The following is a 114,725-nucleotide window of genomic DNA, read 5'->3' as shown; positions in this document are numbered from 1 at the left end:
TACCGGCGGACGCGGCCCGGACAGCTGCATCGATGCGGTCGGTATGGAGGCGCGAGGTGAAGGTTTAAGCCAGGTATACGACAAAACCAAACAGCTGCTGCATCTGGAAACGGACGTCGGCGCGGCGCTGCGTCAGGCGCTCTATGCCTGTCGCAAAGGCGGCAATATCGCCATTCTTGGCGTATATGGCGTGATGGATAAATTTCCGCTGGGGCTGATGATCAATAAAAGCCTGACTATCCGCACCGCGCAGCAGCATGGCCAGCGCTATATGCATCGGCTGCTGGATCACGTGGCGAAAAACGAGCTGAATCCGGCCTTTATGGCAACGCACCGTTTTTCGCTGGAGGACGCGCCGCGCGGCTATGAAATGTTCAAGCACAAGGAAGACGGCTGCGTCAGAGCGATTTTCGCTCCCTGAACATTCGCCGTGCGGTATGGCCGGGAATGTTGTTGCGGCTGGCAGTTTACCGGCATGAACGGGGTGATATTAATGAAAGAAAAGGGCGCCGCTATCTGTTTTTGGCGGCGCCCTACATTTTTTTGCAGTGCCTCAGGCGATAAAAGAAGCCCGTGTTGGTGTTTTCAATGATAAAGCGATCGTCATATTTAGCTCGCCTGAAAAATGTCACCCCGTTAACGGTGGCCTGCTGTTTGACTCCGCCCATCACGCTTGCCAGTTCTGGCGACGCCACTTCGTTACCGAGCATTTTCACCTGATAGTCACTGCCATGATCCTGAACAAGCGCCGCTTCCGGCAATACCAGCGTTTCAGTTCAGGAACTGGTTATGCGGATATCACACACATATGTTCCCGGTCCGGGATCTACAGTAGCGGAACTGCAAAAGGAAAAGCCTAAAGCGAACAGTGGAAGAATTTTATTCATGCAAACACCATCAAGGGTTAAACAGCACTGTAGAGGTTATCGGCAACGATTTGATAGACTTCAGCCGCCAGGGCTGATGCAGCGAGCTAAGCTTTGCGACAAGCTGGTTTTCATCGTATTTTTCCAAAACGTATTGATGAACCGCCGGTAAGTCATAGTTTTCACGTAGCGTTATCCCGGTGCGCATAATGTATATTATGTTAAATTAACGACGTACCAGACAGTCCGGCTACCTTTCCTCGCGTAATCAATTCCCTGCTTTTATCCAAAACTGGTCATGTGGATCGTCGCCGTAAGGCGGCTCTTTGTACCCTGTTCCCCAGTTGACGTTCCCGCGCGCCTTTGAGCAAATCCGCCGCCCATATGCAGCGTTTCATCATGGGGCAACACGGGCTACGTTACCGGGCAAGGCGCTTCACGCTGACTCGTTTTAATTCAATGCTCACTCTTCTCGCCACGGCACGACTTCCCCAAGAAAAGTATGCGTGCAGCAACGGCACGTTACCGGGATATCCTCTGCTGAAATTTGCGGATTAACCTGTTGGAGCATTCCCTGTTCATCAATAAACAAGCCAGGGAAAAAGCTAAACTCGCCGCAGCAAACATACTCGCGCTGCTGGTGCTCATGCTGCGCCACCATCCAGAATATGGGCTCGGGTTTATCTAACCGGCTTTTTGCCTCGCTGTACACCTCATCCCAGCATTGCCCAAGCTTGCTGAGCAGAAAGTAAAACAACGGGGAATAATCCAGCCCGCGCTGATGCCTGCCGTGCATAGATTCGCGCTGCGGCAGCATTTCAGCAGGCAGCTTTTTTTTATTCCTTTCGTGGCGATACTCGGCGCCTGGGTGGTTCGAGCGATGCCGCGTGGTCGTGTTGACCCGGCGGTAAAGTCTTTGGGCTTTATTGTCGTGATGAATTCTCAATGTGCGCTCCTTGCTATTAGTCCATGCAAACCGGCTCACCGGTTTTAAGTGAAAGCCGGAACGGCTGCCAGCCTCCCGGCGGATCCCAGTCGCCCTCGCCTTCAATCACATCATTTTCAATTGCTGACAGCGTCACGCCATCAATTGCGCATCGTGCGGATTGCCAGAGAATGCCTTCAGTCAGGTGAACCAGAAAAACATAGCTGTAGGTAGCGACAAGGAAATGCTCATGCAGCCTGACAGAATTAATATCAGGAACAGCATAAATGTGTCCAACGTAGTCATCAAGCGGGAAACTACGGAAATGGCCTGGGATAATGTGTAGATGGTCGCCGCAGATTATCGCTATAGAGTGGTCATTACACAGAAAGTCGCAGAACGCGCTGGAAACCAAAAATCCTTCTTCATCAGCGCGGATATAAAGCTGTAAAACCAGGACTGGCACGCCATTATCACTAATAAGCACCCTTCTGTCTTTTTTTCCCTGTCCGGCAAACGGATTGATATGAACTATGTTAACTTCACCGGCCGTTATCGCTTGCTCCATAAAGCGGGCTTGATATCTCATTATTTATCCATAAAAACGCTTATTTGCCCATTGAATCGCTCGCGCTACGTAAAATCTACAGGGCCAGAGCCTTGCAGAATTCACGTAGCTGGCTTTGATACCGTCTTTTTCAGGCGCCGATATCCCGCAGCGCTTTGCCTTTCATCAGGTTACGCTCAATATGCTCCAGCGTGACGTGTTTGGTTTCCGGCACCAGCCATATCGTCAGCAGGATAAACGCCAGGTTAAGCGCGGCGTAGAACCAGAACGTATTGGCATTACCAAACTTCTCCAGCATGGTCAGAAACGTCGCGCCGACGATCATATTACCTACCCAGTTAGTGGTCGTGGAGGCGGTAATGCCAAAGTCGCGGCCTTTCAGCGGCTGGATTTCCGAACACAGCAGCCACACCACCGGGCCGGCTGCCATCGCAAAGCCGACGATAAAGATCAGCAGCATCGCAATTGCAAAGTACTTACGAAAATCGGTTTCAACGCCCAGATGCAGCAGCGTGCCCAGCACGCCCATACCGATGGCCATCACCAGGAAGCTGGTCGTAAGCATCGGCTTACGTCCCCAACGGTCGACCAGACCAATAGCGATTAAGGTTGCCAGCACGTTGACCATGCCGACGATCACCGTTCCCCACATTTGCTCGCCGGTACTGGAAAAACCGGCGATGCCGAAAATTTTCGGCGCGTAGTACATCACCACGTTCATGCCGGTAAATTGCTGCATCAGCTGCAACAGCATCCCCAGCCATACTGCACGGCGAAAATTGCCGTTGTTTCTGAACAACGACCAGCCGTGCTGTTTAACCTTCAGGCTTTCCCGGATGTCGTCCAGCTCCTGCTTCGCCTGCTCGCTGGTATTACGCAGACGATCCAGCACGCGCTGCGCCTCGTTAAAACGCCCGTGCGAAGCCAGCCAGCGTGGGCTGTTAGGCAGAAACAGCACGCCGATAAACAGGATCACCGCCGGGATAGCGATAACGCCCAGCATCCAGCGCCAGCTGCCGCTATAGCTAAAGGCGGTATCGGAAAGATAAGCCACCACAATGCCGGTGGTCAGCATCAGTTGATACATGGAGATCATAGAGCCGCGAATGCGTTCCGGCGCAATTTCAGCAAGATACAGAGGCGCGGTATAAGATGCCACGCCCACTGCCAGCCCAAGCAGAACGCGGGAAAATATCAGCGATTCCACATCCGGCGAAAGCGCCGACCATAGCGAGCCGATAATAAACAGCGTGGCCCCGGCCAGCATGCTTTTTTTGCGTCCCAGCTTCGAGGACATCCAGCCGGCGGCCAGCGCGCCAATGGCTGCGCCAAACATCATCGAGCTGACCACCCATTCCTGCTCGTGATTGCTGATATGCAGATCTTTCGCTAAAAAAGGCAGCGCGCCTGCAATAACGCCGATATCAAGCCCGAACAGCAGGCCCGATAGCGCCGCCATCATGCAGACAAACCAGGTAAACCGATTCCCTGAAACTTTACTGGCCTTCATGCCGTACCCCCTCGCTTAAGTCAATTTACATCAAGAATGTTAACTTTATGTAAAGAAGCGGAGTGTCGATGCGTTACCGGTCACATTTTCAGATACGACCGGCGGCAGGATAATGCGGAGGGCAAAACAAGGCAGCCGCTGCCTACTCTTCTTTTTTGCTTTTCCAGTTGGCCCACGGGCTGTCGGCAGGCGGTTCAGGTTCGGCAGAATCGCTTAGCGATTCAATATATAACGCCTCAACCTCTGCCCGCGCCCACGGCGTACGACGCAGAAACTTCAGGCTGGATTTAACGCTGGGGTCGCTTTTAAAGCAGTTGATATTAACGCGTTTGCCCATTTCGTCCCAACCGTAGCGTGCGACAAGCGCATTGATAATGGCTTCCAGCGTCATGCCATGCAGCGGATCTTTTGAAGTGTGGTTAGTCATAGCGTTCTCTCAGCGAAAATAATGCCGCTACCATACTGACTGTCATAGTCAGGTGCAAACCGGGCGTGTTTATTACGCGGCGCTGCTTTATGCAAAACCTTGCTCAAAGCGCACATTTTGAAACATCTTACTCAAATTTTTCTCCAGCCTGCCGATAGTGGTTTATAGACAGGCTTATTGGCCCGTTACTACACATCAGGAAATTTACCAAGACAGAATCCCGGCCTCCGCACCGAAGTGCGAGAAGAGACACGGTTCTTTGCTCTGTAGAGTCAAAGGATAAAACGTTCCACCCGGGAAAATCATGCGTCACCGCGCTGGCGGTCGGCGCACAGTATTCATTGGCGAGGATAAAAGGCCCGCAATGGATCATTGAGATCATGAAAACTTCCTGGGGTTGTCTATGTTTGGTGTAAAAAAATCGAGTTTTTCCCTGTCTTTATCTAAAGGCAGCGCCGTTGTTAAGGACATTAACGCGATTAAGCAGCATGTGGCGTGGATTGAGTTTTTGCCCGATGGAGAAATTCTCAGCGCCAATCAGCAGTTTCTGGAGATGACCGGCTATTCGCTAAGCGAAATCCAGGGCAAGCATCACCGTATTTTTTGCGATACGGACTATGTCCGCTCATCGGAATATCATCATTTCTGGCAAACGCTGGCATCAGGCGAGTCGGTCACGGGTATCTTTGAACGTTTCAGTAAACAGCATCAGCGCTTTTACCTTAGCGCCACCTATTTCCCCGTTTGTGATGATAAGGGTGAGGTTTATAAGGTCATCAAGATAGCCTCTGATATTACCGCTCGCCATCAGGAGCTGGAGCAGAAAGAAGCGGTGATCACCGCGCTGGATCGTTCTATGGCGGTGATAGAATTTACCACTGACGGCAAGATAATCACCGCTAACAGCAACTTCCTTACCCATATGGGCTATGCGCTGTCGGACATCGTTGGCCAGCATCATCGTATTTTTTGTTATGACAGCTTTTACCGGGAAAACCCCGATTTCTGGCAAAAAATCAGTAAAGGCCAGCATTTTGTCGGCCGCTTTGAGCGTAAAACCGCCAGCGGCGAACGTATCTGGCTTGAGGCAAGCTACAACCCCATCTATGACGCCGACGGCAAAGTCTGCAAGGTTATCAAGCTGGCTTCAGATATTACGGCCCGCGTTGAGGCGGCGAAGCGCGTGGCGGATATAGCGGTCACCACGTCGGAACAAACCTCGCAAATCACCCATAACGCTAATGAAGTGCTGGACGAAACCGTGCGGAACTCCGGCCAGGTCGCGTTGCAGGTAAGCGCCGCCACGGAAATTGGCACCCAGCTGAACGCATCGGCAAAAAGCATCAGCGAAGTGGTCGATACGATTAACGTTATCGCCTCGCAGACCAATATCCTCGCGCTGAACGCCGCGATAGAATCCGCTCGTGCCGGTGAAGCTGGCCGCGGGTTTAGCGTGGTAGCGGCGGAAGTTCGCCGTCTTGCCGCTTCAACCGCCAGCGCCACGCAAAAAATTACCGCCGTGGTGGACGTTAATACGCAGCTGATTAAGCAGATGTATCAGGAGCTGGATTCGGTCAAACAGTTTATGGTCACCGAGCAGGATAAAATCAGCGAGCTTTCGCGCAGCCTGCGGGAGATCAACAGCGGCGTGCACCAGTTTGTCAGCGTTATTCATCGGCTGGATGTGTAGGCACAGGAAAAGGGAGCAAGGCGGCTCCCTGCTCTTCTTATTCTGCTGCTTTCACGGGCAGTGATAACCTTTGGTGCGTAAGCGCACCATTAAAGCGCTAACGGGCGTGATAAATAAACCTGCCTTATGATTGCAATCTTTAGGCTTCGGGCTTAGCAAACTTCCTCCTGCGCCGGAAAACAGGCTTCTGCAGCTATTACATGATGTTAACAAACGGCGCTTGGTCATCTGCCGCGGAAACTGGCATAATTACTGCATTCTCCTTTTCGTCATCGATTAAAAAGGAGAATGTATGATGAATGTAATGGTGAATGATCACGAGGCCGTGGATGCAAAACGCAGATCCTTACTGAAGCTTTCCGGCATCATGGCGGGCGGCGCGGCGCTAACCGCCGGATTTAATGCTGCGACCTTTGCCGCCGCACCGCTCAGCAAATCAGCCTTTACCCCGCCCACGCCGGATCGTCCTGTCCGCATTAATTTCAACGAAAACCCGCTTGGTATGTCGCCCAAAGCGCAGGCTGCCGCACGTGATGCCGTCTTAAAAGCAAATCGCTACGCCAAAGCGGAAATTATCGGGCTGCGTCAAAAAGTTGCTGAACATCACCAGGTTTCTCCGTCAGCCATATTGCTTACCGCCGGCTCATCAGAAGGGATTCGGGCGGCGGTGGAAGCCTGGTCACCACAGGGATCGCAGCTGGTTATCCCGGAATTGACCTATGGCGATGGCGAACATTTCGCAAAGATTGCCGGTATGAAGATCGCTAAAGTTAAGATGCTTGATAACTGGGCATTTGATATTGCGGCAATGAAGGCGGTCGTAGCCAATCATCATGGCCCGTCGCTGGTTTATCTGGTAAACCCTAATAATCCGACGGCGACTATTACCCCTGCCGACTTGATTGAACCATGGATAACCAGCAAGCCTGCCGATACGATGTTTATTGTTGATGAAGCCTACGCCGAGTTTGTTAACGACCAACGTTTCCGCTCCGTCTCGCCGCTGATTGCGCAAGGCATGGATAATATTATCCTGCTGAAGACCTTTTCTAAAATTCACGCTATGGCCGGAATGCGCGTCGGCTATGCGGTGGCGCACCCGGATGCAATTGCGCGGCTCGAAAAGCATGTTGCCGGAGAAAAGATAAATTTCTGCGGCGTTGATGCGGCGTTGGCTTCTATGGATGACCATGCGTTTATCGCATACAGCAAAAAGAGCAACGATCTTTCCCGTCAGATTTTAGTGAAAGCGCTGGACGAGCTACAGCTCCCTTACCTGCCGTCTGAGGGAAACTTTGTTTTCCACCAGCTCAGAACGCCGCTGCAAACGTATCAAAAGCGGATGGCAGAGTCTGGCGTACTGGTCGGCCGCGCTTTTCCACCAGCCGACAGCTGGTGCCGGATTTCGCTTGGTACACCGGAAGAAATGCAGTGGGTCGCCGATAAGCTGCGTGAATTCCGTAAGAAGGACTGGGTATAGTTTTTGGCTATAGCGCGATACTTAGTCTGGGCATACGGCAGAGGGAGCGCTGTGTCTCCCCTGTTTGCCTGTTTTATATATCCGGCGCCTGCAAAAAAGTTGGTGCGTCACGTTACTGATACCCACGGCCCGGACAAATCCCGCTCGTTCATAAAAAGCGAATGCGGAACAGGGCGCGTTGGTATTCAGACAATCAAAGTAGCGCCCTGCGTCCTGAATAACGCTGTTAAGCAGAAGTCGGCCTGTATTCATGCGGCGCCATTTAAGGCTAACGTACAAATGGCGAATTCTACCCGTTCGCGGTTGTAACACATAAGGATCCCGATTCAGACCACAGATCCCGATAAGCAGACCATCGCAAAAAACGCCCAGCAACTTTTCTCCCGCCGCCTCAAAACGATTATGCCCGCTGAGCCAGTTAGTCTGGAGCCTGTGCAGCATATTGAGTTGAAAACGCATACTCTCGTTGAGTAATGCCGAAAAGCCGTCTGTAGCAGGCGTAATACGATCAATAAGCAGGTTCATTAGATGATGTCCGATACGGTGTTTAACTCGCGGGCTTTGACCTGAAGATTAATCCAGCCGGATCCAGCGCCTTCCCGCCAGCACGGTCACGGCGATAATCGTGATGCCCGCGGCCAGGTGCATAATGAAATCCAGCATATGCAGATGCGTTTGATGGCACAGCGACAGCAGCATGGATGACATAAAGGCGATGCCGCCGCCCGCCAGCGCCAGACTTTTGCCCGGATAAAGCGAGCGGGAACGATGCAGCGCCGCTACGGCAATCACCATCATCGGCAGGCTGGCCGACAGCATAAACAGATAACAGTGTACGCCCTCGCCAAACTGTCCGCCGCCCGGCGGTAAGGTGGCCGTCATATTACCTAAATTAAGCGCCAGCCAGATGAGCGCCAGCAGGCCCAGCCATTTCAGACGAACAGGTGGTCGCCCGGCCAGGCTGAGCGTAAACGCGCCCGCCATAGCGCCGCTGCCAAGAATAAAAGACAGCAGCAGGCTTAGCAGCGCAGGCAGCGCATCGGGCCGTGACCAGTCGGTGAATCTGCTGTGCAGCGCCCAGCTGCTTACCATGCCGCAGGGCAAGGCCAGCGCTATCCAGGCAGCCACGCGCCAGCCCGTAGGACAGAGGCGTTTAACCGGCCGCGCCGAGTCGCTAAGTTGATCGATAAACCGATCATGATTTCTCATGATTGCTTTTTCCTGATTTGCGAAGGTTAAGCATTGCGCGATGCAAAAGCGACTTTACGGCGGCTATCGACAGATTGCTTTCCGCCGCGGCCTGAGCAAGGCTCTGTTCGCGCAGATGAACGGATTCCACAATTTCCCGCTGCCTTACCGGCAGGCTGTCCAGATAGCCATTCAGTTCATGACCATCGGTATCCGTTTCCGGCAGGACAGCAGCCTGGCGGTTTACCGCCTCCTCGTCCTGAACTTCCTGACTTCTGCCGCGCTGCCGCAGAGCGTCAATCGCCCTGGCCGAGGTAATCGCCGCTACCCAGGGCAGAACGGGACGCTGCGGATCGTAGGTATGGCGGACGCGATGGATCGCCAGCAGCGTTTCCTGAATAACATCTTCAAGCAGCGCTTCATCACTGATTTTTTGACGCGCAAAGGCGCGGATGGCAGGTACCATCGCTTTCAGCAGCCGGTTATAGGCTTCGCGGTCGCCGGCCTGCGCGCGCGCCATCAGCGCAGGCCAGTGCTGCGTCTCAGTGATGGGCATTGCCCGCCTGCAAAACGTTATCTGCCGGGCTTGTAGTCACTACGCTTGCTCACGATTTTTTCCCGTGTTCAGTGGCGCGATCCAGCGCCGAGATAACAATATTGGGCGTCAGCACCTGCGGCAGCACGACCGGTTTGCCACCGTCTGCCGGATAAACCACATAAAGCGGCAGTCCGCCCCGACCGAAATCGCTCAGCGCCTGTTCCACATCCGGATTGTACTTAGTGGAATCCGCAACCATATAGATGGTATCGGTACGCGCCATTGCTGCTTTAACAGCCTGGGTAGAAAGCGACGTGCGATCGTTTACCTGGCAGGTAATACACCAGGACGCCGTAAAGTTTACCAGAATCGGTTTGCCCTGCCCTTTAATCGCCTCGACATTCTGCGGCGTCCAGGCAACGGCTGCCGCAGCCTGTGCGGTTTCGGCGCTGTTTTGCGGCGTGGCGGTGGCGTTAAGGTTAAGCAGCGGCACCGCCACCAGCAGCAGAAATACCACGGTTGCGCTATGCAGCGCCCAGTGACGCCTGCCCATCATCTGACGTTTTTGCGCCATGCCATACAGCCAGGCGGCAAAGCTCAGCAGCAGACAGCAGGCCAGGATAGCCGCCAGCGCCGCCGAGCCGGCCTGCCGCTCCAGCACCCAAATCAGCCAGCCGACCGCGCCCAGCATCGGAAACGCCAGCCCCTGTTTCAGCGTCGACATCCAGGCGCCGGGCGCAGGCAGCACTTTCGCCAGCACCGGAAAAAAAGAAATCAGCGTAAAAGGTGCAGCAAATCCCAGCGCCAGCGAGATAAAGATAATCAGGCTGACCACCGGCGGCTGAGTCAGTGCATAGCCGACCGCGCTGGCCATAAAGGGCGCGCTACAGGGCGTCGCCACAATAATTGCCAGCGCGCCGGTCAGCGCAGAGCCGGTCAGACCGCCGCGATCGCCGCCTATTCCCCCTACCCGCTGCACCGAAAGCCCGACCTCAAAAAGCCCAAAAAGATTGAGGGCCGAGCCAAGCATCACCAGGATCAGCAGCGCGATCACCAGCGGCGACTGAAGCTGAAATCCCCAGCCGACCGACGATCCGCCCGCCCGCGCCAGCAGCAGCACGCCCACCAGCGCCACCATGGTCACCACCACGCCGAGCAGAAACGCCAGGCCTTCGGCACGAGCCTGTGCAGGCCTGTCATGATGGCGCAGCAGGCTCAGCGCCTTCAGCGAAATCACCGGAAACACGCACGGCATTAAATTCAGGATAAGGCCGCCCAGGAAGGCGGCAGCGATAGCAGTCAGCATGATAAACCTACTCCGTTATGCCGGGTTGGCCTGGCGATATTTTTTCACCGCGTCCATCGCTTTTTGAATATGCGCGTCCGGATTTTTGTCGGTATAGCTGAGCAGGATCTTGCCGTCCGGCGCAATCACATAGGAAGTGCGGTCGGAATAGGTTTTCCCTTTCATCTCCAGCGTATTTTTATATTCCGTCGCGACTTTCGCACCCGGATCGGCGGCTACGGTAAATTTATCGCGGCATTCCAGCTGGGAAAATTTAGCAATCTGATCGGTATTGCCTGCCGTCACGCCAATCACCGTCGCGCCCTGCTTGTTAAACTCATCGGTCGCTTCGGCAAAGTCATGCGCTTCCAGGGTACAGCCTGCGCTAAACGCGGCCGGGAAGAAATAGAGCACCACCGGGCCTTTTTGCAGCGCCTGCTGCAGCGAGAACGTGGTCGATTTACCGGCCAGCGCGGCATCAAGCTTAAAGTCCGGCGCTTTTTCACCGACCTGCAGGGCGGCAAAGGCGCTGGTCATGGGTAAGGTAAGCGCCAGCAGCGTGGCGGCGGTCAGGGCTTTCAGGTTCATACGCATAAACATCTCTCCATTATTCGACAGGTGAAAGGAAACCATCTCCTTAACCAGAGGTTCGTCGAACAACAGGGAAAAGTTTCGCTGAGATAAAAAAAATTTTAGCAATTCGCCTGACTGAGGCGAATTGTGTGATCGCCTTAACAGAACTACCCTTTCCTGCACGCCATTCAGGATCGGGCCTGCTTTGAACGCCCCGATACTGTCAGCCACATCAATTTTTACAGGGATACTATGACGCCGACCAGAACTGAACGCGCCGCTCAACAGAAAGTCGACAGCACTGACGTAAGCGTACACGGAGCGAGAACACACAATCTGAAAGATGTCTCACTCTCTTTCCCTCGCGATGCCATCGTCATCTTTACTGGCGTCTCCGGCTCGGGCAAATCCTCACTGGCTTTCGATACGCTCTATGCGGAAGCGCAGCGAAGGTATCTGGAATCCGTCGCGCCACACGTGCGCCACCTGATTGAGCAGGCTCCGGTGCCGGACGTGGACAACATCGACGGGTTGCCGCCGGCCGTCGCGCTCCAGCAGAGTCGCGCAGGCGCTCAGGAGCGCTCCACGGTAGGCAGCCTGACCCGTATTTCGGTCACGCTCCGCCTGCTTTTTTCCCGTGCCGGGCATTACCCTGAGGGGATCCCGTTTATGCCTGCCGAGGCGTTCTCGCCCAATAATCCGCAGGGTGCCTGTACGCTGTGTCAGGGCACGGGCAGGACGCATGAAGTGAAAGCCGATGCGCTGGTGCCTGATGAGTCGTTAAGTATTCGCGAAGGCGCGATAGCCGCGTGGCCAAACGGCTGGGGAGCAAAAAACCTGCGCACCATTCTTGAAATGCTCGACTACGACGTGGATGCGCCGTGGAAAACCTTATCGGCAAAGGACCGGCAGTGGATACTGTTTACCGATGAGCAACCCTCCGTGCCCGTGTTTCCGGATATGAATGCTAAGCAGCAAAAAGCGGCGATCGCGGCCGGGATGAAACCTGACTATACCGGCACCTACACCAGCGCCAAAAGATATCTGCTGCAAAGCTATGCCGGCGGAAAAGAGTCCGTTAAAAAGCGGCTTTCCCCCTTTATCGCCACGGCGCCTTGTCCCGCCTGTCAGGGGAAAAAGCTTAACCCAAACGCCCTGGCCGTCACCTTTGCCGGCTACGATATCGCCGGGATGGGCGAGCTGACCCTGACACAGCTGAAAACGCTGTTGCTGCCGTTTGCCGAGGGCGAGGCTGCTTCTTTGCCAAAGGAAACGGCGCTGCGGGAAGCCACCACAAGAATGGCGTCGGACATCTGCGGCCGTCTTGATCAGCTTGAGAAGCTGGGGCTGGGCCACCTTGCTCTGGGACGGCAGACCACCATGCTCTCTTCCGGAGAGCTTCAGCGGATACGGCTGGCGACCCAGCTTATTTCACAGCTTTTCGGGGTGCTGTACGTGCTGGATGAGCCTTCCGCCGGGCTGCATCCGGACGATGTGCAGGCGCTGCTGCATTCCCTGCGTTCGCTGCTTGAGGCCGGCAACTCGCTGGCGATTGTAGAGCACAATCTTGATGTTATTGCCGAAGCCGACTGGCTGATTGAGGTGGGGCCAGGGCCGGGCCGCCAGGGAGGCGAAATCGTCTATAACGGTGTGCCGGACGGGCTGGAGAAAGTGACAGCGTCACGTACAGCGCCTTATTTGTTCAGCCAGCAGCAGCCGGGTTTACGCCAGCGTAACACCCCGGCCAGCTGGCTCAGGCTGGAACAGGTTAGCTGCAACAATATTTCCGCGCTTGATGTGGCCATTCCCCTTGAAAGCATGACCGTGATCACCGGCGTATCGGGTTCGGGGAAATCAACGCTGCTGACCCGAGTCCTGCCGGGCTTGCTGGCACGGCTGGATAACACGCCGGGGGATGAAGAGGCCGGGGAAGAAGACGAGACGTCAGATGTGCAGGGGAACATTGTTGCCGGAGGCGACAGCCTTAAAAGGCTGATCCGCATCGATCAGCGCCCTATCGGACGCACGCCTCGTTCCAACCTGGCAACATACACCGGCTTTTTTGACACTGTGCGTAAGCTGTTTGCAGAAACCGACGAGGCAAAACGGCGAGGCTTTACCGCGAGCCGGTTCTCTTTCAATCTGCCCGAGGGGCGCTGTCCGGCCTGCGAAGGCCAGGGGCAAATCACCATTGAACTGATGTTTATGCCGGGCGTAAGCGCGCCCTGTTCCGCCTGCGGCGGCGCCCGCTACAACGAGGAAACGCTGAAGATACGGTGGCAAAACCGAACAATTGCTGACGTCCTCGATCTGACCGTGGATGAGGCCGTTACCATTTTTGACGGCAATGACACCATTCAGCGTTCTTTAACGGCGCTTACCGCCCTGGGGCTGGGATACCTGAAATTAGGCCAGCCGGCCACGGAATTATCCGGCGGCGAATGCCAGCGCATCAAGCTGGCCTGGGAGCTTCAGCGCGCGCAGCGGGGGAAAACGCTTTATCTGCTGGACGAGCCATCTTCGGGCCTCCATCCTTCCGATACGGATAAACTGCTGGGCGTGCTGGATCGGCTGGTGCAGCGTGGCGATACCGTTATCATGGCCGAACATGATATGCGCATCGCCGCCGAGGCGGACTGGGTGATCGATTTAGGGCCGGGTTCCGGGAGTAACGGCGGCCGCGTCGTGGCGGCTGGAACACCTGAAACGGTCAGCCAGGCGGCTGAGAGCCTGACCGCGCCTTATCTGGCCAGCAAGCTGGAAAAAAGAACCGCCGATCCGCAGTAAGCCTTAAAGGAGGAAGGAAAGTACCCCTTCCTCCTTTATCACTCCGGTCAGACCAGCGCCCACACCAGCCACGTCAGCGCAAAGCCGCTCAGGCCCATCACCGTGGTTAACACCGTCCAGGTTTTCAGACCGTCGACCACGGACAGCCCCAGATAGCGCGTTACCACCCAGAAGCCCGCATCGTTCACGTGCGACAGGCCCAGCCCGCCAAAGCAGGCGGCCAGCGTCACCAGCACCCTATCCATCTCGTTTGCGCCGCCCACCGCCGACGTCAGCAAGCCGCTGGTGGTCAGGATCGCTACCGTGGCCGATCCCTGCGAGGCGCGCAGCGCCAGCGACAGGATAAACGCCGCCGGCACCAGCGGCAGATGCAGCGTTTCCAGCGTTAACGCCAGCGCTTTACCTACGCCCGACTCTACCAGCACTTTGCCAAATGCGCCGCCGGCGCCCGCTACCAGAATTACGCTGGCCGATCCCGGAATGGCGCGGCCGGTCAGATCTTCCAGCTTGTCTTTGCTCCAGCCGCGACGCAATCCCAGCAGCCACGCGGCCAGCGCCAGCGCGATAAGTAACGCTATCGGCGGCGTGCCGATCACCGTCATCACCTTACGCAGCAGGCTCTCTTCCGCCAGCAGCGAATGCGCCAGCGTACCCAGCACGATCAGCGCGATAGGCACCACGATCAGGCCAGAAATCATCAGCGCGCCCGGCGTCTCGCTCTTTTTCTCTGCGCCTTCCGGCTTCGCCATTTGCAGGCTTTCCAGTACCTCCACCGACAGCTGGAAGCGCTGGCGATTCATCGCCTTCGCCACCAGGTAGCCGACAATGCCCACCGGGATCGAAATTACCAGGCCCAGCAGCATCAGCCAGCCCATATCAGTGTGCAGGATCCCGGCCGCCGCCGCCGGGCCAGGATGCGTAGGCAGCGCCACGTGCACCGTCAGCATGACGCCCGCCATCGGCAAACCGAACTTGATCGGTGAGACGCGCGCAACTTTGCTGAAGCCGTAGATCAGCGGGATCACGATAATAAAGCCGACTTCAAAAAACACCGGGATCCCCAGGATAAACGCCGCCATGGTCAGCGCCGCTACGGTGCGCCGGATGCCCAGCGTCTTGCTGAAACGCTGCGCAAGCGACTCTGCGCCGCCCGATGCCTCAATAATCGCGCCGAGCATCGCGCCCAGTACGATGATAATAGCGATATGACCGAGCAGCCCGCCCATGCCGCTCATAATGATTTCCATGATTTTTTCAGACGGAATGCCGGTGGCGATAGCGACCAGCAGGCTCACAATCAACAGCGCAACGAAGGGATGGACTTTGGCTTTAATGACCAGCAGCAGCAGAACAACGACGCTGGCGGTCGCGATGGCTAACAGCATAGCGGTGGACATGGTAATCCTTCTATTCTTATCGTTTTAACAGACCCGGTGCAGGTAAAGGGTGAGGTAAACCGGCGCGAAGGCGCCGGGTAACACAGGCTTAGCGTTTTTTCGCCCAGGGTTTAAACCAGCCAAGCCCGGCGAGCGTGCCGTTGCGTGGAATATATTCGCAGCCTACCCAGCCGTCGTAGCCCACGTCATCCAGCAGGGTAAACAGCCACGGGTAGTTGATTTCGCCCTCGTCCGGCTCGTGGCGATCCGGTGCAGAGGCGATCTGCACGTGACGATAGCGCCCAGCGTTTTCCCGGATCAGGTGGCTCAGGTTGCCGTCCACCATCTGCGCGTGAAACAGGTCGAGCTGGGTGAAGACGTTTGGCCGATCGATACGCGCCATCATCGCCAGCGTCTGATACTGGCTGGCATAGAGATAGTTGGGCTTGATTTTGGGGCCGAGCGCCTCCAGCAGGATGGTGATGCCGTGCGGCGCAAAACGGTCGGCCGCATAGTGAATATTGCTGATAAACGTCTGCTCGCAGGCCGCGCGATCCATGCCTTCCTGCACCACGCCAGCCATGATATGCACCTGCGAGACGTTCAGCGCCAGCGCATACTCCAGCGCGCTGTCGATATCGGCGCGGGCATCGGCTTCGCGCCCCGGGATCGCCGTTACGCCCCATTCTCCTGACTGCACGTCGCGCGGCGCGGTGTTAAACAGCACCAGCTTAAGGTTATGTTCATCCAGCCGCGCTTTTAGCTGTTGCGCCGGGTAGTCATAGGGAAACAGAAATTCCACGGCCTCGAAACCGGCGTCGGCCGCCGCGGCAAAGCGATCCAGGAAAGGCACTTCGGTAAACTGGGTGGAAATATTGGCTGCAAACTTCGGCATTATCGGCTCCTTAACTCGTCAACTTCGGCCTCGCTGAGGTAGCGGATCGCGCGGTCGCCCAGCGTGAAAATCAGGCGCGCCGTCTCTTCCAGCTCTTCCGTATTATCCGCCGCCTCGCGCAGCGAGCTGCCTACCACTACCGAGCCGTGGTTCGCCAGTAGAAAGCCGCGATAGCGCCCCGCCAGCGCGGCGAGATCGTCTGCCAGCCGCGTATCGCCCGGCCGGTAATAAGGCACGACAGGCACATCGCCGACGCGCATCACCACATAAGGCGTAAACGGTCGGATACAGTTCTGCCGATCCAGATCTTCCAGACAGGAGAGCGCGGTCAGATAGTGGCTGTGCAGGTGCACCACCGCTTTGCAGTCGGGATCGTTCAGATAAAGCGCCCGGTGAAAGGCGATCTCTTTGGAGGGCTTGTCGCCGGCGATCCATTCGCCCTGCGGCGTCACTTTAGACAGGCGATCGCCGTCCAGTTCGCCCAGGCAGGAGCCGGTCGGCGTCGCCAGCAGATTACCGTCCTCCAGCAGCACAGAAAGGTTGCCGGCAGAGCCGGTAGCGTAGCCGCGCTGGAAAAAAGAGGCGCCCAGCTTCACCATCTCCTGGCGGGCCTGTTGTTCTGTCATGATGAAAACTCCGTTTGCGCGCGGCGGAAAAACTGCTCGTCGCCAAAATTGCCTGACTTCAGCGCCAGCGACAGCGGCTGATGAATATCCCTTACCCAGGGCACGCCGGGGGAAATGGTCGGGCCGATATGGAAAGCGGTCACGTCCAGGCTCTGCGCCACCACGCCGGAAGTTTCGCCGCCCGCTACGATAAAGCGTTGCCAGCCGCGCGCCTTCAGGTTGCGGGTCACGGCGGCGAACAGGGTTTCTACCGCCTCGCTGCTGCGCTGTGCACCGTATTGCTGCTGAATAAGCTGTAGCTGTTGCGCATCCGCCGTGGCGTAAAGCATCGGCGCCAGCGGCCGGGCGTTTTGATCGGCAACCCAGTCGGCAAGCTCGCGGGCATAGTCGTCTACATTGTCCAGACAGCGGCTGACCTCTACTTCACGCGCGGGCGCCTGCTGACGATAGGCGTTGACCTGCCGGTTGGTCATCTGCGAGCAGGAGCCGGAAATCACCACCGCGCGCTCGCCGCGTGGACGCCCTGCCGTTTCGGCCTCGTTACCAAGGTTTTGCGTAGTAGCCCACTGGCGCGCCAGCCCGATAGCCAGGCCGGAGCCGCCGGTGACCAGGCGCATCTCGCGCAGCGCCTCGCCTTGGGTCAGTAAATGCTGCTCGCTGAGCGCATCCAGCACCACATAATTCACCCCGGCGGCCTTCAGCTCGCTTAGTTTTTCGCGCACCGCTTCGGCACCGAGGTCCAGCGTGGCGGCGGCAATCAGGCCCGCTTTGCCCTTAGCCTGACGCGCCATCAGGCGCAGCAGATTGCTGTCCGTCATCGGCGTGACCGGATGATGACGCATCCCCGACTCCGACAGCAGCTGTTCGCCGACAAACAGATGGCCCTGATAGACGGTGCGGCCGTTCACCGGCAGCGCCGGACAGATAGCCGTCTGCGTTTCGCCAAGCTCATATAGCAGCGCGTCGGTGACCGGGCCGATATTGCCTTTCTCCGTACTGTCGAAGGTGGAGCAGTATTTAAAATAGAAACGATCGCAGCCCTGCTCCCGGAGCCAGCGCAGCGCGGCCAGCGACTGGTCAACCGCCTGCTCAACCGGGCAGGAGCGCGACTTCAGGCTGATAACGATCGCCTGCGCGGCAAGGCTTTCCTGCTGTTCAGGCACGCCGTTAAACTGGATGGTGGCCAGGCCGTTCTGCGTCAGAAAGCTGGCGATATCGGTCGCGCCGGTAAAGTCGTCGGCAATCACTCCTAAACGCGTCATGCCTGCTCCTTGCCCTGAGGCAGCGTGATACCGCTGAAAATCTTGATCACCGCGCTGTCGTCTTCACGGCCATAGCCGGCGTTGCTGGCTTCGGTAAACATGTTCAGCGCGGTAGAGGCCAGCGGCAGCGGAAACTGCAGCGCTTTTGCCGTCTCGGCCACCAGGTTAAGATCTTTCACAAAGATATCGACTGCGGATTTCGGGCTGTAGTCGCCGTCGACCACGTGGCGCATCCGGTTCTCAAACATCCATGAGTTGCCCGCCGCATTGGTGACGACCTCATACATGGTATCCAGTGGGATACCGGCGCGGGCGGCCATCGCCATCGCTTCCGCTCCCACCGCGATATGCACGCCAGCCAGCAGCTGATGAATAATTTTTACGGTGGATCCCAGGCCGATTTCGCTGCCGACGCGGTAGACTTTTGCCGCCACCGCCTCCAGCACCGGCTGCAAACGTTCAAACGCGGCATCGCTGCCGGAGGCCATCACCGTCATCTCACCGGTTGCCGCTTTGGCCGCGCCGCCGGAAACGGGCGCGTCCAGCATCAGCAGCTGATGCTGTGCCAGCCGCTGTTCAATCTGCTGCGCGTCCTGCGCAGAGATAGTGGACGACACCATCACCACCGTGCCCGGCTTCAGCCTGGCGGCCAGGCCATTATCGCCGAATAAAATAGCGTTAACCTGTTTAGCGTTGACCACCAGCAGCAGCACGGCCTCAAGCTGATCGACGAACCCGTCGGCGGCAGTTTGCGCATCTCGGGCGCCCGCCTGGCGCAGCGTTTCCAGCGCCGCTGGATTAAGATCGACGCCCCAGGTGTTCAGCCCCGCACGAATGCAGGAGGCGGCTGCGCCCATCCCCATCGACCCTAAACCGATTACGCAAACGTTTTGAATTGGCACCGTGGCCTCCGTTGTTAAATTAAGTGATTATTTGTTCAATGTTGTTAATCGTGCCAGCTTATCGGATGAATAAATGTGCCGCGCATCACAAATTGAAGGCGGCGAACAAAAAAGAACATTTCTTCACAAGCGCTGTCAGCACTGAATCTTGAGGCGAAAAGGCGGAACCACACCGCAGAACCGGCAAATTTTCTATTCGCGCGGCCATCCCTTTCCATTACAATGTGAAAAATTGATAATTTCACAGGAGCAGACGTGATCCCGGTTGAACGACATCAGCAGATCCTGGCGATGGTGGCCGAACGCGGCGTGGTGAGCTTTTCGGAACTGAGCGAACGGCTGGGCGTATCGCATATGACCATTCGACGCGACGTGCAGAAGCTGGAGGAACAAGGCGCGCTGCTGGCGGTATCCGGCGGCGTGCGTTCGGCGGAACGGCTGGCGGCGGAACCGTCGCACCAGACCAAAACCTCGCTCTATAATGCGGAGAAAAATGCGATTGGCCGCCGCGCCGCGCAGCATATTCCCCGCAACAGCTGTATTTATATTGATGCGGGCACCACCACGCTGGCGCTGGCCGGCGAGCTGCTGGATCGCGACGACCTGCTGGTGGTGACCAACGACTTTATGGTGGCGGCCTTGCTGATGGAGAAAAGCCGCTGTCGGCTGATCCACACCGGCGGCACGGTATGCCGCGAAAATCGTTCCTGCGTCGGGGAAGGCGCGGCGCGCAGCCTGCGCCATCTCGCTATTGATATCGCTTTTATCTCTGCATCCTGCTGGGGGCCGCGAGGCCTCTTTACCCCGGACGAGGACAAGGTCACGGTAAAGCAGGCGGTGTGCGACGTCAGCAGCAAGCGCGTACTGCTCAGCGACAGCTCCAAATACAATAAAATCGCCACGTTTATGGCGCTGCCGCTGGAGATCTTCGACACCATCGTCACCGATAGCCGCCTGAGTGCTCAGGCGCGCGAAGCGCTGGGCGAAGGAAACTGGAAGCTGGCTCTCGCGGATTAACCAGCGCGATATGACGGACCTGTTGGACAGGCTGACCGCGTTGATTTTAGCGGGAGATCTCACAGAACAGCATTTGATTTCACTGGTAAACTATTTATTGCTTGCAGGTGAAGCTTCAGACGCAAAGGTATTTGTACAGCAGCTGGCACAGCGCGTGCCGCAACACGAGGAGAAACTGATGACTATCGCACAGCAGCTCAAGCAAACAGGCGTTCAGGAAGGGATGAAAATGGGCGTCGAAAAAGGAATGCGTAAAGGAATGCGGCTCGGTCGAAAAGCGGAGGCGCGCAATATCGCCCGGGCGATGCTGCGGCAGGGATTTGACCTTCAGGCCGTGGCAACGCTAACCGGGCTGAGCAAGGTTGAACTGGCGCAGCTTTACCCGTGATTTTTCCACCAGGCCTGTAATAAGCACGTCCGGGCCGTCGCCAGGCCCGGCAAAACCCAACCTCATCCTGCTTTTTGCGCCCTGCCGCATACCCTTCACTTTCTACGCAATAGTCTATGATTTCTTCAAAGCTTACATCGCACTCCTTGCGATGTCGTCTATCGCTCACCGCTGTGCTTAAAGAGGCTATTGAATGGGATCGGGAACATTTAGTAAGAGCTGGGGGGCCGAGTATGTGGCCGACGGTAAGGTTCGTTTTCGCCTTTGGGCTACCGGGCAAAAAAGCGTCACGCTCAGGCTGGCCGGAAAAGATATGGCCATGTCCGCCAGCGGCGACGGCTGGTTTGAGGCGGAGGTTAGCGAGGTAGCGCCCGGCGCGGAATACAACTTTGTGCTTGCCGACGGCATGGTGGTGCCGGATCCGGCATCGCGTGCGCAAAAGGCGGACGTTAACGGCCCCTCTGTGGTTATCGATCCCGCAAGCTATAGCTGGCAGCATGAATGGCGCGGTCGTCCGTGGATTGAAACGGTGGTGTACGAAATGCATATCGGCACCTTTACCCCGGAAGGCACCTTTCGGGCCGCCATAGAGAAACTGCCTCACCTGGCGGAGCTGGGTATCACCATGCTGGAAGTGCTGCCCGTTTCGCAGTTTGGCGGCAATCGCGGCTGGGGCTACGACGGCGTGCTGCTTTACGCGCCGCACTCCGCTTACGGCACGCCGGACGATTTCAAAGCCTTTATCGACGCCGCGCACGGTCATGGCCTGTCGGTGGTGCTTGATATCGTCCTGAACCATTTTGGCCCGGAAGGCAACTACCTGCCGCTGCTGGCGCCTGACTTCTTTCATAAAGAGCGCATGACTCCCTGGGGAGCCGGAATCGCTTATGACGTCGCGGCGGCTCGCGACTATATGGTGGAAGCGCCGCTGTACTGGCTACAGGAGTACAATCTGGACGGGCTGCGTTTTGACGCCATCGATCAGATTGAAGACACCTCGGAAAAACATGCGCTGATCGCTATCGCCGAACGTATTCGTGCAGAAATCACCGACCGGCCGGTTCACCTCACCACCGAGGACAGCCGTAACGTCATTTTCCTGCACCCGCGTGAAGAGGACGGCAGCGTGCCGCTGTTTACCGGCGAGTGGAACGATGATTTCCATAACGCCATTCACGTTTTCGCCACCGGCGAAACCCACGCCTACTATCGCGACTTCGCTAACGAGCCGGAAAAGCTTATTGCGCGCATTCTGACGGAAGGCTTCGCTTATCAGGGCGAAGTTTCGGCGCAGTCGGGTGAAAAACGCGGCGTGAAAAGTTCAGGTCAGCCGCCGGTCGCCTTTGTCGATTTTATTCAGAACCATGACCAGACGGGCAACCGCGCCCAGGGCGACAGGCTGATCCAGCTGGCGGGCGCCGATCGCACCAAAGTGCTGCTGGCCACGCTGCTCTGCTCGCCGCATATTCCCCTGCTGTTTATGGGCGAAGAGTACGGCGAAACCCGGCCTTTCCTGTTCTTTACCGATTTCCACGGCGATCTGGCTAAAGCGGTGCGCGAAGGGCGCGCGCGTGAATTCCAGGGCCACGCCGGACATGAAGACGAAAGCGTGCCCGATCCTAATGCCAAAAGCACGTTTGACGCCTCAAAGCTGGACTGGCAAAAAACGCAAAGCCCGCAGGGACAGGCGTGGCTGGCATTGACCAAAGAGCTGCTGGCCGTGCGGCAGCGCTATATCGTGCCGCTGCTCGCCACTGCGGGCGGCAACAGCGGCAAAGTGCTGCAAACCGCCGCCGGTTTCGTCGCCGTCAGCTGGACGTTCCCTCAGGGCACGCTGTCGATCGCGCTGAATATCGGCGAGAAAACCCAGCCCGTGCCGGATATGCCGGGCGAGACGATTTTTAGCTGGCCGCAGGCCATCACCGAGCTGCCCCAGCATGCCATCCTTGTTCGCCTTGCTCCGGGAGAAACCGCGTGACTATTCCAGCCTCGACCTACCGTATCCAGTTCCGCAGCGGCATGACTTTCGATCGGGCCGCCGCGCTTGTTCCCTATCTGAAACAGCTGGGCATTAGTCATCTCTACGCGTCGCCCATTTTTACCGCGCTTGCCGGCTCTACCCACGGTTACGATGTTATCAACGCCAATGAAATCGATCCGGCGATTGGCGGCCGTGAGGGCTTCGATCGTCTGGTGAAAACGCTGCAACAGGCTGGCCTGGGGCTGATCATCGATATCGTGCCGAACCATATGGCCTCATCGCTGGAAAAACGCCTGGTGGCGCGACGTGGTGGAGCACGGCGAAAACAGCCGCTACGCCCACCATTTTGATATCGACTGGTCACGTCGTCTGACGCTGCCTTTCCTTGGCGATGATTTTGAGGTGGAGCTTGAAAACGGCGCTATCGCGGTTAAACCCGATCCGCAAACCGGGAAACCGGCGCTGGCTTACTACGAACATTTCTATCCGCTGACGCCTGCAAGCTGGCAGGATCGGGCGGAGGCGGTGCTGCAACTCACCGACAAAGCCGATATCGCTGCGCTGCACGACAGCCAGCCCTACAGGCTGATGTCCTGGCGGGACGCGCCGCGCGACCTCTCCTTCCGCCGCTTTTTTGAAATCACGGGGCTGGCCGGCGTGCGGGTGGAAGATAAGGCGGTGTTCGATGATGCGCACCAGCTGATCCTCGAGCTGGTGCGCAGCGGCGCGGTGCAGGGCCTGCGCGTTGACCACGTCGACGGGCTGGCCGATCCTAAAAGCTATCTGGAACGGCTGCGTCAGGAAGCCGGACCGGATTGCTATATCACGGTAGAAAAGATCCTGGCTAAGGGCGAGCATCTGCCTGCCGACTGGCCTGTCTCCGGCACCACTGGGTATGAATTTATTGCTTCCCTGTCCGAAGCGCTGGTGGACGGCAAACATATTCGTCAGCTGCGGCAGGCCTATGAAACGCTGCTGGGCAAGCCGGTTGACGTGCAGGCGGAGCTGCGCGCGGCCAAAATGCTGATGGCGACCCGCAACTTCGCCGGTGAAGCGACCAGGCTTTTGCAGCTTGCCACCACTATCGCCGCCGCCGATAACGAGCCGCTGGAAGAGAAAGCGCTGTTGACGGCGCTGCGGGAGCTGCTGGTCGCCTTCCCCGTTTACCGCACTTACGGCACAACAGAGGGGCTGCCGCCCGAAGATGCCGACCTGCTGCTGAAAGTAGCGGACGAGGTGCGCCAGGGCGTTAAGGCACCGGATCCCGAGGCGCTGGGCTTTTTAACGCGGATTATGGCGGGCGAAGTTTCCGCTGCCGCCAGTGACGACGCCGCCAGCTTCCGCACCCGCTTCCAGCAGCTGACCGGGCCGCTGATGGCAAAATCGGTCGAGGACACGCTGTTTTTCCGCCTGCATATGGCGCTGGCGCTGAATGAGGTCGGCGCGGAGCCGATGCCGGATGACTTCTCGCCGGAACGTTTCCACCAGGAGATGCAGGAGCGGCTGGCCCGTCAGCCGGACGCCCTTTCCGGCACCTCTACCCACGACACCAAGCGTGGCGAAGATGCGCGAGCGCGCCTCTATACGCTGAGCGAAGCGCCGGAGCGCTGGGCGGAGTGCGTCTCTCGCTGGCGGCAAGGCAACCAGTCTCAGGTGGTGCAGCTTAAGGACGGCCCTGCGCCAAAACCCGCCGTGGAGTGGATGCTGTACCAGTCGCTGGCGGGCGCATGGCCCACCGATCTGGCGCCTGATGATGCTGAAGGCCTCAAGGCGCTGGAGGAGCGCTTTACCGGCTTTGTAGAAAAAGCGCTGCGTGAGGCGAAGCTGCGCACCGACTGGGCCGACAGCAACGAAACCTATGAAAATGCCGTGCTCGACTATGTGCGTCATCTGCTGTCGCCCGATAATCAGGCTTTTTTGCAGGACTTCACCGCGTCGCTCCAGCCCTTTATCCACGCAGGCCTTGTTAACAGCCTGACCCAGACGGCCATCAAGCTGACCGCACCGGGCGTGCCGGATATTTATCAGGGCAGCGAAACGCTGGATCTGAGCCTGGTGGATCCCGACAACCGTCGCGAGCCGGATTTCGCCGCGCTGGAGCAGCTGTTAAATCAGGTTGAGCAGGTCGATCCCGCTAATGAAGCGCACTGGCTGGACGGTCGCCTGAAGCAGCAGCTGATTGCTAAAGTGCTGCCCCTGCGTCAGCAGCTGCCGGATCTGTTTCGTAAAGGCGACTATCTGCCGCTGAGCGCCACGGGTCAGCAGGCGGAGAACGTGCTGGCTTTTGGTCGAGCCAACGACGAGGCGGCGCTGATTGTGATCCTGCCCCGCCTTGTGTTTAACCGATTGCAGGAGGCGCACTGGGCGCCGGCGGAAATCGCCCTGCCGGAGGCGCTGGCTGGCCGACGCTATATCAATCTGATCAGTGGCGCAGAATCTGCGCTGGAGACAAGCTTTAGCCTGGCGGGAGGCGATCGGCGGATGCCGGTTATTCTGCTTAGCCGGTAAAGCTGACTCTACAGCACAAGGACGTGCTGCTGTAACTTATCCCTATAGTTAACGCTGGTATTACGGAAGCTGCCGCTAATTTGCATTAACGCTTGCCGAAAGCGGCATGTCTGAACCATCTCGTAACAGATGCTCCGCTTTTTCCTGCCCATTTGTAACTAAATTAACTAAAATATGACATTTTTTAGTTTTGTAACTAAAAACACATACAATCTGCCATAACAATATTTTAATATTTATGGACACTTTTTAACTAATGTCAAATCCCGACTATCGACACCTGCCATGATTAAATCAAAAAAACTGATTACCTCAGTTTCGCTGTCTGCGTTACTGATTTCTACAGCGATCCACGCTGAAACTGCACCAGAGAAAACCGACGTTCTGCTGATCGGCGGCGGCATCATGAGCGCCTCGCTGGGCACGATGCTGGAAGACGTTCAGCCAGACTGGAAACAGATTATGGTTGAGAAGCTCGACGGCGTCGCCCTTGAGTCTTCCAACGGCTGGAACAACGCCGGTACCGGCCACTCCGCCAATATGGAGCTGAACTATACGCCTGAGCGTGCCGACGGCACCATCGACGTCAGCAAGGCGCTGGAGATCAACGAAGCCTTTATGATCTCTCGCCAGTTCTGGACTTCTCAGGTGAAAAACGGCGTGCTGAACAACCCGCACTCCTTTATCAACTCTACGCCGCACATGAGCTTTGTCTGGGGCGACGACAACGTTGAGTTCCTGAGCAAGCGCTATGCTGCGCTGCAGAAAACCACCCTGTTCCAGGGCATGAAGTTCTCTACCGATCAGGATCAGATCAAACAGTGGGCGCCGCTGGTTATTGAAGGCCGCGATCCTAAGCAGAAAGTCGCGGCCACCTGGACGCCGGTAGGCACCGACGTTAACTACGGTGAGATCACTCGTCAGCTGACCGCCAGCCTGAAGAAAAACAGCAACTTTAAGCTGGAAACCTCTTCAGAAGTGACCGACTTTAAGCGTAACAGCGACAACTCCTGGCACGTGACCATCAAAGACGTGAAAAACGGCGGCGAACGCGCGATTGACGCGAAATATGTCTTTATCGGTGCTGGCGGCGGCGCGCTGAAGCTGCTGCAAAAAACCGGCATTCCGGAAGCGGACAACTATGCAGGCTTCCCGGTTGGCGGCTCTTTCCTGGTCACCGAGAATCCGGCCATTACCAGCCGTCACCTGCAAAAAGTGTACGGTCAGGCTTCCGTAGGCGCACCGCCAATGTCCGTTCCGCATATCGATGCGCGTAACCTGGACGGTAAGCGTGTGGTACTGTTTGGGCCGTTCGCGACCTTCTCTACCAAGTTCCTGAAAAACGGTTCGCTGTTCGATCTGCTGAGCACCACCACCACCAGCAACTTTATGCCGATGACCCACGTGGGCATGGATAACTTTGACCTGGTGAAATACCTGATTGGTCAGGTGATGCTGAGCGACGACGACCGTTTTGCCGCGCTGAAAGAGTACTATCCGGACGCGAAGAAAGAAGACTGGAAACTGATCCAGGCGGGTCAACGCGTGCAGATCATCAAGAAAGATGCGGATAAAGGCGGCGTGCTGAAGCTGGGTACAGAAATTGTGACCGATCAGCAGAAAACCGTGGCGGCCCTGCTGGGCGCATCGCCAGGCGCTTCGACTGCGGCACCTATCGCTATCAACGTGATGAAGAAGCTGTTCCCGGAGCAGTTCAACTCGCCGGAATGGCAGGAAAAGATCCATAAAGTGGTGCCAACCTACGGCCAGACGCTGAACGGTAACACCGAGCTGACGCAGCATGTCTGGGATGACACCGCGGCCACGCTGCAGCTGACCAAGCCACCGGTTATCAAGATGCCTGCTCAGGAGCCTGCGCAGTCCACCATTACTGGCCAGGCTGAGAAAACGCCAGCCCAGCACGATATGGCGCTGTAAATCCTGTTTCCCGCGCCGGATGGCGCGGGGATCTTTTCAATGATGTGTTTAGAAAAAATGCTGATTGATCGCCTCCTTAAACTATTCTGATTATTTTGCCGAACGTCCCTGAATCCCATTTTCAATAGTATCGATTAAACACCTGGATTTTCTCTTTTAACTCCACCAGCCTAATGATTTTCCCAAAACGTACAGCGCGTTTCCTAACGCTGCGCCTATCGCACCGCTTTGCCAGCCATCATAATCTTTAATTCCGCCGCGGGTTGTTAGCGTTGTTTCGGTTTCAGTCAGGCCACTGGTAATGCTATCGCTTCCTCCGTTTACGTAAATTAACTCTGAAGCATCAAGTTCTCTCATAGAAGTATCCTTCAGGCTGATGGCAACCAGCAGGTATAATGTTCGAAAGAGACACTATCCCTACGTCTGCGCGCAAAAGCGCCTGTAGCACAGGCTATCGGGAAATTAAGAAAGCCTGTTGAAAGAAAAAGTAGTGGTGAAAAATCAGTTTGTGAAGCAAGCGAAAGTAAAAATTTTAGTTAAGGAAATATTTAACAGATAATTTTGATTTTAATCAAAAATAAGGGGGCTCACATCCTAATAAACCGGGCTAGCGGCCGGGCAGGCCGCTAAATAAGCCCCTTGTGGGCAAATGTGATACGAGTCGCTTCATTCAGATCCATAGCTTTTAAGGTTTCAGGGGGGACCCATGCGATTTCCTGAAACTCCTCGTTAAAAGTAATATTTCGATTAGTACTGATGCAGTCAAATATAAGATAAATCATATAAATTTCTTCAGTTTTGCCATCCGGGTACGTTTTGGTTCGGATGTCATCACGAAAAGTCCAGGGCTGAATATCTGTGATGCATAGCTCCTCGCCTAACTCTTCATTTATTTCGCGCCTCAGGGCTTCTTCCAGTGTTTCGCCCGCCTCCATCCCTCCACCAGGCAAGGCCCACTGCCCCGGAAAAACACCACGATCCGCAGCCATTTTACAAAGCAAATACTCACCTTCGTTTTGAATCACAGGACATACGATTATCCTCTGTCGCATTTTATTTCCTTAATATCGCTATTTATCCATTAAAGTATCAGGAGGTTTTAACATGTTATTGACCTCAACTTAGGTCAGTTTTCCGAAAGGCTATCCGTAATTTCCCGTTTTGATATCTATGCGATTTTATCCGAGTTATGTTCTTTATTACTCTGTGCTGATTACTCGTTTTATTACTGCGGATATTCGGGAAGCTCAGTAACCTCGCAGGAGAAAGGATTGCGTGCTCAGGGTACGCTCAGCTGAAGCAATTTTAAAGCCATTACGTTTATTTTTGCGGGGTCAGGAAGAAAAGGAGAGGTCGCCCCCTCCTTCCCATTTTTAGCGCAGCGTGCCCGACGTTTCGGTCGCTTCTGCGTGCTCCAGCGCGACAGGAATGCTTTTATAAGCCGGAATACCGCTTTCGGTATCGAAGCTGTCCAGCGGCACCAGCACGTTGGCTTCCGGATAGTAGGCCGCGACCGAGCCAGGCGCCATGTCGTAAACCACTATCGTCAGATTATCCAGGCGTCGCGAGGTCTGCTTGCCGTCCGGATCGAGCGCCACCATATGCACCTTGTCGCCGACCCGCAGGCGGCGTTTTTCTGCCTCATCTGCCGAGATAAACAGCACGTCCCGCCTTCCCGTCACGCCGCGATAGCGATCGTTCAGCCCGTACAGCGTGGTGTTGTACTGATCGTGACTGCGCAGCGTCGTCAGCACCAAATCGTGGCACTTCAGCGAACGCGGATCCTCGTTAATGCCCTGCATGATCTTAAACTGCGCTTTACCCGACGGCGTCAGCCATTTGCGTTCCGACGCGGCGTTGTAAAGACGGAAGCCGCCCGGCTGTAGGATCTTGCGGTTAAAATCCTCAAAGGCCGGGAAAACGGCTTCGATAGCCTGGCGGATAAAGCTGTAGTCGCCGATCATTCTGTCCCAGTTCACCTTAGTGTTGGGCAGCGTGGCTTTCGCCAGACCCGCTACGATGGCCGGCTCCGACTTCAGCCATTCCGAAGCGGGCTTCAGCGAGCCGCGCGAGGCGTGCACCATCGACATGGAATCTTCCACGGTCACGCTCTGCTCGCCCGATGCCTGCCTGTCGATTTCGGTTCGGCCAAGCACCGGCAGCAGATAGTTATGTTTGCCCAACAGCAGATGCGAGCGGTTCAGCTTGGTCGCCATATGCACCACCAGATCCAGCTTGCGCATCGCCTCGAAGGTTTGCTGCGGATCGGAGATCGCCTCCGCCAGGTTGCCGCCCAGGCAAAGCAGTGCTTTGGAGTGGCCGTCGCGGATCGCCTGAATAGCCTGCACCGCACCGTGTCCATGTTTCTGCGGCGGCTTAAAGCCAAACACTTTTTCCAGGTTGTCCAGCAGCGACTGCGGCGGGATTTCAGTAATGCCGACGGTACGATCGCCCTGTACGTTAGAGTGGCCGCGCAGTGGGCAGATGCCCGCGCCTTTCTTGCCGATATTGCCACGCATCAACAGCAGGTTAGCGATTTGCTGTACATTTTGCGTGCCGTACTGGTGCTGGGTGATACCCATGCCGTAACAGATAATGGTTCTTTCTGCTTTGGCATACAGGTGGGCAATATTCTGGATCTCTTCAAACGTCATACCGGAGACTTTCAGAATATGCGGCCAGTCGGTGGCATCCAGGTCCGCCTTCAGGGCGTCAAAACCTTCGGTATGTTCGCTGATAAAGCTTTCGTCCAGCACGCCGGGCTCTCCGGCCGCCAGCGCCCGCTCGTGCATCACCAGCAGACACTTCATCACGCCTTTCAGCATGGCGGCATCGCCGCCAACGCGCACTTTGTAATAGGTAGAAGCGAGCGTGGTGGAGCTGAGCGACAGCATTTCTACCGGGCTTTGCGGAGAGGTAAAGCGTTCAAGCCCTCTTTCCCGCAGCGGATTGATCGCCACGATGGTTGCGCCGCGTTTGGAGACTTCACGTAGCGTACCCAGCATGCGTGGATGATTAGTGCCGGGGTTATGGCCGATACACAGCACCAGATCGCAGTGATCGAAATCTTCCAGTTCGATGGTGCCTTTGCCTATGCCGATGGACTGCGGCAGGCCGACGCTGGTCGGCTCATGGCACATATTAGAGCAATCCGGGAAATTATTAGTGCCGTATTCGCGCGCGAACAGCTGCCAGAGAAACGCTGCTTCGTTAGAAGCGCGGCCTGAGGTATAGAACTCCACGCTATCCGGATCTTCGTAGCTTTGCAGCTTTTCGCCGATTTCACGGAAGGCGGTTTCCCATTCTATAGGCTGATAGGTATCGGTGGCCGCATCGTATTTCATCGGGTGAGTCAGACGGCCTTCGCCTTCCAGCTCAAAAGCGTTGCGTTGCCAAAGCTCACTGACGGTATGGGCAGAGAAAAATTCCGGCGTGGTGCGCTTGCTGGTGGCTTCCCAGGAAACGGCCTTGGCGCCATTTTCGCAAAATTCAAAGGAGGAACCGTGCTGAGGATCGGGCCACGCGCAGCCGGGACAATCGAAGCCCTGCGGCTGGTTGACTTTAAACAACGCGATCACGTCCTGTTTGACCGACATCTGGCCGCGGATCGCGTCGGCAACGGCCTTTAACGCTCCCCACCCCCCCGCTGAACCACCGTAAGGCGCTATTCCAATAGTCTTATTTTGTTGTTTCATACGACTCCGCATCACATTACAAACCAGTTTTTAGCTTAGAACAGCATGCGGCTTCCGACCGGTTTTTTGCTTTCAGAATGTTACCGAATGGCGCTATTAATAACCCATAGAGGCCAGCGACCTGAATCCACAATGGTGCTGAGCCTGCGCATTGTAAACAGAAAGTAAATACCGTATAACAATACGCACCGAGGGGTGTCCTGTTACGGGCTGAGATGGCGCAAGCCGAACCCTTTGAACCTGATCTGGGTCATGCCAGCGAAGGGACGGCTGAGCCAGATAACGCACGTTCCCGCGCCTGACCGGATCTCAAGTATTGAGGAGGTTCCGTGTTTGACGGTTTCTACGGACGGCTGCGTCAACAGACCGGCGATCGCTGGCTGCACTATATCCATCACCCTTTTGTTCGCCAGCTGGCTGACGGCACCCTGCCTGCGTCGGCTTTTCGCCGTTACCTTATCCAGGACTATCTGTTCCTTATCCATTTTGCCCGCGCCTACGCGCTGCTGGTCAGCAAATTTCAAACGCTGCCGGAGATGCGTGCGGCAATCCGCTCGCTGAACGCCATCGTCGACGAACTGCCGCTCCACGTGCGCTACTGCGCGCAGTGGGGCCTGACCGGGAAGGCGATGGCGGCGGAAACCGAGGCGCCAGAAACGCTAAATTATACCCGCTATGTGCTGGATATTGGTCACGCGGGCGACGCGCTCGATCTGTTGACCGCCCTGATGCCCTGCGTGGCTGGCTATGCCGAGATCGGCGTCGGCTTGCTGAACGATACGCAAACCGTATTGACCGGCAATCCCTACGCGCCGTGGATTGAAAACTATGGCGCTCCGCTTTACCTGAGCGGCGTGCAGGCTTCGCTGACGCTGTTTGAAAACCTGGCCGCCCAGCGCGGCGGCGCGAGCCGCTTTGAGGCGCTGGCGGGAATATTCGCCACCGCGACACGGCTGGAAACGGCATTCTGGCAGATGGGGCTTGATGCTGCCTGTGCTACGCCGGAAGCGCGATGACGCCGGGTATAGAGGTGAAGGCGGTCAGCCTGCATTTTAGCGATCGTACGTTATTTAAGCAGCTGAGCTTTACGCTGGCAGGTGGCCGCTTTACTTCTCTGCTTGGCCCCAGCGGCGTCGGTAAAAGCAGCCTGCTGAAGATCATTGCGGGGCTGCTTGCACCCTCGACAGGATCGGTGCTGGGTAGCGATGGGCTGCCGGTTGCCGGACGCATCGCCTGGATGGGACAGCGGGATCTGCTCTATCCGTGGCTTAGCGCGATCGATAATGTCGCGCTGGGTGCGCGTTTACGCGGCGAGAAAGCTGACAGACAATGGGCAGAACATCTGCTTGAACGCGTGGGCCTGGCTGGCAATGCCGGCGCGCTGCCCACCACGCTGTCGGGCGGGATGCGTCAGCGTGTCGCGCTCGCCCGGACCTTGTACGAGCGACGGCCCATTGTGCTAATGGATGAACCCTTTTCCGCTCTTGATGCCATTACCCGCGCCCAAATTCAGGCGCTGGCCGCAGAGCTGCTGGCCGACTGCACCGTGCTGCTGATTACGCACGATCCAGTAGAAGCCTGTCGCCTCAGTCATCGCCTGCTGATCCTTTCTGCTGCCGGGCTTAGCGAGCTTCCTGAGCTGGCTGGTCAGCCGCCGCGAGCGCCCGACGATCCCAATTTATTGCGTAGCCAGGCGCAGCTTATGCGCCAGCTGACAGAGGACATGGCATGAATGCAGCAACGATACGCCGTGGCGTCACGGTATTTGTCGGGCTGATGGCGCTGTGGCAGCTGGCCACGCCTGGCAGCATCCCGGCTTTTCTGTTGCCCTCGCCCATCGCCGTGGCTGCGGCTATGCGGGATAACGCTGGCTATCTCGCTTACCACACGCTTATTACCGCTACTGAAATCGCCGGCGGGCTTATCGCGGGCGTGCTGCTCGGCGCCCTGCTGGCGCTGCTGATGACCTTTTCGCCCGGCCTGCAACGCTGGCTGATGCCGCTGGTATTGACCAGCCAGGCGATCCCCGTGTTTGCGCTGGCGCCGCTGCTGGTGCTCTGGTTTGGCTTCGGCATCAGCGCCAAAATTGTGATGGCGATCCTGGTGATTTTTTTCCCGGTTGCCTCCGCTTTTTTTGATGGCTTACGGCGGGTCGAACAGGACTATCTGGATCTGGCGCGCACGATGGGTGCCTCTTCCGCTTCGCAGCTGCGGCATGTGCGGCTGATGGCGGCGCTGCCGGCCTTTGGCTCAGGGCTGCGGATGGCGGTCGCCGTCGCGCCCATTGGTGCGATTGTCGGCGAATGGGTGGGCTCCGCCGAAGGATTGGGGTTTGTAATGCTGAATGCTAACGCGCGAATGCAGAGCGATCTCTGCTTCGCCGCCCTGTTTGTGCTGGTAGCCATGACGATTGCGCTCTGGCTGAGTACCGATATCCTGCTGCGCCGCCTGATCCGCTGGTCGCCGGAGCGTTAATCACCGTAAGGACAAGATAATGAAAAAAGCTTTAGTTTGTGGGCTGGTGGTAGCAACGTTATCTCCTTTCACCAGCGCGGCGCAAAAGCTGACGCTGATGCTGGACTGGTATGTTAATCCCGATCACGCGCCGATTATGGTGGCGCAGCAGACTGGCGCGTTTAAGGCTCAGGGGCTGGATGTGACGATTATTCCGCCTTCCGATCCGGCGTTGCCGCCACGTCTGGTCGCGGCCGGTAAGGTGGATCTGGCGGTGACCTATCAGCCACAGCTGCACTTTTTTGCCGACCAGGGCTTACCGCTGGTACGCGTCGGCACGCTGATTGATTCCCCACTCAACACGCTGATTACGCTTGATAAAAGCGTGCATTCTCCGGCAGACCTGCAAGGGAAAACGGTGGGGTATTCCGTCAGCGGCATCGAACAGGCCACGCTCGCCGCTATGCTGCAGCACGACCAGCGGCAACTCAGCGACGTTAAGCTGGTTAACGTCAATTTTCAGCTGACCAGCGCGTTGCTGACCGGCAAAGTTGATGCGGTCATCGGCGGCTACCGTAATATTGAAGCGCTGGAAGTGAAGCTTCAGGGCAAAGATCCCGTGGTGTTCAACGTCGAGGACTACGGCGTGCCGGCCTATGATGAGCTAATTCTGGTGGCGAATCGCGATAGCCTGAACAAACCCGCTATCAAAAAGTTCCTGATAGCGCTCAAGCAGGGCAACGACTACTTGCAGGCCCATCCTGAAGAAAGCTGGCGGGCATTCGCTAAATTGCATCCTGAGCTGAACACCGGGCTGAACAGACAGGCATGGGTAAAAACGCTGCCGCTGTTTGCCCGCGACCCGGCCCGCCTGGATCGCCAGCGCTATCGGCAGTATGAAACTTTTCTTTTTAACCATGGGCTGATTAAAAAAATTACGCCGGTTAACGACTACGTCGTCGAAATCCAGTAAGCTCGCGGGCTGACGCCACAAGCTGAATTTTAATCGATTTCAAATTGCGCTGGACAACACCGCAAAGGCATCTGGTAAGGTATGCATAAAATAGCGAAAAATCTGGAAGCCCCCATGCTGTCAACCATCATCTATCGTAGCCATATTTCCGATGACGTCGCGTATAAGACGTTGGGGAAACTGGCCGAACAAGCCAATCAGGTCAACGAATCACACAGCGTGACGGGCATTTTATTGTTCAACGGCACCCACTTTTTCCAGGTGCTGGAGGGCCCGGAGGACGCTGTGACCGCTATCTATGAGGAGATCTGCAACGATCCCCGGCACCATAATCTGGTAGAACTGATGCGCGATTACGCGCCCGCCAGACGTTTTGGCAATGTCGGCATGGAACTGTTCGACCTGCGTGAATACGACCCGGAAAACGTGCTGCAGGCCGTGCTCGATAAAGGCACCTCTAAGTATCAGCTGACTTACGACGATCGCGCATTGCAGTTCCTGCGCGTGTTTGTCGACGCCACCGAACGGGAAAACTATTTTGAGATCCCGCCGGGCGACTCCTGGGAGTTCGTTGTCGATCGCGAGGAAGCGCTGCCCCGCGAGGCCGTTCCCTCGGCCACGGCCGACTACAGCTTCGCTTTTCAGCCGATTATCGATCCGCTTTCCCGCCAGATCGTGTCGCTTGAGGCCGTTATGCGCCCAACGTCGGGCATGTCGGCGGCCGATTATCTCGCCGGGCTGCCGCGCAGTGAAAGGTATAGCGTCGATCTTAAATCCAAACAGCACGTTTTTGCGATGGCGAAGCAGCTGGGCATTAATGGCCTGACGCTGTCGATCAACCTGCTGCCGATGTCGCTGGCGATTGTGCCGGATGCGGTCGATTTCCTGCTGGAGGCGATCCATGCTAACGGGCTGGTGCCTGAGCAAATCGTTGTTGAGGTCACGGAGAACGGCACGGTATTCCGCGCGGACGAATTCGAGGCGGCGATTAAAAAACTCAAGGCTTCCGGTATCAGCCTGGCGATTGATGGCTTTGGCGCCGGTTCTGCCGGGCTGGTGCTGCTGACCCAGTTTCAGCCTGACAAAATCAAAATCGATCGCAACATCATTGCCGACGTGCATAAAAGCGGCCCGAAACAGGCTATCGTGCAGGCGATTTTGAAATTTTGCTCCTCTTTGCAGATCGCCGTGATTGCCGAAGGCGTTAACAAGCCCGAAGAGTGGATGTGGTTGGAGTCGGCAGGCATTTGCAACTTCCAGGGCGCGCTGTTCGCGCCGTCCACGCTGAACGCTTTCCCTGTCGTGGCCTGGCCGGAAAAACTCGAAAACGATTAACCTTCGGCCTGCGAACCGGCAGCCCATGCCGCCGGTTCGTTCACCCTCAGGCAAATTTTTTTGCGCCCGCCACGCAGCCCAGCGCGGCCAAAGCGCATGCCAGCATTACGCCGCTGATGCTTTCGTGCAGAAACAGTGCCGCAAAACCAAAGCCGATAAAAGGTTGCAGCAGCTGCAGCTGCCCTATCGCCGCCGTGCCGCCCTTCGCCAGGCCGTGATACCAAAAAATAAAGCCGATCAGCATGCTGAACAGCGAGACGTAGCCTAATCCCATCCATGCGGAAAACGTCACCGCCTGGAACGAAGCTGGCCAGGTCAGCGCAGCAATGGGCAGCGCTACCGGAAGAGCCAGTGCTAACGCCCAGGCAATAGTTTGCCAACCGCCCAGTCCGCGCGCCACACGAGCGCCTTCCGCATAGCCCGCGCCGCAGACGATCACGGCCGCTATGGTCAGTAAATCCTGCCATGAAGCATGACTTTCTTTAGCGGCCAGCGCGTAGCTCGCCACAACAGCGCCGCCAGCCAGCGAAAATAGCCAGAAAGCGGGCTGCGGCCTGCGCTCGCCGCGAACCACGCCAAAGGCGGCAGTACAGAGCGGCAACAGCCCAAGGTACATAAGCGAATGAGCGGCGGAAACGTCCTGCAGCGCAAAAGCCGTCAGCAGCGGAAAACCTATCACTACGCCCATAGCAACCACCATAAGCGAAAACAGATCCGCACGCTGCGGCATTCGTTGACGACCGAGCGCCAGCAGCAGCAGTGCCGCCACCGCCGCAAGGCTGGCGCGCGCAGAAGTTAAAAACAGCGGCGTGAAGTCCGCCACCGCCAGCCGCGTTGCCGGTAGCGATCCGGCAAAAATCACCACACCCGCCAGCCCGCTAAGCCAGCCGTTCGCTTTATTTTTCATGCTTTCTCCCGTTGGACTTCGCTCAGTTAAGCATTGGCAGGATCGCTTACGCCAGATACAATCCAGTACAATTAATCTGAACTGTACTGGCTGTGAATGCAGTACAGGCGTGAGGAACGCCATGCCGCGTAGCCAGACACGTATCGCTTCGGTAATGGAGCAGGTGCGCAAACAGATAGCCGCCCGCGCTTATCTTCCCGGCGCGCGCTTGCCCTCCGTGCGCCAGCAGGCGCGCCTTTCTGGCGTGTCGGTTTCTACCGTAGTGGAAGCTTATGAACGGCTGGCCGCTGAAAACCTCATTGCGGCCCGGCCCGGCGCCGGTTTTTTTGTATCAGGCCCGGCGGCTCCGCTTGATTTAACGCAGCTGACGGCCGATAAAGAGCGCGATATCGATCCTTTATGGATATCGCGCCAGGCGCTGGAGGCGGATCCACAGCTGCTTAAGCCCGGCTGCGGCTGGCTGCCACCCTCATGGCTGTACGAAGAAGGCGTACGCAAAGCGATGCGCATGGCGGCACGAGCGCAGAGCGCGCTACTGACCGACTACGCCTCGCCCTATGGGCACGCAGAGCTACGCCAGTTTTTAGGCCGCAAGCTGGCGAAAACGGGGATTACCGCGACGGCAGATCAGATCATGCTGACCGAATCAGGCACCCAGGCCGTAGATTTGATCTGCCGTTTTTTACTCCAGCCGGGAGACTGCGTGCTGGTTGACGATCCCTGCTATTTCAATTTTCACGCGCTGCTTCGCGCTCACCCGGTAAAGATCGTCGGCGTGCCGTTCACGCCGCAGGGGCCAGATCTGACGGCGTTTGCCCAAATCCTGCAAAACCACGCTCCCCGGCTTTATATCACTAATGCAGGTATCCATAATCCTACTGGCGTATCGCTTACGCCAGTGGTTGCCCATCAGATGCTTAAGCTTGCGGAAGCGGCCGGGCTGATTATTGTGGAAGATGATATCTTTGCCGATTTTGAAACCCATCCCGCGCCAAGACTGGCGGCGTATGACGGTTTACATAACGTTATTCAAATCGGCAGCTTTTCCAAAACGGTTTCGGCGGCGGTGCGCTGCGGCTATATTGTCGCCCGGCGAGACTGGACGGACAGCCTTGTCGATTTGAAAATTGCTACCAGCTTCGGCGGCGGTCAGCTTGCCTCAATGCTGCTGCACAGCGCGCTGACAGGCAGCGGCTATCGACGCCATATGGAATCGGTACGGTTACGGCTGGCGGTAGCGATGCAAACCACGCTGGAAAAGCTGGCGGCGCTGGATATCCTGCCCTGGCATACGCCACAGGCCGGTATGTTCCTCTGGTGCCGTCTACCTGAAGGTGCCGATGCCGCACGGGCGTCACGCGCCTGCTTAAAAGAAGGCGTCGTGCTGGCGCCCGGTAACGCGTTCAGTCAATCCGGTTCGGCAGCGGATTTTTTGCGCTTTAATGTCTCACAGTGTAATGATCCTGCCATCTTCTCCGCGCTGAAACGTGCGCTTAAGCAGGGTTGATTGACTTTCCTTCGCGGCGCAACTTTTCCTTTTAACGCTATGAATAACCAGGATACTTTGTTTCTGTTGAGCAATCATGCTTTACACCGTCTGATGACGGCCGCGGATCGGCTATAAGGAACGCTTTCGTGATGCAATTTTCCAGCGGTTTTTTTCTCAGCCTGTCGCTCTGCCTGGATATCGGCATCGCCAATATCGCTATGATCACGCTGGCCATGCAGCGCGGCTATTTTCATGGCTTCTGGCTTGGGATCGGCACCTGTGTGGGCGACCTGGCGTACGCGCTGCTGGCGCTGGCCGGTATGACGGTGCTGTTACAGTTTGCCGCGGTGCGCTGGGTACTGTGGATTGGCGGCGGCGCGATGCTGCTGTGGTTCGCGCTGAAAATGGCGCTGGCCGCGTTTCGTCGTCAGGGTGAACTGCGTACTGACGAGCCGCAGCAGGCCAGGCCGCTACGCAACGAGTTTGGCCGCGGCGTGCTGCTGGCTATGTCCTCCCCCACGGCAATCCTGTGGTTCGCAACCGTCGGCGGCGCGCTGATTTCTCGTATGGGGCAGCACAGCACAACGGATTCGGGCTGGTTTCTGAGCGGTTTTTTCCTGGCGGGCGTCTTCTGGACCTGCGTTTTATGTCTGGTAGGCAGCTTCGGCGGCAGGCTGCTGGGTGCTCGTCTGCTGAAATATTCCTATATGGCCTCTGCCATAATCTTCAGCTATTTCGCGGTTTACGTGATTATTTCGGGCTATCGCGAGTTTATTATTGTCTGAACAGTACAACGCCGCCGGTAAGCTGCCGGCGGCGGAGCTGGAAGCAGGAAAGTTAGTGCTTAATTTGCCGAAGATCGTCCTCTGACAGTCCGGTCACTTCCATCACGGCTGCGCGATCGAATCCTTTTTCCAGCATGGTGCGGGCGATTTTCAGGCTGGCTTCGCGCTCGCCGTCCTGATGTCCCAGACTGCGGCCTTGTTCAAGTCCCTGTTCGAGTCCCACCTGTAATCCCTGTTCCCTGCCCATCTCTTCAAGTCTTTTTGCTATGGTCATCAGTTCATCCTTATGCTGCGGCAGTGCCTGTGCCAGTTCGTGGAGAAATCCTTTTACATCGGGCGTCTCTCCTGCCTGAATCATATAGTTTATCAGTGCGGCCTGCTGTTGTCCGCTCAGTTCGTCGCTCTGCATCAGCTGGGTTATTTCATTAAACAAATCATGCAGGTCGCGAATGCGAATATGTTTTTGCAGCAGCGTCAGCAGCGCCACCCGGCGGTGCTTTAAAATTTCATCATCCGGGATAACGGTAATATCCACCAGCGGAAAACGGCCGCCGTAGAGTTTTGCTGCCAGCCTGGGTTCACTAAAGAGATCCAGCCAGCTCATGCTGTAAGGATAAGGCGAGCGGCCGCCCTGGTAAAACAGCACCGGTATTACCAGCGGCAACATTTTATGACCGGCGTCCATATGCCGCTGCATGGCCGCAATAGCGTAGCGAAGCAGACGAAAAGGCATCATTCTGTCTGGCGAGCTTTGATGTTCGATTAATATATAGGCGTAGCCGTCGCCACGGGTGGTTTTAAGTGAGTAAAGGATATCGCTGTAGCAGGCTCGCAGATCGTCTTCAACAAAGCTGCCCGACTCCAGCCTGAGCGTGTCCAGATCGCAGATTTCACGCAGTTCCTCAGGCAGATGCAGCTCCAGAAAATCCTGAGCGTGGAGCGTGTTGGACAGAAACGTTTTAAAGATTGCGTCGTGCGGTGTAGGCGTACTGTTTTGCATTGGGGCCATCCTGTGCCGTTATGATGAAAATTCAGGCAAATGCTGGCACAGGATAAAAACAAAATAAAGATATTTTTATTATAATTTTCAATGCGTTACGATAACGTGTTACGGATTTTAGCGCTGAATTAGCGGTTAACCTTAGCGGGATGCCTGGCCGCACCCTTCAGGATGCGGCTTCAGATATTATTTTAAGGCATTTTTAAAGAATGAGGTCAGCTTAGCAAATGGGATAAGATCGGTACGGTCATACAGATCGACATGGCCCGCGCCCGGTACGATATATAATTCTTTCGGTTGTCCGGCTCGCTGGTAGGCATCTTCGCTAAATTCTTTGGAATGCGCTTTATCGCCGGTAATAAACAGCATCGGACGTGGCGAAATGGTGTCAATATCATTGGACGGATAGAAGTTCATAAACTTTCCGATGCTGCTCAGCATCGGTTTTGTCGTCAGCGCTTCTTTCTCGCCCTCCGGCGTATAACCACCGCGTGATGTGCGGTAGAAATCGAAGAATTCCCGTTGAATAGCAGACGTTGTATCGTCAAGCTTGTTCACCGTACCTGGAATATAGACCGTTTCTCCGCCTTTAAATTCAGCAAGACGCTGTTCCGTTGCCGTTTTGATAAATGCCTGGCGCTGTTCAGGCGTTACGGCATGCTGCAATCCATTACGGAAAGCGGCCCCCATGTCATACATGCTGACCGTCGCGATGGCCTTCATACGCGGGTCTATTTTGGCCGCGTTGATAACAAAGCTGCCGCTGCCGCAAATCCCCAGCACGCCAATTTTTTCTGCATTAATATAGGGTTGCGTACTTAAATAATCGACGGCGGCGCTAAAATCATCCGAATAGATTTCCGGAGAAATCAGATGGCCGGGTTTCCCCTCGCTTTCGCCCCAAAAAGAGAGGTCTATCGCCAGCGTGACGAATCCCTGCTCCGCCAGTTTTTGGGCGTAAAGAGTTGAGCTTTGTTCTTTTACCGCGCCCATAGGATGACCAATAACGATAGCCGGATTTTTACTTGCCTGCTTCATCCCTTTCGGCATAAATAAATTACCGACCACGTTCATTTGATACTGATTTTTAAAAATCACCTTTTGACGGGTAACCTTATCGCTTTTATAAAAGTTATCTGCGCCGTCAGACATATCGGCTCCGGTTGCAGCAAACGAGCTGATTGCCAGCCCTAATAACAAGGTTAATATTCTCACTGGAGAGTCCTCAATAGCTTTTATTAATATTTACATGAAGCAAGCCGCTATCGCCAAAACGCTTTATAGTCATCAGGATTAAAAACGACTCGCGGGAATAGCACAGAAAAACGCGGCGTTGATTCATTCTCAATGCTGGCCTGAGGAAATTTTACAGGTGGCGCACAGCATTACTAGCTAATGAATGCTTAATAGGTTTATAACTACAGCTTATCAATGATTGAGATCTGCACCTGATGAAACGCAACCTGAACGACCTACTCTATTTTGTTACCGTCGCGCGTGAAAAGAGCTTTACCCGCGCCGCCGCGAGACTGGGCGTGACTCAGCCTGCTCTCAGCCAGGCGATTTCCGCACTTGAGGAGCGTATGCAAATTCGCCTGCTTACGCGTACGACCCGTAGCGTCTCGCCAACGGTGGCCGGCGAGCGTTTACTGCTGACCATAGGTAACCGTATCGATGAAATCGAAGCCGAACTGGATATGCTTACCGAGATGCGCGATAAGCCAGCAGGCACGGTTCGCATTACCTGCGGCCCCAACGTTTTGCACAGTACGCTACTGCCAAAGCTGACGCCGCTGCTGCGCCAGTATCCTGACATCACCCTCGAATTTGATGCCAATCACGGATTTCGTGACATTGTCACAGATCGGTTCGATGCGGGCGTGCGGCTTGGCGATACCATAGATAAAGATATGATCGCGGTACCCATCGGCCCTGAGCTACGCATGGCCGCAGTGGCAACGCCGGAGTATTTTACACGTTACCCTCTTCCCGAAACGCCTCATGATCTCACGCAGCACGCCTGCATTAACCAGCGTATGGTTCGCTCTGGCGGGCTATACGTCTGGGACTTCGATCAGGACGGCGGCGATTTGAACGTACGCGTCAGCGGCCAGCTTATTTTCAATACTTCTGAACACATTGTTGCCGCAGCGCTGGCAGGACTTGGCATCGCTTTTTTACCCGAAGAAGAGTTCGGCAATCATATTGAAGAGGGACGGTTGATCCGTGTGCTGGAGCAGTGGTGCAGGCCTTTTCCCGGCTACTACCTCTATTATCCCAGCCGGAAACAGCCTTCACCCGCCTTCTCTCTGGTAGTCGATGCACTTCGGGTAAGCCGAAAGCGTAGACCTGCCAGCGGGTCGCCTCAGGGTTAGCGCAGCCCCTTCCCCGGCAGCGTCAGCCCTTCTCCGCCCTGGCACATGTAATGGAATGCAAATAACTTCCTGCGGATCGCCTTTAAATGTGAACGAAGATTTCTCCACGCCTGATTAGCAGCAATAGCTAAATACAACGTGGCGGAAAGGCGTTGTATAGCTCCTGAGGTTTACTTTTTATTAACAATAAATCCAAATGCGTAACACTGTGCGCCACGGGCAACCTTAATGAGGAGTGAAGTTATGAAAGCGTTAGTTCAGGATGTGCTCTCTATTTTTTCAGCGAAATCGATCGAGCCGGTGCTGGTTCGCTCAGGCCTGTCTCAGCGGGAAAAAGCCTCGATCGCGCCTTTCGGCGTAACGGAAGTCAGCTGGGCAACCTCGCTGGAAGATCTCCACGACGCGCTGGTGCAAAAGGCGCTGGCCGCAGGCGCGGTCGGTTACCATATTACCCATGTGGAATCCCATAAGCCGGGCCAGGAGACGCAGTCGGTGCTGGCTGCCACCGCCACGCTGTATAACATCAGCGACAGACAGATCGTTGATAACGCGGCGCTTTAAACGGATCGTGCCGAGGTCTGCATTTTCTGAATAGCGAGTGTGCTTTACCGGAATCCAACTATGGCAATCTCCTGAAGGCTGGTAGGCTTTCTGGCCAGCCTGACGGGGCGGCTGTTATCTCAGCCGGCGCGGCGCATTTTTAGCCGCTAAATAAGCGGCGCCGCAGCCTGGCGCGCCAGGGGCAACGCCATAAATGAAGTCCCGTCCTACAGAGTCGCTGGCTAACCGGGAGAGCATTATGACGCAACTTGTAAATTATCTGCACCAGGTACGCCACCATCTGCATCGATTCCCTGAACTTTCGGGTCAGGAAGTCGCCACCACGGCTTATCTGCGCGAGCAGCTGGCTAACCACGATATTACCGTGCTGGATCTGCCGCTGGCGACAGGCCTGGTTGCGGAAATTCGCGGCGATCGGCCAGGCCCGCTGGTGGTGGTACGCGGCGATATCGATGCTTTGCCGATTGAGGAACAGACCGACCTGGCTTTCCGCTCGCAAACGCCGGGCGTGATGCATGCCTGCGGCCATGATTTCCACGCTTCGGCAGTGCTGGGCGCGGCGATCCTGCTGCAGCAACAGTGCGACCAGCTGGCAGGAAGCGTGCGTATTCTGTTTCAGCCCGCCGAGGAAACCGGCCAGGGCGCGCCAGCCGTACTGGCGAGCGGCGCGCTGGATAAAGCCAGCGTCATTTTCGGCCTGCACAACGACCCAGGCCTGCCGGTCGGCGTGGTGGGTTGCAAAGCGGGCGCGCTGACCGCAGGCGTTGACCGTTTCGCCATCCGCATTACCGGCACGGGCAGCCACGCCGCGCGCCCGCATGAAGGCAACGATCCGATCGTGATTGCCGGCCAGCTGATTACCGCTCTGCAAACGCTGATCGCCCGCAATCTCCCCTCCGAGCAAAACGCCGTGGTTTCCGTAACGCAGATCCACAGCGGCACGACCTGGAACGTGATCCCGGCAGAGGCATGGCTGGAGGGCACGGTGCGCACCTTTAACGCCGAAAGCCGCGCCCTGCTCGAACGCCGCTTGCGCCAGCTGCTTAGCGGCCTGGCCGTCTCGTTTAATGCAGAACTCAGCCTGGACTGGCAGCCGGGGCCGCCTTCGGTTAGCAACGACGCGCGCTGGGCGGCTTTCGCGCTTGAACAGGCCAGCGCCAGCGGGCTGGAAGCGCGTACCGTTGCGGCCAGCCCGATAGGCGAAGATTTTGCTTTCTATCAGCAGCGGATCCCTGGCGCCTTTGTGATGGTCGGCTCCGGCGGCCCCTGGCCACTGCATCATCCTGAATTTCGCGTTGATGATAACGCCCTCTTTCCGGCGGCTCGTTATCTGGCCAGGCTGGCGTTTACGGCCGGCAAAACGCTGGCGGCAGAAGCGGGAGTGACAGCCTGAGAATTCAGCTCAGCCTGTCAAACAAAGAGGATGGCCGATGCTTAGCTTTTTCTTTCTGAAGCAGCCTGGTGGATCACCATTTTTCCTGCCTGGCGAGCTAACGCAATGTTTTCGGCCTGTTGTAACACCTGCTGTAGATCCTCTTCATCTATATCAAGGAACTCCCCTTTCATTAACGCTTCGTGCAGATCCTGCCGTGAAATGGCCACATCCATCTGTACGGGTTTTGGCAAGGTTTCAGCGGCAGAAAGCGTATGCGGGTAACGACGACCGATCAGATTATTGAAAAGGATGGCCACAAACGTCAGCGAGACTGAATTAAGCAGCACCGGGACAAAAGCGAAATGGTAGCCACTCATTCCTGCCGCGTGGCTGCCCATCACTGCAGTCAACGCTATTGCGCCGCCCGGGGGATGAAGACAGCGCAGCTTAAACATCAGCACCACGGACAGGCCAGCAGCGAGTGCAGCCCCAATCACGGGCTGTTCAATATAGTGCGCGACGGTCAGGCCGGTTAATGCTGATACAAAATTACCACCTATTACTGACCATGGCTGAGCCAGCGGGCTGTTAGATGCAGCAAACAGCAGAACGGCGGAGGCACCCATTGGCGCAATAAACCAGACGTTAACTTCGCCCAGCGTCCAGTGGCTGAACAGGCTGGCGAACAGCAAACCGGTGAAAGCCCCCAGGCTGGAAAGGATTATCTGGCGGGGTGCCACTACCACCGGGCGCGGCCAGAATCTTTTTATAAAATGCTTTATTTGAGAAATAGTTATCATGCAGGCGATATCTTATCTGATAAAAACGGCGCGCGAATAGTCTCTGAATTTACGGCGAAACACAATGCCCGATCTTTTGCCAATCCTCTGGCGTTCAGGGCCCTTGCTGGCCGCAGCGTAGGCGTCGCTGGGATCGACACTGGTCCCAAAACGATAACGATGTAATCAGAATTTGGCCTTATACTCCCAGCCTGGCCGGTTATTGATTAGCCTGATTGATAAAATTCCCTTTTTCCTTGGTTATTGTACGCATCTGCTATGCCTGACTTAGCGTGCCCTAAGGCCTGCCGGATGTACCCACAAAAAATAGAAAAATTACCCAGCCGGAGTCGCGGTGTTAAAAATGAATTTTATTGCCGGTAATGTTAAAATCACGGTAATTCTGGCATTTCCCAGAGCAAAAGCGCCTGCCTCAGATTTTAAATCAAACGGCATCTCTTTTTTTTCAATTGCCCGAGAAAAAAAGGAAAAGACACCTGTGATTCAATTGTTATATCGATAAGGCGTGATTTTTTCATTAAAGAAATTAAAAGTGACACACACCCCCTGTCAGGGCTATGATTTAAAGTAGATCTATTTTTTTGCGGCAATATACTTCTAAGTCGTTATATTTTCCCCGCTTTATTTTAATGCTTAATTTGCACCAGAGTCAGGCTGGCGCTGAGGCCCCAATGATTATAAACAGTGACAGCAATAACGGCCCTCGTCTCCGTGCATTACAGGCTCTCCTTAGCGCTGATGAAAGCAGGGATGAGGTGCTCAGGAAATTTGTTCAGCTTTCCAGCCAGACGCTGGGCATTCCGGGTAGCTTTATCTCCGTACTGGATGATGATACTCAGTACGTTCGCGCTTCCCACAATTTTTCCCTGTCACACTCTTCTCGCGAAGAGTCGCTGTGTCGTCACGTGGTAGACAGCGATAATCCGGTTGTGGTGCCTGATACCCTGCTCGATATTCGGTTTGCCACTCATTCTCTGGTCATCGGGGCGCCGTTTATCCGCTTTTACGCTGGCGTGCCGCTAAAAAATAGCGAAGGGATTGTGGTCGGCACGCTGTGCGTAACCGACACGAAGCCCCATCCTTTTAGCGCCAGCCAAATTACCACGCTCAGAATGCTGGCTGCCCTGGTGATCTCTTTCCTTGAAGCATTAAATTCCGCCAGTTTTACCGATCCGGTTACCGCTCTGCCTAATCGTCAGCGCCTTATCCAGGATCTGCAAAACCTGACCGCAGCAGAGAATCAGACGTCGCGTCGGTTAATCATTATTGACTGTATTGATATGCCTCGCGCCTGCGAACTTGCACGCTCAATGGGCATGGGGCCGGTAGAAAATCTGCTTAAAGATGTGGCGACGCTGCTGCCACTCCGTCTGAGGCTGGCAGCAGGTGACAGGCTTTATACGGTTGCCACCGGCCGTATTGCCCTGTTGACACGTCAGGGCAGCCACCTCAGCGCTGAGCGGGTCATCGAAAAGCTGGAGGGAATTAGCGTCGATCTGGGCGACGGTCTTGCTATCGCGCTAACAATTTTTACGGGCGAGACGGACTTTATTCCAGGGGAGGTCGCTGCCCAGGAGATACTCCGCCGCGCAGTCAGCGCGCTGCATGAAGCTATCGCACGCGGTTTGTCATCGCTCCATTTTGTTGAGGTGGTCAATGAACGGCATACGCAGGATCCTGCGCTGATCAGCGATCTGGCTTCTGCGCTGCGGGAAGGCCAGGGGCTATGGCTGGCCTGGCAGCCCAGAATTTGTCTGCACAGCGGTAAGCCTGTCGGGCTGGAGGCGCTTATCCGCTGGCGCCACCCCACTCGGGGCGAGCTCTCTCCTGCTTTTTTTGTCCCACAGGCTGAACAGGGGCAGTTATTATCCGTCCTGACGAACTGGATGACAGATCGCGTGATTAGCCGGCTGGCAAGACTGAAAAACAGCCATATTCAGTTACCGATAATCATTAATGTCAGCGCACGCGACTTCTCGCATAAAGGCTTTGCTACCATGCTGGAAAATAAAATGCTGAAAGAGAAACTGCCTAATGCCCTGCTCGGCATTGAATGCCTCGAAACCGAACGTATGCTTGAGAACCCGGCGGCACTGAGTGGGATGGAAATGTTAAAACTCAGGGGGTTTGGTATTTCACTGGATGATTTTGTCACAGGCTACCGCAATATCAGCTATCTGCGACGTATGCCACGTGATGCAATAAAAATCGATCGATCTTTGATCCGAAATATTTCCTCGGATACCTCTTCACGGATCATTTCCCGCAGTATTGTAACCATGCTGAAGGAGCTGGATTACACCGTACTGGTGGAGAATGGGGAGGCGGATACGGCGTTAACAGAATATGGCAGTAACCAGGAACAGGACTATTTTTATGCCAGGCCGTTGCCAGAGGCAGAGCTGGATCAGTGGCTGGAATGGCGGCTACGCGATCTGGGCAAGTCGTCTTAACCGGTAAAAGCGGATGAAAAAATGAAAGTATTTAAAGGCAATAAAAAAACGTTGCCGGTGCGTTTCTGCAAATATTGTAATAAGCCAATGACATGGCGTAAAAAATGGGAGAAGTGCTGGGACGAGGTGCAATATTGTTCTGAACGCTGCCGCCAACACGCGAAGCGCCCCCTCTCCCGCAAAGATGAACATTCCTGAACTCAGCTCAGCGGCTGCGAACGCGCTGACCGACTTCGTATCACCCGCTGGTTTTTTCCGTTTTCGCCCGATCGTTTAACACGCCGTTTTGCCTGGTGTATTTCGACAGTACCAGGCCGCGTTTGTCGCATGCTCTGTGCACTTATGCCCGAATTGTTCAAAACGGCCTTATCCCTCACCGTCCTTCCGGCCCTTCTCCTTCAGATTATTCCTAAGAAAAACCGTCTTTTACCGCCGCTTAATGTGATTTGCATCACACTTTTAGCATCAGATAGTGAGACGGGTGATTTGTACCGCCAAAAATGTTGAATGATAATGATTGTTATTTATAATCGCATTCAAACAAAAACCGTTAACAGTAATTTAACCTATGGGTTGCACGCGGGATATTGTCTTTACAACGAGTAAGCATGACTCCCTGTTTTTTTAAGGTGTTTCTCCTTTTTGCATCTCTTGATTTTTATTGGAATTTTCGAGCTGGTAATCCTGCCTGGTTAACGTCGGCAGAGTCTTTGCGTCTTAAAGTACAGGAACTAAATATGGTCTTACGCTCATTCGCTCAATCAGTCCCCTCTTCTGCTGTCGGTGATGTTAGCAGCCCTGAAAACTACATTTTCAATAACCAGCAGCTGCCTGCCTGGAATCAGCAAACCCAGGACGTGCTGGCGCTAATGTCCAGAACACTGGAGGCCGTTGAGAAGCCATTTAGCGGCATCCTTCCCCATGAGCTGGCCACAGCGTTCAGCGAGGTCGATTTGGATCGCCCGCTGGGCAGTAACGAAGAGGCGCTGGCAGAGCTTAGCCAGCTCTACCTCCGTGACGCTGTCTGGTTCCATCATCCTAAATACCTGGCGCATCTCAACTGTCCGCTGGTCATGCCTTCTCTTATGGCTGAGCAGATCATGGCCGCCGTAAACAGCTCGGTAGATACCTGGGATCAAAGCGCAGGCGGCACGCTGATTGAGCAAAAAGTTATTGACTGGACCCTGGACCGTATTGGCCTGCCTGCTGAATCGGATGGGATTTTTACCAGCGGCGGTACCCAGTCTAATTTGATGGCCATGCTTCTGGCACGAGACAGCTGGTGTGAAGCCCATCATCCCGGCCACCTTATTAAACAGCGGGGGCTGCCTGAAGATGCTGCTAAGTGGCGTGTATTCACTTCAAAACTCAGCCATTTCAGCATTCAAAAGTCGATGGCGATCCTTGGATTGGGTTATGACGCCGTTATCCCCGTTGATTACGATGCACATTACCGCATGGACGCGAAACAGCTTGAACAGGAGATCCTGCGCTGCCATGAACAGGGATTAATCCCGATTGCCGTTGTTGCAACCAGCGGCACCACCGATTTTGGCAGTATCGATCCGCTTCAGCAGATAGCGGACCTTTGCCAACATCACGGCTTATGGATGCATGTTGACGCTGCCTATGGCTGCGGCCTGCTGGTATCAGAAAATCATCGCCACCGCCTGAACGGTATTGAACAGGCCGACTCGGTGACCGTCGACTATCACAAATCGTTCTTTCAAAGCGTCAGCTGCGGCGCTTTCTTCGTGCGTAACCGCAAACATCTGAAGCACGTTACCCACCATGCTGATTACCTTAATCCGTTAAGCGCCCAGCAGGAAGGCACGCCAAACCTGGTCAATAAAAGCATTCAGACTACGCGTCGTTTCGATGCCCTGAAGATGTGGCTGACGCTGCGCATCATGGGGCCGCGCATGCTGGGCGAAGCTTTCGACAGCATTATCAACCTGACGCAAATCGCCCATCAGCTGCTGAACCAACATCCCGCTATCGAGGTGCTCCATGCGCCCGAGTTGACCACGCAGATTTTCCGCTACGTTCCCGAGTCAGCGATGAGCGAGGCACAAATTGATGACATTAATGTAGCGATTCGTAAGGCGCTGTTCCGTTCCGGAAATGCCGTCGTTGCCGGTACCAAAGTAGAAGGACGTCAGTATCTGAAATTTACCCTGTTAAATCCCACCACCACCCCTGCTGACCTCGAAGACGTGGTCAGCCTGATTGCGTATTACGGGCGGGAGCAGATGCGGCTTTCTCTATTGACCCCGGCAAACCAGTGAGAGCGTTAAAATGAATAAGACTGTTTACGATTTTATCGGTATTGGTATTGGCCCTTTCAACCTGGGGCTGGCCTGTCTTAGTGAACCGGTTGAAGGCCTGAACGGCTTCTTCCTCGATCGGAATCCGGGATTTGACTGGCACACCGGCATGATGCTGGAAAACGCGCATTTGCAAACGCCCTTTATGGCCGATCTGGTGACCCTGGCCGATCCTACCAGCCCTTACAGTTTGCTTAACTACATGAAGGAAAAAGGAAAGATATACTCATTCTATATTCGGGAAGACTTCTTCCTGATGCGCAAAGAGTATAATCAGTACTGCCAGTGGGCCTGTTCGCGACTCAGCAATCTGCGCTGGAATACGCATGTTGATTATGTCAGCTACGACGAAGAAACGGGCGCCTACCGTATTTCCGCCACCGATACCCGCAGCGGCACACGGCATGAATGGTTCGCGCGCCGTCTGATCCTTGGCACGGGCCCTACCGCCTGGTTACCCGAATGTAGTATTCCGCACCGCCAGCGCCTTACGCATTCCAGCGAATATCTGCTGAACAAAGCAGAGCTGCAGAAAAAACGTTCGATAACCGTGTTGGGCAGCGGACAGAGCGCCGCAGAAATTTATTACGATCTGCTCACTGAAATCGATCGCTTTGGTTACCAGCTCAACTGGATCACCCGCGCGCCGCGTTTTTATCCGCTGGAATATACCAAACTGACGCTGGAGATGACCTCGCCTGAATGGGTGGACTATTTCCATGATTTGCCGCCGGGCAAGCGCGACGAACTGAATGCCCGCCATAAGAACCTCTATAAAGGTATCAACAGCAGTCTTATCAACGACATTTACGATCTGCTGTACATCAAGCAGCTTGACGGCGAACTGGACGTGAATCTGTTTACCCACTCGGCGCTGACGGATATGCGCTGGCTGCCGCAGGGAGAATTCGAACTATCGCTGCATCAGCAGGAGCAGGATTGCACATTTACCCGGCGCACCGAAGGGTTGGTTGTGGCTACCGGCTATCAGTATCGTCCGCCAGCGTTTCTTGAAGGCGTGACTCAGCGTCTGCGCTGGGATGAAAAGGGTCGTTATGATGTTCAGCGCAACTACAGTATCGATAAGCATAACCAGATCTTTGTGCAGAACGCCGAGCTTCATACCCATGGGTTCGTAACGCCCGATCTGGGTATGGCCTGCTATCGCAACTCGGTTTTGCTGCGTGAGCTGACCGGGCGAGAAGTCTATCCGATCGAACGGCAAATTGCCTTCCAGACCTTTCCTGCACAAACGGAGCGATAACATGTCATCGCCTACAATTTTTAGCGCCGACCGTCCGGCCGGCACGTTCAGCCTCCGGCCTATGCGCGCAGAAGACGCTGTGTTGATCCATAGCTGGGTTACGCGTGAATATGCGCGCTTCTGGGGGATGCAGACACATAGCCCTGAGCAGGTTGCCGCTTTTTACCAGGATTTAACGTCCTTCGATCCGCACGCAGCGCTGATCGGCTGTTGCGACGATCGGCCTGTGTTCCTGATCGAATGCTACCGCGCCAGCGACGATGAGGTAGGTAAGTTTTATCCTGCCGCGCCGGACGACTATGGCATGCATATTTTGATCGCCCCTGCCAGCCAGCCGGTCAGGGATTTCAGCTGGCAGGTTTTCACCCTGGTGATGGATTACATGTTCAGCCGACCGGAAGTGAACCGCGTAGTGGTTGAGCCAGACGTACGTAACGACAAAATTCATGTGCTAAACAAGCGTGCGGGTTTTCGTTATCAGCAAACCATTGATATGGGACACAAAACGGCCTGGCTGGCCTTTTGCCAGCGGGAAGATTACCAACACGCTCTACTGCAGGAACAGCTGAATATGACCACTGAAACGACCTCACTGCTGAACGGCGCTCATCTGACGTGCGATAACTGGACCCAGGCTAACCGTTTGCTGATCCGCAAAGCTATTGCCGAATTTGCTCATGAAAAAATCGTAACGCCTGTTGAAACGGGTGATTGCCGCTATATGTTGTCCGTACCGGGAAGCGAATTAACTTATCATTTCCGGGCGATGCGCCTTGCGCTGGATCATTGGGAAATTGAGGTTGAGTCGCTGAGCAAACAGGAGAATGGTCGTGCTCTGCCGCTGGATGCGCTGCAGTTTATCGTTGAGTTTAACCAACAGATTGGCATCCCACAGGCGCTGCTGGCAACATATATGGAAGAGATTAGCAGCACGCTGTGCAGCAGCGTTTTCAAGCTACAAAAAAACCAGCCTGACAGTCAGGCGCTGGTAAAAGCGGATTTCCAGACTGTTGAAGCCTCCATGACCGAAGGTCATCCCTGCTTTGTTGCCAACAATGGCCGTATTGGCTTTGATGCCCGTGACTATCTTGCTTTTGCGCCAGAGGCCGCTACGCCTGTCAGGCTTACCTGGGTAGCGGTTCACCAACGCAATGCCCATTTCTCCAGCCTGAGCAACCTGAGCTACGAGCAGCTGATGCGCGATGAGCTGGGGGAAAAAACCGTGGAGCACTTTACCCAGCAACTGATTAAAAAAGGGCTGTCGGCTGATGAATACATTTTCATGCCCGTTCATCCATGGCAGTGGCAAAACAAGTTGCTGACCGTTTTTGCGGCAGATATTGCGAATAACGATATTGTCTATCTGGGCAGCGGCGACGATAGCTATCAGGCCCAGCAGTCTATTCGCACTTTCTTTAATCGCAGCCAGCCCGGCAAACGTTATGTTAAAACGGCTTTGTCCGTGCTTAATATGGGTTTTATGCGCGGCCTGTCGCCTTACTATATGGCTACCACGCCAGCGATTAACGAGTGGCTGGAAAAGCTGGTTGTCGGTGATGCATGGCTGCAACGCTGCGATTTTCGCATCCTGCGTGAAGTGGCGGCAGTGGGTTATCACAACCGCTATTACGAGCAGGCTATCAAGGGCGATTCCGCTTATAAAAAGATGTTTGCCGCGCTGTGGAGGGATAACCCGGCCGCCAGCCTGAAGCCCGGCCAGCGTCTGATGACTATGGCGTCTTTCCTGCACAGAGACCATCATCAGCAAGCCCTGCTGCCGGCACTGATAGCCGATTCCGGTTTACCGGCTAAAGAGTGGGTATCACGCTATCTGACCTGCTATCTCAGCCCCCTTCTGCACTGCTTTTATCAGTACGATTTGGTATTTATGCCGCACGGCGAAAACCTGATTATGCTGTTAGAAAACAATGTTCCGGTTAGCGCCTGTATGAAAGATATCGGCGAAGAAATTGCCGTAATGGATCCCGATGCGGTTCTCCCTGACAAGGTACAGAGACTGGCGGTGGACGTGCCGGAAAACCTCAAACTGTTATCGATCTTTACGGATGTTTTTGACTGCATCTTCCGCTTTATCAGTGCGATCCTGCATGAATCGGGCACCTTGCCGGAGGAAGAATTCTGGCAGGCAGTGGCACAGTGCGTTAAAGACTATCAACAGGCACATCCTCAATTCGCAGAGAAATTTTCTCGCTACGACATGTTTGCGCCGGAGTTTACCCGCTCCTGTCTGAATCGTCTGCAGCTGGCAAATAATCAACAGATGATCAATCTCTCCGATCCGGCTGAAAATCTTAAATTTGCCGGAACGCTGATCAACCCGATAGCGCGCTGGCGTTAACGACCCCATTGTTTGCCTTAACAAAAGCTTTACTGACGCGACCGCTCTGGCGGCCGCGTTTTCCTTTTTTTATTCCGGGACAGTATACAGATGGCTCTTTATCACCCCCTATCGCAGTTGACTCGCCGACACCTGATTTTCCCGCTGTCGCTGGTGTTATTTGAGTTTGCAACCTATATAGCCCACGACATGATCCAGCCCGGCATGCTGCTGGTCACCCAAGAATTTGCCGTCGGCCCTGAGTGGGTCTCCACCTCACTGACTGCCTATCTTATCGGAGGCCTGATGCTGCAATGGCTGCTCGGGCCGCTTTCCGATCGGGTTGGGCGCCGTCCGGTATTACTCTCCGGCGTGGCTTTTTTTATGCTCACCTGTGTGGCTACGCATTGGGTACAAAGCATTGAACAATTTGTGTTACTGCGCTTTCTGCAGGGAATTAGCCTGTGTTTTATCGGCTCGGTCGGCTACGCCGCCGTACAGGAAGCGTTTAATGAATCACTCAGCGTGAAGATAATGGCATTGATGGCAAACGTCGCTTTACTGGCGCCGTTAGCCGGGCCGCTGGCAGGCGCTGCTTTTCTCTCGGTGGGCGACTGGCGCACTATGTTCTGGCTGTTTGGCGGCCTGTCGGCGATTGCGCTGGTCGGACTGTGGCAGGCTATGCCTGAAACCGCTGGCGACAAAGGAACACCGCTCTCGCTGAAGTCGATTGGTAAAGGCTATTTTGCGCTTCTGCAAGATCGTCAGGTGATGAGCGGATCCCTGGCAATAGGGTTAGTGACTATCCCTTGTCTTTCGTGGGTGGCTTTATCACCAGTGATCCTTATTCATGATAGCGGGCTTAGCCGCATGGGGTATGCGCTGCTGCAACTGCCGGTCTTTATGGCCATGATTGCCGGCAATTTCACGCTAAGCCGACTTGCCAGCCGTGTATCTATTGCGCAGCCGCTGCGCCTGGGTGCCTGGCCTGTCGTCAGCGGGTTAGCCATGGCGGCGGTCGCCACCACCCTTAACGAGCACAGCTACCTGTGGCTGACGGCCGGGCTAAGCATTTACGGTTTCGGGACTGGTCTGGTCAGCGCCGGGCTTTACCGCATGACGCTGTTTTCCAGCAGCGCCGGAAAAGGAAGCGTGGCGGCAATGGTTGGCATGGTCACTATCCTGGTTTTTGCTCTGGGAATTGAAGCCGCAAAGGCCTCTTACTTCAGCGTCGGCAGCCGAGGATTCAGTCTGGTAAACCTTACCTGCGGCCTGCTGTGGCTGGGGCTGGTACTGGCATTTCTCCGCGAAAATCAGCGTCGACAGTCGGTGGTTCGCCCGTAATAAATACCGGCAACGGCGCGGCTTTCTCAACCTTCCCGCCGGTTGCCAGGACGAATCGATCGGCGCTTTGTTCGGGATCGACCAGAGCAAAGTGCCGATCGCCTGGGCATCGCCGCATAAAATAAAATCGCTTTTCACGTGTAGCCAAAGCGTTGCGATATTCGTTAACGGCGTCATTCTGAACACATACAGCTGCGATCCTTTCTTACTAAATTCATATAATGGGCATTATATGAATCCAGAAAAAGCAGGCGATCCGCCTGAAGAAGAACAATGGGATCCAGGGCGATCGGGGTCGGGCTATTTTATAAACATCAGGATCGATAAAAACGATCGCGCTATGTAAATTCTGCAGCATATTACCCCTGCACATCCCACAGAATTCACGTAGCGCAACCAGATTAGAATTGCCGAAAAAATGTACGGTTCAGGACAGATCCGTCATCGAAACGCCGATAATTTAATCAGGGCAACAAAGCTTCCCCGCCGGTGTCGTTTGAACAGGACGGCTGGGAAAGCATTTTCAGGAAGGCGATTTTTGATGAGCCGTTCGCGAGTACGGCCTGACAGAGGAAAATAAATGAGGCTCAGCCGGGCAAAAATGCTGGGGGAACGCGATGCGCCCTGTCGCCTGGATTTGGCGGAAAGGCGCAATCACGCTTCCCTCACCCACGCCGCTATATCTGTTCCCATTCAGGCAGGTGGTTAGCTTTCTTTCGCCACAGCTGAAAAACGGACATCACAAGGCTAAACAACAGGCCTGCGCTCAGTATGGTTATGGAAGCAGAGAGTAAATCCACATACTGTGCTTTCCAGAACACAAACCACATCACGATCCCCCAGAATGGCGTATAGACAATCGTAAAGCTGAATAGATTAGTCATGAAAGGCGATAAAGGCGGCGGCGCCACCTCGAAGCCAAGGTTCCACAAAAGACGATGGCACGGCGGAGCGTAAGTGCTGTGCCACATCCCTTTCGCCCTCATCATTGCAAAGGCACGCCTTTTTTTTCCATCGAAAATCGGGGAGCTTTTCATAATAAATCCCTGGAATTTTTGTTGTTATTTGAGTGTAACAGTTTCCGAAAGGAATGATTTCTTATTAGCACCGTTTTACTGAAACAGACAGTTAAACCATGTCAAAAGGCATAACGCCGGAGAATATCGCGTACTCAGCGGGCTGGCAGCCGACACAATGTGCATCAGGGAGGATGATTTACCGCGGATGACAGGAATTTATCAGTATAAGCGTGAAACCATTAAAGCGCCCGTTCAGGCACTATGATTATTACGCTGTTTACTGCTCCGCACCATGCCACGGCAGAAGTAAGCACCGGCCGAAAAATATCGGCAAGCTTAACGCTGACCGGCCTCTACGGTTATGCCCCGATAAAAGGTCGGCTCAACCCGTAGCGGCCTGGCGATCAGCCCCTGCTGCTGATAAAAATCGGCCGTTGCCTGCTGCTGAGCCACCGTTTGGGGATCGATAGCCTGCCAGTGTGCTTTCCTGCGGCTGAATGAGAGTTTTACCGCCTGCTGAGGAAAACCGATAATATGGGCCAGCGTTGCCGAATAGCCGTCAATATTGTTGTAGGCCAGCTGCTCAGCATGGGCCAGAAGATTCACATACTGCTGTAATGCCTGGCGTTTTTCCGCATTGCCGAGCGCGCTGTCGGTAGCAGCCAGAAAACTGTTACCTGCGATCAATCCCTGGCCATTAACCAGTACGCGGCCGATGCCGGAGGTTTCCGCCAGCGCGGTATAAGGATCCCACGTTGCCCAGGCATCTATCGCGCCGCTGGCCAGGGCGATTTTCGCGTCGCCAGGCGTAAGATAACGAAAGCGCACGTCTTCTGCCTTAATCCCTGCCTGTGCCAGCGCTTTCAACGCCACGAAATGGCCAATAGAGCCTCGCCCCGTTCCGATACTTTTTCCTTTAAGATCGGCCGCGCTGTGCAGCGTAGAATCCTTATTAACCACGATAGCTGTTCCAATTGGGTCAGATTTATCTACGGCGATAGCCTTGACCTGCGAGCCAGCCGCTATGGAAAATAACAGCGGCGCGTCGCCGATAATACCTGCATCTACCGCGCCGGCATTAAGCGCTTCCGCCAGCGGCGCGGCGGCCGGGAATTCCGCCCATTCAATATGGAAAGGCAGGTTTTTAAGCAAGCCGGAGGCCTCAAGCTGCGCGCGCATATTGCCTTTCTGATCGGCAATTCTTAATGTAGTCACGCCATCAGCATAAACCGACCCGCTTACGGCCAATGCCAGCAATACTATTAAATTTTTCATCTCGCCTTTTTCCCTGTCAGAAATTGTTCTAAGTATTTACCTAAGCCAAAATAAGATTAATCCCGCAGAGTACCGATACGCCGCGCAAAAAATCTTATTCTCACTGCCAGATTCAGATGAAAGCATCTTATTTTTTTTTGCCTGATAAATCCGACCGAAACTTATAACAATACTTCCATTACATTACTGAATAATAACTTTTATCAAAATTTACCTACGATAAGGTGCCGCTCCCCAGGCTCATCCTGGGCGTATGCACAAATCGTAAAAAGTCAGCTATAGCTATTTTATCCATATGCGGGGCGTTTTGGAGTAGTAAAGCTTTCTCAAGAAGGCTTTAAGTGCATTTAGCCATTAAATTCAAAAAGATACCATAAACAATGCCATACTTATCAACTGGTCGAATTTTCGACCACACCATACGCTTGCTGGCCACTGTTATCCACAGAAAATGGGGATTACCTGTGCATAAAAAAGTATAAATCGCTCTGAAAAGCGCTACCGTTGCGGTGAAACGCCCTAATTCTGTTGATAATTTTTGCGAAACGCCGCTTCAGGCGTAAAAAATGAGCCATCGCCAGGCAGCAAAAGTTCAGGGAGAAAGAGAAAGCGGCCATGCAGGCGCTGTGCCTGACGCTCGGGCGATTTATCTACAGCAATAAAAAACGCTGTAGCCAGCGGCCATCCAGTAGTTCGCCTTGAAGTTTTCCCTGGCTCAGCCTGATAAAAGCGCAGCATACGGCTAAAAATGAACTACTTTGTTTTATTAGCCAACCGGCCGCAGGCTGTAAAACCACCATTACTTACCAATAAGTGATCATTCCTTTTTTTACGGGCTATGTTACAGGAAGGATTATCTTCAAATAAAAGGTGTTAAGATTTCATTTTACTGAGAAAGGCTAATGAAAATAAAATTTGAAAAGTCGTTTATAAGCGCAGATAAAATAAGCGTAGCAGGAAACTTCTTATGCTTTTAATCAACTGCAACGCTGTTTCTTATTTACCACCTACGTGGCGATCTTCATTGCAGCGTCTTTAAATTCCACCGCTTTATTAATCAGCGTGGTTTATGCATGAGGTGATATTTTTTTACTACGAAAATTTTTCTCACAACTAAAATACTCCGATAAGATAGTTTTCTGTTACGGTAGCCGCTCTTTTCTTATAGAAATTATTTCCCGTGAATGACGCTAAATGATTTTTCCGATGATTTACGATCCCTGTCAGACAGCCTCTTTTGCTGGATGGCATCCCCTCTGATCACCTCCCTAAACCTGGTTAACATCTTGCTGTCGCGCGCGTTCTCTCCCCTGCCCTGTCCTTAAGGATCCTTCAGGCTTGTCCGTCAGGAAGGCTTATGGGTAAGCAAAAGAAGTGCATTAAGCCTCTGCTAAGCGCCTGCTGCTCGGTGTCTATTTGAGGTTATTGATATTGAAAATAAATGTATGTTGTAACTATTTTAGGTAACTCAGCCAGCTTACAAACCATAAGATGAACCGGCAAAGCAGAAAGGCACGCTCTGTAGCGGCTAAAAGCCGTACGCCGGAATTGCCGGTTTTCGATGGAAAAAGCGCGCCTTTGAAAGGATGAGAGCGAAAAGGATGTGGCACAGCACTTAGCAACAAGGTTGTATTGCGCGTAATACGGTAGAGAAGTGCCATACAGGCGAGACAGAAGGGAAAACGTTATGTCCCATCGTTTACTGAGAAAGTTCGGCATTGGGTTGATTTTATTTTGCCCGGCTCATGTGCCACCGGCTATTTATTATTCTTTGGATATCTGTCTTTAACTATTACCTTCCCTGCCAGGTTTAAGCGAAAAAATTTTGTGATACAGCCATTGGCATAGCTGAAATACGTTTAAATGGAGGTGCTGACCTTCGTCACAGCCAGCACCTTTTCTGCGCTTAACAGGATTACTTTTCCGTCGCTGACAGCGCTGCCTTTAACCGGCCAGGTTGCCCTGGCTCATTGCTACCGCCAACCCAGCTCCGGGGCGACATATTTAAGGATTGCTTCCAGCATATGCGTGCAATATGCCACGCCAAGCTGATTAGGGATGGTCAGCAGCAACGTATCCGCCTCGGCAATCGCTTCATCCTTCGCCAGCTGGGCAATCAGCTTCTCCGGTTCGGCGGCATAGCTGCGCCCGAAGATGGCACGCGTTTTTTCATCCAGGTAGCCAATCTGATCGCCACCCTGCCCGCTGCTGCCAAACCAGGCACGATCCTGTTCGCTGACCAACGCAAAAATACTGCGGCTGACCGAAACGCGCGGTTCGCGCTGATGACCCGCTTCCCGCCAGGCGGCGCGATAGGCACGGATCTGTTTTGCCTGCTGAATATGGAAAGGCTCGCCGGTTTCGTCATCTTTTAGCGTCGAGCTTTGCAGGTTCATCCCCAGCTTCGCGGCCCAAACCGCCGTGGCGTCCGAACCCGACCCCCACCAGATCCGTTCACGCAGCCCGGAGGAAAAAGGTTCAGGCCGCAGCAGTCCCGGCGGATTAGGAAACATCGGCTGCGGATTAGGTTTTGCAAACCCTTCGCCCTTCAACACTTCCAGCAGCGCCTCGGTATGGCGCCGCCCCATATCAGCATCGCTTTCGCCCTCCTGCGGGCCATAGCCAAAGTAGCGCCAGCCTTCAATGACCTGTTCCGGTGAGCCGCGGCTGAGGCCCAACTGCAAACGCCCGCCGCTGATTAAATCGGCCACGCCGGCGTCTTCCGCCATATAAAGCGGGTTCTCGTAGCGCATATCAATAACGCCGGTACCAATTTCAATTTTATTGGTACGGGCCGCAACGGCCGCCAGCAGCGGAAACGGCGCGCTAAGCTGGCGGGCAAAGTGGTGCACGCGAAAATAGGCGCCGTCGGCGCCCAGCTCTTCTGCGGCTACCGCCAGATCGATAGATTGCAGCAGCGCATCTGCCGCCGATCGGGTGGCCGACTGTGCAGAGGGCGTCCAGTGACCGAAAGAGAGAAACCCAATTTTTTTCATAGCATAATGACCTTTAGCGGCGCGCATCTGGCGCGTTGAAACCGTCATACTAACGCTGAAGCCTGGGCTTGTCTGCCGTCAACCGGTTAAAACTCCGCAGGCTCGCCGGGCAACGGCTCCGACAGCGGCTGTCCCTCTGCGCCCGCGTAGAAGATCACCAGCTCAGCGGCTTCGTCGGTGGTATAGCCGCGATGAATATCGCCCGTTGCCTCATTCAGCGCTTCGCCAGCCTTTACCTGATGCGTTCTGCCGCTCTCTTTATCTTCAATGGTCAGCTGGCCAGAGAGCAAATAAGCCATATTTGGCATCGGATGCGAATGCCAGGGCAGCGACGTATGCGGCGGAATAGTCATCTTCATTACCGTAAGCTGGGGTTTACCGGCGGGATAAGCGGTATAGGGCGTACCGTTCCAGGCTTCGCTGGTTTGAAGCAGTTCGGTCGTCTGGATCGTTGCTGAATCATTCTTTTGGTCAGTCAAGGTGGCCTCCTTTATAAAATAGCGTCCTCCTGTTTAACTTAGTAGAAGATCGGCCGCCGTGTCACAAAGGAGATGCCGCGCGCTGATTTCAGGCAGAAAAGTGGCGGGTAAAGGACGCCGGGCCTCACGCTGGTGAAGAAACATTGCCGGAACAACGACGTTGCGAAATGACCGTTACCTGCCAGGCTTTTACTGACATTTTGTATCAGCATTAAACAATTTCAGACACTTTCAAGTTACGGAGACAAAATGAAAGGAACCCTGCCTCTGATCGCCCTGCTGCTGTGCGGCTGCGGCGCGCACAATTCGCCCTCGCAAGTTAACAGCCCTGGCGCCCCGACCTCGACGGAAAAAAAGCTGCTGGATACCGGCGCGGCAGCGATGCAGTCCCGCCCGCCCATTGACGCTATTAACGCTTATCTGGACGGCTTTCATTTCTATAACGGCGACCACAATGGACAGATGGAGGCGCACCATTACGTCACCATTCTCAACGACGACGTGATGCAGGCGGTAATTTACGATGGCAACACGCGCGACGCCAAGCTGATGGGCGTGGAATATATTATCAGCGAAAGACTGTTTAAAACGCTGCCGCCGGAAGAGAAAAAGTATTGGCACAGCCATCAGTATGAGGTGAAATCCGGCACGCTGATCGCGCCTGGCCTGCCGCCGCTGGCGGAAAAAGCGCTGATGTCGCGTATCGTTAATACCTACGGCAAAACCTGGCATACCTGGCATACCGATCGTGATAAAACGCTGCCGTTGGGCATTCCGGCGCTGATGATGGGCTTTACCGCCGACGGCCAGATGGATCCGCGTTTGCTGATCGATCGCGACAAAAGATTCGACGTGGACACGAAGAAAATCAGAGAGTCACGCAAAGATATCATTGCGCATCCGGCAGCGGCAGGCGCCAACGCCTGGGAACATGGCGATACCGTCCAGCTGAAAAGCGTCAAGGGCGGCGGCGATATTGCTCATGGCGAAACCCATTTTACCACCTCAGAGCAGACCCGCAGCGGCAAGCTCTAGGCAAGGCGGGAAACGGAACATGTGCGCCATCGCGCATGTTCCGCGCTCGCTAATCCTGTTCTTTGTCCTGCCCTGCGTAGTTAAACAGCCGATCCCTCGCCAGGTTCTTCATTTTCACTTCGCACATGATATCGAACTCTTTGAACGATAAAGCCCAGTCGTTCAGCGTATCGTTAAAATAATAGTCGGAGTGCGCCCGCAGCTTAGTTCTTGCCACGCCTAACTCTTCCTGATTTGGCCAGCCGTGTGGCGGAATGATACCTTCCTGCGAAATCGAATAGTGCAGCACCGGCCTGACACCGCGCCAGGAGGCTTTAATCTGCGCGATACGCGGATCGTCGGGCTGGATAAATTCGTTCTCTTTTACCCAATGGTGATGAATATCCAGCACGATGGGACAGAGCTCTTTCGCCTGAAGCACGTCATCCAGCGAACAGGAAATCTCATCGTTTTCCACCGTCAGCATGTTTTTCGCTTCCGGGCTGAGGCGGTGAAACGCGGTTTGAAATCCCTCAAAACCGCCCTTGCCGTTCATATGGATATTGATTTTAAAATCCTGGAAGGTTTTGCCATAGCCCATCAGCTTCGCGCACAGCGTGTGATATTCCACGTCTTCAATGGCGCGTTCCACCACCAGTGGATTATCTGACGCCAGCACGGAATATTGTCCCGGATGAAAAGAGAGGCGGATATGATGGGCCCGGGCGAAATCGCCGCATTTCGCCAGCGCCGAATGCAGTTCCGGTAAATAGTCCTGATACAGCTCGTTCGCTTCCGGCACCGTAAACAGAGGCAGCAGATCGCTTCCCAGCCGCATCATACGTAGCGCTTCCGGCTCTTTCGCCAGCGCTTCCAGCGTCAGGTAAAGATTGCTGAGATTATGCTGCGATATTTCGCTGATTAGCGCCAGCCGCGCTGCTTTATCCAGGCTCAAAAATCGGGTGCGCGTGGTGGCTCTTAATGGAAAAGGCTGTTTTGCCTCAGCATTAAAATATTTACAAGCAAAGCCCAGTTTCATGATTACTCCTGTTGAGACACCAGAACTGAGTGTAACAACTCAGGAAGAATTGTGGGGCGGCAGGCTGCCAGCCGCGCGGTTTTTCAACAATATTAGGAAAGCAGGAACGCCAGAAGGAGCATTAATAAGCAAGTCGCTGCCCAACCTGCCGTCTGATTCACTGTTACGGCATTCTGAAACCGACTGTCAGCCGGATCTCGACCGCAATGGCAAGCAGCATTAAAAATTATCAAGGCGGAGAACAGGCAATAGTAGCGGCCCGGCCAGGCAGATGGCAAACACCAGGAATAGTCTTAAATGAAATTTAATGCTGTTAAATCAGAATGTTGTTATATAGATTCAGGATGGATCCCAGCCTGAATTTGCCGGAGAAAACACTTTGCATGACGGTCTGTTAATTAGCGTCGGCGAACGGGTACGTCTGTTCCGCAAACGCAAGCAGCTAAGTCAGATTGCCCTGAGCGAGCGTAGCGGCATCGATCGTACTTATCTTAGCGATATTGAAAACGGCAAGCGTAATATCAGTTTGCTTACTCTGAATAATCTGGCTCTGGCGCTCGATGTGCCGATTGAAATGCTGGTTTCTCGCCCGCCAGTGACGCTTTAATAACCAACACGCCTGCGCCATGCTATTTGCGGCCGCGCTTATTACGCTATTTTCCCCAATGTTGCCGCCCGGGCGCCGTCATGCCGGGCGCTTTGCCTGCGCAAGCTGAAAACTTATCTATACTTTTCAATCCAGAGCCTGATGTCATTCGGTGAGCCATCATCGTTTTATGGCTCAGGCCGTCTATATATTCTGAACAAGGGACGTCGAGTGAAAAATAAAACCTACCGCTCTCCCGTGCGTAAAGAGGGTTTTGCCGGTCTCGGCGACTATGCGGCTATCGGCGAGGGGCGCTCCGTGGCGCTGATCGCGCCCGATGGCGCCATCGACTGGTGGTGCGCGCCCAATCTGGACTCGCCGCCGCTGTTCGATCGCATCCTCGATCCCGGTATCGGCGGTTTTTTCCAGCTGGAGCCTGAAGGCAGCTACCGCGTCGAGCGGCGCTATCGCGAGGAGAGCAACGTCCTTGAAACGCTATACAGCACAGAAAGCGGATCGGTTCGCCTTACCGAATCGCTGAACAGCTCGCTGGCGGGCCGTCTGCCGTGGAGCGAGCTGGCGCGACGTGTGGAAGGCGTTGAAGGCGAAGTCGTGCTGAACCTGCGCCTTAAGCTGGGCACGATGGCGGAAAGCCGCTCGCCGTGGGTAGCGGATACCCATCACGGCGCGGTTTTTCATATCGGCGATCTGATGACCATGCTGCGCACCAGCGAAGACGTAACGATTAGCTGGCTGTGCGATGAAGCGGTCGAAGGACGCCTGGTCACCTCTCCCGGTTCGCATTCGCTGATAGCGCTGCTGGCGAGTGAAAAAGAGCCGTTAGCCGTGCCGGATCTCGCGGCGATCGACGACAGGATTGAAACCAGTCATACCGCCTGGCGCGACTGGGTCAACCACCTTTCTTATCAGGGGCTGTTCTCACCGCACGTTAAGCGTTCCGCGCTGTCGCTAAAATTTCTCTGGTACTCGCCAACTGGCGCGCTGGCGGCTGCGGCGACGTCATCCTTACCCGAAGGCTTTGGCGGCGAGAAGAACTACGACTATCGCTACGCCTGGGTGCGCGACGCCTGCCTGATCATTAAATCCTTCGTCTACCTGGGGGCGCTGGAAGATTGTAAGGCCGCTTTCTCCTGGCTGACGCACACCATTATTCGCCACGGCGTTAAGCTGCGCGCCTGCTATACCCTGGACGGTAGTCTGGTGCCGGAAGAGCGTTACCTGCCGCTCAGGGGCTATGAAGATTCACAACCCGTGCGCGTGGGTAATAATGCCCGCGATCAGGTACAGCTCAGCATGTATGGCGATATGCTCTCTACCGCCCGGCTGTTTATCCAGGCGGGCCACGTGCTGGATATTGCTACCTCACGAATGCTTGGCGAACTGGCCAACTGCTGTGCCGACAGCTGGCGGCAAAAGGATTCGGGGATCTGGGAGCTGCCCGACGAACAGCACTACACCCACTCCAAAATGGCCTGCTGGCTGGCGCTGGATCAGGCCGTCGCGATGGCCGAAGGCAAACATATCGAACCTACCTGGGTCGGCCGCTGGGAGCGCGAGCGCGATCGTATTCGCGACTGGATCGAAGAGCACTGCTGGTCGGAGAGCCGCCAGGCCTATCTGTTCTATGTCGGCTGCGAAGACAGGCTGGACGCCTCGCTGGCGCTGATGCACCATTATGGCAACAGCGTCAATCCCGAACGCATGCTGAAAACTTATGACGCCATCCGCCGTGAGCTGGGCCACAACAGCGCCATGCTGTATCGCTACAGCGGCGTGGAGCAGGAAGAAAGCACCTTTGTGGCCTGCTCTTTCTGGCTGGTGGAAGCCTGCGCTTCAATGGGGGATACAAAACGCGCGGAGGCTTCCATGCATGAAATTCTGGAAAGCCTGTGCGACAGAGGCAACGTAGAAATCTTTAACGAGATGTTTGACGTCAGAACCGCCAGCTGGCGCGGCAACCTGCCGCAGGGGCTGAGCCATCTGGCGCTGGTCTGTGCGGCCCAGGCATTAACCGAAGCCAAAGGCGAATAAAAAAAGGTTAAGGCAAGGATGGCTCGCCCGTGGCCATCCTTGCCGCCATGCGCTGGCTTACCTGATTGACGCAGCGCTAAGGCCTCCCTTCATAGCCATCCCGATAGGTCGCTGTCAGCGCATCGGCCAGGATCTTACGCTCTTTTTCTGGCCGATCGGCCAGGTACGTCTGACCAAGAAAAGTATGGGTAACGGCCTCATCCGGCAGGTTTTCAGGCTTGAGCAGACAGGCGGCTTTTTCTTCCATTTGCGCTTTACTTAAGCCGGCAGCCCTGTCCTTTACGCCTGCCTGATATACAGCCTGAAAGCCGGGCCGCATCACGCGGATGGAGTCGGCCAGCAGCATGCGCGTATTAGGATCGAAATTGGCGTCCGCAATTTGATGGACGGCATGGGTGGTATGACGTTCTACGCTGCCCTGAGGCGCGCAGGCACAAAGCAGCAGCGCCAGCGCGCTGACTAATCTTTTCATCTTTTTCATCCCTGTTTTAACTGATTGCTATTTCCCTGGATATTGCCGGGTAAATTTTGCACAACCTTGTCTGGCATGCAAGCCATCACGATCGAAAGCTGTGACCTGTTTCCATTTTTTTACCCCAGCCGCCTTCAATGCCAATATGTTTTTTCATGCTAAGGACAGCAGATTTACTCGCTAAGCGCTACGTAACCAATTTGCTATGGTGCGCTGATGACTTTTACGGGGAAAACCATGAAAAATTATCTTGTTAGCAGCCTTGCCGCGCTGGTTCTGGCGGCCACTTCACAGCAGGCGCTGGCGGCAAGCCAGCCGGAAACGGTCAATATCGGCTATCAGAAAGCGAATATTTTCGCGCTGCTGAAATATCGCGGCACGCTGGACGACGAATTTAAAAAACAGGGCATTCAGGTACGCTGGGTAGAATTTCCGGCCGGGCCGCAAATGCTGGAAGGACTGAACGTCGGCAGCATCGATCTGGCCGCAACGGGCGACGCGCCGCCCGCCTTTGCTCAGGCCGCACAGGCCGAACTGGTCTATCTGGGCCACTCGCTCGCTAACCCTAAAACCGAAGCCATTGTGGTGCCGCAGGCTTCTTCCATTAAAAATGTCGCCGATCTGAAAGGCAAACGCGTGGCGCTGAACAAGGGCTCGGACGTTAACTATCTGCTGATTACCGCGCTGGAAAAAGCCGGGCTGAGCTATAAGGATATCAAGCCGGTTTACCTGCCGCCTGCCGATGCCCGCGCCGCCTTCCAGCGTGGCGCAGTGGACGCCTGGGTTATCTGGGATCCTTACCTGGCGGAAGTAGAGACTAACGCCAGCGCCAGAATAGTGCAAAACGCGGAAGGACTGGTGCCGCATTACACCTTCTATCTGGCCAGCCGTAAATTTGCGGAAGCGCACCCGCAAACGGCGGAAAAAGTGCTGGGCGAATTGGGCAAGCTCAGCGACTGGGCTAACGGCCATCCCGAAGAAACGGCGAAGATCCTCTCATCCTCAACCGGCCTGCCGCAGCCGATCTGGCAAAAAGCCCTCGCCAGAATGCCTTTTGGCGCGCAAAGGATGACGCCGGAGGTGTTCAGCCAGCAGCAGGCGCTGGCCGATAAATTCACGCAGATTGGCCTGCTGCCGGTGAAGGTGGAAGTCAGCAGCGCCACCTGGACGCTGGATAAGAAACCACAGTAGGCCCGGACACGGGCGGCACGACGCCGCCCGTCATCAATCTTATTGGTTTTCAACCAGCTCCGGCACCGGCTCAGCGTAACGATTGACTTTAAACGGCAGCCCCAGCCTGCCTCGCAGCGTGGTTTCGTCAGAAGGCTGCCAGTAGCCGCGCGCCGCCAGTATCGGCAGCACATCACGCGTGATATCGCGTAGCGACTCCACCAGCACCGGGCCGCTGAGGATAAAACCGCTCGCGCCGCCCTTTTCTACCCATGCAATCAGCGCGTCGGCCACCTGCTGCGGCGTACCGAAGAATTCGCCGCGCGGCAGCGTGGTTTCATAAGCTACCTGACGCAGCGTCAGTTGCTCTTCCCGCGCCCGATGCTTGATGCTGTCGGTAGTGGAACGGAAGCTGTTCTGCCCCAGCTCGCCAACGTCCGGGAAAGGTCCGTCCGGATCGTACTGGCTGAAATCATGATGCTCGAAGAAGCGCCCCAGATAGGCCAGCGCATCGTCAAGGGAAAGCAGCAACAGCAAATGCTGATATTTCGCTTCGGCCTCTTCCGGCGTTTTGCCAATAATGGGGCTGATGCCGGGAAAGATAGCTACCGGATCGCGCCCGTTGGCGGCAACGCTGGCCTGTAGCTTCCGCGAATAGCTCTGCGCTTCCGCAAGCGTGCGCGCGTTGGTGAATACCGCATCGGCGGATTTTCCGGCCAGGCCGATGCCGGTATCGGACGCGCCCGCCTGGAAAATCACCGGCTGCCCCTGCGGCGAACGCTGAATATTCAGCGGCCCGGCTACCGAGAAAAATTTGCCCTGGTGATTCAGCCTGTGCAGTTTGGCCGCGTCAAAAAAAACGCCGCTGTCGCGATCGCGCACGAAGGCGTCGTCCTCCCAGGAATCCCATAATCCCTGCACCACGTTAATATATTCCTCGGCAATCTCGTAGCGCAGCGAGTGCGCCGGATGCGCTTTACCGAAGTTCTGCGCCGAGCCTTCCAGCGGCGAGGTCACCACGTTCCAGCCGGCCCGGCCGCCGCTGATATTATCCAGCGTCGCCAGCTGACGGGCAACGGTGAAAGGATCGCTGTACGAAGTAGAAATCGTGCCCGCCAGCCCAATTCGCTGCGTGACCGCGGCCAGCGCCGACAGCAGCGCCACGGGCTCGAAGCGATTAAGGAAATGCGGCAGCGACTTCTCGTTGATGTGCAGCCCGTCGGCGACGAAAAGGAAATCGAACCCTGCCGCCTCCGCCTGCTGTGCCAGATCGGTAAAGTAGCGGAAGTTTACGCTGGCATCGGCCGGCGCGCTGGCATGACGCCATGCATTCATATGGCCGCCCGCGCCGTGCAGCATCAGGCCGAATTTGATGTGGGTGCTCATACGATCTCCTTAATGCTGGCCCGCCAGCAGAGTAATGGAACGCAGACGCCGCGCGGGATTGCTTAGCGGCGTATGCAGAATAAATTCGTCGACCTTAAGGCTTTGCTGTAACGCGGCCAGCCGCTGGTGGATAACGTCGGCGGTGCCGTGCAGCACGTTCAGCGCCTGCTTTACAATACGGTAATCCGCCGCGCCCGCCTGCTGGACAAAAGCCAGCGCCTGCGCTTCGCTGCCGACGGTCACGTGCCGTTCGCCAAGCGTGACGCGATAGTTATGCTGTTCGGCCAGTAGCGAAGCCGCTTCCTCAGTGGTGTCGGCCGCCAGCGCCGCCAGGCTGATCAGCGCCTTACCCTGCTGCGCGTACTCGTGAAAGGTCAGCACCGCTTCCCGCATCGCCTGCTCAGAGGCGTTAATAAAACCGGCATAGACAAAGTTCCATCCCAGATGCGCGGCCAGCCGGGCGCTTTCCGCACTGGCACCCAGCAGAAAGCGCGACGGCGAGTGTGATGGCGCCGGCAGCGCTCTGGCGGCTTCACCGCTGGCCGGTTCGGTCACGGCGTCAAGATAGCGGGTTAACTGCGCCAGCAGCGCGGGAAAATCCTTTTGCCCTGCCAGTTCACCCTGCAAAGCTTTGGTGGAAAGCGGCAACCCGCCCGGCGCTTTGCCAACGCCTAAATCGACGCGCCCGGTTGCCAGCGAAGCCAGCAAATGAAAATTTTCCGCCACCTTGTAAGGACTGTAGTGTTGCAGCATCACGCCGCCGGAGCCGATGCGTAACCGGCTGGTGTGGGCCAGAAGCCAGGCTATCAGCACTTCCGGCGAGCTGCCCGCCAGGCGCTCGTTGTCGTGATGTTCAGACACCCACAGCCGGTGGTAGCCCAGCCGCTCCGCCGTGCGGGCAAAGGCAAGCGTCGCCGCCAGCGCGGCCTGCGGCGTTTGCCCTTCGTCCACCGGGCTTTGATCTAAAAGACTTAACTGATAAGACATAATTTATTCTCTCTGAATACTTTCAGCGAGAATTCCATATAAAAACGGCGACGCTAAATATTAATTACAGCTTAGCTTTTGCATAACAATGAAATTATTACGGCTCACGGGAAAAGATTATTTCCCGCTATCTTTATTTGTTTTTGTTGTTTTACTTGCCCTGCCGCATCCTGAATAGTGCAGAAAAACAAAACGCAGGGATAAAATGATGAATAGCAACCGCTTAAGCGCGCTGGCGCTGCTGCTGGGCCTGAGCCTGAGCGCCCAGGCCGCGCCGGGAATAGATTTAATCGCTAATGAAAAGCCGGTGCATACGCCGTTAAACCCTCAGGCGGCTTCGCTGATCCCGGCTAATTATAAATTTGTTACGCCCGGCACATTGACGGTGGCTACGGCAGTGTTGGGCAGCGCGCCGCCGTTCGGCCTGTTTGCCCGCGATAATAAAACGGTTATCGGCAGCGAAGCGGATATAGCACGTCTGGTTGCCGATGGGCTGGGATTAAAATTAAAAATCGTTCCGGCTTCCTGGGAAAACTGGCCGCTGGGCGTCGCCTCCGGGAAATATGACGCGGCGATTTACAATATAACCGTGACTAAAGAACGCAAAGCGCGGTTTGACTTCGCGACCTATCGTCAGGACACGCTGGGCTTCTACGTCAAAAGCAGCAGTAAAATCAGCAAAATTGACGCCGCGCCGGATATTGCCGGCAAACGTATTATCGTGGGCTCCGGCACCAATCAGGAAGCCATCCTGCTGCAGTGGGATAAAGAAAATCAGGCGAAAGGCTTGCCCGCTATGCAGCCGCTTTACGTGACCGACGATGCCGCCGCCACGCTGGCGATCCAGTCCGGCCGCGCCGACGCCACTTTCGGCCCTAACGTTACCGGCGCCTATAAAGCCAAACTGACCGGCACCACCAGGCTGGTCGGCGTGGTGGCCGGCGGCTGGCCTAAAACCGCCAATATCGCCGTGACGCTGAAAAAAGGCAGCGGGCTGGTGGAAGCCGTACAGGCCTCACTCAACGGCGCCATCGCCAGCGGCAGCTATTTACAGGTGCTGGATCGCTGGGGCGAGAGCATCGAAAAAATCGACCATTCCGAGATTAACCCGCCGGGTTTAGGCGACTGAGTACGGGAGCGCGCCATGATTGAAGAAACCTTTATCCATACCACGCCGGACGATCCGCGAATTGAGCCGATTATCGACGGGCTGTTCGCCGAATACCGCGCCCGCTACGGCGACTATTTTGGCGAGCAGGAAGAAGAGCCGCCGGGAATTTATGCACCGCCCGACGGGGCGTTTATCGTACTGCTGCGCCATGAAACGCCGATAGCGATGGGGGCCTTCAAGCGTTACAACGTCACGACTGCGGAGCTGAAGCGTATCTGGACGCACAGCAGTATGCGGCGTCAGGGCCTGGCGCAAAAGGTTCTGCTGGAGCTGGAGCGGCTGGCGGCGCTGCAGGGATATGACGCGCTGTATCTGACCACCGGCTTTCGCCAGCCGGAAGCGGTCAGGCTCTATCTGTCGCAGGGTTATCAGCCGCAGTTCGATCCGGCGGTCGATCCCGAACGCTATGCGCTGCCGCCCTTTGACGGCCGCCTGCCCTTTAACAAAACGCTGCTCAGCCAGCCTGTCCGACGCAGCGCCTGAGGAGTGACCATGAAAAACCCGGATGCTGGCTGGCGTGACAACGCCGACGCGCCGAACGATGTCGTCCTGAAAGTTGTGCCTGCCCGCTACCCGTGGCGCATGGCGGGCGCAGCGTTCGCGCTCTTTATTATTACCGGCGTGGTGCAGTCCATTGCCACCAATCCGCGCTGGGAGTGGGGAGTATTTGCGCAGTGGTTTTTCGATCCGGCCATTTTAAACGGGCTGGGGAAAACGCTGCTGCTGACCCTGCTGGGCACGCTGTTCGGCTCGATTCTCGGCACCGGCCTGGCGCTGGCGCGGCTCGCCAGGTCCTGGCTGCTGAACGCGCTGGCGTGGAGCTATATCTGGCTGTTCCGCTCGCTGCCCCTGCTGCTGGTGCTGATTATTCTTTATAACTTCGCTTATTTGTATGACAGCCTGTCGCTGGGCGTGCCTTTCACCTCCATCACCTTCTTTACCCACGCCACCACCGATCTGCTGGATCAGTTTTCGGTAGCGGTGCTGGGGCTGTCGCTGGTGCAGGCCGCCTATACCGCCGAGATCATTCGCGGCGGCATCGTCGGCGTCGATCAGGGCCAGCACGAAGCCGCCGCCGCGCTGGGCCTGCCGCCGTATCGCCGCACCTTTCGTATTATTTTGCCACAGGCGCTGCGCGCTATTCTGCCAACCGGCTTCAACGAGGTGATTAGCCTGGCGAAAGGCACCTCTATCGTTTACGTGCTGTCGATGCCGGAACTGTTTTATACCGTGCAGGTTATTTATAACCGCACGCAGCAGGTCATCCCGCTGCTGATGGTGGCTAGCGTCTGGTATCTGTGCATCACCACCGTCCTGTCGGTGCTGCAACACTTTGTCGAAAACTATTTTGCGCGCGGCGTGGTGCGGCAGAGGCGCCCCGCCCGCTTAACGCTGTTCCGTCGTTCGGCAACGCTTAAGGAGAGTTCTGATGTCAGAAGCGCTTGAACTAAATCGCGACGAGAACGCCGCCAGCTGGCGCGATCGCCCACAAACCCAGGCCGGAAAAATTGAGATCGCCAATATCAGTAAAAGCTACGGCGCCTTTAAAGCGTTGGATGATGTCAGCCTGACTATCGAACCCGGCACCGTCACCGTGATCCTCGGGCCATCCGGCTCCGGCAAGTCGACGCTTTTGCGCACCATTAACCATCTGGAACGCGTCGATAAAGGCTTTATTCAGATCGACGGCGACTACGTAGGCTATCGCCGCAGGGGCGATAAGCTGTACGAGCTGAAGGAAAAAGCGATTCTGAAACAACGCATTCAGGTCGGTTACGTATTCCAGAACTTTAACCTGTTTCCGCATATGACCGTGCTGGACAACATTATTGAAGCGCCCATCGTGCATGGTTTGCTGAAGCGCCGCGAGGCAATTGAGCGGGCTTACGAGCTGCTGGATACGGTCGGCCTGCGCGAAAAGGCGCACGCCTGGCCCCGACAGCTTTCCGGCGGCCAGCAGCAGCGCATCGCCATTGCCCGCGCGCTGGCGCTGAACCCAAAGGTGATGCTGTTTGACGAGCCGACCTCCGCGCTGGATCCTGAGCTGGTGGGCGAAGTGCTGGAAGTGATTAACAGGCTGGCACGCTCGGGCGTTACCCTGGTAGTGGTAACGCATGAGATAGGCTTTGCGCGGCAGGTCGCCGATCGCGTGGTGTTTATGGTGGATGGCAAAATTGTCGAAAGCGGCAGCGCCGAGCGGGTGCTGAATCGCCCTGTTCATCAGCGTACCCGCCGCTTTCTGGAAAAAGTACTGTAGGCGAAAGGCAAATATCCTTTTTCTTTTAGCCCCGATGCAGCTCGGCCACGGTCATCGTAAAGATCAGCAGGCTCTGAGTCTCGTTGGCATAGCGGTGCGCCATATCCGTTCTGGCGACGGCCGAGCAGCCCGCGTTAACCGTCAGCGCGGCGCTTTCGGTTTGCAGGTTTAGCGTGCCTTCTTCGACATGCAGCAGCTCCAGCGTGCCCGCCGGATGACCCGTAGAGGAAAAGCTTTCGCCCGGATGCATTTCCCAGCGCCACAGCTCAATCATATCCGGCCCACGCGTGCCGGCCAGCAGCCGCGCGGAACCGCCCTTTTCGCCCTGCCATAGCGTAGGGATCTCCTCGCGAGTGATAAGCCATGCAGAAGGCGAATCGGTAACGTTGACGATATCCGCCACCGACAAGCCAAGCGCGGCGGCGATTTTACATAAAATACCGATACTGGGGTTCGCCGTGCCCTTTTCGGTTTCCACCAGCATCCCTTTACTGACCCCCGCGCGGCGGGCCAGCTCGTCCAGCGAAAGCTTTTGCGCCTTGCGATGGGTTTTAATACTGCGCGAGACGGCAGCGCTGACGCTGTCGATATCGGCCCCTGCCTCGGTCGTTTTATTGACTTTTTTGGTCATCGGTCATTACTATAGGATAAATTAGTCACCGAAGGATTATGGAATGATTTCAGTCACCCCGTCAATCGCCCCGGCTATTGCCGACCTTGCACCGGGCTTTCGCGCCCTGAGTATCACCGTAAAAGCCGTGCCGCTGGCCGATCCCTCGATCGCACAAGCGTTTCTTACCCAGGCCTGCGAGGCGGTGCTTGCCGATTCGCCCGCCTGGGCGGCAGCGCACCTGGCCGACTGGGCGGAAACGTTTAAAAAGTTCGGTGCCAAACCCAAGCGCACACCCTGTTCGGCGGAAGCGCTGAGGAAACGCGTGCAGCGCGACGGCACGCTGCCGGGCATCGATCCAGTGGTCGATCTGTATAACGCTATCAGCCTTCGCTACGCCATTCCGGTCGGCGGCGAGAATATTGCCGCCTATGTGGGCCAGCCGCGCCTGGTAATAGCCGACGGCAGCGAGCTGTTTGATACGGTTAAAGAAGGCAGCGCGGCCGTGGAATCACCGGAGGTCGGTGAAGTTATCTGGCGTGACGACCAGGGCGTGACCTGTCGCCGCTGGAACTGGCGTCAGGGCGTGCGTACCCGGCTGAATGCCCAGGCCACGCAAATGTGGTTTGTACTGGAAAGCCTGCCGTCAATGCCGTATGAGGCGCTGCTGGAAGCGGGTGATGAGCTGATCCGCGGCCTGACGCTGATGATGCCGGGCGTGCAGACGGAGGTAAAAACGATTGGGTCGGGCTGTTTAAATAGCGGCATCTGATTTTGTTGCCGGCAGCGCCAGATTATTATGGCGCTGCGCTTTCATATAAAAGCCGCCGACGATACTTTTCATAATTATCAAAAAATAAGTCGTAAACCAGTGCATAAAAAAGAGAGATCGCCCTCCCGAAAAGAAAGATTCTGCTCTCTTTGCCGCCCACGCTGCACCCTTGTAAGAACTGTTTTTATACACAGCAGTTTTGCCATCGCAATCTGACAAGCAAAACAGTAATGCCGCTGAGTTCCATGTTTACATAATGACCAAAAAACCACATAGTAACTGAGGCATTCAAAGGAGATAACGCACAGGAGTGAGCATGAGTTATAACGCAGCAATAATAAAGAAACTGGAAGCCGAGAACTATCTGGCTTTAGTTCTGGAAAAAGGAGTCAAGGAAGTAGGTAGAGAAGCGTTAAAACAAGGCGAATTGATATACAACGGAGTCGAACGTCTAAGTTGGTATTCATCATGTTTAAGAGAAAATTATCAGGATGTTTGTGAGAAAATCAGAAAAGAAGATGTAAGGTTTATTAGGTCCATCTTGAAAATTATTCCGACCTTTCATTTTAAATTACCGCATATTGGCTTTGAATTCGGAGAAAAGAAAAATAATTACTCCGACGTACAGGTCAAAGATAATGTTATAAAATACATGCTAAAAATATTTACTGAAGACGTATTTAGCGAGATTCATTATGAGAGGAGATTAAATTTAAACAGAATCCTGACAAAGCTTAGCGCCGATTATGCAACTGTGAATTTCACAAATCGCTCTATTGCTTACTCTATTGCGTCTACAATTTATATGAGCGCAGGACTAAGGGCAACGCTGGAAAGCACATTGACCAGTATATCCAGGAAAAGCACCATTGTTTTAGGTGGTTATGGTTACGTAAAAATTGCTATTGACGCTGCAGACCGGCTAAAATTAATCAACCCTATCCTGTACACAAAATTTTATAATACTGAAGTAGAAATGCTCTATTTTCTGATAGAGCCCGTTGTCACAAAAATAGATCATAAATTTCGGCACGCATTAACTGACGAACAAATCGCATCGGATATAGTGAGGCTCATAAAATGAAAAAGGCATTTAAATTCCTATGGAAGGATATTTTATGGGATATTTTATGGGATATTTTCTGTTTTCGCTTACCGTTACTTTTGACTTTTATATTTTCATTTATCGTTTTTAATTTTTGGGATGGTTATGAACTAATTAAAATAATTATTTTCTTCATCACCTCAAATATAATATGTGATATATTTTTTAATAAAATCATAAAATAAATCCCGTCGTTTTCCGGGTCTGGTGTAGTCGCAAACGCTATAACCCCATCAGAAAAAAGGAGATAAAAGAAAAAGCAGTGACATCCAAAAAATCAATACAGACCACAAAACTGCTCGCCCCAGGTTGCGAGTATTTTGCCTGAAACGGTGTTTTTATGCTGTTCCTTTATTCTTGCCTCGCCACCGCCAATACTCTTGAGTTCAGGTTAGAAGCTCAGGCCTGCATCATTGCCGACTATTTCTGGCTAATAACATTTGGCCGATCGAATTTTGAAGCGGTAGCTAACTTCGAGGGTCTTATCGGGCCCGATCTTCTTGCTAAGTATGAATGGGTAATGCGGGGATTTCTGAGCGATCCTTCAGCTAAAAGGAATTTACCATGATAAAAATAACGCTAGCCTGCGTGCTGCTGGTAAGCGGCTGTCACCTTGAAAAGCCTTACTTTTACCCGCTGGATGTCGTGCTAAAAGAAAACATGCCTTGCTTTTCCGCGCCTTATAATATTCAAAAAAAAAGCCGCCTGCTCCAAAACAGAGGCGTATCCGTAACAAAAATCACCGGAAAAAAAGGGTAAATCTTCTGGCAATCTGAACCTCAGTCTACCTTGCCTGTGATTCCGGCAGGCGAATGCGTTTCTTATCCTGACATTAACTGGCAGGAGGGCGATTACGCCATACTTATGGGAATATCCACGAATAACGATGCTGAAAGATACAGGTTAAGCAAGACTATCCGACTGCAAAAAGATAAAGCAGGCAATTTTATGCTGCAGGAGATCCGGCAGCCTGATTTATAATATCGTCGTTCCTTTAGCCATATACAACAAAGGCACTGCCCGTTTTCTGTGCTGACTGATGGAGGTTCTGTAAGTGTGCGAGCGCCAAAAAAAGGCCGGTTTCCCGGCCTTTTTTATTAAACAGCAATCAGTTATTAACAGGAATAACCGCGCCTTTATATTTGGTGCGGATCCAGTCCTGGATTTGCTTAGAATGCAGCACCGTCACCAGCGCTTTAATATCCGGCTTGTTTTCGTCGCCGCGATGCACGGTAATAATATTGGCGTAAGGGTTATTTTCGCCGCTCTCAACTGCAATCGGATCTTTTACCGGATCCAGGCCTGCGTCGATAGCGTAGTTAGCGTTAATTACTACCGCATCGCCTTCGTCGTTATTATACATTTGCGGCAGCAGTGCGCCTTCCACGTTAGCCAGGAACTTCAGATGTTTCGGGTTTTCCACGATATCGCTGATGCGCGCGTCAACTTTGCTCACGCCCGGCTTCAGTTTGATGACGCCTTCTTTCTCAAAGATAGAAAGGATACGCCCTTCTTCCGATACCGCGTCGCGCATAATAACTTTGCCGTTCTGCGGCAGGTCTTTCAGCGATTTGTACTTTTTAGAGTAGATGCCAATCGGCTCGATATGGATTGCGCCCGCGCTGACAAAATCATAGCTCTTGTCGTCGGCATGATCTTTCAGCACGCTGTTCAGATAAGGTACGTGCTGGAAATAGTTCGCATCGATATCGCGGCTGGCCAGCGCGGTGTTCGGCAGGATGTAGTCCTGGAAAGGTTTGATTTCCAGATCGATGCCCTGCTTCGCCAGAATCGGCTTAGCCTGCTCCAGGATTTCCGCGTGCGGCACGTTGGATGCGCCGATGGTCAGGGTGTCTGCCCATGCGCTCAGGCTCAGCGCCCCCAGGGTTGCCGCAGCCAGCAGCGTCAGTGTCTTTTTCATTATTACTTCCTTCGTGAGTTAGCGTTTGTCGAGCCGTGTTGTGATGAAATCGCCAATAAACTGAATAATAAAAACGATAATCAGGATCATAACCGTCGCCACCAGCGTGACATCGCTGTGGTTGCGCTGGAAGCCCTCCAGATAGGCCAGGTTACCCAAACCGCCCGCGCCGATCACCCCGGCCATCGCGCTGTAGCTGACCAGCGCAATCAGCGTTACCGTCATACCGGAAACCAGCGCCGGTGAAGATTCCGGCAGCAGTACGCGAAAGATCAGCGTGCTCAGCTGCGCGCCCATTGAGCGGGAAGCCTCAATCACGCCTTTATCCACTTCGCGCAGGCCAATTTCGACCAGTCGGGCATAGAACGGTGCCGCGCCGACAATCAGCGCGGGCAAAGCCGCATCCGCGCCCAGAATGGTGCCGATTAACGTTTTGGTGAACGGGATCAGCAAAACAATCAGGATAATAAAAGGAATGGAGCGGAAGACGTTAACCAGTACCGAAATCACCGAATAAACGGCGCGGTTCTGAAACAGGCCGCCGCGCGCGGTCAGAAACAGCGCCAGACCGAACAAAATGCCCAGCACAAAGGTCGCCACGCCGGACAGCGAGGTCATATACAGGGTTTCACAGGTTGCCGCCCAAAGCTGATCAAGCTTCAGATGGGGGAAAAGAGTCTCAGTCATGAACCACCTCGGTCGTAATGGCGTGGGCGTGTAAATCGGCCAGGATGTTTTCCAGCGCGCTGCCGGTGGCGGCAACCTGTAACCACAGCTCGCCGAAAGTGCCGTTGGTGGTTTGCGTCATCTTGCCGTGCAAAATATTAAAAGGCGTGCCGTATTTCAGCGTCAGTTCGCCTACGATCGGCTGCTGCGTGTTCTGGCCGACAAAGGTCAGCTTCAGCACGCTGCCCGCCGTGCGGTCAATCAGTTCAGGGTTAAACGGCGTCTCGGCGCTGCTGTACTCTGCCGTTTGCTTGACGAACTGTCGGGTAATCGGCTGCTGCGGATGAGTAAATACCGACAGCACTTCGCCTTCTTCCACGATTCTGCCCGCTTCCATCACCGCCACGCGGTGACAGATTTTACGCACTACGTGCATTTCATGCGTAATCAGCACGATAGTCAGCTTTAGCTTGCGGTTGATATCCAGCAGCAGATCGAGAATGGCGTCGGTTGTCTGTGGATCCAGCGCCGAAGTCGCCTCATCGCACAGCAACACTTCCGGATTATTGGCCAGTGCGCGAGCGATACCTACGCGCTGCTTCTGCCCGCCGCTCAGCTGAGCAGGATAGGCGTGCTCTTTACCCTTCAGGCCGACCAGTTCGATCAGCTCCTGCACGCGCGTTTTGATGGCGGCTTTGGGCGCGCCGGCGATTTGCAGCGAAAAGGCAATATTTTCGCTGACGGTACGCGACCAGAGCAGGTTGAAGTGCTGAAACACCATGCTGATTTTCAGACGCGCCTGACGCAGCGCCTCGCCCTTCGCCTGCGCGATATCTTTACCTGCAATAGTGACGCTGCCGGAAGTCGGTTTTTCCAGTCCGTTCAGCAGGCGGATCAGCGTACTTTTCCCCGCGCCGCTGTAGCCGATAATGCCGTAAATCTGCCCCTGTTCGACGTTGAGATTCACATCATCAACCGCCGTCACCGGGCCAGCCGCGGCGTGAAAGGTTTTGGAAACATTACGCAAAACTATCATTTGTCGCCTGTTTTATCCCGTGTTGTGCAGCCCGCAGGCTGGTCAATAAACTGACTATTTTTAATATGTTATTGGTGATGCTTATGATACGGGATAGCGTCAGGCCGGTCGCGGGTCAGCAAAGACCCAAATACCATGATATATAGCCAAAAGGCATAACGTGGCGGCCTGCCCGTTTCATCATCATTGTTACAGCTACTTTACCGTCAGGGCGTTTTCCAGCGGTTTTATTCAACAAACGAGCCGGTTATTAACAGTATTAACTGGAGCGTAATGTTACCAGCTATTAATGCAATTTGCCGGTATTGCCGTCTGGATGGCTATCAACCGCGCAATAAACAACCGCCTCTTAAGGGAAACGCAGATCAAAAAGCAGCCTCCCTGGCTGCCAATAGCCAACGGTAAGATTTTGAGACAATAATCTTTACATGCTAATCAATTGAAAAATAGAACTATTAAAGACAAGCACACCGCTCTCTCCACCCGCTATCTTTGCAAAACTTTGCATCCTCTATGCTTGCCTTACCTGTTACTCACTTATCAAGACCTTATGCAGAAAAAATTTTGGTTCACCCTACCTACCATCACTGGGATCGTCGTTAGCCTGTTCGGCCTGGCTTTCCTGGTGCTCGGCGGCTGGCTGGCAACGCTGGGCGGCACGCCCTGGTACCTGATTTTCGGCGCCGGTTTCTTCCTTAGCGGCATTTTTATCGTTAAACGCCGTCCGGCCGGTCTTTGGCTTTACCTGCTCTCCTTTCTGATTTGCGTAGCCTGGTCGCTGTATGAAGTCGGTCTGGACGGCTGGAAGCTGATGCCGCGCCTTTTCGCGCTGGCCGTACTGGGCGTCTGGTGCAGCCTGCCGTGGATCGTCCGACCGGTGATGCACACGCAGCGCCGCGCGGGCACGCTGGCTGGCGTGGTCTATCTGGCCGCTATCGTGCTGGTCTTCTGGTCAGGCTGGCACGTAACGGCAACGCGCTTTGTGCATCATCAGCCCGTGCCGGCAGCTCAGGCCGCGATCGCAACCGATAACGATAATGACTGGCAGCATTATGGCCGTACGCGCGATGGCCAGCGCTTTTCGCCACTGACGCAGATTACGCCCGCCAATGTCAGCCAGCTGCAGCCCGCCTGGCAGTTCCATACCGGCGATACCCTGCGTAAAGGGGAAGATAAAGCGGGACGCGAGTTCAGCTTTGAAGTGACGCCGATTAAGGTTGGCAACACGCTCTTTATCTGTACGCCGCATCGCCAGGTGATTGCGCTTGACGCCACCAGCGGCAAACAGCGCTGGAAGTTTGATCCCAAAGTAGACACCTCGGCCAATGAATATCTGGCCTGCCGCGGCGTGGCTTACAGCAAGGCGGTGGATGACAGCACCTGCCCGGAAAAAATCATCACCACCACCAGCGATGCCCGCATGGTGGCGCTGAATGCGCAAACCGGCGAACCTTGCGCCTCGTTTGGCCACAAGGGCTATGTCAGCCTGACCGACCATATGGGCCAGGTGCCGCCGGGCTTCCATTTTATTACCTCGCAGCCGATGGTGATGGAAGGCCGCATCGTGCTGGGCGGCTGGATATACGATAACCAGACCACCGGCGAACCTTCCGGCGTGGTACGCGCTTATGACGTAAAAACCGGCCAGCTCTCCTGGGCCTGGGACCTGGGCAGAACGCCGCAGAACGCGCCGCTGAAGCCTGGCGAAGAGTATACGCACGGCACGCCTAACGGCTGGGGAACCTATACGGCGGACGAAAAGCTGGGCCTGATTTATATTCCGCTGGGCAACGCGACGCCGGATTATTACGGCGGCAAACGGCGACCTTTTGACGAGAAGTATTCCAGCGCGCTGGTGGCACTGGATATTCATACGGGTGAAGAGCGCTGGCATTTCCAGACCGTGCATCATGACGTCTGGGATTTCGACGTGCCGGTTGGCCCAACGCTGGTTAACCTGCCGGGCAAAAATGGCGAAACCGTGCCTGCGCTGGTGCAGACCACTAAAATGGGCAAGCTGTTCCTGCTGGATCGCCGCAACGGCAAACCGCTGGCGCAGGTGGATGAGAAGCCGGTGCCGACCTCGCCCTCGCTGCCGGGCGAGCATCTGTCGCCTACGCAGCCGGATCCGGTCGGCATGCCGAGCCTTGTACCGCCAAATCTGAAAGAAACCGATATGTGGGGCGCGACGCCGATCGATCAGCTGATCTGCCGCATTCAGTTCCACCGCTATCGCTATCAGGGCCAATATACGCCGCCTGCGGAAGGCACCTCTATCGCCTATCCTGCGTTTGACGGCGTGATGGACTGGTACGGCGCTTCGGTGGATCCGCAGCGGCATTTACTGATTGCCAACACCAGCTACATCCCTTTCACCATGGAGCTGATGAAGCATGACGAGGCGATCAAACAGGGCCTGATGAAGCCGTGGGCAGGCTGGGCCAGCGGGCAATCCTATCCGAAACCGAAAGAGTTCGCCGTAGGGCCGCAGTATGGCACCGGCTGGGCGGCCGTGGTGAAACCCTGGCTGACGGCGCTGGGCGCACCTTGTAGCGCGCCGCCGTGGGGCAAGCTGATCGCCATCGATCTTAACACCCGTAAAATCGCCTGGGAAAGACCGGCGGGCACCACGCGTAATATGAATATTTTCGGCACTCATACCAACGCGCCGTTGCCAACCGGCATTTTTATGATGGGCGGCAACATCATTACCCGCAGCGGGCTGATATTTATGGGCGCTACGGCGGATAACTACCTGCGCGCTTTTGACGAAGCCACGGGCCACGAGCTGTGGAAAGCCAAACTGCCAGCGGGCGGCCAGGCGACGCCGATGACCTATACCGGTAAGGACGGTCGTCAGTATGTGGTGATTGCGGCAGGCGGGCACGGCGGGCTGGGTACCACTTCCGGCGATGCGCTGGTCGCGTACGCGCTACCGAAAGAGTAAGCATAAAAAACCCCACGGCATCGTGGGGTTTCTTTCAGTTCGTCCCTGCATCCAGACGTTTTAGCGGTCAGGATATCTCTTCCGGAAGCAGCACATGTCTTTGCTTTTTCTTGCGTTCTTCCTCGTCCGGCGGCGTTTTGCGCGTGTGTTTGAGCATGGCAACGTGGCGGGCGAAATCCTCATGAACCTCTTTGCTTTGTAAATTCACCGACGCCGCACCGTCTTCATCGATCAAAATACGTTCGCCGTCATCTTTAGCTTCCTGCATATCATTGCGGGACATGGCGTTAAGCAACCTTTCCGGGCTGGTAAATACGCTGGCGATCATTTTTAACACGGGCTCTCCTTTTCTGAGCGGGCATCTGCAGATAGCGCTTATTGCAAGCTTTACTGCCGATAGCGGTTATTCTTCTTCTTAAACCAGTATAGAGGAATATTCAGGGCTGAGTTATCAGGAGACGGAAGTATCAGAGGGAGTGAAACAGAGGGGAAGCACAACCGCCACCGCCCGGAGGGCCGATGGCGGCGAGCCTGCGCGCGGCAGGCGCATTACTTTTTAGCTGCGGCGGCTCTTCTCGCCACCTTTTTTACCGGCTTCAGAGGCTTTTTCACGGTCGTTTTTAAAGCTGCCGCTGCCGCTACTGCTCTGTCCGCCTTTTTTGCCTGCTTCTGACGCCTTTTCACGATCTTCTGCGAAATTACCCGAATTTGAATTACCACGATGCTGAGTCATACAAATGTCCTCTTCGTGTTAAATAATACTCAATGGTTTTTTCTCAATTATTTAATCCCGGGGGGAATTAAAAATCAGTGAAGGTGCTACGTAGTTAAATCTAGCAGCCACGCTTATAATTGCAAGGAAACGGCGGCATAAAAATAAGTAAAAATTATGGCTGGTTATCTCATTGATTAATAACAACAATCAGGAAAAATCTTAATCAATTTTAATTTTATATTTAAAAAATACTTATCCCGTTTCAGGAATTATTAGCTTACCCACTGAGCAAATAAATAAATATTAATCGTTCATCAATTTCTGCCGCTTCGTTATAAGCCACTGCCGCTTCGTTCTTTTTTTACTTTCTTCTGCGTAACAGCTTTGCTGATGCTTCTGCCTGGATACTGACCAGGCGCATTCCTGATAATGCCAATAACCACACAAAGAGCTGGACTTAATTAACGAATTTTTACAAAATCGGTTGAACCGCCAGTGGCTCCGCGCCAGTAAAGAGCGGACACCATTTTTTTCTTCGGCCACGGCCGGACGGCTTCAGGGAATAGCGATTCTGGTTCAGCGCGCAGCATGACTGCCGCACAATCAGCCCCTTAACTGTGCATAGTACGGTGGAGCATGGAAAAACAACATTTTCTGACCCGTTTGGGACAATGGCCGAAGATCCAGTTTTCCGAAGTGTGTATCACCGCCTGCGGCGGCAGCATCCAGCCTGAACTCTACGTGCGTGACCGCGCCGATCCACCACGCTGGCTGTTTATCCGCCGCCTTGGCGGCAGCGAGAACCATGACGGCTTACTGACCATTTACAGCCAATGGCTGGCGGAATTTCATCAACAGCGTGGCACCGATTTCTGTTTGCCGCCGCCCTTTGACAGGGCTTTTGAGAACGAGCTGCCAGCGGAAATTTCGGACGCGCCGCATAGCGCTGCATTACGGCCATCGCTTATCGCCGAACGTTAAACGCCTGTGGCCGCCTTCTTCCCGTAAAAATTTATCTATACTTTTCAGCGGACGCCTGACGCTCAGGCCCGGTAGATAAAAAAGGGAGAGCCTATGAAAGCACTAGTCTGGCATGCTGTCGGCGACATTCGTCTTGATGACGTCCCGGAGCCAGCGATAGAAAAACCAACCGATGCGGTGATCCGCCTGACGGCTTCCGCTATCTGCGGCACCGATCTGCATTTTGTTCGCGGCACCTTCAGTAAAATGCAGCCCGGCACCATTCTGGGACACGAAGGCGTCGGCGTGATTGAAGCGCTCGGCGACGATGTTCGCAATTTCGCTGTCGGCGACCGCGTGGTGGTTTGCTCGACCGTTTCCTGCGGCACCTGTCCGCCCTGTCGGGAAGGCAATACCGCCCAGTGCGACAACGCCAACCCCAACGGGCCTGCCGCCGGCACCTGCTTTTTCGGCGGCCCGGCCGCAACCGGCCCGGTAAACGGGCTTCAGGCGGAAAAAGCGCGCATTCCCTATGCCGCCAATACGCTGGTAAAAATTCCCGATAACGTCAGCGACGAGCAGGCGCTGATGGTTAGCGATATTTTCCCCACCGCCTGGTTTGGCGCGGAAGCGGGCGAAATCAAAAAAGGCGACGTTGTGGCGGTCTTCGGCTGCGGGCCGGTCGGCCAGTTCGCTATCGCCAGCGCTTTCCTCAAGGGCGCCGCCCGCGTGATTGCGGTGGACGGCCATGTCGATCGCCTGGCTATGGCGCGTCGTCAGGGTGCATTCACGGTAAATTTTGAAGAAGAAGATCCGGTAGAAACCCTTAATCGCCTGACGGGCGGCGTCGGCGCGGACTGCGCTATTGATGCAGTCGGCGTAGACAGCCAACATGCGCACCACGGCCCGGCAGCGGAAGAGGCGCAGCAAAAAGCAGAAAAATTTGCGGCGGAAGTGGATCAGGTAGCACCGGAAACGCATCCGCAGGCAGGCAACTGGGTGCCGGGCGACGCGCCCACTCAGGCGCTGGAATGGGCTATCGCCACGCTGAAAAAGGCCGGTCGTTTAAGCATTATCGGCGTTTATCCGCCGGAAGCGGAAACTTTCCCTATCGGCAAGGCGATGAATAAGAATCTGACCCTTAAGATGGGCAACTGCAACCATCACACTATTATTCCGGGCTTGCTGGAACTGGTACGCACCGGCGCCATCGATCCGGTCAAAGTATTAACGAAAGTAGAGCCGCTTAGCGACGTACTTGACGCTTATAAAGTCTTCGACAAGCGCCAGCCAGGCTGGATTAAAACCGAACTCGTGCCACAAAGCTGACAACTCTGCCCCGTCATCGCGGCGGGGCCACTAGCAACTGGAGTCTCTCAATGGATAAGGAATTACTTAATACCGCCGAAAGACTCGGCAAAGTTTTACTACAGGCCGGGGCCAAAGTGGCTGCCGCCGAATCCTGCACGTCAGGTCTGGTCAGCTCTGCACTGGGCGCGGCAAGCGACAGCAGCAGCTATTTCACCAGCGGGTTTGTAACCTATACCGACAGCGCCAAACACCGCATTCTGCACGTCAGTGAAAAAACGCTCCAGGAACACACGGCGGTAAGCGAGGCGACCGCGCGCGAAATGGCAGCCGGCGCGAAAGAAGTATCGGGCGAAAAAGCCAGCATTGCGGTTACCGGCTATGCCGGGCCGGACGGCGGCGAAGATGGCACGCCTGCGGGTACGGTGTGGTTTGGCTGGGGCCTGCCAGATGGCGAGGTACGCGCGCTGAAGCAGCATTTTTCAGGGGATTGCGAAGAGGTAGTAAGAAAAGCCGCCCTGTTTGCTCTGCAGCACCTTACTGAACTGCTGCAAAGCCAACGCTGAACGGCATTGGGCGAACCTTAGCGTTCGCCCTTGAGAGTGTTACGGATCGCCAATCTGTTTTACTGCGATTTCCGTTTGCTTATTTTTATGTTTTACAAAACCGCTCACCCGTACCAGATCTTTGGCATCGTACTTCTCTCCGCCCCAGGCAGATTCGGGAATAACCAGATTAATATTGCCTGATTTATCCTGGAAGGTATAAATATTGCCAGAAACCTTTTTGATGATATTCCCTTCCATCGTCACCCAGGAACCTTCCTTCAGCGTACGGACCGACTTCACCTGGCTCTCGTTGGTATCTTCCGAGCCTTTGTAGCCTGCATCCTGCTTGTGCGGCGGTGGCGGCGTTTCTCCCGCTTTAAATCCCCCTTTGTCCTCGGCCATCACGTTCAGGCTAAGGGCAAGCAGCGCGGCCAGCGTAAGCACTTTTTTCATAAACACTCCTTTCGTTTAAAAAGTCCGATCTTGGTTCTGCATAACTTAAGCCTGGCAGAAAGCCGCTACTTTTCAGGTACAAAGTGTAAAAAAACCTGAATTAATCAGGTTTTATCAGACGAATCGCGTGTTCCAGCACCTTCTGCTCGTCCCGATCCGCATCCGTTCGTTCATGGCGCGTTCTGACCAGCAGGTTTGCCAGAATATCCCGGCTGGTATTGTGTCCGCTTTCAGCCAGCACAATGGCCGCGTCGCCAATCACCCGACAGACTTCGTCATAATATTCTTCGCTCAATACATCACGTTTCATAAGACCTCACTTTTTAAACCGGCTTGAAGGAAAAGCCGACCAAAAGTATTAATCCTGAAACGTTGTATCGCCATTGGGCCGCCTGGCGCGGGCGACTTATTGTGATGCCGATCACAATAAATCGCCGACGTGTCCGGAGGGTTAGCGGCTGTAGAACGGGAAGGCGCCAAACAGCAGGCCGCCTACCAGCAGCGCCATACTGACCAGGATCCCCCACTTAATGGCAAAGCGCTGATGGTCGCCGATATCCACTTTCGCCAGTCCAACCAGCAGATACACCGAAGGCACCAACGGGCTGAGCAGATGGAAAGGCTGGCCGATGATTGACGCCCTGGCGATTTCTTCTGCGCTGATACCATAGTTCAGGGCCGTCTGGGCAATCACCGGCAGGATGCCGAAATAGAACGCATCGTTAGACATAAAGAAAGTGAATGGCAGGCTGACCAGCGCGGTAAAGATCGCCAGATAAGGCCCAAAGCTATGCGGGATCACCGCCAGCAGGCTTTTCGCCATTGCATCGACCATGCCGGTGCCGGACAGAATGCCGGTAAACACCCCGGCGGCGAAAATCAGCGAGGTGACCGCCAGCACGTTGCCTGCATGGGTATTGATACGCGCTTTCTGCTGTTCCAGCGAAGGGTAATTCAGCATTACCGCAATGGCAAAAGCCAGCATAAACAGGATCTGAATAGGCATCAGCCCGGTCACCAGCAGCACCAGCAGCACGGTAGTGAGGATAAAGTTAGGCCAGAACATTTTTGGCCGCCGGTTCGCTGCGCACTCCTGCGCGTCGCCCAGACCCAGCTCGATATTATCCAGATGATCGTTATCGAGCTTCATCACGCCCAGCCTTCTGCGCTCGCGGATGCCGAACAGCACCGCCATACCAACGAGCGTGACGCAACCCAGAAACATGGCGGGCAGCATAGGAATAAAGATGTCCAGCGCATCGATATGCAAGGCCGCCGCCGCGCGCGCCGTTGGGCCGCCCCACGGCGACAGATTCATAATGCCGCTGGCAAGGTTGACCAGACAGGTCATCGCCAGCACGTTCATGCCCAGCTTGCGGTAGAGCGGCAAAAACGCCGCCACGGCAATCATATAGGTGGTGGAGCTGTCGCCGTCCAGTGAAACCAGCAGCGTCAGTACCGCCGTGCCTACCAGCACCTTAAGCGGGTCGCCGCGCACGATTTTCAGGATAAAGCGTACCAGCGGGTCAAACAGCCCGGCGTCGATCATCAGGCCAAAATAGAGAATGGAAAAGGTCAGCATTACGCCCGTCGGCGCCAGCGCTTTTACGCCATTCAACATCATTTCGCCAAGCCCATGATAATAACCCGCCGCCAGCGCAAAGACCGTCGGCACGATAATCAGCGCGATCAGCGCCGACATCCTTTTGGTCATAATCAGGTACATGAAACAGGTCACCATCGAAAAACCCAGTATGGTCAGCACATTACTTCCCCTCTTTCGGATGCATATCGCAGGCTGCGGCACGACGGCCATCAGCAAAAGTTATCGTTCAGGTCCGGGCGGGTATAAAAAGTAAGACGGGCGTTTCCACCTGTCGCGTTAAGCTATTGTTTTATGGCTGTACCACCCGAATATTGATAATAATATGTAATAAAAAATCATCATTTTTTTAACAAAGAAGAGTGACGGCGATCGGCTTTACCGGCCGTGAAAACGGGTTATTGTGATTGCGATCAAACTAACCGTGGCCCTGAAAGAGTGGAAGAGAAGAAAGGGTAAACCGTTGGTGTTGCGTAGCGCCTGGATGCCCTTTCCTTTTTTGTGACAACGTAACAAATGGCTGTGAATATATCATTTCCTCCAAACCTGAAAGGTGACAACGTAACGAACAGCATTAGCACTACTTTTTAATGTTGTCCTGTAATAACCCTACTTTTCGAAGGCTCTGGATGCCCCCCTACGGATACGAAAGCCTCGCGTTACAGCGTCACGCATAGATAAACCCTTGATTTGCATAATAGCCGACATATTCCTCTACCCTACCGGCCATAAAACTAAATCTTTACCGCAATTTGCCGATACAGAAAGCATCCTATTTCCTTTAAGGCTAATCAGATGTCCCTGAAAAGATCGTCGCTTTTGGTTCTGCTGTTCCTGTTTATTATTTTTTTCACCAGCATGATCGCTAACGTCTGGCTGCTGACCCGCAGCAATACGTCGCTGGATGCGGTGAATAGAGAGATCCGTGTAGTGCTGTCTATTATCGATCCTATTAACCACAGCCGTACCCTGCGCGTGCGCCTGATGGAATATATGAAAACGATGGAAAACAGCGGCAGCCTGCAGTCTGAGCAGACGATTAGCGGGCTGAATGAAGTGCTGGGCAAAGCGGACAAGGCTTTCCAGGCCTATCTGGCCGCGCCGAAGCTGGATGGCGAAGCCAGCCTGGCCGATGAGTATCGCACCACCTATGAAACCTACCGCCGTCAGGGTATCGACCCGCTGCTGGACGCGGCTAAAACCAATGACCAGGCGCGCTTTAAGGCGCAGCTGCCAACCGTCATCAGCCTGGATCACCAGTACGAAGTGGTGCTGGACAAAGTGCTTGCGCTGCACGAGCAGTACGCGAAGCGCCTGAACAGCGATGCGCAGGATCACTTCACCTTTGGTATCGGCCTGATTGTCGCCTTCGGCGTGCTGTTCCTGGTTGTTATCGCAGGCGTGTTGATGTTCCTGAAGCGCTACGTGCTTAGCCCGCTGGACAGCGCCAAAGCGCATTGCAGCCAGATTGCTCAGGGTATCCTGGATACGCCGGTGCCGGTGGTGGCCTCTTCCCGCAGCGAAATACAGGATCTGATGGGCACCATGGAGCAGATGCGCCGCTCGCTGACCGATATCATCAGCCAGGTGCGTAACTCCACGCAAACCGTGTCGCACGCCTCGCAGGAAATCGCCGCCGGTAACGTCGACCTGGCTTCGCGTACCGAGCAGCAGGCCGCCGCGCTGACGCAGACCGCCGCCAGCATGGAAGAGCTGGGCGCCACGGTGAAACAGAATACCGAAAACGTCTTTGAAGCCAGCCGTCTGACCAGCGAAGCGGTGAAGAACGCGAAAACCGGCGAAAAAGTCTCGCAGGAAGTCATCGTCACCATGGGCAAAATCAACAGCAGCTCGAAGAAGATTGAAGACATTACCGGCGTGATTAACAGCATCGCTTTCCAGACCAATATCCTGGCGCTGAACGCCGCGGTGGAAGCGGCGCGCGCGGGTGAACAGGGGCGCGGCTTCGCGGTCGTGGCGGGCGAAGTTCGCAACCTGGCGCAGCGCAGCGCGGTAGCGGCAAAAGAGATTGAAAGTCTGATTGCCGAATCGGTCGCCAATATCAAAGCCGGTTCCGATCAGGTCAGCCGTACCGGCGACGCTATCGGCGCGATTATTGCCTCGGTCAGCCAGGTCGATGTACTGATGGATCATATATCGACCGCGTCTGACGAGCAGAGCCGCGGCATCAGCCAAATTGAACAGGCGGTAACCGAGATGGACAGCGTGACCCAGCAGAACTCCGCGCTGGTGCAGGAGTCGGCAGCGGCTTCCGCCTCGCTGGAAGAGCAGGTGCACTTCCTTAACCACTCCGTTTCTACCTTCCGCCTGTCCGACGCGTAATTTTCTTACCCCCGGCATCCCGCCGGGGTTTCACTATAACAATAAGCATTAATGCGCCCACGCAGGCGCTCTACTTTTATGAGAACACCATGGCAAAATTATCTGCATTCTGGAACGCACTGATTCCAAAAAAACTTAATCCGCTGGCCGGTCGTCCGGTCAGCAACACTTATGACTGTCGCGCCCTGCCGACCGCTTTCGGCAGCCTGGGTACCGGCGGCGGCAAAGGCCTGCTGATGGTCTTTGTCCCGCCGGAAGCTGATTTCGCCCGCGTGAACGACGCGTGGCAAAAGATGAGCGCGCCGGGCCGTACCGTCTTCGCTATCTCCTCTACCGGCGCGCTGTGCGCGCAGAAAGGCCGCTCCGCCTACTGTGCCACCAACGGCCCTCAGGGCAGCTGGCTGTGGCTGCCCGAGCAGACGGTCGCCCGTCATGAGGTGCACACTATCGATCTGCAGGTGCCACGCGGCGCTACCGTTGCCGATCGTATCGACAGCATTCGCGCCCAGCTTGATCGCCTTCAGGTCAATATGTCGCTCTCTGCCGAAGAAACCTTCGCGATGATCTACTGCGACGGCCTCTCCTCTGCCGAAGGCTTTATGATGCAGGCCTGGTATGACAGCGGACGCTTCCCCTGCCTGGCTATCGGCGGCTCGGCGGGCGGCCGCACCGATTTTCAGAACACCTGGATGGCCACCAGCGGCCAGCTGCTGCAAAACAAAGCGGTGATCGTGTTCTGCCGCATGGCGAAAGGGAAATCCTTTGCGCCGTTTAAAAGCCAGAACTTCCAGCCCACGCAGCAAAGCTGGCTGGTGGCGGAAGCCGATCCCGTCGCGCGCACCGTAAGTTCGCTGTTTGACGCAACGGGTCGCCAGCAGCCTGCGGTAAAAGTGCTGGCCGACGCGCTGCACTGTAAGCCTGAGCAGCTGGAGCAAAAGCTGAAGGGCAAAACGTTCGGCGTGAAGGTGGCGGATGAGTACTTTATTCGCTCCGTAGCGAAAATCGACGCGGAAAGCCTGACGTTCTTCTGCGATCTGGAGTTTGGCGACCGTCTTTATCTGCTGGAGGCGGGCGATTTCGTTTCCGCCACGCGTAAGGACTGGGACAGATTCGTCGCCACGCATGGCAAACCGGCCGGACTGCTGCTGAACGACTGCCTGCTGCGCCGCCTTAACAACCCGGAAAGCCTGCCTGCGGCGGAGCTGTTCGACGGCGTGCCGGCCGCTGGCTTCTCCAGCTTTGGCGAAATATTCGGCGTGCCGATCAACCAGACGCTGTCCGCCCTCGCCTTTTTCGATCGCGACGTCAAAGCCATGAGCCGCTTCCCGATTGAATACGCCGACTACGCCGGTCACTATGCCCAGCGCTCGCTGCGTCGTTGGGAAGCGCTGCACACGCTGCAAACGGACGTTATTGATAAAGTGATCGACTATCAGCAGCAGATCGGGCCGGTAGTACAAACTTTCCCGCTGCTGGAAAAAGCCACCAGCCGCCAGAGCGCAGCGCTGGATGTGGCTGGCGTGAATATCGGCGAGATCGGCGAGGCGGCAACCGTCACGCTGCAGGCGCAGGATGAGCTGGGCCTTGAAATCGGCGAGCTGGAAAGAATTTCGCAGGGCATTACGCAAATCACCAGCGGCATCAGCACCATTGCCGACCAGACCAACCTGCTGGCGCTGAATGCCGCGGTGGAAGCCGCCCGCGCCGGATCGGCCGGTCGCGGCTTTGCCGTGGTAGCAGAAGAGGTACGCCGCCTGGCCCGCTCTTCTAAAGAACAGGCCGACGCCACGCGTGAAAGCATCAACGAGACAGTAGCGACCATCGCGCGGATTAAAAAGACGGCTTCTAAAACCGTTGCCACCACGGAAGATATGGCGCAAAAAAGCCACGCAGCACGCGGGCAGATCGCCAGCCTCAGCGAGCAAAACAGCGCCGAGCGCAGCGGGATGGTCGAAAATATCGACCGACTGAAAAACGCTGCCGACGGCCTGGACGCCATGCATAAAGCGGTGGCGCAGCTGACGGTGCTCCAGGAACTGGTGCGTTCCTGATCCTGTGCGCGGGGCCCGCTGCGGCCTCGCGCATTTTTATACTTTTTTTATATTTTCCCGCCGCATTTTTGCAAAATCTTTGCGGCCCACTTTTTACACTCATGGCGAAATGACTCTCTTAATGAGGTGAACCGTGAGTGTTGCAGTAATAACCGGCGTGCTGCTGGTAGCGTTGTTGCTGGGCTATCTGATTTATGCCCTGATTAACGCGGAGGCCTTCTGATGGCGGCTTCCGCATTGTTAATAGCGAGCTATCTGGCGGCGCTGCTGCTGCTGGCCTGGCCGCTGGGTCGGCTGATAGCCCGCCTGATCGATCCCCGTCCCTTACCTTTTGTCGGCGGTGTTGAAACCGCCCTCTGGCGCCTGGCCGGTCTGCGCGGTGAAATGCGCTGGCAAACCTATCTGCTGGCTATATTGCTGTTTAATGCGATGGGCTTTGCCCTGCTGCTGGCGATCCTGCTGTTACAAGGCTCGCTGCCTTTAAATCCGCAGCATTTTCCCGGCCTGAGCTGGGATTTGGCGTTAAACACCGCCGTCTCTTTTGTCACCAATACCGACTGGCAGGCTTACGCTGGCGAATCGTCGCTGAGCTATTTCAGCCAGATGGCCGGGCTGACGGTGCAAAACTTTCTCTCGGCCGCCAGCGGCCTGGCCGTCGCTTTCGCTCTAATCCGTGCGTTTGCACGTCGCTCCTCGGCCACGTTGGGCAACGCCTGGCAGGATCTCGGCCGTATCGTCCTCTGGCTGCTGCTGCCGCTTTCGCTGCTGTTTGCGCTGCTGCTGATCCAACAGGGCGTGGTGCAAAGCTTCTCCGCCTATCTGCCTTTCACCAGCCTTGAAGGCGCGAAGCAGCTGCTGCCGATGGGACCGGTCGCCTCGCAGGAAGCGATCAAGCTGCTGGGCACCAACGGCGGCGGTTTCTTTAACGCCAACTCGGCACATCCGTTTGAAAACCCTACCGATATCAGCAATTTTGCGCAGATGCTGGCTATTTTCCTGATCCCGGCGGCGCTCTGTTTCGCCTTTGGCGAAGCGGTCGGCGACGCCCGTCAGGGACGGGTGATCCTGGCGGCGATGACGCTGATTTTTGTGCTCTGCGCCAGCGCGATGTTCTGGGCGGAGCTACAGGGCAACCCGACGCTGCGGGCGCTGGGCGTTGACGGAACCAACCTGGAAGGTAAAGAGAGCCGTTTCGGCGTGTTGGCAAGCGGCCTGTATGCGGTGGTCACCACGGCAGCCTCATGCGGCGCGGTCAACGCCATGCACGACTCTTTCACCGCGCTGGGCGGCATGATCCCGATGTGGCTGATGCAGATTGGCGAAGTAATCTTCGGCGGCGTGGGTTCGGGGCTTTACGGCATGCTGCTGTTCGTGCTGCTGGCGGTGTTTATCGCCGGGCTGATGATTGGCCGCACGCCGGAATACCTGGGCAAAAAGATCGACGTGCGCGAAATGAAAATGACGGCGCTGGCGATCCTGGTAACGCCCGCGCTGGTACTGCTCGGCAGCGCGCTGGCGATGATGAGCGACGCCGGACGCGCGGCGATGCTGAACCCCGGCGCGCACGGCTTCAGCGAAGTGCTTTACGCCCTTTCGTCCGCCGCCAACAACAACGGCAGCGCCTTTGCCGGTCTGTCAGCCAATACGCCGTTCTGGAACCTGCTGCTGGCCTTCTGCATGTTGGCGGGCCGCTTTATGGTGATTGTGCCGGTCATGGCCATTGCCGGATCGCTGGTAGCTAAAAAAATCCAGCCGGTCAGCAGCGGCACCCTGCCCACGCACGGCCCGCTGTTTGTCGGCCTGCTGATCGGCACCGTGCTGCTGACCGGCGCGCTTACCTTTATCCCCGCTCTGGCTTCCGGCCCGATAGCGGACCACCTGATGCACATGGAGCGTACCCGATGAACCGTAAACAATTGGCTCTGTTTGAGCCTTCGCTGCTGCGCCAGGCGCTGGTTGACGCGGTGAAAAAACTGTCGCCGCAGGCTCAGTGGCGCAATCCGGTGATGTTTGTGGTCTGGATCGGCAGCGTGCTGACCACGCTGCTGGCGATAGCGATGGCCTGCGGCCTGGCGGGCGACGCCAGATTTACCGCCGCCGTCAGCCTGTGGCTCTGGTTTACCGTGCTGTTCGCCTGTTTTGCCGAGGCGCTGGCTGAAGGCCGCAGCAAGGCGCAGGCCAGCAGCCTGAAAAGCGTGCAGAAAACCGCTTTTGCTCTGCGGCTGAAAGAGGCCCGCCACGATGCGCCAACGGAAAAAATCGCCGCCAGCGAACTGCGCAAAGGCGACATCGTGCTGGCCAGCGCGGGCGATATCATCCCCTGCGATGGCGAAGTTATCGAGGGCGGCGCGTCGGTGGATGAAAGCGCCATTACCGGCGAGTCGGCGCCGGTTATCCGTGAGTCGGGCGGCGATTTCGCTTCGGTCACCGGCGGCACCCGTCTGCTTTCCGACTGGCTGGTGATCCGCTGTACCGCCAATCCCGGCGAAACCTTTCTCGACAGCATGATCGCCATGGTCGAAGGCGCCAGCCGCCGCAAAACGCCTAACGAGGTCGCGCTGACCATTCTGCTGATTGCGCTGACGCTGGTCTTTCTGCTGGCGACCGCTACCCTTTGGCCCTTCTCGGCCTGGAGCGGCACGCCGGTCAGCGTGACCGTGCTGATTGCGCTGCTGGTCTGCCTGATCCCCACCACCATCGGCGGCCTGCTCTCCGCCATTGGCGTTGCCGGGATGAGCCGAATGCTGGCGGCCAACGTGATCGCCACCAGCGGCCGCGCCGTAGAGGCAGCGGGCGACGTCGATATCCTGCTGCTGGACAAAACCGGCACTATTACGCTCGGCAACCGTCAGGCTTCCGACTTTCTGCCCGCCAGCGGCATTGCGGAGCAGCGGCTGGCGGATGCGGCGCAGCTGGCTTCGCTGGCCGATGAAACGCCGGAAGGCCGCAGCATCGTGGTGCTCGCCAAGCAGCGTTTTAACCTGCGTGAACGCGATTTGCAGCAGCTACAGGCGACGTTTATCCCCTTTACCGCCCAGACGCGAATGAGCGGTATTAACCTGCCGGAACGCAGCATTCGCAAAGGCTCGGCCGACGCGATCCGTCGCCATGTGGTCGCCAGCGGCGGTCAGTTCCCGGCGGAGATGGATGAAAAGGTCAACGAAGTCGCACGCCAGGGCGGCACGCCGCTGGTAGTGGCGGAAAACCTTGAGGTGCTGGGCGTGATCGCGCTGCGGGATATCGTTAAAGGCGGCATCAAAGAGCGCTTCGGCGAGTTACGCAAAATGGGCATCCGCACCGTGATGATCACCGGCGATAACCCGCTGACCGCCGCCGCTATCGCCGCTGAGGCGGGCGTGGACGACTTTCTTGCCGAAGCGACGCCGGAAGCGAAGCTGGCGCTGATCCGCCAGTATCAGGCCGAGGGCAGACTGGTGGCGATGACCGGCGACGGCACCAACGACGCGCCCGCGCTGGCGCAGGCCGACGTGGCGGTGGCGATGAACTCCGGCACTCAGGCGGCGAAAGAGGCGGGCAACATGGTGGATCTGGATTCCAGCCCGACCAAGCTGATTGAGGTCGTGCATATCGGCAAACAGATGCTGATGACGCGCGGCTCGCTGACTACCTTCAGCCTCGCCAACGACGTGGCGAAATACTTTGCCATTATCCCGGCGGCGTTTGCGGCCAGCTACCCGCAGTTCGGCGCGCTGAACGTGATGCATCTGCATTCGCCTTCGTCGGCCATTTTAAGCGCGGTGATCTTTAACGCACTGATCATTATCTTCCTGATCCCGCTGGCCCTGCGCGGCGTCAGCTATAAGCCGCTCAGCGCCGCCGCGCTGCTGCGCCGCAACCTGGGGCTGTATGGCCTGGGCGGGCTGGCTCTGCCGTTTATCGGCATCAAACTTATCGATTTGCTTCTTCAGCTGTAGGAGGTTTACCGTGTCGCAACTGCGTCCCGCGCTTTTTATGATGGCTTTTTTACTGCTGCTGACCGGCGGCGTTTACCCGATGGTCACCACCCTGCTGGGCCAGTGGCTCTTTCCGCAGCAGGCGGGCGGCTCGCTGCTGTTGCTTGACGGCGAGGTTCGCGGCTCACGGCTGCTGGGCCAGGCGTTCAGCCAGGCAAAATATTTTCAGGGACGACCGTCGGCGACGGCGGAAACCCCTTATAATCCGCTGGCGAGCGGCGGCAGCAACCTCGCGCCCGGCAATCCCGCGCTGGATAAGCTGTTTGCCGATCGGCTGGCGGCTGCCCGCGCAGAAAACCCGGACGCCAGCGGTCGGGTGCCGGTCGATCTGCTGACCGCCTCCGCCAGCGGACTGGATAACGGCATCTCACCGGAGGCGGCGCGCTGGCAGACGCCGCGCGTGGCGAAAGCGCGCCAGCTGTCGCCCGAAACGATTAGCCGCCTTATCGCCGCGCACACCCGCTATCCGCTGTTCAGCTTCAGCGGCCAGCCGTATGTTAACGTGCCCGAACTGAATCTTGCTCTGGATGCGCTTCGCGCTAAATAAGGAACCGGCATGGCCGATATGCTTCGCCCCGATCCCGATCGCTTACTGCAACAGACCCGCGAGCGGCCGCGCGGCAAACTGAAAATTTTCTTCGGCGCCTGCGCGGGCGTAGGCAAAACCTGGGCGATGCTTCAGGAGGCGCGGCGGCTGCATACGCGCCAACTGGACGTGCTGATAGGCGTGGTGGAAACGCACGGCAGGCAGGAGACGGCGGCGCTGCTGCAGGGCCTGCCGCGCCTGCCGCCGCAGCAGCGCCAGCATCGGGGCCGTCAGGTTGAGGAGTTCGATCTGGACGCCGCGCTTGCGCGTCATCCCGCCGTGATTTTGATTGACGAGCTGGCGCACAGTAACGCGCCCGGCTCCCGTCATCCCAAACGCTGGCAGGATGTGAAAGAGCTGCTGGCGGCCGGGATCGACGTGCTGACCACCGTCAACGTGCAGCATCTGGAAAGCCTGAACGACGTGGTCAACGGCGTCACCGGCATTCAGGTGCGCGAGACGCTGCCCGACCCGTTTTTCGACGCCGCCGATGAGATAATCCTGGTGGATTTGCCGCCGGACGATCTGCTGCTGCGTCTTAAACAGGGCAAGGTGTATACCGGCGACCGCGCTGACCGGGCGGCCGAGCACTTTTTCCGCAAGGGCAACCTGATTGCTTTACGCGAGCTGGCGCTGCGGCGCACCGCCGATCGGGTAGATAATCAGATGCAGGCCTGGCGCGACGGGCGCGGGCGGGACAAAGTGTGGCACACGCGGGATGCGGTGCTGCTTTGCGTGGGCTACGACGAAGGCAGCGAAAAGCTGGTGCGCACCGCCGCGCGGCTGGCGGCCAGGCTGGGCAGCGAATGGCACGCGGTCTGCGTGGAAACGCCTGGCTGGCTGCGGCTGACGCAGCAGCAGCGCCGCACCGCGCTGGCTTCACTGCGGCTGGCGCGTCAGCTCGGTGCGGAAAGCGCCGTATTGGCCGACGCCTCTGCGGATAAGGCGATTGCGCGCTACGCTCGCGATCACGATCTGGGCAAAGTGGTGCTGGGACGCGGCAGAGGCCGTCATCTGTTCCGCTCGTCTTCGCTGGCCGATCGCCTTGCCGCCCGCGCGCCCGAACTCGACCTGGTGATCGTTGCGCCCGGCGACAGGCCGGCCGCCGCCGCGCCGCCGCAAAGACAGGCTCGACGCTGGCGTCAGGGCATACGCGGCTGTCTGCTCGCCACGGCGCTCTGCGCGCTGATTACCTTTATCGCCAGCCACTGGCTGCTGGCTTTCGATCCCGCCAACCTGGTGATGCTCTATCTGCTGGGCGTAGTGGTAGTGGCGCTCCAGGCCGGACGCTGGCCCTCGGTGTTCGCCACAATAATCAACGTTGTCAGCTTCGATCTCTTTTTTGTCGCGCCGCGCGGTACGCTGGCGGTTTCTGACGCGCAATATCTGTTAACCTTTGGCGTGATGCTCAGTGTCGGGCTGCTGGTTGGCAACCTGACGGCGGGCGTGCGCTATCAGGCGCGCATTGCTCGCTATCGTGAAAGACGCACCGGCCAGCTTTACGCCCTTTCCAGCACGCTGGCGAAGGCCCGCAGCGCGCAGGAAGTAGCGGCGGCAAGCCAGCACGCCGTTTATACTATTTTTCATGCCGACAGCGCGCTGCTGCTGCCTGACGAAAACGACAGGCTGGTGCGGCAGCTGCCCGCACCAAACGTAATGAGCTGGGACGAAGGCATTGCCCGCTGGAGTTTCGTGCAGGGTGAACCGGCGGGCGCCGGAACCGATACGCTGCCCGGCGTGCCTTATCAGATCCTGCCGCTGCGCGCCGCAGAGAAAAGTCTTGGCGTGATGGTAATCGCGCAGCAAACGCCGCCCGCGCTGCCTGAACAGCAGCAGCTGCTGGAAACGGTGCTGCTACTGACCGCCAGCGCGCTGGAGCGTTTACAGCTGACGGCCAGCGAAGAGCAGGCGCGCGTAATCGGCGAGCGTGAGCAGCTGCGCCATTCGCTGCTGGCCGCCCTTTCTCACGATCTGCGCACGCCGCTTACCGTGCTTTTCGGCCAGGTGGAGATCCTGACGCTGGATCTGGCCTCGGCCAGGCTGCCTCAGGCTCGCCAGGCAAGCGAAATCCGCCAGCATGTGCTGCGGCTGACGCGGCTGGTGAATAATCTGCTGGATATGGCCCGTCTACAGACCGGCGGCTTTCATCTGAAGCGTGAATGGCTGACGCTGGAAGAGGTAATCGGCAGCGCGCTGGCGACGCTGGATCCGGGCGGCAGGCAGCCCGTTACGCTGGAGATGGCCGATCCGCTGGCACTGGTTCACGTTGACGGCCCGCTGTTTGAACGGGTGCTGATCAACCTGCTGGAAAACGCCATGAAATATGCAGGCGCAGCGGCGCAAATCGGCATCAGGGCGCAGACGCGTCCGGGCGAGCTGACGATCGAAGTCTGGGACAGCGGCCCCGGCTTGCCCGCTGGTCAGGAGCAGGCGCTTTTTGCTAAATTCACTCGTGGCGATCGGGAATCGGCCATTCCCGGCGTGGGGCTGGGTCTGGCAATCTGTCAGGCGATCGTCGAGGTGCATAACGGCGTGATTACCGCCCATCAACGTCCGCAGGGCGGCGCGAGCTTCAGAATTAGCCTGCCGCAGGCGCCGCTGCCGGACATAGCAGAAACAGGTGAAGCGCTGTGACAACCGTACTGATTATTGAAGATGAAAAAGAGATAAGCCGCTTTCTGCGCATCGCGCTGGAAGGCAGCGCCCTGCGCGTCTTCGATGCCGGCACGCTACAGCGCGGCCTGCTGGAGGCCGCTACCCGCAAACCGGATCTGGTGATCCTGGATTTAGGGCTGCCGGACGGCGACGGCCTGACCTTTCTTAAAGAGTTCCGCCAGTGGAGTCAGAAGCCGGTAATTGTGCTCTCCGCCCGCAGCGAAGAGGAAGATAAAATTGCCGCGCTGGATGCGGGAGCCGATGACTATCTTACCAAGCCTTTCGGCATCGGCGAGCTGGAGGCGCGCCTGCGGGTAGCGCTGCGACGCACGACGCACGATACGCAAAGCGATCCGGTTTTCGCCTTTTCCGATGTGCAGGTCGACCTGGCAGCAAGGCGCATTACGCGTGCGGGCGAGGAACTCCATCTGACGCCAACCGAATTCAGGCTACTTGCCGTACTGCTTAACAATCACGGCAAGGTGATGACGCAGCGGCAGCTGCTGGTACAGGTTTGGGGGCCTAACGCCTCGGAGCACAGTCACTATCTGCGCATCTATATGGGCCACCTTCGGCAGAAGCTGGAAGAAGATCCGGCCCGGCCTCGCCATTTGCGCACGGAAACCGGCGTCGGCTACCGATTTATGCTCTGAGCATAATTTGTTACATTCCTTTATGCGGCGGAAAATTAATATCCGTCCTGCCTCACAGTTTATTATCCGTAGGAAGGTTAGCCTGCAAAAGCAATTCGCTTAAATGATGTTATGCATTGTTAAGGATAATGATGAAAAAGATATTTACTACGGCGGTTACCCTCGCCGGATGGCTGGCTGCTTTTATGCTTCCGGCCGACGCGGCACTTTCTGTGACCCAGCGCACCGATATCAGGCCCGCAAAATTTAAATCCGCCCGCATTATTTTTAACGGCGATATTACGGCAAATAAATCGCTGGAGTTTATCGACGCGTTGGACAAGCTGCATTACGCCTCGCCAGGGCTGAAAGAGATTACACTATATATCAACAGCTATGGCGGTGATATGGACAGCGGCTACCTGCTTTATCAGGCGATAAAAAATGCGGCCATTCCCATTACGGCCGTTAATATTTCGATGACCGCTTCTTCGGCTACGCTGATGTATTGCGCAGCAAAAAAAAGGCTGGCTATGCCTTTAGCGACTTTCCTGTTACATCCGGCTGCGGTAGAAAACCTGAATCGCCAGTATATCAAGCCTGACGAGCTGGCATCGTTAAAACAGTTAAGCAACAAGGGCAATGTTATTTTTGAGCAAATTTATCGTCAATGTACCAATTTAAACGACGATGAAATCGCTTCTTTGCTGGCCAGTGAATCTACAAGGCTGCTACTGAATGCCGGCCAGGCGATCGAGCGCAAAATGGCGGAAGGCATAAGCGAAGGACTGGCTCAGGCCGATATTTCTGTAATCGTCACTGATGACAAAGCGTAAAATTAAACAGGGAATGGTAAATGAGAAAGCTATTAATATCGTTGACGCTGGTTACTCTTTTTATTTCTGGCTGCGCCATCGAAAACTTAAATCCTGACGGGGTAAACCCCTCGTCTGCACCGACTATGCCTTCACCACTGGCGAAACCGACTAAACAACAGCGTGGCGCGATTATGTCGGGTGAAAACCCGGACTGGCGTGAAGCACCCGGCCCGGTTGTACCCCGTAGTCAAAAAAACAGGCATGGTTTTTAGCAGCAAAAGAAGCACAGGTCATACTGGTTTTGCTCGCTTTTTGGCGCTTATATCGGCAATTTCATTTTTGGGCAGGTCATCAGCTTACGCTGCGCCACAGGTCGTCAGAGCATTTCAGGGACACTGGCCGCAGCGTCGCTGGCTTGCCTGTTACCATTGAACAGACTGACGCTGAGCGGAGTATTTTCATTGGCCTGTGCGTTTTTATTGGGCAGACTGCTGCCAGTGGCTTATTCGTTTTCGTTGCACGGGTTATTGACGCTGGCCCGATGGCTGGCGTTGGATGGGCCATTCACCGTTGGCGTTACATATTGCACCCTGCTCTTGCCTGCATGTAAATACTTTAATTTTGAAAACTCAGCGCAACTATAGCCAATGATTCCGAATATCCAGCGACGCTATCGGTAATTTTATATTCAGCACGATGAAACAATATATATGCACATCAAATTAAAAAATTACCATCCTACAAAAAAACTCACCCGCCACAGCTAACATTGTTCAGTAAAATATAATATTAGATTGCCCCCTGGCGTGTAATAAAATAAAAATAGTAACCACCAGCACGGAAGGCGTAGCTGCAAGGATAATCCTCCGTAGCTTTACCGGCCGCTGTAGATTGGTCAGAAAAAATACCAGCCGCATTAGCGCAACAGCGACCGTAATCTTAATGATGGCAAATGGCAGGATAAAGCATTCGGTTTCCCTGCGATATTTGTAAAAATCAAAGGAAAAATAAACGCACCTGAATTCACCTACTTTACTCCAATATTCAGCTGAGGAGATGAAGTAAAATTAAACATACAATGATAAATTTTATTAATGGATAACCCTCTCATTTGACAGCAGGCGTACTTCTGACAACGGGCCTGACAACCCATCCCCGCAGATTTCAATGCAATTAAAAATAAAATTTTGTTTTTAATTCATACAACATCATGCCTTACCAAAAAAGATGACTTACTGTCGTAAACCCTCTTAATCAAACCCGAAAATCGCGCGCTTTTACCATTATTTTTGCAGCTGAACGTGACAACCATCACGTTTGTGCCAGGCTTATGTTTTCGAATCAACACCGATGAAGGAGTACATCATGAGCGAACAAACTAAAAAGTCCTTGCTGACCGTTGACTATCCGACCCCGCCATTCCCGGAACAGCCTCAGCAGGCGCCAGGCCTTGCCAGCAAAATGATCCCACAACCCGATCACGGTGAAAAAACCTATCGCGGCTCTGGCCGTTTGCAGGGACGTAAAGCGCTTATTACCGGCGGTGATTCCGGTATCGGTCGTGCCGTTGCTATTGCCTATGCCCGTGAAGGCGCAGACGTGGCCATCGGTTACCTGCCGGAAGAAGAATCCGACGCGGCGGAAGTGATTAAGCTTATCGAGGCGGAAGGCCGTAAAGCGGTTGCACTGCCGGGCGATATTCGTTCCGAAGAGTTTTGTAAAAAGCTGGTCAGCGACGCGGTAAGCCAGCTGGGCGGCCTGGATATTCTGGTGAACAATGCCGGACGCCAGCAGTATAACGAGTCTATCCGCACGCTGAGCACCGAAGATTTTGATGCGACGTTCAAAACCAACGTCTACGCCATGTTCTGGATCACCAAAGCGGCGGTGGATCATATTCCACGCGGTGGCGCCATTATTAACACCTCTTCCGTGCAGGCCTATAGCCCAAGCGCTATCCTGCTGGACTATGCGCAGACCAAAGCCTCTATCGCCGCCTTTACCAAAGCGCTGGCGCAGCAGCTGGGCGAAGAAGGCATCCGCGTTAATGCGGTTGCGCCTGGTCCATACTGGACGCCGTTGCAGTCCAGCGGCGGTCAGCCGCAGGAAAAAGTGAAGCAGTTTGGCGGCAGCGCGCCGCTGGGCCGTCCGGGACAGCCTGCGGAGATCGCCCCGCTTTACGTGACGCTGGCCTCAACGGAAACCAGCTATACGTCCGGCCAGGTCTGGTGCTCCGACGGCGGTACCGGCACGCTGTAATAGTCACAGCTGATATAATGGCCGCCTGCGGGCGGCTTTTTTGTGCGTGGCGACCGCTGATTAGGCCAGCTACGGCCCCCGTACAGATATCGCCATCGGCCTCTTTGCCAGCGCCAGAATCATCCGCCAATATTTACATAGCAAATCTGTCTCTAATCATCGCCCCGCAGCGCATCGACGGCTCGGGCAAAGAAGTCTCTGCCGCCAAAATTACCCGACTTCAGCGCCAGCGCTACAGGCTGCCTGCCGCGCGACACCATCGACGGAACGCCGGTATCTATTTCTGCGCCGATAGTCAGCGCGCCCAGCCCTAATGCACTGACCACCGCCCCGGACGTCTCGCCGCCGCCGACCACAATCCGTCGCGTGCCGGCCGCCACCAGCTGCTGCGCGGTTTCGCCGAACAGGCTGTCCAGCGCGGCCGCTACCCGCTCGCGACCATACTGCTCCTGCACGCGTTTTACGGCCTCGGGATCGCCGGAGGAATAGACCAACGGCGCGCGGCCCTGATGCTCGGTGATAAAGGCCACCAGCTGCGCCGGTCCCGTTTCGCCGCTCAGCACGTCTTTGACCTCAATCATCATTACAGGATGGTTTTTCTGATGTTCGGCTATCTGTAAACGCGTCGCGCCGGAACAGCTGCCGACCAGGATAGCTTCCGGCCCGTCGATAAGGGGAGCCTGCGCCTGTTTCCCTTTTGCCCGCCCCTGAGCGATGAAATTATGCGGCAAGGCCAGCGCAATCCCCGATCCGCCCGTAACGAGTTTCGCGCCCTGGCAGGCGCGGCCGAGGGTAGTCAGATCGTGCTCGCTAATCGCGTCCACAATCAGTAGGGTGCGCGTCTGCGGCTCGTTGATAGCCTGCTGTAAAACCTGGCTGCCCTGCACTACGGTCTGCCACGCAATATGTGCAACCGGGTTGGCGCTTTGCCGCCGCAGCACGCGCCGCAGATCCGCATCCGTCATCGGCGTCAGCGGATGATGCTCCATGCCGGACTCGTTCAGCAGCTTATCCTGTACAAAAAGATGCCCCTGATAAACCGTACGTCCCAGCGCCGGGAAAGCCGGGCACATTACCACGCTGCGGACTTCCAGCAGCGCCGCCAGCGCGTCCGTGACCGGCCCGATGTTGCCGCTATCCGTAGAATCGAAAGTAGAGCAATATTTGAAAACGATCTGTTCGCAGCCCTGATCCAGCAGCCAGCGGCAGGCCGCCAGCGACTGCTCCACGGCCTCGCTGGCGGCAACGGAGCGGCTTTTTAACGCCACCACGCCCGCTTCTACATCCGCGTCGGCGGGCATCGTCGGTACGCCGGAATACTGCGTGGTGTTAAGTCCGCCCTCGCCGACCAGGCCTTTCGCCAGCGTCACCGCGATATCGCTGGCGCCGGTAAAATCATCTGCAATTACGCCAATTAGCATCCTTTACCCCTTAGCCGCAGCAAGTACGCTGGCCTTCATGCGTTTAACGGCGGCGTGCGGTGCGGTCAGCACCGGGATCGTGACCTGCTGACGCACGCTCTCGGCCGCGCGGGAAGTAGAAAAATGCGCCAGCATAATCACGTCGCAGTGCGCCAGCTCTTTCGCCCGCGCCGCCACCAGGCGGTTATGACTCTCCGCATCGCCTCTTTTCAGCAGATCGATGGCGTCCTCCACCAGCACCGTGGTCAGCTTCGCTTTCGAGCCCTGCTGCGCCACGTAGTCATCGAATTCCTCGGTCATGGTTTTCACCGCCGGGCCAAAAGTCGCCAGCATGCCGATATGGTTACCCTGCGCCACCGCCTCCATAAACATTGCTTCATTCGGTTTATGCACCGGCACCGGCAGTTCTTCGCTTAAACGGTCGATGGCCGGGCCAAACGCGGAACAGGTAATTAAAATGCCCTGCGCCTGCTGGGCAAAGCCATATTTTCCCAGCTGCACAAAGCGGTCGATCATCCCGACGGAAAGCTCACTTTCTCTGGCGCGATCGAGAGAAAGCCCGTCATCAAGCAGGTTGACCGTTTCCGCCTCCGGCCAGACCTCGCTGAATGCGGTATGAATAGGCGCCATCGCTACCGGTGTGGCGTGCAGTAAAACAATTCTGTTCATGAGCTTCTCCTGGAAGGCGTCGGCCGAGCGCACGGCGATGACCTAATGTAAGGGCTTACAAATGTCGCTGTAAAGTGAACTCCGTCACATAAATAGGCGATAATGCAGCCAGACTGTTATTGAAATGTTAGAGATGATTAGCCAGAATTGAAAGCGCTTACAAAATAAATTGTCTTTATCCGTTTATGACGCTGTGCGTCTAACCCCTGGATCCGAGAACGCTTATGACTTCATCTGCTAATACTCCTTCTGCCGCCATCGTCCCGCCAGGTGCGGCGCCTACCGTCGGCAATCCGGCGCTGAAGAAGGTGCCCCGTCATTTTCGCGATTTGCTGGCGCTGGATGATTTTGAACGACACGCCCGGCGCCGCCTGCCGGATATGATTTATCAATACGTGGCGGGCGGTGTCGAAACGGGCCGTGGAATTGCCGGTAATTTCGAGGCCTACCGTCAATACACTTTTGTGCCGCGCATGTTCCGTGATGTCTCCGGCCGCGATCAGCGCACCACCCTGTTTGGCCACACCTACCACCATCCTTTCGGCGTTGCGCCTCTTGGCGGCGCCTCTTTTGTCGCTTACCAGGCGGATATCGCGCTGGCGAAAGCGGCCAGGGCGATGAACGTGCCGATGATCCTTAGCGCCTCGTCGCTAATCAAGCTGGAGGATGTCCACGCTGCCAACCCAGACGCCTGGTTTCAGGCCTATCTGGCGGGCGATCAGCCACGTATCGACAGGCTGCTGGATCGCGTCGCCGCGGCGGGCTACCAGACACTGGTGGTCACCGGCGATACGCCGATGCTGGGCAATCGCGAGCACAACACGCGCAGCGGCTTCAGTATGCCGATTAAAATTACGCCGAAGGTCGCGCTGCAAAGCGCCATGAACCCACGCTGGCTGCTGGGCACGGTTGCGCAAACCTTTCTGCGCCACGGCGCGCCGCATTTTGAAAATACCGATGCCGAGCGCGGGCCGCCGATGATGTCCAGCAAGGTACGCAATACACACGCCCGCGACAAACTCAACTGGAAAAACGTCGAGGCAATACGCAAAAAATGGCGCGGCAACCTGGTAATCAAAGGCCTGATGTCGCCGGAAGACGCCTTTATCGCCCGCGATCTGGGCGCGGATGCGGTGATCCTGTCCAATCACGGCGGTCGCCAGCTGGATCATACCGTGCCGCCGCTGCTGACTCTGCCGGAGATTGCGGCGAAAAAAGGCGCGATGAAGGTCATTATCGACAGCGGGATCCGGCGCGGCACCGACGTAATGAAAGCGATGGCGCTGGGCGCGGATTTTGTCTTCCTGGGCAGACCGTTCCTTTACGGCGCCGTCATCGGCGGCCAGGCGGGCGTGGAGCACGCCATGCATATTCTGCGTGATGAAATTGATCGCGATCTGGCGCTGATCGGCGTTCGCACGCCCGGCGAGCTGGACAGCAGCTATCTGCGTAAAACAGGCTAAGGAACAGGTTATGAGCAACGGAACACTTCGTCTTTTCAGCGTGCTGGCTATTCGCGCGCCCTTCGCCGCCGTGGAACAGGCCTGGCTGCGTAGCCACGGCGACCCGCTGACTATTGACTGGAAGCCAACCTCGGTTATTGAAAAAAATATTGCCGACGGCGCAACGGCGGACGCGGTCATCGTGACCAAAGAGGCGATGGACAGGCTTATCGACCAGGGCGTGGTGGCGGCCGACAGCCGGGTGGAGCTGGTGGATTCGCCGCTTGGCCTGGCGATGCTGCCCGATGCCGTTTTGCCCGATATCAGCAGCGTGGCGTCGTTTACCCGGGCGCTGCTGGCGGCGAAATCGGTGGCTTATTCGCTGGGCGGCGCAAGCGGCATCTATTTTCAGGCGCTGTTAAAACAATTAGGGATTGAAGAGGCGATCAACGCGCGCGCCACCACTATCGCAGAAGGTTTTACCGCCGCGCAGCTGCTGGAGGGCACGGCGGATATCGCCGTTCAGCAAATCAGCGAGCTGCTGATGGTGAAAGGGATCAAGGTCATTGGCCCGCTGCCGCCGGGCGCGCAGAAGGTGCTCTCCTTTTCCGGCGGCGTTTTTAACCGGGCGGCCAGGCCAGAGGCCGCCGCCGCCCTGCTCAATTTTTTACGAGAAAAAGAGGCAATGCAGGCCTTTGCGGACTACGGGCTGACGGCGCGGAACTAAGCGGCGCTTGGCAGTCTTTAGCGGTCTACGCACTAACGGCACGAGGCTGAGCGGCGCCCGGCAGACTTTTTCGGCCTGCGCACCGACGGCGCGGAACTAAGCGGCGCACGGTTTAGCCTTTGGCGGCGCGCGGTGCGGAGCCGGTGCTGCCGCGCACGATCAGCTCGGGTTTAAGCAGGGTCTGCACGGGCGCGGTTTCGCCATTCAGCGTGGCGAGCAGATAGTCTGCCGCGACCTCACCGATGCGATCCAGCTCCACGCGCATGGTGGTCAGCGGATGCTCCAAATGCTCGGCATATTCATAGTCATTGAAGCCGGTAATCGAAATATCGTTCGGGATGCGCAGATAGCGCTCGCTGGCCGCCCGCATCGCGCCAAAGGCCAGCAGATCGTTACCGCAGATCACCGCCGTCGGCGGATTTGCCCCGTCCAGCAGGCGGAACATCGCCTCGCGCGCTTCGTTCATGGTAAAGGCGCTGTTGATCAGATTGGCCTCGTCCAGCGTCAGCCCCGCCGCTGCCAGCGCCTGCCGCGTGCCGGTAATACGATCGGAAACGCGATCGTTGGACGGCGGCGTCCCGACGATCACGGCAAAGACTTTATGCCCCAGCGCCAGCAGGTGCGCGGTCAGCTCGCCTGCCGCCAGCTCGTTGTCGTAGCCCACGCTGGGATAGCGCGCGTCCACGGAAAAGGTCTGGATACAGGGAATATTCTGTTGAGTGATGCGCTCCCACAGGCGCGGGTGGTGGCTGTTGCCCACCAGCATCAGCGCATCGATGCCGTATTCCACCAGCTTATTGACCTCTTTCAGCTCGGTATCGGGATCGAAATCGGAGCTGGCCAGCAACATGGTATAGCCGGACTGATGGATCTGCTGCTGGAAAGCCGCCAGCGGCCGGGAAAAGGTTTCCGTCGCCAGCGTCGGCACTACCGCACCAATGGTCATGCTGCGGCGAGAAGCCAGCGTGCGGGCGGCGCGGTTAATGACATAGCCCAGCTCTTCGCAGGCGCGCTCAACCGCCTCCCGGCGCGACGGACGGACGGAGGCGCTGCCGTTCAGCACTCGTGAAACGGTAGCGGTGGATACCCCCGCACGCAGGGCGACATCGTCCAGCGAAACGCGGGCGGATGGCGATGGCTTATCGGACATCTTCAGACTCCAGAGCGAAATTAGTGACGTTGCCCACAAAATTTACAGACAACCAATACCTCTATTTGAAAGCGCTTACTTTTTGCTTGACTGAATTTTGTAATCGCTTACTTTTAACATCATATTATCAAATACTGAAAGAACTTTACTTAACCATAACATTAAGGCGGGCGCGCTCGTGCATTACGGCCCCGAAATCATAAAGGAATTCACCATGCGTAGATACCCGCAGATCCGCTGGCTGATGATCGCGTTCTGCTTTTTCGCCATCGCCATCAACTACATAGATCGCATTAATTTAGCCATCGCCGCCCCACATATCAAAAAAGATCTCGGGCTGGACGACACCAGCATGGGGCTGATCCTTGGCGCTTTTTTCTGGACCTATGCGCTGATGCAGATCCCGGCTGGCCGACTGATTGACCGCCTGGGCGCGCGCACCGGCCTGGCTATCGCCGTAGGCTGGTGGTCGCTGTTTACCGTGTTTACCGCTTTTGGCCGCGGCTTTACCTCCATTTTCGCCTCGCGTCTGATGCTGGGCCTGGGCGAATCGGGCGGCTATCCGGGCTGCGCCAAGGTGGTTTACTCCTGGTTCGCCAAAAAGGAGCGCGCCACCGCCAGCGGTATCTTCGATGCTGGCCCGCGCGCGGGCAGCGCCATCGCCCTGCCGCTGGTCGCCTGGCTGATCAGCACCTGGGACTGGGAAACCTCGTTTATCGTCACCGGCGCGCTGGGGCTGATCTGGGTAGCTATCTGGCTGGTTTTCTACCGTGAACCGGAGGAGATGAAAGGCCTGAAGGAGCAGGAGCGCCAGAATCTGCTGGCCGACCGCAGCGTACAGACGCTGGGGAAAAACGAAAAAGTGCATATCGCCGGTCTGTTCCGCTACCGCACCGTCTGGGGAATGATGATCGGTTTCTTCTGCATGAACTTTGCTACCTACTTCTTCGTCACCTGGTTTCCGACCTACCTGACCATGGCGCATGGCTTTTCGCTGAAGGAGCTGGGCACGCTGGGCGCGATCCCGGCGCTGATGGGCATCCCCGGCAGCCTGCTGGGCGGCCTGACCTCCGACTGGCTCTATCGCCGGGGCTTTTCGCTGACCACCGCCCGTAAATCCTGCCTGATTGGCGGCATGCTGCTTTCTTCGGTGATCGCCTTCGCCGCTTTCACCAACAGTATCCCGGTGATCCTGACGCTGTTCTCACTGACCTACGCAGGCCTGGCCTTTACCGCCGCCAATATCTGGACCCTGCCCGCCGACGTCGCGCCCAGCGCGGGCTATGTCGGCACCCTGGGCGGCATTCAAAACTTTGCCGGCAATCTGGCCGGGATCGTCACCGCCTCCTTTACCGGACTGATGCTGACCCTCAGCCACGGCTCTTTCGTGGTGCCGCTGCTGGTGGCGGGCGGTATCTGCCTGTTCGGCGCGCTTAACTTTATGTTCATCATGGGCAAAGTGGAGCCGCTGGCGATAAAAAAAGACGAAACGGCCGGTAAGGTAATGACGGCCGATCACAAAATTTAACCCGGATGCGGAGAGAAGCAATGACTACTGAACAGCAGCTGCGCGAAGAGATCTGCCAGGCAGGCAGAAGCCTTTACGAGCGCGGCTATACCGTCGGCACCGCAGGAAATATTAGCGCTCGTCTGGAAGATGGCTGGCTGATCACCCCTACCGATGCCTGCCTGGGTCGCCTGGTGCCGCAGCAGATCGCTAAGGTCAGTCGTGAAGGCGAATGGCTGTCGGGCGATAAGCCTTCGAAAACGCTGCTGCTGCACCGTCAGGTTTACGACCGTAACCCGGAGGTTCAGGGCGTGGTGCATACGCATTCCACTAACCTGGTCGGGCTGACGCTGGAAGGGGTCTGGCAGCCGGAATGCATTCTGCCGCCGATCACGCCTTACCAGGTGATGAAGGTCGGCCGCATTCCGCTGATCCGCTACTGCCGTCCCGGCGCGCCGCAGGTGGCGGAACAGGTGGCTCAACTCGCCTGCGAAGTGCGCGGCGTGATGCTGGAACGGCTTGGCCCGGTCGTCTGGGGCCGTTCGGTGCTCTCCGCCTGTTTCGCGCTGGAAGAGCTGGAAGAAACCGCCCGCCTGTGGCGGCAGGCAGCGGTGAAACCCCAGCCGCTCGGCGACAGCGACGTCGCGGAACTGTGCGAAGTTTTCGCCGCGCGCTGGTAAGGCTTTTTACCCTACAAGGAAATAATAATGAAAAAAATTTACGCAGGCGTGCTGCTTTCTCTGGCAGCCCTGACGGGCGCGGCTCAGGCGCAAAGCCTGGTGTATGTTTCCAATGCCGAAAGCGGCACCGTTACCGGCTACCAGCTGGATAAAGCGAAAAAAGCGCTGGTACCGATCGGCAGTTTCCCGGCGGGCGCAAAGGCGATGTCTTCCGTTGTCTCACCCGATAAGAAAATGCTTTATGTCTCGGTACGCAGCAAGCCTTACAGCGTGGTGGCTTATCATATCCAGCCCGATGGCCAGCTGGTTAAGGCCAGCCAGTCGCCGCTGCCGGAGAGCATGGCCTATATCTCGCTGGATAAGCAGGGGCGCTTTTTGCTGAGCGCCTCTTACGGCGGCGACTTGTTCAGCATTAATCGCATCGACAGCAACGGTCAGGTGCAGGCGCAGCCGGTACAGGTCGTGCACACCGGCAAGCGCGCGCACGCTATTCAGGTCGATCCCGGCAACCATTTCCTGTTCGTCACGCTGCTGGGTGCCGATCAGCTGTTGCAATACCGCTTTGACGCCGCCAGCGGCAAGGTAACGCCCAACGATCCGCCCTTCGTCAATATTCAGAGCGAGGCGGCAACCGGCCCAAGGCATTTTGTTATTGCGCCCAACGTGGACAAACAGGGCAAGCGCAGCCTCTACGTGCTGACCGAAATGGCGGGCAATATCAGCCAGCTGACGCTGAACGCCGACGGCACCACGACGCCGGTTGCAACGGTAAATTCCGTCTCGCCCAAAGAAGATATGCAGCGCGGTGAAGCGCGACCGCTAACGGGTGACGACGATCTGCCGCCTTCGCATAAGCCACGCATCTGGCAGGCGGATATCCATATCACGCCGGACGGTCGCTTTCTTTATTCCACCGAGCGCACCAGCAGCACCCTGTCCTCTTTTTCCGTCGATCCCCATGACGGGCATCTGACTTACCTCACCAGCATTAAAACCGAGCAGCAGCCGCGCGGCTTCGCTATCGACAGCAGCGGGCGCTTTCTGATCGAGTCCGGACAAAAATCGACCCAGCTTTCGCTCTACTCTATCGATCCGACCTCCGGCGCGCTGACGCTGAACGGCCGTTATGCCACGGGCAAAGGCGCCAACTGGGTATCGCTGGTCGAAGAGTAATTACTACGGGCCCGGACGGGCCTGAATGGCAGTCATAACAGGAGAGAGTATGAAACGCAGACATCCCTTCCTTTCCGCCCTGTGCGCTACGGGCCTGTTCGCCCTGACGGTACCAGCCGGACACGCCGCGGAAAAAGTGGTCGCCACCGATCTGGAGCCGCTGCATCACGTGATCCTGGAAAATCAGTACGTCACCGTGATGCGCGTCATGATCCGCCCCGGCCAGTCCACGCTGTTTCATGAACAGCACCTGGATTATGTGAACACCCATATCAACGGCAGCCTGGTGCATATTTCCTATCCCAACGAGCCGGCTAAAGATACCGAGATGAAAACCGGCAATGTGAAGTTCGGCGCGCATCAGGGCAAATCCGATACCGATAAGGTCACCAACACCGGCACCACGCTGAACCATCAGGTGGCTTTTGAGATTAAACAGAACGGCCCGCAAAACTTTGGCGGCGCGACCCGGCCTGAGCTGCCCGAATTCCAGCAGGTGCTGGATAAAAAAACGGTCAAGGGCTGGAAAGTCACTCTGCAACCGGGCGAAAGCACCACGCTCTATAGCCAACACGGGCCGGGCGTCCGCGTCTTTTTTACCGAAGGCCGCCTGCTGGAGTCGGTGCCCGGTCAGCCTAACCACAATAAAGAAGTCTGGCTGCATCGCGGCGACGCCATCCTGACCCAGCCAGGCCAGGTAGAACTGATCAACGGCGGAGAAACGCCGCTGATCTTTAACGATTACGAGCTGCTTTAACCCGATTGAGGGCACGCGGCACGGCCGTTTGCCCCTGTCCATGATGACGAACCGCCCGGCTACAGGGCGGCAGCATTTTTCTTTTTACAGGAGCATGTCAGGTGAGACGATTAAGTCTGCCTTTGGCGATGAGCCTGATCCTTTTCACCGGGATAACGTCTGCCGCCGTGCAGCCTTCGGGTGATCAAGATCTTATCGCTAAGGGAAAATATCTTGCGCTGGCCGCCGACTGCGGCGCCTGCCACACGTCGCCACAGCAGGGCGCGCCGATGGCGGGCGGCTATGCGATCCACTCACCGCTGGGTGATATCTATGCCAGTAATATTACGCCCTCAACCCGTTACGGCATCGGCGAATACAGCGAGGCGGAGTTTGCGCGGGCAGTGCGTGAAGGCATCGATAAACAGGGGCGCCATCTCTATCCCGCTATGCCTTATACCGCCTACAACAAAATCAGCGACGAGGATATTCACGCCCTGTATCACTATTTTATGCACGGCGTTGCGCCGGTGGATCGCGCCGCGCCGCAGACGCACCTGCCTTTTCCCTTCAGCATCCGCGCGTCAATGCTGGTCTGGAACTGGCTGTTCGCGGAGAACCAGCGCTTTGTGCCGCAGCCGGATAAGTCGCCGGAGATCAATCGCGGCGACTATCTGGTCAACGCGCTGGCCCACTGCGATACCTGCCATACGCCGCGTAATTTTTTGCTGGCGCAGGACAACGATCGCGCCTTTTCCGGCAGCAGCCTGGGTAGCTGGTATGCGCCCAATATCACGCCTGATGCGCAGTCCGGCATCGGCAGCTGGAGCCACGACGAGCTGGCGCGCTACCTGAAAACCGGGCATATCGCCAAAGCCCAGGCCGCCGGGCCAATGGCGGAAGCGGTTGAGCACGGTCTGGCGCATCTTAGCGATGGGGACATCCAGGCGATTACCGCCTGGTTGCGCCAGGTTCCGGCGGTCAACCGCGGCAGCGACCGCGCTCGCGACAGCTATGGTCAGGCTTCGGATGCCGAACAGCGGCTGCGCGGCCAGAGCGGGCAAAGCGATCCCGGCTGGCAGGTTTTCAGCGGCAGCTGTGCCAACTGTCATCAGGCCCAGGGTCAGGGTAACGATCGCTACCCTTCCCTGTTTCACAACACGGCCACCGGCGCGCCTCAGCCCGATAATCTGGTTTCCGCCATCCTGTTTGGCGTTCGGCGGGATGATATCGCTATGCCCGCTTTCGGCCCTGATGCCGAATTTACCAATCGCCTCAGCGATCGGCAGATTGCTGACGTCAGCAACTACGTACTGAAAAACTTCGGCAATCCGGCGGTAGTCGTTACGCCTGAACGGGTGAAGCAGCTGCGTGAAGGCGGCGATACGCCTTTACTGGTCAAATTAACCCGTCCCGCCGCGCTACTGGGGTTACTGCTTGTGGTGGTACTTATCGTCGCGGGCCTTGTATTACGCCGTCGAAACAGGAGGCAACATGCAGCCCACTAATCCCGGCCGCCGCCGGCTGCTGAAAGGCATGGCCGCGCTCTCCCTCAGCGCCTGCTGCGCCACTCTTTTTCCGCGTCAGCTTGCCGCGCAGCCCGCTGCCGCCGATTTTAACGCGCTGTCCGCTTTTCTGGTCAGCCGCCCGGTCAGCGCCATTCTCAGCCAGCGTTATTATGCCGCGTTGGAGCGTCACTATGCGGATTTCCCGTCCCGCTTCGCCGCGCTGGCGGATTATCTCGCCGAACGGCGCTTTGCCCACGTCGATGACTTTTTGCAGGCCACGGCCAGCGATACGCCGCTTTTCCGCACCGCCTCGCTGATTATTGGCAGCTGGTACACCGGCGTGGTCGGCGAAGGTGCGAAAAGCGAACTTATCGCCTACGCCGACGCCATGATGTATCAGCCAACGCAGGGCATTCTGGTGGTGCCGACCTATGGCAGCGGCCCGGATTCCTGGGGCAGCAATCCCGAAACGGTTAAAATGGAAGGTCAGCAATGAAAAATATCGATGCCGATGTGATCGTCATTGGCTCCGGCGTCATGGGCGGTCTGGTCGCGACCCAACTGGCAAAGGCGGGAAAATCGGTGATTATCGTCGAAGCCGGCCCGCGCGTTAAGCGTCAGGAAATCGTCGAGCGCTTTCGCAATTCGCCTTTTAAGATGTCCCTCACCAATATGAAACTCCAGGGCGTGGGTTCACCCTATCCCGATTTGCCCCACGTCCCTTCAACCTATGGCGACTACTTACAGCAGGCCGGCCCGGTAAAATACCCGACCAAATACCTGCGCGTGGTTGGCGGCACCACCTGGCATTTTGGCTCCGCGCTGTGGCGCATGATCCCGAACGATTTCAAACTGCAAAGCCTGTATGGCCGCGGTCGCGACTGGCCCATCGCCTATCAGGATCTGGAGCCCTGGTACGGCGAGGCCGAACGAGAGCTGGGCGTGTCCGGCATGGACGGCCAGGATGAGAGCGGACACGGCGGCGAAGCCTGGCCGCCGCGCTCCACGCCTTTTCCGATGAAGGGGCTGGAGCCCAGCTATCTTTTTAAACGGCTTTCCGTCCTGCTGGGCAAAGGCGGCTATCATCCGGTGATGGAGCCGAACGGTCGCGCCACGCGGCCTTATGGTCAGCGCCCGGCCTGCGCGGGCAACAATAACTGCAATCCGGTTTGCCCAATCGCGGCAAAATATGACGGCTCAATGCATATTGATGAGGCGGAGCGTCACGGCGCGAAGCTGCTGGATAACTCGGTCGTTTATAAAATAGAAGCCGATGAGCAAGGTAACATCAGCGGCATCTGGTATCGCCGTCCCGATGGCAGCAACCATCACCTGACCGCTAACTACTTTGTGCTGGCCGCCTACGGGATTGAGTCGCCCAAGCTGCTGCTGATGTCCGCTTCCGAACGCTATCCGCACGGCATTGCCAACAGCTCCGACCAGGTGGGTCGCAATCTGATGGGCCATACCGGCATCAGCATGAACGTAATGATGAATGAGGATGTCTGGCCGGGCCAGGGGCCAACGGAACTGCTGGTTTACCTCAACAATCGCGACGGTGATTTCCGCAAGGATTTCCCCAGCTATAAAATAAAAGTGCGTAATACGGTGCCAACGGCGGACTATGCGGCCTCGCTGATTA

The 114,725-nt window shown here is 56.1% G+C and carries 104 protein-coding genes, 2 pseudogenes and 1 riboswitch (2 of these 107 running past the window's edge); of the genes and pseudogenes, 63 read left to right on the top strand and 43 right to left on the bottom strand.

The features are described 5' to 3' along the window. Positions 1–421, top strand: partial view of a zinc-dependent alcohol dehydrogenase gene (locus tag ACVWZ0_RS11490; protein ID WP_253454077.1) — the 3' end only. Its footprint begins 746 nt before the window's first position; 421 of the gene's 1,167 nt are visible here — the last part of the coding sequence; its start codon lies beyond the left edge, outside the window; the stop codon is at positions 419–421. A gap of 112 nt (positions 422–533) precedes the next feature. Here the strand turns inward: ACVWZ0_RS11490 and ACVWZ0_RS11485 are convergent, their stop codons facing one another. The 5 genes from ACVWZ0_RS11485 to ACVWZ0_RS11465 form a co-directional block, all read right to left on the bottom strand. After that, complete coding sequence (locus ACVWZ0_RS11485; RefSeq protein WP_253454079.1) at positions 534–761, bottom strand: hypothetical protein; 228 nt, start codon at positions 759–761, stop codon at positions 534–536. 568 nt (positions 762–1,329) lie between these two features. Next, positions 1,330–1,812 carry a hypothetical protein gene (locus tag ACVWZ0_RS11480; RefSeq protein ID WP_253460976.1) on the bottom strand — a complete coding sequence of 161 codons (483 nt, stop codon included), beginning with the start codon at positions 1,810–1,812 and terminating at the stop codon, positions 1,330–1,332. A gap of 16 nt (positions 1,813–1,828) precedes the next feature. Further along, positions 1,829–2,380 carry a hypothetical protein gene (locus tag ACVWZ0_RS11475; protein ID WP_253454081.1) on the bottom strand — a complete coding sequence of 184 codons (552 nt, stop codon included), beginning with the start codon at positions 2,378–2,380 and terminating at the stop codon, positions 1,829–1,831. Between the two features lie 109 nt (positions 2,381–2,489). Then, a complete protein-coding gene (locus ACVWZ0_RS11470; protein WP_253454083.1) occupies positions 2,490–3,869 on the bottom strand; it encodes a sugar porter family MFS transporter in 1,380 nt (459 codons plus the stop codon). Between the two features lie 142 nt (positions 3,870–4,011). Beyond that, positions 4,012–4,296 (bottom strand): VF530 family protein, encoded by a 285-nt coding sequence (locus ACVWZ0_RS11465; protein WP_253454085.1) that lies wholly within the window; start codon positions 4,294–4,296, stop codon positions 4,012–4,014. Between the two features lie 403 nt (positions 4,297–4,699). Here ACVWZ0_RS11465 and ACVWZ0_RS11460 point away from each other — a divergent pair, with 403 nt between their 5' ends. Beyond that, positions 4,700–5,986, top strand: coding sequence for a methyl-accepting chemotaxis protein (locus tag ACVWZ0_RS11460; protein ID WP_253454087.1), 1,287 nt, complete (start codon positions 4,700–4,702; stop codon positions 5,984–5,986). A gap of 292 nt (positions 5,987–6,278) precedes the next feature. Next, positions 6,279–7,466 (top strand): pyridoxal phosphate-dependent aminotransferase, encoded by a 1,188-nt coding sequence (locus ACVWZ0_RS11455; RefSeq protein WP_253454089.1) that lies wholly within the window; start codon positions 6,279–6,281, stop codon positions 7,464–7,466. A 21-nt stretch (positions 7,467–7,487) separates the two neighbouring features. Here ACVWZ0_RS11455 and ACVWZ0_RS11450 read toward each other — a convergent pair whose 3' ends face one another. From ACVWZ0_RS11450 to ACVWZ0_RS11430, 5 genes are all read right to left on the bottom strand, one after another. Then, positions 7,488–7,907, bottom strand: coding sequence for a GNAT family N-acetyltransferase (locus tag ACVWZ0_RS11450; RefSeq protein WP_456784746.1), 420 nt, complete (start codon positions 7,905–7,907; stop codon positions 7,488–7,490). A gap of 132 nt (positions 7,908–8,039) precedes the next feature. Beyond that, complete coding sequence (locus ACVWZ0_RS11445; protein WP_436829591.1) at positions 8,040–8,675, bottom strand: DUF1109 domain-containing protein; 636 nt, start codon at positions 8,673–8,675, stop codon at positions 8,040–8,042. Continuing rightward, on the bottom strand, positions 8,662–9,210 hold the full coding sequence (locus tag ACVWZ0_RS11440; protein WP_125287580.1) for a sigma-70 family RNA polymerase sigma factor: 549 nt from the start codon (positions 9,208–9,210) through the stop codon (positions 8,662–8,664). Before ACVWZ0_RS11440 ends, ACVWZ0_RS11445 begins: the two co-directional genes overlap by 14 nt. A gap of 49 nt (positions 9,211–9,259) precedes the next feature. Then, complete coding sequence (locus ACVWZ0_RS11435) at positions 9,260–10,498, bottom strand: protein-disulfide reductase DsbD family protein (RefSeq protein WP_253454093.1); 1,239 nt, start codon at positions 10,496–10,498, stop codon at positions 9,260–9,262. A 15-nt stretch (positions 10,499–10,513) separates the two neighbouring features. Next, a complete protein-coding gene (locus tag ACVWZ0_RS11430) occupies positions 10,514–11,077 on the bottom strand; it encodes a peroxiredoxin (protein WP_253460979.1) in 564 nt (187 codons plus the stop codon). Between the two features lie 225 nt (positions 11,078–11,302). On the opposite strand from ACVWZ0_RS11430, the gene ACVWZ0_RS11425 reads away from it, so the two are divergent. Beyond that, entirely contained in the window at positions 11,303–13,837 is a 2,535-nt protein-coding gene (locus ACVWZ0_RS11425; protein ID WP_253454095.1) for an excinuclease ABC subunit UvrA, read from the top strand. A 47-nt stretch (positions 13,838–13,884) separates the two neighbouring features. Here ACVWZ0_RS11425 and ACVWZ0_RS11420 read toward each other — a convergent pair whose 3' ends face one another. The 5 genes from ACVWZ0_RS11420 to ltnD all read right to left on the bottom strand — a co-directional run bounded on the left by ACVWZ0_RS11420 (position 13,885) and on the right by ltnD (position 18,898). Beyond that, the gene (locus ACVWZ0_RS11420; RefSeq protein ID WP_253454097.1) at positions 13,885–15,234 is read right to left on the bottom strand and encodes a GntP family transporter; all 1,350 of its coding nucleotides are present in this window, start codon (positions 15,232–15,234) and stop codon (positions 13,885–13,887) included. An 88-nt stretch (positions 15,235–15,322) separates the two neighbouring features. Next, on the bottom strand, positions 15,323–16,108 hold the full coding sequence (locus tag ACVWZ0_RS11415) for an HPr family phosphocarrier protein (RefSeq protein WP_253454099.1): 786 nt from the start codon (positions 16,106–16,108) through the stop codon (positions 15,323–15,325). Next, positions 16,108–16,734 (bottom strand): 3-oxo-tetronate 4-phosphate decarboxylase, encoded by a 627-nt coding sequence (gene otnC / locus ACVWZ0_RS11410; protein WP_253454101.1) that lies wholly within the window; start codon positions 16,732–16,734, stop codon positions 16,108–16,110. The genes ACVWZ0_RS11415 and otnC (ACVWZ0_RS11410) overlap by 1 nt, the downstream gene beginning before the upstream one ends. Then, positions 16,731–17,996 (bottom strand): 3-oxo-tetronate kinase, encoded by a 1,266-nt coding sequence (gene otnK / locus ACVWZ0_RS11405; protein ID WP_253454103.1) that lies wholly within the window; start codon positions 17,994–17,996, stop codon positions 16,731–16,733. Before otnK (ACVWZ0_RS11405) ends, otnC (ACVWZ0_RS11410) begins: the two co-directional genes overlap by 4 nt. Further along, positions 17,993–18,898 carry an L-threonate dehydrogenase gene (ltnD, locus tag ACVWZ0_RS11400; protein WP_253454105.1) on the bottom strand — a complete coding sequence of 302 codons (906 nt, stop codon included), beginning with the start codon at positions 18,896–18,898 and terminating at the stop codon, positions 17,993–17,995. Before ltnD ends, otnK (ACVWZ0_RS11405) begins: the two co-directional genes overlap by 4 nt. Before the next feature lie 255 nt (positions 18,899–19,153). On the opposite strand from ltnD, the gene ygbI reads away from it, so the two are divergent. From ygbI to mqo, 5 genes and pseudogenes are all read left to right on the top strand, one after another. Further along, positions 19,154–19,915: a DNA-binding transcriptional repressor YgbI gene (ygbI, locus tag ACVWZ0_RS11395; RefSeq protein ID WP_253454107.1), complete on the top strand. Its 762-nt coding sequence runs from the start codon at positions 19,154–19,156 to the stop codon at positions 19,913–19,915. 10 nt (positions 19,916–19,925) lie between these two features. Next, positions 19,926–20,303, top strand: coding sequence for an Rpn family recombination-promoting nuclease/putative transposase (locus ACVWZ0_RS11390; protein ID WP_253454109.1), 378 nt, complete (start codon positions 19,926–19,928; stop codon positions 20,301–20,303). Positions 20,304–20,496: 193 nt separating this feature from the next. Next, the gene (gene treZ, locus ACVWZ0_RS11385) at positions 20,497–22,281 is read left to right on the top strand and encodes a malto-oligosyltrehalose trehalohydrolase (protein ID WP_253454111.1); all 1,785 of its coding nucleotides are present in this window, start codon (positions 20,497–20,499) and stop codon (positions 22,279–22,281) included. Further along, positions 22,278–24,792: pseudogene (gene treY / locus ACVWZ0_RS11380) on the top strand (malto-oligosyltrehalose synthase). The gene treZ and the pseudogene treY overlap by 4 nt, the downstream one beginning before the upstream one ends. A 285-nt stretch (positions 24,793–25,077) precedes the next feature. Then, positions 25,078–26,730: a malate dehydrogenase (quinone) gene (gene mqo / locus ACVWZ0_RS11375; protein WP_253454115.1), complete on the top strand. Its 1,653-nt coding sequence runs from the start codon at positions 25,078–25,080 to the stop codon at positions 26,728–26,730. A 156-nt stretch (positions 26,731–26,886) separates the two neighbouring features. Here the strand turns inward: mqo and ACVWZ0_RS11370 are convergent, their stop codons facing one another. From ACVWZ0_RS11370 to ACVWZ0_RS11360, 3 genes are all read right to left on the bottom strand, one after another. Next, positions 26,887–27,087 carry a hypothetical protein gene (locus tag ACVWZ0_RS11370; RefSeq protein ID WP_253454117.1) on the bottom strand — a complete coding sequence of 67 codons (201 nt, stop codon included), beginning with the start codon at positions 27,085–27,087 and terminating at the stop codon, positions 26,887–26,889. A gap of 269 nt (positions 27,088–27,356) precedes the next feature. Further along, entirely contained in the window at positions 27,357–27,782 is a 426-nt protein-coding gene (gene nudI, locus ACVWZ0_RS11365; protein WP_253454119.1) for a nucleoside triphosphatase NudI, read from the bottom strand. A gap of 321 nt (positions 27,783–28,103) precedes the next feature. Continuing rightward, positions 28,104–30,425: an FdhF/YdeP family oxidoreductase gene (locus ACVWZ0_RS11360; RefSeq protein WP_253454121.1), complete on the bottom strand. Its 2,322-nt coding sequence runs from the start codon at positions 30,423–30,425 to the stop codon at positions 28,104–28,106. A gap of 181 nt (positions 30,426–30,606) precedes the next feature. After that, positions 30,607–30,709: riboswitch (TPP riboswitch) on the top strand. Positions 30,710–30,754: 45 nt separating this feature from the next. On the opposite strand from ACVWZ0_RS11360, the gene ACVWZ0_RS11355 reads away from it, so the two are divergent. From ACVWZ0_RS11355 to ACVWZ0_RS11335, 5 genes are all read left to right on the top strand, one after another. Next, complete coding sequence (locus ACVWZ0_RS11355) at positions 30,755–31,441, top strand: TenA family protein (RefSeq protein ID WP_253454123.1); 687 nt, start codon at positions 30,755–30,757, stop codon at positions 31,439–31,441. Beyond that, on the top strand, positions 31,438–32,157 hold the full coding sequence (locus ACVWZ0_RS11350) for an ABC transporter ATP-binding protein (RefSeq protein WP_253454125.1): 720 nt from the start codon (positions 31,438–31,440) through the stop codon (positions 32,155–32,157). Before ACVWZ0_RS11355 ends, ACVWZ0_RS11350 begins: the two co-directional genes overlap by 4 nt. Next, entirely contained in the window at positions 32,154–32,900 is a 747-nt protein-coding gene (locus tag ACVWZ0_RS11345; protein ID WP_253454127.1) for an ABC transporter permease, read from the top strand. Before ACVWZ0_RS11350 ends, ACVWZ0_RS11345 begins: the two co-directional genes overlap by 4 nt. Before the next feature lie 19 nt (positions 32,901–32,919). Continuing rightward, positions 32,920–33,852, top strand: coding sequence for an ABC transporter substrate-binding protein (locus tag ACVWZ0_RS11340; RefSeq protein ID WP_253454128.1), 933 nt, complete (start codon positions 32,920–32,922; stop codon positions 33,850–33,852). 114 nt (positions 33,853–33,966) lie between these two features. Then, positions 33,967–35,187, top strand: a complete 1,221-nt coding sequence (locus ACVWZ0_RS11335; protein WP_253454130.1) for a diguanylate phosphodiesterase — start codon at positions 33,967–33,969, stop codon at positions 35,185–35,187. A gap of 46 nt (positions 35,188–35,233) precedes the next feature. On the opposite strand, the gene ACVWZ0_RS11330 is transcribed toward ACVWZ0_RS11335, so the two are convergent. Then, positions 35,234–36,094 (bottom strand): DMT family transporter, encoded by an 861-nt coding sequence (locus ACVWZ0_RS11330; protein ID WP_253454132.1) that lies wholly within the window; start codon positions 36,092–36,094, stop codon positions 35,234–35,236. A gap of 121 nt (positions 36,095–36,215) precedes the next feature. Here ACVWZ0_RS11330 and ACVWZ0_RS11325 point away from each other — a divergent pair, with 121 nt between their 5' ends. After that, positions 36,216–37,601, top strand: coding sequence for an aminotransferase-like domain-containing protein (locus tag ACVWZ0_RS11325; RefSeq protein ID WP_253454134.1), 1,386 nt, complete (start codon positions 36,216–36,218; stop codon positions 37,599–37,601). Between the two features lie 128 nt (positions 37,602–37,729). Continuing rightward, positions 37,730–38,368 (top strand): LysE family transporter, encoded by a 639-nt coding sequence (locus ACVWZ0_RS11320; RefSeq protein ID WP_253454136.1) that lies wholly within the window; start codon positions 37,730–37,732, stop codon positions 38,366–38,368. Between the two features lie 52 nt (positions 38,369–38,420). Here ACVWZ0_RS11320 and ACVWZ0_RS11315 read toward each other — a convergent pair whose 3' ends face one another. Beyond that, entirely contained in the window at positions 38,421–39,368 is a 948-nt protein-coding gene (locus tag ACVWZ0_RS11315; protein ID WP_253454138.1) for an Rpn family recombination-promoting nuclease/putative transposase, read from the bottom strand. A gap of 186 nt (positions 39,369–39,554) precedes the next feature. Further along, positions 39,555–40,520: an alpha/beta hydrolase gene (locus ACVWZ0_RS11310; protein WP_301289473.1), complete on the bottom strand. Its 966-nt coding sequence runs from the start codon at positions 40,518–40,520 to the stop codon at positions 39,555–39,557. Between the two features lie 299 nt (positions 40,521–40,819). Between ACVWZ0_RS11310 and ACVWZ0_RS11305 the strand changes: the two genes are divergently transcribed. From ACVWZ0_RS11305 to ACVWZ0_RS11295, 3 genes are all read left to right on the top strand, one after another. Further along, positions 40,820–41,743, top strand: coding sequence for a LysR family transcriptional regulator (locus ACVWZ0_RS11305; RefSeq protein WP_253454142.1), 924 nt, complete (start codon positions 40,820–40,822; stop codon positions 41,741–41,743). 243 nt (positions 41,744–41,986) lie between these two features. Then, complete coding sequence (locus ACVWZ0_RS11300; protein WP_253454144.1) at positions 41,987–42,304, top strand: YdgH/BhsA/McbA family protein; 318 nt, start codon at positions 41,987–41,989, stop codon at positions 42,302–42,304. Between the two features lie 238 nt (positions 42,305–42,542). Beyond that, positions 42,543–43,697 carry an amidohydrolase gene (locus tag ACVWZ0_RS11295; protein WP_253454146.1) on the top strand — a complete coding sequence of 385 codons (1,155 nt, stop codon included), beginning with the start codon at positions 42,543–42,545 and terminating at the stop codon, positions 43,695–43,697. Positions 43,698–43,738: 41 nt separating this feature from the next. On the opposite strand, the gene ACVWZ0_RS11290 is transcribed toward ACVWZ0_RS11295, so the two are convergent. Next, complete coding sequence (locus tag ACVWZ0_RS11290) at positions 43,739–44,479, bottom strand: HPP family protein (protein ID WP_253454148.1); 741 nt, start codon at positions 44,477–44,479, stop codon at positions 43,739–43,741. 334 nt (positions 44,480–44,813) lie between these two features. Here ACVWZ0_RS11290 and ACVWZ0_RS11285 point away from each other — a divergent pair, with 334 nt between their 5' ends. From ACVWZ0_RS11285 to ACVWZ0_RS11255, 7 genes are all read left to right on the top strand, one after another. Then, positions 44,814–44,981 (top strand): hypothetical protein, encoded by a 168-nt coding sequence (locus ACVWZ0_RS11285; RefSeq protein ID WP_253454150.1) that lies wholly within the window; start codon positions 44,814–44,816, stop codon positions 44,979–44,981. Positions 44,982–45,150: 169 nt separating this feature from the next. After that, positions 45,151–46,932, top strand: coding sequence for an EAL domain-containing protein (locus ACVWZ0_RS11280; RefSeq protein WP_253454151.1), 1,782 nt, complete (start codon positions 45,151–45,153; stop codon positions 46,930–46,932). Positions 46,933–46,953: 21 nt separating this feature from the next. After that, a complete protein-coding gene (locus tag ACVWZ0_RS11275) occupies positions 46,954–47,130 on the top strand; it encodes a DUF2256 domain-containing protein (protein WP_253454153.1) in 177 nt (58 codons plus the stop codon). Positions 47,131–47,669: 539 nt separating this feature from the next. Continuing rightward, positions 47,670–49,220, top strand: coding sequence for a pyridoxal phosphate-dependent decarboxylase family protein (locus ACVWZ0_RS11270; protein ID WP_253454155.1), 1,551 nt, complete (start codon positions 47,670–47,672; stop codon positions 49,218–49,220). Positions 49,221–49,230: 10 nt separating this feature from the next. Beyond that, entirely contained in the window at positions 49,231–50,523 is a 1,293-nt protein-coding gene (locus ACVWZ0_RS11265) for a lysine N(6)-hydroxylase/L-ornithine N(5)-oxygenase family protein (RefSeq protein ID WP_253454157.1), read from the top strand. Position 50,524: 1 nt separating this feature from the next. After that, on the top strand, positions 50,525–52,882 hold the full coding sequence (locus ACVWZ0_RS11260; protein ID WP_253454159.1) for a GNAT family N-acetyltransferase: 2,358 nt from the start codon (positions 50,525–50,527) through the stop codon (positions 52,880–52,882). Positions 52,883–52,972: 90 nt separating this feature from the next. After that, complete coding sequence (locus ACVWZ0_RS11255) at positions 52,973–54,205, top strand: MFS transporter (protein ID WP_253454161.1); 1,233 nt, start codon at positions 52,973–52,975, stop codon at positions 54,203–54,205. A gap of 677 nt (positions 54,206–54,882) precedes the next feature. On the opposite strand, the gene ACVWZ0_RS11250 is transcribed toward ACVWZ0_RS11255, so the two are convergent. The 4 genes from ACVWZ0_RS11250 to ACVWZ0_RS11235 form a co-directional block, all read right to left on the bottom strand. Continuing rightward, a complete protein-coding gene (locus ACVWZ0_RS11250) occupies positions 54,883–55,242 on the bottom strand; it encodes a DUF6404 family protein (protein WP_253454162.1) in 360 nt (119 codons plus the stop codon). Between the two features lie 318 nt (positions 55,243–55,560). After that, positions 55,561–56,499, bottom strand: a complete 939-nt coding sequence (locus ACVWZ0_RS11245; protein WP_253454164.1) for an ABC transporter substrate-binding protein — start codon at positions 56,497–56,499, stop codon at positions 55,561–55,563. A 1,973-nt stretch (positions 56,500–58,472) separates the two neighbouring features. After that, a complete protein-coding gene (locus ACVWZ0_RS11240) occupies positions 58,473–59,495 on the bottom strand; it encodes an LLM class flavin-dependent oxidoreductase (protein WP_253454166.1) in 1,023 nt (340 codons plus the stop codon). 86 nt (positions 59,496–59,581) lie between these two features. Continuing rightward, entirely contained in the window at positions 59,582–59,974 is a 393-nt protein-coding gene (locus ACVWZ0_RS11235) for a cupin domain-containing protein (RefSeq protein WP_253454168.1), read from the bottom strand. A gap of 249 nt (positions 59,975–60,223) precedes the next feature. Between ACVWZ0_RS11235 and ACVWZ0_RS11230 the strand changes: the two genes are divergently transcribed. Then, complete coding sequence (locus ACVWZ0_RS11230) at positions 60,224–61,009, top strand: OBAP family protein (RefSeq protein WP_253454170.1); 786 nt, start codon at positions 60,224–60,226, stop codon at positions 61,007–61,009. A 49-nt stretch (positions 61,010–61,058) separates the two neighbouring features. On the opposite strand, the gene ACVWZ0_RS11225 is transcribed toward ACVWZ0_RS11230, so the two are convergent. Beyond that, complete coding sequence (locus ACVWZ0_RS11225; RefSeq protein WP_253454171.1) at positions 61,059–62,027, bottom strand: apurinic/apyrimidinic endonuclease family protein; 969 nt, start codon at positions 62,025–62,027, stop codon at positions 61,059–61,061. Between ACVWZ0_RS11225 and ACVWZ0_RS11220 the strand changes: the two genes are divergently transcribed. The 3 genes from ACVWZ0_RS11220 to ACVWZ0_RS11210 all read left to right on the top strand — a co-directional run bounded on the left by ACVWZ0_RS11220 (position 61,960) and on the right by ACVWZ0_RS11210 (position 64,665). Continuing rightward, positions 61,960–62,250, top strand: coding sequence for a hypothetical protein (locus tag ACVWZ0_RS11220; protein ID WP_253461307.1), 291 nt, complete (start codon positions 61,960–61,962; stop codon positions 62,248–62,250). The two genes, ACVWZ0_RS11225 and ACVWZ0_RS11220, sit on opposite strands and share 68 nt — an antisense overlap. A gap of 156 nt (positions 62,251–62,406) precedes the next feature. Then, complete coding sequence (locus ACVWZ0_RS11215) at positions 62,407–62,634, top strand: helix-turn-helix domain-containing protein (protein WP_253454173.1); 228 nt, start codon at positions 62,407–62,409, stop codon at positions 62,632–62,634. A 210-nt stretch (positions 62,635–62,844) separates the two neighbouring features. Continuing rightward, positions 62,845–64,665: a glycoside hydrolase family 15 protein gene (locus ACVWZ0_RS11210; RefSeq protein ID WP_253454175.1), complete on the top strand. Its 1,821-nt coding sequence runs from the start codon at positions 62,845–62,847 to the stop codon at positions 64,663–64,665. A gap of 76 nt (positions 64,666–64,741) precedes the next feature. On the opposite strand, the gene ACVWZ0_RS11205 is transcribed toward ACVWZ0_RS11210, so the two are convergent. Further along, a complete protein-coding gene (locus tag ACVWZ0_RS11205; RefSeq protein WP_253454177.1) occupies positions 64,742–65,137 on the bottom strand; it encodes an Exc2 family lipoprotein in 396 nt (131 codons plus the stop codon). Between the two features lie 237 nt (positions 65,138–65,374). Between ACVWZ0_RS11205 and ACVWZ0_RS11200 the strand changes: the two genes are divergently transcribed. Beyond that, positions 65,375–66,328: an aliphatic sulfonate ABC transporter substrate-binding protein gene (locus ACVWZ0_RS11200; RefSeq protein ID WP_253454179.1), complete on the top strand. Its 954-nt coding sequence runs from the start codon at positions 65,375–65,377 to the stop codon at positions 66,326–66,328. A gap of 39 nt (positions 66,329–66,367) precedes the next feature. On the opposite strand, the gene ACVWZ0_RS11195 is transcribed toward ACVWZ0_RS11200, so the two are convergent. After that, positions 66,368–67,693, bottom strand: a complete 1,326-nt coding sequence (locus ACVWZ0_RS11195) for an LLM class flavin-dependent oxidoreductase (RefSeq protein WP_253454181.1) — start codon at positions 67,691–67,693, stop codon at positions 66,368–66,370. Positions 67,694–67,702: 9 nt separating this feature from the next. After that, positions 67,703–68,680: an MsnO8 family LLM class oxidoreductase gene (locus ACVWZ0_RS11190; RefSeq protein WP_253454183.1), complete on the bottom strand. Its 978-nt coding sequence runs from the start codon at positions 68,678–68,680 to the stop codon at positions 67,703–67,705. A 205-nt stretch (positions 68,681–68,885) separates the two neighbouring features. On the opposite strand from ACVWZ0_RS11190, the gene ACVWZ0_RS11185 reads away from it, so the two are divergent. The 4 genes from ACVWZ0_RS11185 to ACVWZ0_RS11170 are packed head-to-tail and all read left to right on the top strand — an operon-like array spanning position 68,886 to position 72,108. After that, positions 68,886–69,809, top strand: coding sequence for an ABC transporter substrate-binding protein (locus ACVWZ0_RS11185; RefSeq protein WP_253454185.1), 924 nt, complete (start codon positions 68,886–68,888; stop codon positions 69,807–69,809). Between the two features lie 15 nt (positions 69,810–69,824). Beyond that, a complete protein-coding gene (locus tag ACVWZ0_RS11180; protein WP_253454187.1) occupies positions 69,825–70,334 on the top strand; it encodes a GNAT family N-acetyltransferase in 510 nt (169 codons plus the stop codon). 9 nt (positions 70,335–70,343) lie between these two features. Further along, positions 70,344–71,297, top strand: coding sequence for an amino acid ABC transporter permease (locus tag ACVWZ0_RS11175; protein ID WP_253454189.1), 954 nt, complete (start codon positions 70,344–70,346; stop codon positions 71,295–71,297). Next, positions 71,281–72,108 (top strand): amino acid ABC transporter ATP-binding protein, encoded by an 828-nt coding sequence (locus ACVWZ0_RS11170; protein WP_253454190.1) that lies wholly within the window; start codon positions 71,281–71,283, stop codon positions 72,106–72,108. Before ACVWZ0_RS11175 ends, ACVWZ0_RS11170 begins: the two co-directional genes overlap by 17 nt. A gap of 25 nt (positions 72,109–72,133) precedes the next feature. On the opposite strand, the gene ACVWZ0_RS11165 is transcribed toward ACVWZ0_RS11170, so the two are convergent. Beyond that, complete coding sequence (locus tag ACVWZ0_RS11165; RefSeq protein WP_253454192.1) at positions 72,134–72,739, bottom strand: helix-turn-helix domain-containing protein; 606 nt, start codon at positions 72,737–72,739, stop codon at positions 72,134–72,136. Positions 72,740–72,782: 43 nt separating this feature from the next. Between ACVWZ0_RS11165 and ACVWZ0_RS11160 the strand changes: the two genes are divergently transcribed. Then, positions 72,783–73,490 carry a B3/B4 domain-containing protein gene (locus ACVWZ0_RS11160; RefSeq protein WP_253454194.1) on the top strand — a complete coding sequence of 236 codons (708 nt, stop codon included), beginning with the start codon at positions 72,783–72,785 and terminating at the stop codon, positions 73,488–73,490. Here the strand turns inward: ACVWZ0_RS11160 and ACVWZ0_RS11155 are convergent. Continuing rightward, positions 73,473–73,682, bottom strand: coding sequence for a hypothetical protein (locus tag ACVWZ0_RS11155; RefSeq protein ID WP_253454197.1), 210 nt, complete (start codon positions 73,680–73,682; stop codon positions 73,473–73,475). The two genes, ACVWZ0_RS11160 and ACVWZ0_RS11155, sit on opposite strands and share 18 nt — an antisense overlap. A 124-nt stretch (positions 73,683–73,806) precedes the next feature. On the opposite strand from ACVWZ0_RS11155, the gene ACVWZ0_RS11150 reads away from it, so the two are divergent. The 3 genes from ACVWZ0_RS11150 to ACVWZ0_RS11140 all read left to right on the top strand — a co-directional run bounded on the left by ACVWZ0_RS11150 (position 73,807) and on the right by ACVWZ0_RS11140 (position 75,354). After that, the gene (locus ACVWZ0_RS11150) at positions 73,807–74,574 is read left to right on the top strand and encodes a hypothetical protein (RefSeq protein WP_253454199.1); all 768 of its coding nucleotides are present in this window, start codon (positions 73,807–73,809) and stop codon (positions 74,572–74,574) included. Between the two features lie 361 nt (positions 74,575–74,935). Beyond that, positions 74,936–75,163 carry a hypothetical protein gene (locus ACVWZ0_RS11145; RefSeq protein ID WP_253454201.1) on the top strand — a complete coding sequence of 76 codons (228 nt, stop codon included), beginning with the start codon at positions 74,936–74,938 and terminating at the stop codon, positions 75,161–75,163. Continuing rightward, complete coding sequence (locus ACVWZ0_RS11140) at positions 75,160–75,354, top strand: hypothetical protein (RefSeq protein WP_253454203.1); 195 nt, start codon at positions 75,160–75,162, stop codon at positions 75,352–75,354. Before ACVWZ0_RS11145 ends, ACVWZ0_RS11140 begins: the two co-directional genes overlap by 4 nt. A 349-nt stretch (positions 75,355–75,703) precedes the next feature. Here ACVWZ0_RS11140 and ACVWZ0_RS11135 read toward each other — a convergent pair whose 3' ends face one another. The 3 genes from ACVWZ0_RS11135 to ACVWZ0_RS11125 are packed head-to-tail and all read right to left on the bottom strand — an operon-like array spanning position 75,704 to position 78,218. Beyond that, positions 75,704–76,516 (bottom strand): MetQ/NlpA family ABC transporter substrate-binding protein, encoded by an 813-nt coding sequence (locus ACVWZ0_RS11135; RefSeq protein WP_253454205.1) that lies wholly within the window; start codon positions 76,514–76,516, stop codon positions 75,704–75,706. An 18-nt stretch (positions 76,517–76,534) separates the two neighbouring features. Next, a complete protein-coding gene (locus ACVWZ0_RS11130) occupies positions 76,535–77,203 on the bottom strand; it encodes a methionine ABC transporter permease (RefSeq protein WP_253454207.1) in 669 nt (222 codons plus the stop codon). Next, positions 77,196–78,218 (bottom strand): methionine ABC transporter ATP-binding protein, encoded by a 1,023-nt coding sequence (locus ACVWZ0_RS11125; protein ID WP_253454209.1) that lies wholly within the window; start codon positions 78,216–78,218, stop codon positions 77,196–77,198. Before ACVWZ0_RS11125 ends, ACVWZ0_RS11130 begins: the two co-directional genes overlap by 8 nt. 550 nt (positions 78,219–78,768) lie before the next feature. On the opposite strand from ACVWZ0_RS11125, the gene ACVWZ0_RS11120 reads away from it, so the two are divergent. Then, positions 78,769–81,165, top strand: a complete 2,397-nt coding sequence (locus ACVWZ0_RS11120; RefSeq protein WP_253454211.1) for a membrane-bound PQQ-dependent dehydrogenase, glucose/quinate/shikimate family — start codon at positions 78,769–78,771, stop codon at positions 81,163–81,165. 148 nt (positions 81,166–81,313) lie between these two features. Here ACVWZ0_RS11120 and ACVWZ0_RS11115 read toward each other — a convergent pair. Both ACVWZ0_RS11115 and ACVWZ0_RS11110 read right to left on the bottom strand, forming a co-directional pair. After that, positions 81,314–81,502, bottom strand: a pseudogene (locus ACVWZ0_RS11115) (hypothetical protein); the annotation flags it as partial. 219 nt (positions 81,503–81,721) lie between these two features. Further along, positions 81,722–81,898, bottom strand: a complete 177-nt coding sequence (locus tag ACVWZ0_RS11110) for a con-10 family general stress protein (protein ID WP_125287532.1) — start codon at positions 81,896–81,898, stop codon at positions 81,722–81,724. Positions 81,899–82,516: 618 nt separating this feature from the next. Here ACVWZ0_RS11110 and ACVWZ0_RS11105 point away from each other — a divergent pair. The 3 genes from ACVWZ0_RS11105 to ACVWZ0_RS11095 all read left to right on the top strand — a co-directional run bounded on the left by ACVWZ0_RS11105 (position 82,517) and on the right by ACVWZ0_RS11095 (position 84,714). Continuing rightward, positions 82,517–82,861, top strand: a complete 345-nt coding sequence (locus ACVWZ0_RS11105) for a hypothetical protein (RefSeq protein ID WP_253454213.1) — start codon at positions 82,517–82,519, stop codon at positions 82,859–82,861. Between the two features lie 93 nt (positions 82,862–82,954). Beyond that, positions 82,955–84,169, top strand: a complete 1,215-nt coding sequence (locus ACVWZ0_RS11100) for a zinc-dependent alcohol dehydrogenase (RefSeq protein WP_253454215.1) — start codon at positions 82,955–82,957, stop codon at positions 84,167–84,169. Positions 84,170–84,219: 50 nt separating this feature from the next. Beyond that, positions 84,220–84,714 carry a CinA family protein gene (locus ACVWZ0_RS11095; protein ID WP_253454217.1) on the top strand — a complete coding sequence of 165 codons (495 nt, stop codon included), beginning with the start codon at positions 84,220–84,222 and terminating at the stop codon, positions 84,712–84,714. Positions 84,715–84,753: 39 nt separating this feature from the next. Here the strand turns inward: ACVWZ0_RS11095 and ACVWZ0_RS11090 are convergent, their stop codons facing one another. From ACVWZ0_RS11090 to ACVWZ0_RS11080, 3 genes are all read right to left on the bottom strand, one after another. Further along, complete coding sequence (locus ACVWZ0_RS11090) at positions 84,754–85,149, bottom strand: YgiW/YdeI family stress tolerance OB fold protein (RefSeq protein ID WP_253454219.1); 396 nt, start codon at positions 85,147–85,149, stop codon at positions 84,754–84,756. Positions 85,150–85,249: 100 nt separating this feature from the next. Next, entirely contained in the window at positions 85,250–85,459 is a 210-nt protein-coding gene (locus tag ACVWZ0_RS11085; RefSeq protein WP_125287527.1) for a DUF2767 family protein, read from the bottom strand. A 141-nt stretch (positions 85,460–85,600) separates the two neighbouring features. Then, positions 85,601–86,914 (bottom strand): CitMHS family transporter, encoded by a 1,314-nt coding sequence (locus ACVWZ0_RS11080; RefSeq protein WP_253454220.1) that lies wholly within the window; start codon positions 86,912–86,914, stop codon positions 85,601–85,603. A gap of 633 nt (positions 86,915–87,547) precedes the next feature. Between ACVWZ0_RS11080 and ACVWZ0_RS11075 the strand changes: the two genes are divergently transcribed. The 11 genes from ACVWZ0_RS11075 to ACVWZ0_RS11025 all read left to right on the top strand — a co-directional run bounded on the left by ACVWZ0_RS11075 (position 87,548) and on the right by ACVWZ0_RS11025 (position 102,070). Continuing rightward, a complete protein-coding gene (locus ACVWZ0_RS11075) occupies positions 87,548–89,095 on the top strand; it encodes a methyl-accepting chemotaxis protein (RefSeq protein ID WP_253454222.1) in 1,548 nt (515 codons plus the stop codon). 89 nt (positions 89,096–89,184) lie between these two features. Next, the gene (locus tag ACVWZ0_RS11070; protein WP_369894735.1) at positions 89,185–91,146 is read left to right on the top strand and encodes a methyl-accepting chemotaxis protein; all 1,962 of its coding nucleotides are present in this window, start codon (positions 89,185–89,187) and stop codon (positions 91,144–91,146) included. A gap of 133 nt (positions 91,147–91,279) precedes the next feature. After that, positions 91,280–91,369 (top strand): K(+)-transporting ATPase subunit F, encoded by a 90-nt coding sequence (kdpF, locus tag ACVWZ0_RS11065; RefSeq protein WP_125287524.1) that lies wholly within the window; start codon positions 91,280–91,282, stop codon positions 91,367–91,369. Further along, positions 91,369–93,051, top strand: coding sequence for a potassium-transporting ATPase subunit KdpA (kdpA, locus tag ACVWZ0_RS11060; protein WP_253454224.1), 1,683 nt, complete (start codon positions 91,369–91,371; stop codon positions 93,049–93,051). Before kdpF ends, kdpA begins: the two co-directional genes overlap by 1 nt. Beyond that, positions 93,048–95,081, top strand: a complete 2,034-nt coding sequence (gene kdpB / locus ACVWZ0_RS11055; RefSeq protein ID WP_253454226.1) for a potassium-transporting ATPase subunit KdpB — start codon at positions 93,048–93,050, stop codon at positions 95,079–95,081. Before kdpA ends, kdpB begins: the two co-directional genes overlap by 4 nt. A 10-nt stretch (positions 95,082–95,091) precedes the next feature. Beyond that, positions 95,092–95,667, top strand: coding sequence for a potassium-transporting ATPase subunit KdpC (kdpC, locus tag ACVWZ0_RS11050; protein ID WP_253454228.1), 576 nt, complete (start codon positions 95,092–95,094; stop codon positions 95,665–95,667). A gap of 9 nt (positions 95,668–95,676) precedes the next feature. After that, positions 95,677–98,340, top strand: a complete 2,664-nt coding sequence (kdpD, locus tag ACVWZ0_RS11045) for a two-component system sensor histidine kinase KdpD (protein WP_253454230.1) — start codon at positions 95,677–95,679, stop codon at positions 98,338–98,340. Next, positions 98,337–99,014 (top strand): two-component system response regulator KdpE, encoded by a 678-nt coding sequence (gene kdpE / locus ACVWZ0_RS11040; protein ID WP_253454232.1) that lies wholly within the window; start codon positions 98,337–98,339, stop codon positions 99,012–99,014. Before kdpD ends, kdpE begins: the two co-directional genes overlap by 4 nt. Before the next feature lie 131 nt (positions 99,015–99,145). Continuing rightward, positions 99,146–99,829, top strand: a complete 684-nt coding sequence (locus ACVWZ0_RS11035; RefSeq protein WP_253454234.1) for an ATP-dependent Clp protease proteolytic subunit — start codon at positions 99,146–99,148, stop codon at positions 99,827–99,829. 20 nt (positions 99,830–99,849) lie between these two features. Then, positions 99,850–100,083 (top strand): hypothetical protein, encoded by a 234-nt coding sequence (locus tag ACVWZ0_RS11030; RefSeq protein ID WP_253454235.1) that lies wholly within the window; start codon positions 99,850–99,852, stop codon positions 100,081–100,083. 1,093 nt (positions 100,084–101,176) lie between these two features. Beyond that, positions 101,177–102,070 (top strand): SDR family oxidoreductase, encoded by an 894-nt coding sequence (locus tag ACVWZ0_RS11025; RefSeq protein ID WP_253454237.1) that lies wholly within the window; start codon positions 101,177–101,179, stop codon positions 102,068–102,070. 152 nt (positions 102,071–102,222) lie between these two features. On the opposite strand, the gene otnK (ACVWZ0_RS11020) is transcribed toward ACVWZ0_RS11025, so the two are convergent. Together otnK (ACVWZ0_RS11020) and ACVWZ0_RS11015 are read right to left on the bottom strand one after the other, a co-directional pair. Further along, positions 102,223–103,491: a 3-oxo-tetronate kinase gene (gene otnK, locus ACVWZ0_RS11020; protein ID WP_253454239.1), complete on the bottom strand. Its 1,269-nt coding sequence runs from the start codon at positions 103,489–103,491 to the stop codon at positions 102,223–102,225. A 3-nt stretch (positions 103,492–103,494) separates the two neighbouring features. Then, positions 103,495–104,160, bottom strand: coding sequence for an aspartate/glutamate racemase family protein (locus ACVWZ0_RS11015; protein WP_253454241.1), 666 nt, complete (start codon positions 104,158–104,160; stop codon positions 103,495–103,497). A gap of 224 nt (positions 104,161–104,384) precedes the next feature. On the opposite strand from ACVWZ0_RS11015, the gene ACVWZ0_RS11010 reads away from it, so the two are divergent. Then, complete coding sequence (locus ACVWZ0_RS11010; protein ID WP_253454243.1) at positions 104,385–105,623, top strand: alpha-hydroxy acid oxidase; 1,239 nt, start codon at positions 104,385–104,387, stop codon at positions 105,621–105,623. A 10-nt stretch (positions 105,624–105,633) separates the two neighbouring features. Beyond that, a complete protein-coding gene (locus ACVWZ0_RS11005; protein WP_253454245.1) occupies positions 105,634–106,329 on the top strand; it encodes a molybdate ABC transporter substrate-binding protein in 696 nt (231 codons plus the stop codon). A gap of 112 nt (positions 106,330–106,441) precedes the next feature. On the opposite strand, the gene ACVWZ0_RS11000 is transcribed toward ACVWZ0_RS11005, so the two are convergent. After that, entirely contained in the window at positions 106,442–107,479 is a 1,038-nt protein-coding gene (locus ACVWZ0_RS11000) for a LacI family DNA-binding transcriptional regulator (protein WP_253454247.1), read from the bottom strand. 214 nt (positions 107,480–107,693) lie between these two features. Between ACVWZ0_RS11000 and ACVWZ0_RS10995 the strand changes: the two genes are divergently transcribed. From ACVWZ0_RS10995 to ACVWZ0_RS10965, 7 genes are all read left to right on the top strand, one after another. After that, positions 107,694–109,007 (top strand): MFS transporter, encoded by a 1,314-nt coding sequence (locus ACVWZ0_RS10995; protein WP_253454249.1) that lies wholly within the window; start codon positions 107,694–107,696, stop codon positions 109,005–109,007. A gap of 20 nt (positions 109,008–109,027) precedes the next feature. Further along, positions 109,028–109,666, top strand: coding sequence for a 3-oxo-tetronate 4-phosphate decarboxylase (gene otnC, locus ACVWZ0_RS10990; RefSeq protein WP_253454251.1), 639 nt, complete (start codon positions 109,028–109,030; stop codon positions 109,664–109,666). Between the two features lie 27 nt (positions 109,667–109,693). Further along, positions 109,694–110,839 (top strand): lactonase family protein, encoded by a 1,146-nt coding sequence (locus tag ACVWZ0_RS10985; protein ID WP_253454253.1) that lies wholly within the window; start codon positions 109,694–109,696, stop codon positions 110,837–110,839. 49 nt (positions 110,840–110,888) lie between these two features. After that, complete coding sequence (locus tag ACVWZ0_RS10980) at positions 110,889–111,596, top strand: hypothetical protein (RefSeq protein WP_253454255.1); 708 nt, start codon at positions 110,889–110,891, stop codon at positions 111,594–111,596. Between the two features lie 128 nt (positions 111,597–111,724). Continuing rightward, positions 111,725–113,083 carry a c-type cytochrome gene (locus tag ACVWZ0_RS10975; protein WP_301289708.1) on the top strand — a complete coding sequence of 453 codons (1,359 nt, stop codon included), beginning with the start codon at positions 111,725–111,727 and terminating at the stop codon, positions 113,081–113,083. Continuing rightward, positions 113,070–113,579, top strand: coding sequence for a sorbitol dehydrogenase family protein (locus ACVWZ0_RS10970; RefSeq protein ID WP_253454258.1), 510 nt, complete (start codon positions 113,070–113,072; stop codon positions 113,577–113,579). Before ACVWZ0_RS10975 ends, ACVWZ0_RS10970 begins: the two co-directional genes overlap by 14 nt. After that, on the top strand, positions 113,576–114,725 hold the 5' portion of the coding sequence (locus ACVWZ0_RS10965) for a GMC family oxidoreductase (protein WP_253454260.1). Its footprint extends 485 nt past the window's final position; 1,150 of the gene's 1,635 nt are visible here — the first part of the coding sequence; the start codon lies at positions 113,576–113,578; its stop codon lies off the right edge, out of view. Before ACVWZ0_RS10970 ends, ACVWZ0_RS10965 begins: the two co-directional genes overlap by 4 nt.

This window comes from Erwinia sp. TECH1, from assembly GCF_054057575.1.
This window is presented reverse-complemented; position numbering and strand designations above follow the sequence as displayed.

Excerpts from the sequence above, each read along its gene's own strand:
- ACVWZ0_RS11260 (WP_253454159.1), top strand. The coding sequence starts at position 50,525 with ATGTCATCGCCTACAATTTTTAGCGCCGACCGTCCGGCCGGCACGTTC.
- ACVWZ0_RS11110 (WP_125287532.1), bottom strand. The coding sequence starts at position 81,898 with ATGACTCAGCATCGTGGTAATTCAAATTCGGGTAATTTCGCAGAAGAT.
- ACVWZ0_RS10985 (WP_253454253.1), top strand. The coding sequence starts at position 109,694 with ATGAAAAAAATTTACGCAGGCGTGCTGCTTTCTCTGGCAGCCCTGACG.
- mqo (WP_253454115.1), top strand. The coding sequence starts at position 25,078 with ATGATTAAATCAAAAAAACTGATTACCTCAGTTTCGCTGTCTGCGTTA.
- ACVWZ0_RS11085 (WP_125287527.1), bottom strand. The coding sequence starts at position 85,459 with ATGAAACGTGATGTATTGAGCGAAGAATATTATGACGAAGTCTGTCGG.
- kdpA (WP_253454224.1), top strand. The coding sequence starts at position 91,369 with ATGGCGGCTTCCGCATTGTTAATAGCGAGCTATCTGGCGGCGCTGCTG.
- ACVWZ0_RS11190 (WP_253454183.1), bottom strand. The coding sequence starts at position 68,680 with ATGTCTTATCAGTTAAGTCTTTTAGATCAAAGCCCGGTGGACGAAGGG.
- ACVWZ0_RS11150 (WP_253454199.1), top strand. The coding sequence starts at position 73,807 with ATGAGTTATAACGCAGCAATAATAAAGAAACTGGAAGCCGAGAACTAT.
- ACVWZ0_RS11165 (WP_253454192.1), bottom strand. The coding sequence starts at position 72,739 with ATGACCAAAAAAGTCAATAAAACGACCGAGGCAGGGGCCGATATCGAC.
- ACVWZ0_RS11460 (WP_253454087.1), top strand. The coding sequence starts at position 4,700 with ATGTTTGGTGTAAAAAAATCGAGTTTTTCCCTGTCTTTATCTAAAGGC.
- ACVWZ0_RS10980 (WP_253454255.1), top strand. The coding sequence starts at position 110,889 with ATGAAACGCAGACATCCCTTCCTTTCCGCCCTGTGCGCTACGGGCCTG.
- ACVWZ0_RS11140 (WP_253454203.1), top strand. The coding sequence starts at position 75,160 with ATGATAAAAATAACGCTAGCCTGCGTGCTGCTGGTAAGCGGCTGTCAC.
- kdpD (WP_253454230.1), top strand. The coding sequence starts at position 95,677 with ATGGCCGATATGCTTCGCCCCGATCCCGATCGCTTACTGCAACAGACC.
- ACVWZ0_RS11175 (WP_253454189.1), top strand. The coding sequence starts at position 70,344 with ATGAAAAACCCGGATGCTGGCTGGCGTGACAACGCCGACGCGCCGAAC.
- ACVWZ0_RS11025 (WP_253454237.1), top strand. The coding sequence starts at position 101,177 with ATGAGCGAACAAACTAAAAAGTCCTTGCTGACCGTTGACTATCCGACC.
- ACVWZ0_RS11455 (WP_253454089.1), top strand. The coding sequence starts at position 6,279 with ATGATGAATGTAATGGTGAATGATCACGAGGCCGTGGATGCAAAACGC.
- ACVWZ0_RS11230 (WP_253454170.1), top strand. The coding sequence starts at position 60,224 with ATGAAAGGAACCCTGCCTCTGATCGCCCTGCTGCTGTGCGGCTGCGGC.
- ACVWZ0_RS11170 (WP_253454190.1), top strand. The coding sequence starts at position 71,281 with ATGTCAGAAGCGCTTGAACTAAATCGCGACGAGAACGCCGCCAGCTGG.
- ACVWZ0_RS11345 (WP_253454127.1), top strand. The coding sequence starts at position 32,154 with ATGAATGCAGCAACGATACGCCGTGGCGTCACGGTATTTGTCGGGCTG.
- ACVWZ0_RS11360 (WP_253454121.1), bottom strand. The coding sequence starts at position 30,425 with ATGAAACAACAAAATAAGACTATTGGAATAGCGCCTTACGGTGGTTCA.
- ACVWZ0_RS11030 (WP_253454235.1), top strand. The coding sequence starts at position 99,850 with ATGAGAAAGCTATTAATATCGTTGACGCTGGTTACTCTTTTTATTTCT.
- ACVWZ0_RS11445 (WP_436829591.1), bottom strand. The coding sequence starts at position 8,675 with ATGAGAAATCATGATCGGTTTATCGATCAACTTAGCGACTCGGCGCGG.
- ACVWZ0_RS11300 (WP_253454144.1), top strand. The coding sequence starts at position 41,987 with ATGAAAGCGTTAGTTCAGGATGTGCTCTCTATTTTTTCAGCGAAATCG.
- ACVWZ0_RS11295 (WP_253454146.1), top strand. The coding sequence starts at position 42,543 with ATGACGCAACTTGTAAATTATCTGCACCAGGTACGCCACCATCTGCAT.
- ACVWZ0_RS11430 (WP_253460979.1), bottom strand. The coding sequence starts at position 11,077 with ATGTTTATGCGTATGAACCTGAAAGCCCTGACCGCCGCCACGCTGCTG.
- ACVWZ0_RS11435 (WP_253454093.1), bottom strand. The coding sequence starts at position 10,498 with ATGCTGACTGCTATCGCTGCCGCCTTCCTGGGCGGCCTTATCCTGAAT.
- ACVWZ0_RS11335 (WP_253454130.1), top strand. The coding sequence starts at position 33,967 with ATGCTGTCAACCATCATCTATCGTAGCCATATTTCCGATGACGTCGCG.
- ACVWZ0_RS11270 (WP_253454155.1), top strand. The coding sequence starts at position 47,670 with ATGGTCTTACGCTCATTCGCTCAATCAGTCCCCTCTTCTGCTGTCGGT.
- ACVWZ0_RS11450 (WP_456784746.1), bottom strand. The coding sequence starts at position 7,907 with ATGCTGCACAGGCTCCAGACTAACTGGCTCAGCGGGCATAATCGTTTT.
- ACVWZ0_RS11205 (WP_253454177.1), bottom strand. The coding sequence starts at position 65,137 with ATGAAAAGATTAGTCAGCGCGCTGGCGCTGCTGCTTTGTGCCTGCGCG.
- ACVWZ0_RS11015 (WP_253454241.1), bottom strand. The coding sequence starts at position 104,160 with ATGAACAGAATTGTTTTACTGCACGCCACACCGGTAGCGATGGCGCCT.
- ACVWZ0_RS11035 (WP_253454234.1), top strand. The coding sequence starts at position 99,146 with ATGAAAAAGATATTTACTACGGCGGTTACCCTCGCCGGATGGCTGGCT.
- ACVWZ0_RS11390 (WP_253454109.1), top strand. The coding sequence starts at position 19,926 with ATGACGGACCTGTTGGACAGGCTGACCGCGTTGATTTTAGCGGGAGAT.
- ACVWZ0_RS11315 (WP_253454138.1), bottom strand. The coding sequence starts at position 39,368 with ATGCAAAACAGTACGCCTACACCGCACGACGCAATCTTTAAAACGTTT.
- ACVWZ0_RS11265 (WP_253454157.1), top strand. The coding sequence starts at position 49,231 with ATGAATAAGACTGTTTACGATTTTATCGGTATTGGTATTGGCCCTTTC.
- ACVWZ0_RS11240 (WP_253454166.1), bottom strand. The coding sequence starts at position 59,495 with ATGAAAAAAATTGGGTTTCTCTCTTTCGGTCACTGGACGCCCTCTGCA.
- ACVWZ0_RS11000 (WP_253454247.1), bottom strand. The coding sequence starts at position 107,479 with ATGTCCGATAAGCCATCGCCATCCGCCCGCGTTTCGCTGGACGATGTC.
- ACVWZ0_RS11330 (WP_253454132.1), bottom strand. The coding sequence starts at position 36,094 with ATGAAAAATAAAGCGAACGGCTGGCTTAGCGGGCTGGCGGGTGTGGTG.
- ACVWZ0_RS11185 (WP_253454185.1), top strand. The coding sequence starts at position 68,886 with ATGATGAATAGCAACCGCTTAAGCGCGCTGGCGCTGCTGCTGGGCCTG.
- ACVWZ0_RS11475 (WP_253454081.1), bottom strand. The coding sequence starts at position 2,380 with ATGAGATATCAAGCCCGCTTTATGGAGCAAGCGATAACGGCCGGTGAA.
- ACVWZ0_RS10975 (WP_301289708.1), top strand. The coding sequence starts at position 111,725 with ATGAGCCTGATCCTTTTCACCGGGATAACGTCTGCCGCCGTGCAGCCT.
- ACVWZ0_RS11145 (WP_253454201.1), top strand. The coding sequence starts at position 74,936 with ATGCTGTTCCTTTATTCTTGCCTCGCCACCGCCAATACTCTTGAGTTC.
- ACVWZ0_RS11340 (WP_253454128.1), top strand. The coding sequence starts at position 32,920 with ATGAAAAAAGCTTTAGTTTGTGGGCTGGTGGTAGCAACGTTATCTCCT.
- nudI (WP_253454119.1), bottom strand. The coding sequence starts at position 27,782 with ATGCGACAGAGGATAATCGTATGTCCTGTGATTCAAAACGAAGGTGAG.
- ACVWZ0_RS11305 (WP_253454142.1), top strand. The coding sequence starts at position 40,820 with ATGAAACGCAACCTGAACGACCTACTCTATTTTGTTACCGTCGCGCGT.
- ACVWZ0_RS11440 (WP_125287580.1), bottom strand. The coding sequence starts at position 9,210 with ATGCCCATCACTGAGACGCAGCACTGGCCTGCGCTGATGGCGCGCGCG.
- otnC (WP_253454101.1), bottom strand. The coding sequence starts at position 16,734 with ATGACAGAACAACAGGCCCGCCAGGAGATGGTGAAGCTGGGCGCCTCT.
- ACVWZ0_RS11245 (WP_253454164.1), bottom strand. The coding sequence starts at position 56,499 with ATGAAAAATTTAATAGTATTGCTGGCATTGGCCGTAAGCGGGTCGGTT.
- ACVWZ0_RS11090 (WP_253454219.1), bottom strand. The coding sequence starts at position 85,149 with ATGAAAAAAGTGCTTACGCTGGCCGCGCTGCTTGCCCTTAGCCTGAAC.
- otnC (WP_253454251.1), top strand. The coding sequence starts at position 109,028 with ATGACTACTGAACAGCAGCTGCGCGAAGAGATCTGCCAGGCAGGCAGA.
- ACVWZ0_RS10995 (WP_253454249.1), top strand. The coding sequence starts at position 107,694 with ATGCGTAGATACCCGCAGATCCGCTGGCTGATGATCGCGTTCTGCTTT.
- ACVWZ0_RS11160 (WP_253454194.1), top strand. The coding sequence starts at position 72,783 with ATGATTTCAGTCACCCCGTCAATCGCCCCGGCTATTGCCGACCTTGCA.
- ACVWZ0_RS10970 (WP_253454258.1), top strand. The coding sequence starts at position 113,070 with ATGCAGCCCACTAATCCCGGCCGCCGCCGGCTGCTGAAAGGCATGGCC.
- ACVWZ0_RS11200 (WP_253454179.1), top strand. The coding sequence starts at position 65,375 with ATGAAAAATTATCTTGTTAGCAGCCTTGCCGCGCTGGTTCTGGCGGCC.
- ACVWZ0_RS11250 (WP_253454162.1), bottom strand. The coding sequence starts at position 55,242 with ATGAAAAGCTCCCCGATTTTCGATGGAAAAAAAAGGCGTGCCTTTGCA.
- ACVWZ0_RS11255 (WP_253454161.1), top strand. The coding sequence starts at position 52,973 with ATGGCTCTTTATCACCCCCTATCGCAGTTGACTCGCCGACACCTGATT.
- ACVWZ0_RS11290 (WP_253454148.1), bottom strand. The coding sequence starts at position 44,479 with ATGATAACTATTTCTCAAATAAAGCATTTTATAAAAAGATTCTGGCCG.
- ACVWZ0_RS11415 (WP_253454099.1), bottom strand. The coding sequence starts at position 16,108 with ATGCCGAAGTTTGCAGCCAATATTTCCACCCAGTTTACCGAAGTGCCT.
- ACVWZ0_RS11275 (WP_253454153.1), top strand. The coding sequence starts at position 46,954 with ATGAAAGTATTTAAAGGCAATAAAAAAACGTTGCCGGTGCGTTTCTGC.
- kdpB (WP_253454226.1), top strand. The coding sequence starts at position 93,048 with ATGAACCGTAAACAATTGGCTCTGTTTGAGCCTTCGCTGCTGCGCCAG.
- ACVWZ0_RS11350 (WP_253454125.1), top strand. The coding sequence starts at position 31,438 with ATGACGCCGGGTATAGAGGTGAAGGCGGTCAGCCTGCATTTTAGCGAT.
- ACVWZ0_RS11470 (WP_253454083.1), bottom strand. The coding sequence starts at position 3,869 with ATGAAGGCCAGTAAAGTTTCAGGGAATCGGTTTACCTGGTTTGTCTGC.
- ACVWZ0_RS11420 (WP_253454097.1), bottom strand. The coding sequence starts at position 15,234 with ATGTCCACCGCTATGCTGTTAGCCATCGCGACCGCCAGCGTCGTTGTT.
- ACVWZ0_RS11310 (WP_301289473.1), bottom strand. The coding sequence starts at position 40,520 with ATGTCTGACGGCGCAGATAACTTTTATAAAAGCGATAAGGTTACCCGT.
- ACVWZ0_RS11325 (WP_253454134.1), top strand. The coding sequence starts at position 36,216 with ATGCCGCGTAGCCAGACACGTATCGCTTCGGTAATGGAGCAGGTGCGC.
- ACVWZ0_RS11465 (WP_253454085.1), bottom strand. The coding sequence starts at position 4,296 with ATGACTAACCACACTTCAAAAGATCCGCTGCATGGCATGACGCTGGAA.
- ACVWZ0_RS11225 (WP_253454171.1), bottom strand. The coding sequence starts at position 62,027 with ATGAAACTGGGCTTTGCTTGTAAATATTTTAATGCTGAGGCAAAACAG.
- ACVWZ0_RS11195 (WP_253454181.1), bottom strand. The coding sequence starts at position 67,693 with ATGAGCACCCACATCAAATTCGGCCTGATGCTGCACGGCGCGGGCGGC.
- ACVWZ0_RS11070 (WP_369894735.1), top strand. The coding sequence starts at position 89,185 with ATGGCAAAATTATCTGCATTCTGGAACGCACTGATTCCAAAAAAACTT.
- ACVWZ0_RS11135 (WP_253454205.1), bottom strand. The coding sequence starts at position 76,516 with ATGAAAAAGACACTGACGCTGCTGGCTGCGGCAACCCTGGGGGCGCTG.
- ACVWZ0_RS11095 (WP_253454217.1), top strand. The coding sequence starts at position 84,220 with ATGGATAAGGAATTACTTAATACCGCCGAAAGACTCGGCAAAGTTTTA.
- ACVWZ0_RS11005 (WP_253454245.1), top strand. The coding sequence starts at position 105,634 with ATGAGCAACGGAACACTTCGTCTTTTCAGCGTGCTGGCTATTCGCGCG.
- ACVWZ0_RS11370 (WP_253454117.1), bottom strand. The coding sequence starts at position 27,087 with ATGAGAGAACTTGATGCTTCAGAGTTAATTTACGTAAACGGAGGAAGC.
- ACVWZ0_RS11105 (WP_253454213.1), top strand. The coding sequence starts at position 82,517 with ATGGAAAAACAACATTTTCTGACCCGTTTGGGACAATGGCCGAAGATC.
- ACVWZ0_RS11120 (WP_253454211.1), top strand. The coding sequence starts at position 78,769 with ATGCAGAAAAAATTTTGGTTCACCCTACCTACCATCACTGGGATCGTC.
- ACVWZ0_RS11280 (WP_253454151.1), top strand. The coding sequence starts at position 45,151 with ATGATTATAAACAGTGACAGCAATAACGGCCCTCGTCTCCGTGCATTA.
- ACVWZ0_RS11075 (WP_253454222.1), top strand. The coding sequence starts at position 87,548 with ATGTCCCTGAAAAGATCGTCGCTTTTGGTTCTGCTGTTCCTGTTTATT.
- ACVWZ0_RS11130 (WP_253454207.1), bottom strand. The coding sequence starts at position 77,203 with ATGACTGAGACTCTTTTCCCCCATCTGAAGCTTGATCAGCTTTGGGCG.
- ACVWZ0_RS11125 (WP_253454209.1), bottom strand. The coding sequence starts at position 78,218 with ATGATAGTTTTGCGTAATGTTTCCAAAACCTTTCACGCCGCGGCTGGC.
- otnK (WP_253454103.1), bottom strand. The coding sequence starts at position 17,996 with ATGACGCGTTTAGGAGTGATTGCCGACGACTTTACCGGCGCGACCGAT.
- treZ (WP_253454111.1), top strand. The coding sequence starts at position 20,497 with ATGGGATCGGGAACATTTAGTAAGAGCTGGGGGGCCGAGTATGTGGCC.
- ACVWZ0_RS11010 (WP_253454243.1), top strand. The coding sequence starts at position 104,385 with ATGACTTCATCTGCTAATACTCCTTCTGCCGCCATCGTCCCGCCAGGT.
- otnK (WP_253454239.1), bottom strand. The coding sequence starts at position 103,491 with ATGCTAATTGGCGTAATTGCAGATGATTTTACCGGCGCCAGCGATATC.
- ACVWZ0_RS11100 (WP_253454215.1), top strand. The coding sequence starts at position 82,955 with ATGAAAGCACTAGTCTGGCATGCTGTCGGCGACATTCGTCTTGATGAC.
- ACVWZ0_RS11425 (WP_253454095.1), top strand. The coding sequence starts at position 11,303 with ATGACGCCGACCAGAACTGAACGCGCCGCTCAACAGAAAGTCGACAGC.
- ACVWZ0_RS11180 (WP_253454187.1), top strand. The coding sequence starts at position 69,825 with ATGATTGAAGAAACCTTTATCCATACCACGCCGGACGATCCGCGAATT.